The sequence below is a fragment of the Acinetobacter sp. YH12132 genome, from assembly GCF_013418645.1.
Taxonomy (GTDB): domain Bacteria; phylum Pseudomonadota; class Gammaproteobacteria; order Pseudomonadales; family Moraxellaceae; genus Acinetobacter; species Acinetobacter indicus.
Genome location: NZ_VPBR01000002.1, coordinates 1 through 115,343 on the forward strand (window position 1 = coordinate 1; position 115,343 = coordinate 115,343).

Genomic DNA, 115,343 nt, shown 5'->3' on the forward strand with positions numbered 1-115,343 from the left:
GGCTATGTCGATTACCAATGGTATGCAAATCTGACTGCTCAAAACATTGGATTTGTCACACGTTTTAGGCCTAAATCTGTGTATCAGGTGATCCAGCAACATCCAGTGCTTGAATCCAAAGGTATTCTAAAAGATGAAACCATTCAGCTGAATAGCGCACATGCCCTAAAAAGAAAAGCCCCAGTGTTAAGAAGAATTGAATATAGAGATCAGCAAAGTGGCAAGCACTTTAGCTTTCTCAGCAATAACTTTCATTTAGCCGCCTCCACCATTGCGGCGATTTATAAAGATCGTTGGAAAGTTGAGCTGTTCTTTAAGGCGATTAAGCAGAATCTCAAATTAAAAGCGTTTCTAGGCCGCAGCAGGAACGCAATTCAGACACAAATCTGGATTGCGATGATCGCCTATTTATTGGTGAGTTTCGCTCGACATTCAGGAAAAACAGGTTGGACAGTTCAACGCTTACTCAGAATAATTCAAGTGAATTTGTTTGAAAGAAGAACTTTAAAAGCTTTATTTTCACCCGATAAAATACCCATAAAACAAGAGGAAGCTCAAATGAGCTTCCTCTTGTGAAAAATTGTGGGACAGCAATGGGCTTGCCACCTCTTTTTTTTATTTACCGATTTTTAAAAAAACAATTTTAAATTCAGTTGCTTAAATTTATAGTTAAAAGCAATAAGTTAGACTAATAGCGAATAGCGTTAAAAAAATAAAGATTTTTAGAGAAAAAGATGCATAATGTGCGATTTTTTAAGCTGTATTGTTCAGCTTTTTCTATGAATTAAGATGTATTTGTTGGCTACATGAAGCAATGCATTTTCTATGTTTAGGAGCCTATATGAGATTATCTTTCTATAGTAAGCCTATTCAGAGATTTCAGCCTGACATTACCCTGCCACTGAAGTGTCTGTATTTTATTTTTCACTCCTTCTTTTTCAGGCAGTGCCGGTTGATATGAATTTGAGGAGCGAAGCTGAGTCTTGCGCTCCAGCTCAGATGCTTCTTCGCCAACTCAGAACTTTTTCTGATTTACATTATTCATATTGCAGAGTTTTCCCGTTTATTTAAATTAAACAGAGCAGCCTTATCATAAAAGGTGCTTATATCATCAGGTTTAAATAATCAGAACCGGAAAACAATAAGCATTGACCATATTAAATGGATATTGCCATGGAATTTACTTTTAATGCGTTTTACACCTTAATTGCGGCTGTAATCGTTCTCCTTTTGGGACGTTTTTTAGTTAACAATATTGATTTTCTAAGACGTTACAACATCCCGGAACCTGTCGCGGGCGGTTTGGTCGCTGCGGTAGTGTCTTTAATCGTGCACAATTTCTGGGGCTACAGCATTACCACCAGTAGTGCGCTACAAACCAGTTTTATGCTGATTTTCTTTGCCTCCATCGGTTTAAGTGCCAACTTTGCCAAACTGCGTGAAGGCGGTATTGGTCTGGTGATCTTTCTGATCGCAATTTCACTATTCATCATTGTACAAAACTTTGTCGGGATTAGTCTGGCGACAGTATTGGGCATTGATCCGCTAATTGGTATGATTGCCGGTTCCATTACCTTAACCGGTGGTCACGGGACTGCGGGTGCATGGGGTGAAATCCTTGAGGTTGAACATGGTATTCAGGGGGCTTTGGCCCTAGGGATGGCCAGTGCGACCTTCGGTCTGATTATTGGTGGTATTATTGGTGGGCCATTGGCCAAACTGCTGATCAACCGTTATCAGTTGGCTACACCACGTACCGATGCACAAATTGAACAGCGTGACAATACGCCAGTTGAACCGGTACCGGGTGAGTTTGTGCCGTTTGAATATCCGCATCAGGTGCGTTTAATTACCGCAGACAATGCCATTACCACTTTAGGTTTATTTGCAGCCTGTCTGGCCTTTGCCGAGTTTATGACTGGTTATGCCAAAGGTACGCTGTTTGAGTTGCCAACTTTCGTCTGGGCTTTGGCTGGTGGGGTAATTCTGCGTAACGTATTAGAAGGTATTTTCAAAGTCACTATTTTTGACCGTGCGATTGACGTATTTGGTAACGCTTCATTGTCTTTATATTTGGCGATGGCATTGCTGTCATTGAAATTATGGCAACTGGCAGATCTGGCGGGCCCGCTAATGGTCATTCTAGGCGCGCAAACCATCACCATGGCCTTGTATGCGGCCTTCATTACCTTCCGTGTTATGGGTAAAAACTATGATGCTGCTGTACTGGCTGCGGGTCACTGTGGTTTTGGTATGGGTGCAACACCTACTGCGGTTGCCAACATGCAGGCCGTTACCAATATGTACGGTGCTTCTCATAAAGCCTTCCTGATTGTACCGCTGTGTGGTGCTTTCTTTGTCGACTTGATTAATGCGACTGTCATTCAAGTCATTCTTAAGTTTTTTGTTTAAGTAATTTGAGTGGAAAAGCCTTGTTAAAAGGCTTTTCTTTTTAGGATGACTCAATCAGCAAAGGGTGCGAAAAAATGAATGAACAATTAAATGAAACCCTAATGTCCTGGGTGACGCTTCTAAATACCCCGCTGTGGGATTTTCTGGTGATCTTTCTGGTCGGTGTCGGGATATTTTATACCCTGATCACCGGCGCTGTACAAATTCGCCTGTTCTGGCACAGTATTAAAGCCATGAGGTCGAGCCGTAAAAAAGGCGAAGACAGTTATGGGATTACCCCATTTCAGGCCCTTGTGACCGGTTTGGCCAGTCGGGTCGGGGTCGGTAACGTTGCCGGTGTTGCGATTGCGATTGCGATTGGTGGTCCGGGTGCGGTGTTCTGGATGTGGTTTACCGCATTTTTAGGCATGAGTTCGGCCTTTGTCGAATCTTCACTGGCGCAGCTATTTAAGGTGCGTGATACCAGCAACCATCAGTTCCGTGGTGGTCCGGCCTATTACATTACCCAAGGCCTGAAACAGAAATGGCTGGGTGTAGTATTTGCGGTTGCCCTGATTTTAACTTACGGTTTCGTGTTTAACGCGGTGCAGGCCAACTCGATTATCAGTGCCACATCACATGCCTGGGGCTGGAATCAGGCCAATCTGACTGTTCCAATGGGTGCATTCAGTTTTGAACTGTCCTGGTTGGGTCTGGTTCTGGTTGTCATGACCGCCATGATTATTTTTGGCGGGATTAAACGTATTGCCAAAGTGGCAGAGAAATTTGTCCCGATTATGGCGCTGCTGTATCTGGTGGTGGCATTGTATATCGCCGTGATTAATCTGCCGATTATTCCGGATATTTTCCGCCTGATTTTCAGCAAGGCTTTTGAATTTGATGCCGCTGCCGGTGGTTTCTTTGGGGCGATGGTGTCGATGGCGATGATGATGGGCATCAAGCGTGGTCTGTTCTCCAATGAAGCGGGGATGGGTTCTGCACCAAACGCGGCTGCTGTGTCGGATGTAAAACATCCAGTGAATCAGGGGCTGGTACAGATGCTGGGCGTATTCGTGGACACCTTTATTGTCTGTTCATGTACCGCAATCATCATTTTGTCTTCCGGTTTATATCAGAATGCCGGTTTTGAAGGGGTGACCCTGACCCAGATGGCGCTGGAAAGCCAGATTGGCCATTGGGGCGATGACTTCCTGGCCATTATCCTGTTTATGTTTGCTTATTCGTCGATTATTGGGAACTACGCCTATGCCGAAGGTAACGTGCAGTTCATTAACAACAACCGCAAGATCATGCTGATTTTCCGTCTGCTGGTGCTGTTTATGGTGTATTTCGGCGCGATTGCCACCGTACCACTGATCTGGTCGATGGCCGATCTGTTTATGGGCGTGATGGCCACCATCAACCTGTTTGCCATTTTACTGCTGACGCCATTTGTGCTGATGTTGCTAAAAGACTTCAAAGCACAGCTGAAGCGTGGCGTGAAAGAGCCGGAATTTAAACTGGACAATCATCCTAAATTTAAAGACCGGGTTAATTCCGATATCTGGTAATGCAAACAACAACAGCCTCATCATGAGGCTGTTGTTTTATCAAGAGAATATTCTTTTAGATGCGTTAGCTCAGCAAAGACAGCAAACCCATATACACGCCAAAGCTACCAATCAGGCTGACCCACACCGGCAGTTTGCTTTTCAGTAAAACAATCACAAACATCACAAACGCCAGATCCAGCACTGATGTTAAATAATCCTGTCCCATATCAACAATGAGCGCGAGCAATAAACCCACCACCGCGGCATTAATACCAATCACCGCATGTTTGATTTTGTCCTGATGCATCAGCCAGGACCAATGCGGCAGGGTAGCAAAAATCAGAAAGAACGAGGGCAGGAAAATGGCGATGGTGGCAATAATCGCGTTCAGCACAGGATAGGCAGTTAAATCCAGAAAATAGCCGACATAGCTGGCAAAGCTGAATAAAGGACCCGGCATGAGCTGGGCAAAGGCATAGCCTAAATCAAACTGCTGGGCTGAGATCATGCCGGTACTGACAAAGTCCTGATGCAGCAGCGGTAAAATAATATGCCCACCACCAAAGACCAGTGCAGCAGACTGATAAAAGCCTAAAAAGCCTTCAGCCAGCAGATGCGGATTGATCCAGTTCAGCGCACCGAGCAGCAGAAATGGACAGATAAATAAGATTAGCCAGAGTGTAGTCGAGCCGAAACTGCGCTGTACCACCTGAAAACTCGGCGTGGTATGACTGCCGCTTTGAGGTTGTGCTTTGGCAATCCACATGCCGGCCAGACCAGCCAGCACAATCACCAGAATCTGGTTATATGACAGTGGCAGGAACCAGATCATGAGCGCAGACACAAGCATCAGCAGGTATTGCCACCAGCTTTTGCAAAAGCTTTGCAGCATTTGCCAGAAGGCCCAGAACACCACCGCCAGTACAATCAGTTGAATGGCATGAAAATACGCCGAACTGATCCACGGGAATAACTGCTGACCGATAAAGGCCAGTAGCGTCATCAGCAAGGCCGAGGGCAGGGTAAAACCCAGCCAGGCCACCACCGAGCCTAAATAGCCACGTTTTAAATAGCCAATGGCCAGTCCAACCTGACTGCTGGTCGGGCCGGGCAACAGTTGCGCTAAAGCGACGACCTGAGCATAGTCTTCATCTTTGAGCCAGTGCAAACGCTGCACAAAAGTCTGGTGAAAAAACACCAGATGCGCGGCTGGTCCCCCGAAAGATAAGCATCCCAGCTTAAAGAAAATCAGAAAAATCTGTGAATAAGATAAAGAAGACATTGGCTAGAATTTTAAAAAACCCGACTTAAGTTTAAACTGAATAGATGACAGTTTAACGAATTTAAACAATGCACTGCAGAAAATCTCCTTAGACTACAGCAGGCCTGTCGAGTTCAGATCGAGGAATCCATGTTGAATAAAAATCTTGGCTTTATCAGTGTGATGGGGGCAGTCATGCTGACCCTAGGCGCCTGTCAGCATCTGCCAGAACAGCATCAGCTGGTGTCCTCCCAATTAATGGCGACCCCGGCAATGGCTGAGGCCAGCCAGCAGAATGCACGCATGAACTTTAAAACATTGCCGCAATATACCGGACAGGACCCGGTCATTGCCTTGGTGCTGGGCAGCGGCGGCGCGCGCGGTTATGCCCATATTGGCGTGATTGAAGTGCTGGAGCAAAATGGCATCCGTCCGGATTTTATCGTCGGGACCAGTGCCGGCAGTATTGTCGGGTCGATTTATGCCAGCGGCAAAAGCGCGCATGAGCTGCGTCAGATTGCCCTGAACATGAAAGCCAATGATGTCCGTGACATCAAACTGGATATGAAAGGTTTCTTCGATGGCAAAAAAGTCGAGAACTATGTCAATACGCAGGTCAACCAGTTGCCGTTAGAGCAGCTGCCAATTCCGATGTATGTGGTGGCCACTGAATTAAAACAGGGCAAGAAAGTGGTGTTTAATGCCGGCAATACCGGACAGGCGGTACGGGCTTCGGTGTCCATTCCAAGCATGTTTATTCCGACCCGAATTGCCGATGCCGAATATGTCGATGGTGGACTGGTCAGCCCGGTGCCGGTAAATGTCGCCCGCGAGCTGGGTGCGGACATTGTGATTGCAGTCGATATTCTGGCCCAGCCGATGTATACCGAAACCAGCCATGTCTGGGGACTATTTAACCAGAATATTAATATCATGCAGAAGCATCTGGCCCAGGAAGAGCTGAAACATGCCGATATTGTGATTCAGCCAGATTTACGCGAAAAAGCACATATTTTTGATGTGCAGGGTCGTGAAGCCACCATGCAGGCCGGTGTGGTCGCCGCCTATGGCAAGCTGGGGCAGATTTCGCAGGTCTATCAGCATAAAGGCTATGCCGATGGTCACCAGATTCAAACCTATAACCTGCAACAAAATACTGTTGAGATACATTAGGGGCGCTAGAATGCTGCCGGTTTTTTCTATAACTTAAGTCGAATAAAAATGGCAAGAATGCTCATATCGCAATTTGCTTTTGGCGTTAATTGCCTGATGTTATTCAATAAAGGTATTTCGATTCATGCTCAAAAGGTTGTGATTAATATTTAAAGTTTATATATAAGTGTAATTTAATTCAGCTATTTAAGTTTACCTGTTGTTAATAAAGCTCTTATACTGGCCGCATTAGAATATAATGATTTATCTTAGAAGCTAAAACTGAGCAGGGCATGAGCATGAAGCAATTACACATTGGACAATCTGTACAACTGGCCAACATGGAACAAATTATTTTTACCATTAAAAAAATTAATGCCGATGGTTCCTATGAAATTGAAGCCCAGCTCGATGTACAAAATGTTTTAAATTATGGTCACGTGTCGCCGGAAATGTTGCGTCATATCAACCCGGCTTAAAAGCTCAGGCAGTAAAAAGTCCAATTTTGGGCTGAACTCATCTGCCCGAATGGAAAAAATCCACCTCCTGACGCGCCTGCTGAAATCCTGTTCAAGTGGTGTCGGGATGTGGATAAATAATTGAAAATTCAAGTAATAGCGCAAAACACTATATATTTTTCTAAATAATACCCCAATCACCATAAATAATAATGATGACTTTATTGCCGAATTGAACATTTAATTTGTGTTAAAAACGATATAATAATATTCACATATCCTGTCTTTTATAAGAGCCGAAAACAAGATGTCCCCATTAGATCAGCTTAAACCCATCTTAGAAGATCAATCTGAATTAACCATGTCGGTGTTAATGACGCCAGATATGGCAAACTTTTCCGGTAATGTTCATGGGGGAACAATTCTAAAATTACTAGATCAGGTGGCTTATGCCTGTGCCAGCCGTTATTCAGGCAGCTATGTGGTGACACTTTCGGTAGATAAAGTGAACTTTAAGGAACCAATTCATGTCGGCGAGTTGGTGACTTTCCTGGCCAGTGTGAACCATGTAGGCCGTACTTCCATGGAAATTGGCATTCGCGTCGAAGCGCAGAACATTCAAAAACGCACCGTGCGTCATACCAACAGTTGCTATTTTACCATGGTCGCAGTTGATGAGCAGGGCAAACCCAAACAGGTGCCGGCCTTAAATCTGGACAATGACTGGAAACGCTGCCGTTTTGAAGCGGCAGAACAGCGTAAAGTGGCGCGTTTACAGGAAGGTACTCATCCATCTTGCAGTATTTACAAGAAGTCGATTTAAGTCTGACTTTCACTGTGTTGAAGAAAGACCTGAAATTTCAGGTCTTTTTTTATTGCCAAATTTTTTCATACCAGACGACAAAAGAATCACTCGCCAGCCGGCACCAACTGGCTTATTATAAAACGATACGTATCGTTTCGTTTTGGGCTGGGTATGGAAACTGAAAAATCATCACGGCGGCAGCAATGTATTTTAAATGCTGTGGTCGAGGCACTGGCAGAGTATGACTATAGCCATCTGACCATTGAGGATATTGCCACGCGGGCCGGTGTGGGGAAATCGACCATCTACCGCTGGTGGAAACATAAATCCGAACTGGTGTTCGATGCCTTTAAGCTGCAAACCGCCTCGATTTTTGAACTCGACTTTAGCCAGTCTTTGCAGTTTAACCTGACCCAGCAATTGTTTAAGCTGAGTCAGGCGCTGAACCATCAGGTTGGGCGGGCGGTACTGGTGGTGATGGCCGAGCAGCGTGAAACTGCCGCAGCATTTTTTCGTGAATATTTGCTGCCACGGCGTGAACAGATGCGCAAGCTGATTCAGCTGGCGATTCAGCGTGGCGAAATTGTGGCGCAGTATCCGTTTGAACTGATGCTCGACACGCTATATGCACCGATTCATTACCAGATTATTTTCTTTAACCGGATGCCCGATGCCGACTATATTCAGCAGCTGATTGAGATGGTGCTGGCACCAGTCCGGGTTCAGCCGCTTATTGATGCGCAGGAGCGCTAAGCCTATGTCTGCTCAAAGTTCTGCTGTATTATGGAATCGTGCATTTATTCTGTGTCTTTTCAATAACCTGTTTCTGTTTGTTTATTATTTTGCCCTGCTAGCCGTATTACCAATTTATATCATGAATGATCTGGGCGGCACGGTCAAAGAAGCCGGTTTGGCTCTGACCCTGTTTCTGGTGTCCTCGATTGCCATCCGGCCGTTTTCCGGTTTAATCGTGGAAAAGCTGGGCAAGAAACTGTCTTTTCGTGGTTCTGAGCTGTGCTTTGTGCTGTTTGCCTTTTGCTATATCTGGATTGACAGCATGTGGAGCCTGCTGCTGGTGCGTTTTTTACATGGCATCTGGTTCAGTATTTTAACCACGGTGGCGGTGCCGGTGGCCAGTGACTTTATTCCAGAAGCGCGTAAAGGCGAGGGCATTGGTTATTTTGTGATGTCGACCAATTTGGGCGTGGTTTTTGGGCCTTTAATTGCCTTAACCACCATCCAGTTCACCAGTTTTCGGGTGTTGTTTGCCATGCTGGCAGTGATTATGGCGATGGGTTTTCTGTTCTGCCTTAGCCTGAAACTGCAGGATGATCGGGTCAAACCAGCTAATCTGTCTGATCCATCTGCCACGAAACCCCGGCTGAGCCTGCATGATATTGTCGAAACCCGGGTCATTCCGGTGGGGCTGGTGGCCATGCTGACTGCCTTGGCCTATTCCAGCGTGATCAGTTTTATTACTGCCTATAGTGAAGCCAAGCAGTTACTGGCCTATACCAGTCTGTTCTTTGTGGTCTTTGCTGTGTCCATGATTGTGGTGCGGCCGTGGGTCGGCAAGCGTTATGATCGTAAAGGTCCAAGTGCGGTGATGTATCCGTCCTTTGTGTGTTTTGCCATGGGACTGGTGATTGTCAGCTTTTTATCTAATCCGTGGATTTTATGGCTGTCGGCGGTGTTTATTGGTATTGGCTACGGCACCTTGTTTCCGTGTCTGCAAACCGTGGCCATTCAAACGGTCAATAAACAGCGCATGGGTCATGCGATTTCAACGTTCTTTACCCTGTTTGATCTGGGGCTGGCACTCGGTTCCGTGCTGATGGGTATTCTGATTGCCTGGATGGGCTTTCAGTTGACCTATTTACTCTGCGCCGTGCTAGTGCTGTTGACCTTGCTGCTTTACAAAGCCATGGTCACACCAACCTTGCGTCAGGCTCCCTAAGAGGCTTCAACATGGAATTAAGACATTTACGTTATTTTGTTGCGGTGGCAGAAGAGCTGAACTTTACCCGGGCCGCAGCCAGAATGTATACCGTGCAGCCATCTTTAAGCCAGCAAATTAAAGATCTGGAACAGGAGGTCGGGGTACAGTTATTGCTGCGTTCCAACCGTAAAGTGGAACTGACTCCAGAAGGCGAGGCCTTTTTAAAGCAGGCGCGTTTGTGTCTGGACTATGCCGACAAAGCCATTCAGGAAGCGCGGCAAGTGGCACAGGCGCAAAAAGCACAGTTGAATATCGGCTTTGTGCCGGTGGCCGAAATGAAAGTGTTTCCTTATATCATGCCGAATATTCGTGCCCAGTTTCCCGATTTAAAAATCCATTTTCATAGCCTGCCGGATGCCGAGCAGTTTAAGGCCTTAAGTCGGGCGGAAATTGATATTGCTTTTACCCGCTATCCAGATGAATCGGGAGCGTTTGAGTCAATCCAGATTTTTGATGAACCACTGACCCTGATTGTGCCGAAAGATTCTCCGGCGGCCAGCTTAAAACATATCAGCATCAAAAGTTTTCAGCAGCAGGATTTTGTGATTAGTGATGAGCACGCCTCACCGCAGCTGTACAAAATTATTCAGGACTTTTTAAAGCAGTCTAGGCTGGAGATTCATGTGGTGCAGCATTCCACCAATATTCTGATGAACGTTAATCTGGTCGGGATGGGCGTCGGCTGGAGTCTGGTGCCCGCTTATGTGATTCCGCTACTTGGCGATAAAATTGTGGTGAAAAACACATTGGAACCACTGCCGATGATTGGCCTCTATGCCAGCTATCGCAAACAACATCGCAGCGAAGCGATTGAGCTGATTTTAAAAGTGTTAAAAGCGCAGTTTTATATGGATTTTGGCTAAAGCGTGTGTTACGCCTAACTGCATATCGGCGCAGCCGGTTTTTTTAAAACTGGTGAAGCCGTTAAAGATGGACACAAATCAACAGCGTTTCTCGCCGGACAGCAAGCTTAAAATATAAGCATTGATGCTGTCGAGGAACTCCACATGCAACTGTATACGCATCCTCAATCACGTGGTCAGACCCTGATGCCGCTATTACAGGAGTTGCAGATTCAGGATCAGATCGAGATTATTCAGGTCAGTTGGGAAGATCTGCAACAGCCAGAGTATCGGGCCATGAATCCTTTGGGTAAAGTGCCGCTACTGGTCGATGGTCCGGTTTTTATTAGTGAAACCCCGGCAATTTTTGCCTATCTGGCTGATCATTTCTTTGAAGAAGGTTTGGCCCCGGCCCTGGATGATCCGCAGCGCGGCGCCTATTTCAAATGGCTATTTTTCTGTCATGGCCCATTAACCGAATGGATTGACTTGAGCAATTTCCAGATCAGTCAGGCCCAGCTCGAACAGCATAAACGCGGTTTAGGGATGGGATTGCCGGAAGATCTGATGGCGTTTTTAAAACAGGGACTGCAGCAGGCCAACCCCTATTTGCTCGGTGAGCGTATGAGTGCCGCAGATTTGTATCTGGCGTACTGGCTGGCCTATGCCATTGCTCTGAAGGCCATTCCTTATCTGGAAGAATTCCGGCCGTATCTGCAATGGATGGCGCAGCGGCTATCCTTAAGTCAGGTGATCTGGTTTCAGCAGCTGGATCAGCATTGAAACAGCGGCATGAACATGAGCGCGAATAGCAAAAAACCACGCCTGAGCGTGGTTTTTTGAAGGGTTCATCTTATTGGGCATGCAGTTTCTGGAACAGTTGCTGACTGGTACTTTCCAGGGTTTGCGGAATTGCCAGCGCCGCAACGAAACGGTCAGGGCGTAAAATTACCACCGAGCCTGTGGTTTTGCCAAACCACCTGCGAATTTCTGTGCCCAGATCACCAATGGTGATGACATCTGCAGAGTGTTTCGGCTGTGGATGTTTGAGCTGCACCGCAGGAATCACCTGAATAAATTTCACCCCCAGTTTCTGCCATTGCTGCATGCTGCTGTCAGACAGTCCCCATTTTGGATCAACGCCCCAAGCGATAATCGCAAAGTCATTGCCCAGTACGTCATCCAGCAGCACCGTTTCACCTGAGGCCAGTTGTACCTGCGGCTGAATAAACATTTTACCGACCGGCGAGTATTTATCGGTTTGTGGCAACAGGGCGCCATCCTGATATTTCGGCATCGGCTTAAAGCGCATTTCCAGTAAATACTGTTTGATTGGCTTGATGTAGTTCAGCACATAAGAAATGCCATCACGGACAATACCGTGCCATTGTTTTGGCGGCGCCAGCACATGCCCGGCCATCACCGATAAATCAATCATGGCTTTGGCATGGTCTTTACGTTCAATCTGGTATGAATCGAGCAGCTCGGCAGCGGCTTTGCCCTGAATCACCAGCGCCATTTTCCAGGCCAGGTTAAAGGCATCACGCATGCCGCTGTTATAGCCCTGACCCTGCCACACCGGCATAATATGTGCTGCATCACCGGCCAGTAAAATCCGGTCAACACGGAATTTTTCGGCAATACGCGCATTGTGGGTATAGACGCGCTGGCGAATGACCTCGATGCCATCGGTGGTTGGCAGTACTTTAGACAGTAACTTGGCGATATTTTCCGGTTTGCTCAGTTCTTCCTGGGTTTCGCCCGGCATCACCATAAACTCGAAACGGCGGATGCCATGTGGCAGGGCGGCGGACACATAAGGACGCACCGGGTCACAGCACAGATAAATATGCGGCGTGGCCAGTGGGTCATTATCAATATCAATCACAATCCACTGGTTCGGAGCTGTTTTACCATCAAAGGCAATATTCAGACGACGGCGTACCAGAGAATTGCCGCCATCGCAGGCAATCAGATATTGTGCCTGAATCACTTCCTGCTGACCCTCACGGGTATGCAGTTTGAGCGTCACGCCGTTGGCATCCTGAATAAATTCGGTCAGTTCCCGGGAAAAAAGCACTTGGGTCTGTTCATATTGGGTCAAGCCGTTTAACAGCACCTGATCAACCTGCGGCTGGATAAAGGCATTACGGCGCGAGAAACCAAATTCGCGGGTCAGCGGTTGAATATCGGCGAAGCAGCGGCCTTTTGGGGTAAGAAAGCGCATGGCATGATTGGGCGTGGTATGCGGCAAGACCTGATCGACCAGACCTAAAGACTGAATAGTCCGCAACGATTCATCATCAATCCCGATGGCGCGTGGGTAATCAATCAGGCGATCCAGCTGTTCCACCACCATCACCTGAATACCTTGTTTGCTTAAATAGTTGGCGATGGTTAAGCCGACCGGACCGGCACCCAGAATTGCCACTTCAGTTGTATAGTTTGTTGTGTTCATCGCGAGGTCCATCCATCACGTCAGATTAACGCCCATTAACGGTGAAAGGCCGGGATTCAACAAGTTATGCCATAGTGGAAACAGAGGTCGACTGTAGAGGATAGTAAATAAGATGATTTTTATAATTTGTTGATTAGATGAATATTTATAATAAAAATACAATCATTCAGGATGATGTTACAATCATTTATTTCTATAGTAAAAAGACCATTTCCATAAAAAAGTGAAACCGCATCAAAGCGGTTTCACCTTCACACAATGGTATTTAATACGGTGCTGCCATCAAAAATAGCAACGCACAGTATGGTAACTATTAACGTGCAGTTTTTTCTTTGTCATCGCTTGATGCAGCTTCAGACGCAGGCTGATCTGCTGCACCGGCATTGGCCGCTGCTGCTGGTTGTTCCTGGGTGCTGACAATCACTTTGTCTTCAGTTTGAGTATTGGCTGGTGCTGCCGGTGCAGCAAAAGTGGTTGCGGTAGCAGCCGCAAACGTGGTCGCAAGTAAAATTTGAGTTAATTTCATTTTGGGCATCCTTTAATATTCATTTTAGAGTTGACCTCGTATGCACATCACCTGCATCGAGGACAGGCTTCATGCTATGCCGCAGTGGGAGATTGAGCAATCGAAGCAACAAAGCAAAAAATCTGCTTAACATTGGCTCTACATGAATGAAGAAAATGTAGCAATTGGGTAAGAATTTACCGTTTTTTGCATCTAAAATCGGCGAACTTACAAAGGAGATAGCTCGAACTATCCCCATGCCGGGATAAATAAAATTACATTGCTACCGATATTTCAGTGTTACGGGAAAAAACTACGGGCAGATAAATGTAATTAAATTTTTCTAAAAGATAGCAAAGGTAGGCGCATTTTCTGGCTCAAGCTGAAAAAATCTCAGCCAGAAAGCCGCAGTGCTGGCTTGAACCACATGGCAATCTTGCATAGCATGCAAACGTTGCCCAGCCAAAGAGTAGACCTGTGAAACTGATTGCACCGACACGCGCCGTTCCAACCCATATTATTTCCGGTTTTCTGGGAGCCGGGAAAACCACGCTGTTACAGCAATTGCTGCGTCAAAAACCGGAGCAGGAAGTCTGGGCGGTGTTGATGAACGAATTTGGCCAGATCGGCATCGACCAGCAGATTTTGCCGCAAAGTGACGGTTTTGAAATTAAGGAACTGCTCGGTGGCTGTTTATGTTGCAGCAGCCAGTTACCAATGCAGATTGCCTTGTCTCGCTTGCTGGATGAAGCCAAGCCCGACCGGCTGTTTATTGAACCCACCGGATTGGGGCACCCGCTGCAATTACTGGAACAGCTGACCGAACCGCACTGGCACAGCCATCTGGATATGCGCGCCTTGGTCACGGTGGTGGATGGTTCACGTTTGCACGATGCCGACTGGACCCAGCAAAACCTGTATACCGACCAGTTAAAAGCCGCCCAGATTATTGTGATTTCACATCCGGATCAGATGCAGCCGGCAGATGAACAGGGCCTGGAAAAATTAAAACAGGAATATCAGGCCTATGCACCGCGCTGGCTAGCTGCTGAAAACGGTCAGCTGCCATTGGCTGAAATTGATCTGGCCCATGTCGGCATCCAGCGTAAAATCCAGCCTTTATTGCAGCTGCAACGCACACTGCCGGCACAGGCAGAGCTGCCGGAAATTAAACAGTTGCCCTATCATTATGTGGAAACGGCGCAGGGGTATTCGGTGGCCGGCTGGAAATTTTCCCGGCGCTGGCAATTTGACTTTTATGCATTGCTGGATCTGCTCTGTGAGCAGCAGGACTGGTTGCGGATTAAAGCAATTTTTCACACCAATCAGGGCTGGAAAACCTTTAATTTCAATCCGCAGCAATTTAACTATCAGTCATCGCCCGAAAATACCGATAACCGGATCGAGCTGATTTATCGTAACACCCGGGACTGGAGCGCGTTTGAGGAACAGCTGCTGGCCTGTCGTATTGACAATACTGCCTAGAATCTGTTCAGCACGGGGCAGCAAAATCCGATATGCTAGGCGCCAAATTTGAGGATCACGTGTATGGCGCTTAAAGCAACAATTTATAAAGCAGATTTAAATATTGCCAATATGGATGTGCATCAATATGGTGACTATCAGCTCACCATGGCCTTGCATCCGTCTGAAACCATCGAGCGCCTGATGGTGCGTATTCTGGCATTTGCCCGCTATGCCGATGAGGCACTGGAATTCACCAAAGACCTGTTTGAAACCGATGAGCCGGCGCTGTGGCAAAAAGATCTCACAGGTCAGCTAATAAACTGGATTGAAGTCGGCTGCCCGGATGAAGACAAGGTCAAAAAAGCCAGCGCCCGTTGCCAACAGGTGGCGGTGGTGGCCTATGGCAGCAATGTCGATGACTGGTATAAACGCTCCAGCAAGCTGAAAACCCTGAAAAATGTTCAGGTCTGGAAACTGTCTACCGCCACCACCGAAGCAATTCAGCAACTGTGTGAACGTACCATGCAGCTACAGTTAAATGTGATGGATGGCGAATGGACCTTAATTGGCGATCAGGCCCAGGCTGTGATTGAATGGGAACAGTTGCAGTAACCCATCCGGTTGCTGCTGTGGTGTCAGGTCAATAAACGGCTGCAATTTAGCGGCCTAAATTATGCAGCTGTCATCAATTCCTTTTATACTCATGCACAATTGATTTGGTTGAAGAGAGCAGACGCATGTCAAAAGAATTAGAAATTATTGATTTAAAAGTGGGTGAGGGCAAAGAAGCGGTCAAAGGCGCTTTAATTACCACTCACTATACCGGCTGGCTGGAAGATGGTACCAAGTTCGACTCTTCCATTGACCGCGGTAACTATTTTGAAACCGTGATTGGTACCGGCCGTGTGATTAAAGGTTGGGATCAGGGCATTCTCGGGATGAAAGTTGGCGGTAAGCGCAAGCTGATCGTGCCATCTCATCTGGCATATGGCGAACGTAAAATTGGCAATATTATTCCGGCCAATTCCAACCTGATTTTTGAAATTGAATTATTTGACGTGAAAACCCGCGACGAATAAGCCTTTCACATCCCCTGACCGGAGAACAGGATGTCTCTGGTCGGCTTGTGCAAAAATAGTGCAAAAAGTAATTTGAAAACCCTTCAATACACAGTACATTAAAATTATTCCTTTCCAATGTCTGCAGGGATTATCATTTTATTGGAACAGCGCGCGTACTTTCGGATTTCTGTCCTGTTGATGGCCTGGCTGTGTCTGTGTGCACTCAGCCTTGCTCCGGCGCGAGCACATTATGATTCCCCACCAGACTCCTATTATCAGCAGCAGCTGATTACGACCCTGCAGTTTAGTGAACACTCCAGCACCAATTTGGATGGCTCGTGGCTGTTTTACAATCAGCAGTTTATTCAACAGCCCAGTGCAGTATTGACTGCAGAACGGGTGCATTTACCGGCTTCTTTTCAGCAACTGACTGGCCAAATGGAAGGCTATGGCACATTTATTGGGCATTTTCAGTTGCCAAAAGAGTTTGTCGGTCGCCGCATTGCGATCTGGATGCCTAGCCAGCAGGGTGCCTACCGGGTGTATTTAAATGGTGAGCCGCTGGCACGCGTGGGGGAAGCCGGTCCTGATGCTGCCCGCCATGAAAACGGCAATAGTCATCGGCTTGCCTATTTTATTGCCGACAGTGAATATTTTACCCTGGCGATTCAGGCCTCCAGTTTCCAGAACTTCAGGGGCGGGCTGGAACATTCAATAAAAATTGGACTCAGCCGTACCATAAACTACCAATACCAGCGCCTGATGATGAGCGTGGCCATGATCAGCGGCGGGGTGCTCGGGATTGGGCTGTTTACCCTGGTCTTTTCCTTTTTCCGTGGGGTGATGCCACCGAATGCACAAAGTGTGTTTGTCTTTGGCATTTTTATTGTGTTTCTGGCGCTGCATAACCTGTTTGCAGCCCCGTATGCCTATACCGCCTTTACCGACATCAACTGGATTTGGGGATTGCGGCTGCAATATCTGTTCAGCTTTCTGGCCATTTTATTTTTCTTGAGCTATATGTTCCTGTTTAACCAGCGTTATTTACATCGCTGGGTATATTGTGCTGCGCTGTTGCTCATTGCCATTAATCTGGTCGCTGCATTATGGGCACCGCCGATGGTGCTGGAACAGCTGGCGTTATGGAGTTCTTTATTCAGTCTGCTGGTGCTGGTCAATTTTATCTACGGTTTTGCCGAAACTTTGCGGCAGAAACTGAGCTATTCCAAATTAACCGTATGTGCGGTATTGCTGCTGTTTGGCAGCTTTATTCATGATCTGCTGCTGGCCTTAAACCTGATTGAATCAATTCCTTTATCGTTTATTTCTACCAGTCTGTATGCCTTGCTGATTATGCTGCAGCAGGCACGTAACTATGCGCGTGATACTGCCTATATTGAAAAACTGAATAACCGTTTGCTGAGCCTGAATAATTCGCTGGATGTTAAAGTCAAGGAACGTACCGCCCAGTTAAGCCAGTTAAATGCCAAGCTGGAATTGCAGGTAAAAATTGATGCGCTGACCGGTGCCTATAATCGCCGTGCCTTGAATGATGAAATCCTGCTACGTTTTGAGCAGACCTGTCAGCAGCCTGAACATACCCTGGCGTTTGTGATGCTGGATGTCGATTATTTTAAAAAATATAACGACCATTATGGCCACTTAAAAGGAGATCAGGTTTTGCAGCAGCTGGTGCTGATCTTAAATCGTGCCTTGCCTGAAAATGCCTATGTGGCACGTTATGGCGGTGAAGAATTTGCCTTGATACTGCACAATGTCCCGATTGCCTTATTAGAGCCGATGATGGCACAGGTATTACAGGCGGTTCGTGCCGAGCAAATGCAGCACATTGCCCGTCAGGATACGAAAGACTATGTTACGGTCAGTATGGGCGTGGCCTGGATGACCGGCAAGCAGCCCTATGCCAGTGTACTGGAATTTATGAAAGCAGCCGATCAGCAGCTGTATCTGGCCAAAGAAGCCGGCCGGGATCAGTGCAGAATTGCCGGACATTAAGCCAGAGAAAAATCTTTAGTCCAGATATTTGACCAAAGGAATATGTAAAACAGGCTCAATTGCCTGCGGCTGAATCTGAAAGCCATATTTTTGATAAAAGGGCAGCGCCGTGCGGGTGCTGGCCAGCACAATCCGTTTCATCTGGCGTTGCTGATAATAATGCAGCACTTCATTGAGCAGCAGCTTGCCAATACCGCGCTGCTGGACATCGGGTGCGACATAATTCATTAAAACTTCACCCTGATCGCTGGCCAGAATAAAACCGACCACCTGATGCTGTAGCTCATACACCCAGCAGTTGTTATAGTGCATCAGTAACAGCAGATTTTCCTGATTTTTATTTTCGAGCAGGCGTTGAATCTTGATTTCACGATGTTGATGATCGAGGCTACAGGATCGGATACTGTCGTGCAAAACGCGAATAAGGATCGGGACATCTTGAATTCGAGCGGATCTAATCATTGTGTTGGTAAAGGCATAAACAAGCACCTATTTGAATGTAAATAAACCTTCAACAAAATGACAATCTTGTTGTGATTTACGCAGTTTTTTAGGCGTTGTGAGAATTTTTTATTGGGGGATTGATACTGTTTTGTGTCAAAATGAATAAAAAGACAGCAGTTTGGCAGCACAGATGATGCGATTGGGTCATCTTTAGGAGCGCATGGAATCATCCTCATCGTCAGGCATGATCCATCTGTAAGAGTGCTGAGATAAGAGACACGAGACCAAACGTTGGGAAATGAGAACCGAACCATTGAGGTAAGCGGGCTTATGGCAAAAATACTGGCAATCCTCCTGATTTTTCTGGCCTTTTATGCGCTGTGGAAAGTCATGATCAAAATCAGAATTAACCGTGCCTTTCAGAAACATCAGGCCGCCTATTGCAATATGGTACAAGGCCCGATTAGCCAGAAATGCCCGCGACCGGTTGAAGAGGTGATTGAAGAAGTCGCTGCCTATGAACAGCAACTGTTTGATGATGTGGCGGATATCTTTATGCAGGACGCATTAGTTGTACAGCATAAAGAGGATGGCTCAATGCTGCAGGAACAGGTATTGCGTAAAATGCCGGCCAAAACCCAGACCCGGATTGCAGATACCGATCTGGGCGAATGGGCCATTTACTGGACCTTCTATGAGCAGTCGCTGGAATACTATGTGAGCCAGTACGGTATTTTTATCACCCATGTGGATCGGGAGGGCCGTGAAACCCAGCAGCGCCTGTCTTTACCGTCCTGATTACTTTGAAATGCTCACTTCGGTGTTTGCATCGGATGGCAGATATAGGTCAAACGTGGCCGCCACCTGATCCCAGATTTGTTCTGCGCCTTGGCGGAAATAGCCCATATGTCCAATCTGGCTTAAGCCAAACTGCTGCGGACTCAGGTTGATCATTTTCACTGAGGCATTGCAATAATGCTGCATAAAGGCATACCGGGAATTGGGTAAGGCCCAGTCATCATCCAGTGAAGAAGCGGCATAAATTGGGGTTTTGACCTGTGCATAACATTCAAACAGCGCCTGTTGTGCCGGGTCACCAAAAAAGTAAGTCGGATTTTTACACCATTTACGCCATTCCTGATATACGCCCAGCGGCAGGTCTGCGCCCATGTTCAGCTTGCTCCACGGCAAATAACCGGCCAGGGCCACCATTGGCGGGAAAATCAGGTTCCAGACAAATTGCACTTTAATTTTTTCTTTTAGTGGCATATAGCCATGCCAGCCGGCGCCGGTACCAAAACAGTACAGTGCCGTGACCTGCGCATGATTCGGTGCCAATCCCAGCGCTTGTCCGCCATAGGAATGACCGACCATAAATAGCGGCATCTGGTCACGTTTAAAATAGGCAATCGCACCAGCCAAATCCAGTTTGCCCCAATCCAGATAGGACATCTGAAAACCTTTCAGCCGTTTAGGTGCCGATTTGGCCACACCGCGATAATCAAAACACAGCACCTGATATTGATATTGGCTCATGTACTCGGCAAAGCGGCGATAAAAGGCTTGCGGCACACCGGTTGCACAGGCCACCAGCAGCTGCGCCTTAACTTGTGGCGGGGTATAACAGGTGCCGGTCAGCAGATAACCATCGCTGGCCGGGAAAGTAACGCTGCTGATTTCAAGCGGCGATGTGTGAATTGCAGAAGCAGTGGTGTTCATCCTGAACTCGTATATTTTTAGACTGGCTCTAGTTTGAATGTTGCAGAGGGGCAGTGTCAAAACTGGCGCGTTCATCGGCCAGACGGTTTAAAATAAACAGCGATAGAAATAAACAGCAATAAAAGCAGGATGAGATAAGCCATGCTGATTGATTTTCGCCAGCAGCAACAGGCCAGGTTTGAACAGGTGGCACAGCATCTGCAACAGGCCGCTGCCGAGGGCCTGCATTTTGATTCAGTTGCTGATTTTTATCAGTCGGGCTGGCTTGAGCAGTTTCCGGCCGGCATTCGCTGGTCGGTGACCGGACTGGATGATGGCGCTGAACAGTTTTATGCCCGGATTGATTATCTGGACTGTTTTGTCCGGATTGATGCCGGTGAGATGCTGCGGATTGAATATGGCCGACACCAGAACAATCCGACCACATTCAGCCAATGACAGCGCGTGTAGAATTCTTTTAAATAAACAGGCGATGAACCGGCTGCAACAGCAGGTTCCCCACCAAGAACAAGACCGAAGAAAAAGACAAAATCAGGGATCAACTATGGCGCATCAATTTACTGTCAATGCCACCATTCAGGGTGTTTCATTGAGCGAATTCAAACAGCTGGCTGCAAATACTGCATTACATGAAAATGTGTGCAAACGCATTCCGGGAGAAAATCTGGAGATTCTGGAATCGCAGATCCAAGGTGATATTTACACCTTGCGCCGTGCCTATAACCTAGATGTGAATATTCCAGACATCGCCAAAAAACTGCTAAAAGATGCTTTTCGTTTAAAGCGCACCGATGTCACCAATCTGAGTGCATTGACCTCGACCATTGATTTAGGTGCGAACTTACCCTTAGAGGCCCGCTGCGCACGTTCGGTGACGGGCAATGATCAGCAGGTTCAGATCCAGCTGAACTGGACAGTAAAAGTAAAAGTGCCATTAATTGGCGGGATGCTGGAAAAACATGCAGAAGGTGAAATTCGCCGCTTTAGCGAAGTAGAGATTAATATTGTTGAAGATGAACTCAAGAAGAATTTAAAAAGCTAAAACCAGAATATCTCTGGATAAAAGCCCGGATGAAGCCGGGCTTTTTTGTTTTGAGGTGGATTAAACCGAAGGGCGGGCACGCTCAAAGCGTTGCTGATAAAACCAGGCGGTCATAAACGCCACCAGACAGACCACCCAGATATAATATAGCGCGCCAATATTGCTATACAGGCTTAGCCACTGCACCAGCGGTAAGGTAATGCCACCGGCAATGGCATAGGCCACGTTATAAGAAAATGAAATACCGGAAAAACGGATTTGTGCCGGGAACATTTTCACCATGCTATATGACACCATGCCAACTGTCCCTGATGCCAGACCCAAGAGCATATACAGCATAAAGATTGTTGATGCTTCAACATGACCCAGGCTGTTATAGAACAGTGAGGCAATTGCAGCGACCAGCAGGGAGCCGAATAAAATAACGCGGCCAGCGCCAAAACGGTCGGCCAGCAGCCCGGCCACAATACAGCCAATCATCTGCATGACAATGGCGGCACTTTGCATTTTAAAGGCATCGGCGCGGTCAAAACCAAATGCACCGACCAGCAGATTTGGCATGGCCAAAATTAGCACCACCACACAGGCGGTCAGGAACCAGGTAAAGAACATGCCCATCACCACACCGCTACGATGCTGCGCCAGCACCTGTTTCACTGGTAATTCCTTGGCCAGTTCCTTGCGTGCCTGCATGGCTTTAAATACCGGGGTTTCATGTAAATAACTACGTAAATACAGCGCCACCAGACCAAAAATCCCGCCAACAATAAACGGAATACGCCATGCCCAGTCCTGAATTTCGGCCGCAGTAAATTGCAGTGAAATAAACAGCGACATTAACGCGCCGAGTAAAATCCCCAAGGATAAGCCGGCGGTCAGCAGACCATTGGCAAAACCAATTCTTTTTTCTGGCACATGCTCAGAAACAAAGGTCCAGGCCGCAGGAATTTCTCCGCCAATAGCAATACCTTGTACCACGCGCATCAGCAGTAACAATAATGGCGCGGCATAACCAATACTTTCAAAGGTCGGCATGATGCCAATAAATAGCGTGGGTAGAGCCATCAATAAAATCGACAGGCTAAACAGTCGCTTACGGCCAATTAAATCGCCAAAATGCGCCATCACCACACCGCCGAGTGGACGGAAGAAATAACCGGCTGCAAAAATGCCGTAGGTATTCAGCATGGCCCAAAATGGACTTAAGGTACTTGGGAAAAACAGATCAGAAATGATTTTGGCGTAAAAGACATAAATGACAAAGTCATAAAATTCGAGTGCACCGCCGAGTGAGGACAGGCCAAGTGTGCGTTTGTCTTCGCGGCTTAAACTGGGAGTAGCATCCATGCGTATCTTCTGACAGGATTAAAAACAGGAACCGTAATTTTAAAGAAGAGCTATAGCTATGAATAATCAAACTTTATTTGGGAAAAATAAACTAATAGTTATAAAAGTCTGCACGTGTGGATGATTGTTATTGTTGCCAGTGCAGCTGGTTGCGGCCCAGATTTTTGGCCTGATATAGCAATAAATCGGCCTGCTGCGCGGCCTGAGAAAACTCATCAAAGTACTGGAAAAAGCTGATGCCGAAACTGCCAGTCATCGAAATGACCTGACCACTCTGAATCAGTGGTGTGGTTTCGATGCCGCTGCGAATCCGTTCTGCCACCTGAATTGCGATATCCAGCGGGGTATCTTGCAGTAAAATCAGAAATTCTTCACCGCCCATCCGGCAGATTTCATCGTATTTGCGTACCGCTTTGCTGATAATTTCGGTGACATGCTGTAGCGCGACATCGCCAACCTTATGGCCATACTGATCATTAATCTGCTTAAAAAAGTCCAGATCACACAGAATAATCGCATTCTGCCTGGAACGGCTGTGCTGTTTTAAGCGTTTCAGACGTTCCTCCAGCGCCCGGCGATTCAGCAAGCCGGTTAATGGATCAAGATTCCGTTCTTTTTGCAGCTGCTGGAAAATATCCTGATAGGCACTATGAAACAGCAGCCCGGCCATCAGCAAGCTCAGGCAGAGAATAATCAGCTGGGTGCCGGCAGCGACCAGATTATTGCTTAAAATCTGGTTGGTCGGCTGTAATACCACAAACAGATACAGGGTGCGCAGCGCAATCACCGCGCTTAACAGCAACAGTGACAGGCGTAACAGGCGATCCAGTTTCTGCTTGAGCTTGACCTGATATAAAGCCTTTAAATTATGCGAAAAAATCAGGGTAATGGTGATGGTCAGCACCAGCATCCGCTGTGCATATTGCTCATCAAACACCGAAAAATACACATAAATTGACTCGGCAATGGCAATTAGCACCAGCAGAAATACCCAGCGCGTGGTGACATTCAGCCGTAAATGAATGGCATGGGTGAACATCGCACAGCTGATAAACAGCAGCGTGGACGGAATAAAGCTAAAGGTCGGCAACATTTGGGCGGAGACCACGGTAATGATCAGTACGGCCAGACCCGTACACAAGGTCGATGCGGCATACCACAGAAAATAGGTGGGAATCGGTTGGAACAGCCGCAGCAGCAGAATGACGCTGCCAAAGGCCATCATAAACAGCGGGATTAGCGCACTGTAGAGGGAGAAATTTTCGGCTAACATGAACAAATTGCAGGTAAGTCAAAAAATCGCGCCATCATAGCAGCTTCTCCCAGACAGTGATCTAAAAAAGTGCACAATCTTGAACGCATAATTGAATCAAGAAGATTTAGAAAAGCGATGCGTGTAGCGATGCTGTAACTGCCGGGCCAAAACGTGCCGGCTTGCGGTATAAAATAAAGTTGCCATCTACAACAATGATAATACCCAAAGAAGGACCCACCCTATGCAAACGCCTGTTCCAGATTATTTAAAGCATGTTTTGTCACAATGTCAGCGCAATGTGGGCGGGCAGCTGGCCGATTATATTCCAGAACTGGCACAGGCTGATCCTAACAAGCTGGCGCTGGCCCTGTCCACCGCAGATGGCATGATCTATTCCAGCGGTGATGATGGTCATGAATTTACCATCCAGTCCATGTCCAAACCCTTTGCCTATGCACTGGTGCTGGAGCAGTTGGGCATTGAAGAAGTTTTGCAAAAAGTAGGTGTTGAACCCTCCGGAGAAGCCTTTAACCAGATTTCCTTAGACAAAGAACTGAATATTCCGAAAAACCCGATGATCAACTCGGGGGCGATTACCACCCATTCATTAATTCAAACTACGGCTGGCATTTCACGGGCCGAGCAGCTGCGCCGTTTTTTAAGTGAACTGGCCGGACGGGAATTAAGTTTTGATGAGCAGGTCTATACCTCCGAAATGAAGACCGCATTCCGGAACCTGTCGATTGGCTATATGTTGCGTACTGTCGGTGCACTGGACACTGACCCGGTCGAGATTGTGAATGGGTATATCCAGCAGTGTGCAATTAAGGTCACGGTTAAGGATTTGGCACACATTGCCAGTGTCTTGGCCAATGGCGGCCTACATCCGAAAACGGGCGAATGTTTACTGGATCGGGCCGTGGTGCGGCAGGTGTTAAGCGTGATGCTGAGCTGTGGTATGTATGATGCTGCCGGAGACTGGCTCACGACAGTGGGGATTCCGGCCAAAAGTGGCGTTTCAGGTGGGATTATTGGTGTGCTGCCAGGGCAGGTCGGTATTGCGGTATTTTCACCGCGCGTAGATGAACATGGTAACAGTGTCCGCGGGATTGATATTTTCGAGCGCTTATCTGCTGATATGGGCCTGCATCTGATGGAAGGGACGCCTTCCGCACAAACCATTATTCAAAGCTGTTATTGGGCTGGCAAAAATGATGATGTTCGCGTCTATGAACTGCGTGGGGTGTTGCAGTTTACCGAGTCAGAAATGTTGCTGCGCAATTTACAGGAAGAGCCACCGGGTGATACGACGATTGTACTCGATCTGACCAACCTCACCTTAATTCATGATGTGGGTGCACGGATGCTGTTTGAAGGAGTAGAGCGTTTGCAGCAAGATGGACATCGTGTGGTGGTGGTTGATTCGGAAGGACTGTTAAGTCAAACGCAAATTCAGAAGCATGCAGCGGTGCTGGTTCAGGAAGAGCTAGAGCGTTATTTGCAACAGTATGAATGAGGAAAGGGCCTCTCCTTCAACTTTTCTGGCGCTTTGTTTTAAATACCTCTCCCTGACCCTCTCCTGAGAGGCAGAGGGGGAACTTTACGCGAATTTGATGGTGGTTTTGGATTCGTAATTCATTTAATCACATGACAAAGTCCCCCTTTGAAAAAGGGGGATTTAGGGGGATTTTTAGTTCCCCCTTTAATAAAGAGGACTAGAGAGATTCTTAAGAAATCGAATCATCCAAATTTGGCGCTAACCAACGTTTCGCTTCATCCAGTGTCCAACCTTTACGCTGCGCATAATCTTCAAGCTGGTCGCCTGCGATTTTACCCACGTTAAAGTACTGGCTTTCAGGGTTGGCATAGTAGAAACCACTGACTGATGAAGGTGGCCACATCGCGAAGCTGCTGGTCAGTTGTGTGCCAATCTTGTCGGTTGAACCTAACCAGTCAAATAGTGGTGCTTTTTCAGAATGTTCAGGACAAGCAGGGTAGCCCGGCGCCGGACGAATCCCGACATATTTCTCTTTAATCAGCTCTTCATTCGACAGTTGTTCATTGGCCTGATAGCCCCAGAACTCTTTACGGATACGTTCATGTAAATGCTCGGCAAAGGCTTCGGCAAAACGGTCACCTAAAGACTGTACCAGAATGGCATTGTAGTCATCGCCTTTGGCTTTGTACTCATTGGCCATTTCTTCTGCACCAAAGATCGACACGGTAAAGCCACCTAAATAGTCTTCCGCTTCACCTTTTGGCGCGACAAAATCGGCCAGTGACAGGTTCGGTTTGCCAGTGACTTTGTCTGACTGCTGACGAACGTGCTGGAAAGTATGCGTGACATGCGTACCTGTTGCATCATACACTTCGACTGAATCTGCACCGGAACGGTTGGCCGGATACAGGCCAAATACCGCGCGCGCATCAAAGCGTTTATTGTCGATAATATCTTTCAGCATCGCCTGCGCCTGATTGTATAAATCGGTCGCTGCTTCACCCACCACTTCATCGGTCAGGATGGCTGGGAATTTACCGGCCAGACTCCATGAAATAAAGAATGGCGTCCAGTCAAAATATTCAACCAGTGTTTCCAGCGGATAGTTGGTCAGGGTCTGGGTACCAATAAAGTTTGGTTTTACCGGTGTATTGGCTTTAAAGTCAATTTTCAGGCCGTTTTCAATTGATTCTGCATAAGACAGTTTCGCCGCTTTCGGCTGCTTGTTGGCAATCCGCTCACGTACTTTGGCATATTCAGCACGGGTGTCTGCTACAAAGGCTGGTTTCATCTCTTGTGACAGCAGGGTAGTTGCAACACCAACAGCACGTGAAGCATCAGCCACATAAATGACCGCATCATTGGAATATTGCGGATCAATTTTCACAGCCGTATGCGCTTTCGAGGTAGTCGCACCGCCAATCATCAATGGAATATTGAAGCCTTTACGCTGCATTTCTTTGGCCACAAAGACCATTTCATCCAAAGATGGGGTGATCAGACCCGACAGGCCAATAATATCGACTTTTTCATCAATCGCAGTTTGCAGGATTTTCTCTGCCGGTACCATCACGCCCAGGTCAATAATGTCATAGCCGTTACAGCCCAAGACCACACCAACAATGTTTTTACCAATATCGTGGACATCGCCTTTTACTGTGGCCATCAGCACTTTACCTTTGGACTCGCCCACAGTTTTTTCTGCTTCGATGTACGGGTTTAACCAGGCCACCGCCTGTTTCATCACACGGGCCGATTTCACCACTTGCGGCAGGAACATTTTACCGGCACCAAACAGATCGCCGACCACGTTCATACCGTCCATGAGTGGACCTTCAATCACATCTAGCGGACGTTTGGCTTTTAAGCGGGCTTCTTCGGTGTCTTCATTAATAAAGGTGGTAATTCCTTTGACCAGCGCATATTCCAGACGTTTTTCCACCGGCTGGTTACGCCATTCCAGGTTTTCTTCTTCTTTTTTAACGCCCGACTGACCGCGATATTTTTCTGCCACTTCCAGCAGTTTTTCCGTAGCATCCTGACCGCTGGTACCCTGATTCTGGTTCAGAATCACGTTCTCAACCGCATCTTTCAGTTCCGGGTCAATATCATCATAAATGGCTAGCTGACCAGCGTTTACAATACCCATGGTCAGGCCCTGTTTAATCGCATAGTACAGGAACACGGCATGAATTGCTTCACGCACTGGCTCATTACCACGGAAAGAGAACGACACGTTAGAAATACCGCCAGAAATCATGGCATGTGGCAGATTCTGTTTAATCCAGCCCGTCGCTTCAATGAAATCCACCGCATAGTTGTTGTGTTCTTCAATACCGGTTGCAACCGCAAACACGTTCGGGTCAAAGATAATATCTTCAGCCGGGAAGCCCACGTCATTGACCAGCACATCATAAGAACGTTTACAGATTTCTTTTTTACGTGCGGCAGTATCGGCCTGACCATTTTCATCAAAGGCCATTACGATCACGGCAGCACCATACTGACGGCATAGACGCGCTTTTTCGACAAACTCGTCATAACCTTCTTTCAGGGAAATCGAGTTGACGACAGCTTTACCTTGTACACATTTCAGACCGGCTTCAATAATTTCCCATTTAGATGAGTCAATCATGATTGGCACACGGGAAATGTCCGGCTCAGAGGCCACCAGATTCAGGAAGTGCACCATCGCGCCCTGTGAATCGAGCATGCCTTCATCCATGTTGATGTCGATGACCTGTGCACCGCTTTCAACCTGTTGACGGGCCACATCCAGCGCTTCGGCAAAGTTTTCTTCACGAATCAGACGCAGGAATTTTTTCGAACCGGTCACGTTGGTCCGCTCACCGACGTTCACGAACAAGGAATCTTTGGTGATGTTAAATGGTTCTAAACCACTTAAACGGCAGGCAGGTTCAATTTCTGGCAGTTGACGCGGTGCAATACCTTCAACGGCTTGTGCAATGGCACGGATATGATCCGGCGTGGTGCCACAGCAACCACCGGTAATATTAATTAGACCGCTTTCGGCAAATTCTTTTAAGAAGGCAGCAGTTTGTTCCGGGGTTTCATCATAACCGCCAAAGGCATTTGGCAAGCCGGCATTCGGGTGTGCAGAAACAAAGACATCGGCCACATCGGATACGGTTTTTACGTGTGGACGCATGGCATCTGCACCTAAGGCACAGTTAAAGCCAATAGAGAGTAAATCACCATGACGCACCGAGTTCCAGAACGCTTCGGCAGTCTGGCCGGTTAAGGTACGGCCTGAGGCATCGGTGATGGTGCCGGAAATCATCAGCGGTAATTCGCGGCCCAGCTGTTTAAAGACTTCTTTTACCGCAAAAATTGCCGCTTTACAGTTCAGGGTATCGAAAACGGTTTCAATCAGCAGAATATCGGCACCGCCTTCAATCAGGGCGTGCGCAGCTTCAATATAGTTTTCTTTGAGTTCATCAAAAGTGATATTACGGAATGCCGGATCATTCACGTTTGGTGAAATTGAACAGGTGCGTGACGTTGGCCCCAAGACACCCGCCACAAAACGTGGTTTTTCCGGTGTTGAATATTTTTCACAGGCAGCTTTGGCCAGACGCGCAGCTTCACGGTTAATTTCCGGAACCAGCGTTTCCATGTGGTAATCCGCCATGGAAACACGCGTGCCGTTAAAGCTGTTGGTTTCAATAATGTCAGCGCCGGCATCTAGGTAGGCTTCATGAATACCTTGAATAATCTGCGGCTGGGTCAGTACCAGCAGGTCATTGTTGCCTTTCAGGTCATAGGCCCAGTCAGCAAAACGCTCACCACGATAATCGGCTTCTTCCAATTTATGGCGTTGGATCATGGTACCCATGGCACCATCGATAATTAAAATTCTTTTGGCAAGAAGTTCTTTCAGGGTAGCAAGCGTGGACATAAAAAACCCTTGTTTTGATGAATCAGAAATGCGCAATATTTTAGCAGAGTTCGACTGCTTTTTTCCGCAATTGATGGGATGGAACGGAACTTTGTGGCATCTTTGCTGAAAAAGTATACGTTTTCATGGGCTTATTTTGAAAATATACACATCGTTATAAATAAATCATTGTAAGGATTCATAAAATTGTCATATAGCTATGGCAGTATGAGAGAGTCTAAAAATGGGCCGGGTTTTGCTGTACTTGTAATATTTCAGTGTCATCAAAGATGACAGCAGTGACGGAAAACCGGATGAAGATGAGATGGTGGTTTATAAGTTTTTGATTTATTTTAAATAGTTTGATTTTTTGTCTATAAAATTATCAGGAAATTGTGGCAAATAAAGTAGAAAAATTACTTTATTTGACCTGCTTTTGTCATATAATTGTCACAATTTAACTGAACAATAAGGGGATTTTGTATCCTCTTTTCCTGCTTGCATGAATTCTAATCAAACTCCCGTAGATTCAGCACACCAGTCGGCTCCGAAAAAGTCGACCAATGTTCATGTGCCAACACCGAAATTCTTTATGCCGGTGTTTCTAACGCTTATTATTTCAACGCTTATTTATATTGGCTTTCAATTATCGGCAGATTTATCGCATGTTCCGGCGCTTAGCCTGTATTCGGTGATTCTGCTGGCCACCGCTTTATTTATTGCGCTAGGCTTTGAATTTGTTAACGGTTTCCATGACACCGCCAACGCGGTGGCCACGGTCATTTATACCAATGCCTTGTCTGCACCGGTTGCGGTAATGTGGGCCGGTTTCTGTAACTTCCTTGGGGTGATGGTCGCCAGTGGTGCCGTGGCCTACGGTATTATTGCCTTGCTACCGGTCGAGCTGATCATGAATGTTGGCTCAGGCGCAGGTTTTGCCATGGTCTTTGCCATGCTGATTGCGGCCATTCTCTGGAACTTAGGCACCTGGTTCCTCGGTATTCCGGCTTCAAGTTCGCATACCTTAATTGGTTCCATTCTGGGTGTGGGGATTATGAATTACATCCTCAATGCGGGCGCTGGTGCATCCGGTGTGGATATGGAACAGGTGATGAAAGTCGGTAAGGCTTTACTGTTCTCGCCATTAATTGGTTTTGCCTTTGCTGCCGTACTGTTCCTGCTGGTGAAAAAGATTTTCAAACGTCAGCTGGAACTGTTCCAGCCGCCTGAAGGCAACAAACCACCACCGCCATTAATCCGTGCCATCCTGATCTTTACCTGTACCGGCGTGAGCTTTGCCCACGGTTCCAATGACGGCCAGAAAGGCATGGGCTTAATCATGCTGATTCTGATTGGGATTGTGCCATTGGCTTATTCCTTGAATAAGGAACTGGACAATCAGCATATCCAGTCTTTCCAGCAATTGTCGACACAAACCGCATCTGCAATTTATGCCAACCATACCGATATTCCGGATGCGCAGGCCCGTGAAGTAATCACCAAGTACATCCAGACCAAGGAAATCACCCCGGAAGTGGTACCGGCTTTGGCCAGTTTGACTGATCATTTAGGTGAGCGTGTGGGTCAATACGGCGATTTGAAAAATATTCCGGAAGCAGAAGTGGCAGCATTGCGTAATGATATGTACCTCAGCACCACGTCATTCAAGCGTCTGGATAAAGCGGAAGCTTTACCTGCCATGAGCAAGGAACAGGAAAAAGTGGTCGATGATTACCGTGACCATCTCGATTCCTTCCTGCAATATATTCCAACCTGGGTTAAAGTTGCGGTGGCACTGGCACTGGGCTTAGGAACCATGGTCGGCTGGAAGCGTATTGTGGTCACCGTGGGTGAACGGATTGGTAAACAGCACATGACTTATGGTCAGGGTATGTCAGCCGAGCTGGTGGCGATGTCGACCATTGCTGCAGCAGATGGCTTTGGTATGCCGGTATCGACCACGCATGTCTTGAACAGTGCGGTGGCCGGGACCATGGTGGCGAATAAATCTGGCCTGAATTTCCAGATGGTTAAAACCATTCTATCGGCGTGGATTTTCACCTTGCCTGCAACCATCTGTTTATCGGGTGGCCTGTTCTGGTTATTCCTGAAAGTATTCTAAGCCGGTTCATCCGCAATAAAAAACGCTGCCTGGGCAGCGTTTTTTTATATCTGTAGATGAAACAGATGATCCAAATGCTAAGTCGTGACGTCCTTTATTTTTTAGATAGACAGCAAATCTACAATGCATTCTCTCAAGGGGTGAGGGCTGAGGGTAAGGAAATAGCCTAAGCAATATCAAAGCTTCTCTTTCTTTAATGAACCTATCCACTCTTTTATCTTTCAGGTAGACAGCAGGTCTCTAAAAAAATCTCCCTCTCCGTTTTGGATACGTAGCACCGCTACACAAGAGAGAGGGAACGATCGAAGAGAGATTAAAATCTCTTATTTCTTTAACTTGGCCAGTAAGCCTTTAGGCAGCTTCTCGGTAGCAAAACCATATAAGGCTGCAAAAGGCAGGGCAGTACGGGCCAAATATGCGACACGCCATAAACCGCCATGGTTGGCCCCTTCCATCATCAACTCTAAAGGATGGTTCAGAGTCACTTCCGGATTGGCCCCCGACTGTGGATTACGCAGGTCATGAATCCAGAGCGCGGCCATAATCGCATTGGTGGTTTCTGGCGCAAAAGCTTCCACATCAAACAGGCTGGCACCATTAAATGCCGCTTTTAATAACGGATTTTTAGTCACCGAATAGGTCGTGGTTGATGGTGCAATATTAATGCTGACGCGTTGTCCCTGATGACGGGCGAGGGTGGCGCGCCATTGCTGAATCCGTTTGGCCAGCGCATAGTTCGGTCCTTGTTCTACCACCAGACAGTCGGCAATCCCGTAATCCTGTCCATTGTCTGAATGGACCAGATCATGCAGGTTTTTCTGGAAGAAATGCTGCGCCGTAACCGTTGAAACCCCACGGGTCAGCAGTTGCTGGGCTTTCGAGCGCTGCTGATACTTGTCTTTTGAGGCCTGAATCACATCGGCAGGCACTGCATAGACATCAGTTGGGGTGCACATAAACATCAGGCTGGTCTCGGCTTTTTGCGTGCTGACGGCCTGCATAATCGCATCCATCGCCATGGCCACACGCACGTGTTTTTCACCATCTAAATAGGCAATTGCAGCCAAATCCAGCTGCTGTTCAAACTGGGTTAGCCACTGGGCAATTTCAGGAGTTTGAGTCAGTAAATTGGCGCCAAGCTGCTCTTTTAATAGCTCAGTCGTGCTGTTTTCATCTACCGCTTCAGTCGCTGGTGCATACAGGGTGGCATTACCCTGTTGCACGGTTTCTAGAATTTTGTTCCAGACCCGGGCATTGGGTAAATCGACCGCGACAATATTGGCTTTCCATTTCGTTAGCCAGGTCAGGGGGCCAGCTTCAGAAGCAGCACCAAACAGCACCATGGTACGGTCTGATAAATCGAACCATTCCGGATGAGCGACTGCTGCACGTAAAGCTTGAGCATGACTGTGTTCAATAATCCCGCCATCTTCCCAGCGCTGGATTTGCTCAAGCAGTGTCTGACCTTGCAGTTTCTGTCCCTGATACGGCACATACCACTCCGGCGCCGCCGTGCTTTGGCCCTGGATTTTAACTGTGTGCAAAGGCTGGGCATCGAGGCTCATCACATCTTTCAGCAGATGTTTTTGACTATGTCGATAAAACTCGAAACTGCCATGTGCTTTATTCAGGCCCTGTTCAGCAATTTGAATCGGGTTCTGGCAGGTCTGAATGCCGTATTCGACCAGCGCCTTAAAATATTTGGGATACTGTTTGCGCCAGTTTTTTTCAGACAGGGTTTGCTGGGACAGTTGCGGTGCAACACCGGCCAGTGCCTCGGCAATAATCGCACGTCCTGTGCGTGAAGTACTGGGTTTCTGGTTTTCGAAATGTGGAAATTGTAGGCCGTCTAATTTGGACATGCAAAAACTCGCAGCTTGAAAGCAAATTAATATACAGATGTATACATTATCTATGCCAAATTGTGAGATGGGGTGGCATTAACTACCAAAATTGTATGAATTATCCAATGAAATTGCAGTTTATGAGGACGCAGTAAAAAGCCTCCGTTCTGGAGGCTAAATGGAAAAATGGGCTTAGCAGCGGCCTTTTTTGGCCTGACCTGGTGGGCAGAAATCTCCTGGATGGCCATAAATACGTGAGTCAGGATCAATCACCAAACGGCCTTCTGGGGTATGGACGGCACAGGCACTCAAGCTCAGTAAACAGCCGGCAATCAGAAATAACTTTTTCATCTCTCATCTTCCATCTTCGTTATTATTCGAGTTATTTTAGACGCCAACCGCTGCGGCATACTGTGTTAATTTGTAGTTATGCGTTGTCAAAATATACCGCAGGCGCTTCAAATTGCTCAAATTTAGAACGGAAGCTGGCTAAGTTTATTCAGGAAATGCGGAATTAAACGCGGCTCAATCATAATGGTGATAATCACCCCATAGGCTGCTCCCCACAAATGCGCGCTGTGGTTAATATTGGAATTGCCACGTTTACCCGACCAGATGCTATAGGCCACATACAGCACCGCAAAAATAATTGCCGGAACCGGAATAAAGAACACAAAAATCAGTTTCCATGGTTCAAACAGGATATAGGCAAACAGTACTGCAGACACCGCACCGGAAGCACCCAGGCTGGCCCAGCGATGATCATTTTTGTGTTTCAGATAACTCGGTAAAATTGCGGCAATCAGACCGCCTAAATAAAACAGTACAAAGCCCAGATCATACAGATATTGACGGTAAAAGCTTTCAATAATACTGCCGAAGAAAAACAGGGTAATCATGTTAAACAGCAAGTGGGTACCATCGGCATGGACAAAACCGTGGGTAATGAAGCGGTCATATTGACCCCGTTCCAACGCCGGTGGCCAGAAAATCAGCCGGTTCATGACTTTTTCTTTGGAAAAAGCAATAAAGGAGATAATCGCTGTAATCACAATCAGCGTAACAGTATGATTAAACGGTAAATCTAACATAAACAGATGTTCTTCTTTTCGGGTTTCCTGATCATAATGCCATTAAAAAACAAATGAAACAGAACTTTCATAGGATAATTCCGACAATTTTAGTTGAATTTTTTTAATTCCCCCGCATCTTCAGTTAAAATGGCAACTTCAGCATGAGGAAATATTGTTATGTCGACTGAGAACCACAGCACTGCAGTTGCAGAAGAGATTCCAAACTTATTGATCACCCCAAATGCTCAAGAGTATTTAAAAGATTTATTGGCAAAGCAAAATACACCGGGGATTGGTGTGCGCGTTTTTGTTGAGAATCCTGGAACGCCGCGTGCTGAGTGTTGTATGGCTTATAGTGCGCCAGAAGAAGTCGTACCAACAGATTATAAGCAGGATTATCCGGATTTTCCGGCCTATATCGACACCCCGTCTATTCCATATTTACTGGATGCGGTTATTGATTACAACAAAGACCGTTTTGGGGGCCAGCTGACCTTCCGTGCGCCTAACTCGAAAGTGCCACGCGTGGGTCCGGATGCCTCAATCGAAGAGCGTATTACTTACGTATTACAGTCTGAAATTAACCCGGGCCTTGCCGGTCACGGCGGTAACTGTGCCTTGGTGGAAGTGGTTGAAGATCCGGAACATGGTTTAACCGCGATCCTGAAATTCGGTGGCGGTTGTCAGGGCTGTTCAGCGATTGATGTCACGCTGAAACAGGGTGTGGAAACCACATTAAAACAGCATGTGCCTGAATTAATGCGTGTGGTAGACCAGACTGACCACAGCCAGGCCGAAGGTGCTTATTTTAAATAATAAATAAGTTTCACTTCAGCAGATGAGCCTCCCATCGTGGAGGCTTTTTACTGTCTTAAATAAATATAATAATGATAATAATTATTAGTATTAATTGAATTATCAGTCAAGATTGTTACAATGCGCAACGAAATACACAGAATTTCTCCTTAATTAAATTGGGATAACCTGATGAATAAAACTCTGAACCAGTCAGCATTATCTTTTGCGGTCCTTGCCGTGATGAGCAGCCTTGCTCAAGCAAATCCAGACAATAGCACTGCAGATGCGACCCAGTTAAATACCATTGTGGTAACCGCTACCGGCTATGAACAGGACCTGTCCAAGGCGCCGGCGTCCATTACCGTGATTGATCGGGAAGAGCTGGAAAAGCGTGAATATAATGATATTACCGATGTACTTAGACATGCTCCCGGCGTGGTGGTGTCCGGTTCTGGCTCGGCACAAACCATCAGCATTCGCGGTATGAGCTCGAATTACACCTTGTTTCTGGTCGATGGCAAACGTCAATACGGCCGTGATGTTAACCCGAATGGCGATGATGCCGGTTTTGAGAAAAATATTTTGCCGCCGGTCTCCGCGATTGAGCGAATTGAAATTATTCGTGGGCCAGCCTCTACCTTGTATGGCAGCGATGCCATGGGTGGGGTGGTGAATATTATTACCAAGAAAGTCAGTGACCGCTGGTCGGGCAGTGTCGAGCTGGGCAGTGTCATTCAAGATCAGGGCAATGCAGGCGATATTCAAAATGGCTCGGTCTATCTGGCGGGTCCATTACTAGAGAACAAACTCGGCTTGCAGCTATCGCTGAATAAGCAAAAACGTGAAGAAGATGCCTATGTTGGCGGTTTTCGCGGGACTGAACGGGAAAGCCTGAACAGCCGCTTGAGTTATATACTCAATGACAATCATGATCTGCAACTGGAAGCCAATTTTGTCCAGCAGGAATCGGAAACCACGGTGGGTAAAACGGTTGCACCGGCCAACAATGCTGCTGATTCCAGTTCACGTAATTATCGTCATGTTTATGCCTTAACCCATCATGGCCGTTATAGCGATCAGCTTGATAGCACCACCTACCTGCAGTATGAAAATTCTAAAAACCCCGATCGTGGTAACACCCAGCTGGGCACCAAAGGCATTGAACTGGATACCTGGACCTTTAATAACCAGTGGAACTGGTTGCTGGGCAATCATACACTGTCTTTTGGTGCGCATTATAAAGACGAGAAACTTACCGACAAAGCCACCAACCGTAATCCGAATGCGCCGGAGTTTAGTGAATTAACCCGCTGGTCGGCCGCGGCTTTTCTGGAAGATACCTGGCATTTGAGTGACCGTTTCGATTTAACCGCCGGGCTGCGCTATGACCATGACGAAAACTACAGTGGTCATGTTTCGCCGCGCTTATATGGCGTGTATAGCCTGAATGACCAATGGACCGTGAAAGGTGGGGTGTCAACCGGTTATAAACAGCCGGATATTCGTGCTGCCACGGAAGGCTTTTATAGCGTCACCGGCGGTGGTGGTTCACCGTTAGCCACCGGACGCGGCATTATTCGCGCCAATCCGGACCTAGACCCGGAATCGAGTCTGTCTTCAGAGCTGGGCGTGAACTGGCAAAATGACAGGGTCAAGGCGTCCTTAACCGCTTATGTCACTCAGTATAAAGACCGGATTACCGAAGTGCGTGCCTGCGAAACCGATACCGATGGCAGCTCGACCAACCGGGATAACTGGCAGGAGTGGAAATGTTTTGAAGGCGATACACCGTTTTATTTCATCAGTGAACGGATTAATGTCGATGAAGCCGAGTTAAAAGGTGTGGAAGCGACTCTGGAAGCCAGCCTGAGTGATTACACCACGCTCATGGCCAACTATACCTTTACCGATTCCGAATTTAAGACAGGTGAGTTCAAAGGCCAGCCTGTAAACCAGATGCCAGAGCATATGCTGAATATTACGGTCGATCATGAAATTAATGATGCTTTGAATATCTGGTCACGCTTGCATTATCGTTCAGAAACATCTGCCTATTTAAGCCGGACTTCTGTTGCCCAGCCAAATCCGGGTTATGAGTTTTTAGATGTGGGTCTGAACTATAAATTTACCCCAAATATCAGTGGTAAATTTGGCGTGTATAACCTGCTGGATGAAAAAGCTGAAGACCGTGATGGTGATCAGCTTCTAGATGGCCGCCGTTATGGCATTAACCTGATGGCCAAGTTCTAATCATCAACTGCTAAACATCTACGTTTCAATGATCAAGCAAGAAAAAGCCGCAATTGCGGCTTTTTTTGAGGCTTAGGTACGGGTGTCCAGAATTTTCTGTGCCGGCTCGGAATAATAAAACTTTTCTAGATAGAGCCGCGCACGTTCCCGTAAATACTGCTGCGACAGCATCTGCTGAATCACGGGGTTTAACAGCTGCTGTAATTCTTGCTGAATCAGGGCTTCATCAATATTCAGATCACGCAATAACAGGTCAAAAGTGCGTTCCTGATTACGTACATACCAGGCGTGTACCCCATCATGTAGCTGCTGTTTTAAATAATCACTCTGGCGCATAAAGTCCCAGATTTCATGACCCAGCGCCACAGTCTGTGGCAGGTCCTGTACTTCAATATAATTTTTTAAGACCGACAAAGGCAGGTCTTTAATCTTGTGCCAGATATTGGCCTGCAGATGATAGAGCTTGTCATCATCAAAATGCTGGTTCAGGACCGATTCACTCATCTGGCTAAGCTTTAAGATATTCTTTTGCAAATAGGCGCTGACTGCACTGTCTAAACTGGAATCGGTCACTGTTTCCAGTACCGATTTGCCCATTTTCATAAAACGCGACACGCCAGGCACGCTTTTGGCAATCAGTGAATTGTCCAGATAATCCTGAATCGAGTGCTGGATTAACTGGCTGATCATTGCAGAAAAGGCCGGATTACTGACCACGGTTTTAATCAGACGCTGACGATGACCACTTTTGCTGGCCACATACTGGGCAATTTTATCAATGGTCAGTACCGGAATGACATCGGCAATTTTGGCGCTGTCATTCACCGGATGCACTAGGGCAAAGCGGATGTGTTCTGCAATCTGTTCAATCAGAAAGGCGCTGGCCGGCGTGTCCAGAATCTGTTTTTGCAGCAGGGCATTCAGCTGTTCGCAGCTCCAGAGATCTTTCAGATGCTGCTTGCGGAACCAGTGATAAAAATGCAGAAATTCCTGCTGTACGGTTTCAGGCTGAGAAAACTCATGTGCTAAAAAGTCAAGATGAGCTTCAATCAACTGCTCAAGCATCGGGTTTTGCTGCATACAATCTCTGGAACTTAGTTTAAAGGAATCAGTTTATCAGCTAGCGGGTTTTTTAGGTTCTGTGTTTTGGCCAGGAAGGGTAAATAATGTTGTACCACCTGCTGTTCGGCTTCCAGCATTGGCACATGACCGACATTATTTAAAATGACCGGGGTTTCCGCGCGTTTAAACAGACCCTGTAATTCTTTGGCGACTTCAACATTAATAATTTTATCGTGCTTGCCCCAGAGAATCAGGGTCGGTGCTTCAATATTGCGGGTGAGGCGGGCAAAGCTGTCCGGGGTGTAAATCCGGTTTAGGGTCACCATCTGATCAATAAATTTTAAGGATTGACTGGCCCGTGAAATTAACAGTTTTTCTTGGGCAGATTTAAACTGCTCTGGTACTTTCGGCGGGTTTTGCATCAGCTGATGCGCAATATGGTCTAAATCGCCCGGCGCGGTGACCACCAGATTTTTCAGTAACAGCGGATCTTTGGTATAAGGCGTATTGGAGTGTTTATAAATACCGGCACTGTTCAGCAGGAACAGGCTTTGGGTATCAAACGGATATTGGGCTGCATAGACCGTTGCCACAGAGCCACCCAATGAGTGCCCGGCAATATTCAGCTTGTCGGCAATATTCAAGGTTTCTACCAGCTGACGCAATTGTGCGCTCATGCTTGGTACAGACAGGTCGAAATTGCCCGAACTCTGGGTTTCACCGGTATTGGGTAAATCGGGGATAATCACATGATAGGACGGGGTGAGAAATTTGGCCACCCGGTTCCAGTTGTCGCGGTGTCCGGCAAAGCCATGTAACAGCAAAATGGTTGGCCGATTAACATCGCCGCCTTCATTATAGCGCCAGGTAATATTGCCAATTTTCAAGCTTTTCGAGACCAGACCCGCCGCCTGGCGTTCAGTCTGATAATAATGCTGCACCACTTGCTGTTCAGGCGAGAGTTTGGCGGCAGAGCTGAGCAGAGGTGCAGACAGTGCCAGTGCCAGGACTGCCAGTCGTGGCCAAGACAAAAATCGCGAAGAATCCTGCTTCATTGACGATATCCCCAAGAATATTTTTTAAATAGGCGTCGGCTTGGCTTGTTTGAATTGTGTAAATTTTCGCCTTAAGTCGAATTGAAAATGCTGTTTCTGGTTATTGTAAGGGCTTTGCAGAAAATGTCACCTAGCTGTTTTTTGATCGGGTTGGTGTGCTGCTTTTGAAGTGTGATGTAAATCGCAATTACTTTAGGAAAATTTGAAAAAATTTATCTTATAAAAATTGATCAGCTATTTTTTTTGCAAGTGACTTTGCCCCGGCAGAGGATTAAAATGCTGAAAATTCAAAAACTGGTGGTAACAAGAATGCTCACAGCTCAAGAGGCTTTAGAACGTCTTAAACAAGGAAACCAACGTTTTGTTTCGGGCAATACCAATCATCCGAAACAACTAACCCACCATCAACGTGCAGAGATGGCCGAAGACCAGAATCCTTTTGCGATTGTGCTCGGTTGTTCTGATTCACGTGTACCTGCAGAAATGGTTTTTGATCAGGGACTCGGCGATCTGTTTGTGATTCGTGTGGCAGGGAATATTGTTGCGCCATCTCAGGTCGGCAGTGTTGAGTTTGCGGCAGAGCGTTATGACTGCGCCGTGGTTGTGGTTTTGGGCCATAGTCACTGTGGCGCGATTCAGGCCACCATTGATACCTTGATGTGCCCGGACTGTCCACCATCTGCCAATCTGATGTCAATTGTGAACCGTGTTCGCCCGTCCGTAGAAACGCTGATGCAGACTGAACTGAAAAATGATTTGGCCAAGCTGTCGAAACATGCGGTTCGTTCCAATGTGTTTGCCTCAGTCAATCAGCTACGTCATGGTTCAGCAGTGTTAGAAAACCTGATTGAACAGGGGCAGCTGAAAGTCGTAGGTGCAGAATATTCATTAGAAACCGGTGAAGTAACTTTCTTTGATTTTTAATTGATTCTAAAAATAATCAAAAAGCGGGCATTGATGTCCCGCTTTTTTTATGGCTGAAATCCGGATCTTGAAAACCATCTCAGCGTTGAATCGGCTTTATTTTAATGCTGCCTGAATGAAGGGATAGGCATTTTTCAGCAAAATGGGCTGGGCTGCAGCCGTCGGATGGATCAGATCTTTTTGCATCAGGGTATTTTTACCGGCGACACCGTCTAGGAAGAAGGGCAGTAATTTGACCTGATAACGCTGGCTCACCACTTTGTAGTTATTTTCAAACGCCTTGCTGTAGGCGCTGCCATAATTGGGTGGCATTTTCATGCCAAATACAATCACCTTGGCTTTGGCCTGTTGACTGTGCTGAATCAGCCGCGCCAGATTATTTTGAATCAGCTGCGGTGGCTGACCACGCAAGCCATCATTACCGCCCAGTTCAATTACCACCACATGCGGCTTATGCGTTTGCAGTAATTTGGGCAAACGTGCCAGCGCGCCGCTGGTGGTTTCGCCACTCACACTTGCATTGACCACTTTATGCTGTTTCGGATACTGTTGCTCTAAACGTTTTTGTAACAGATGGACCCAGCCTTGTTGCGGTTGCAAACCGTAACCGGCACTTAAGCTGTCACCCAGAATCATGATGGTTTTGGCAGACACCAGCATGGGCATGAAGGCCAGCCCCGCCACAGCGAAATAAGCAAAACAACTCATTTTGAAATTGCGAATGTGCATTTAAGGATACTATGACTCAATTCACTACAGATACCGCCATCATGCCACAAAGCATTATTTCTGCCCAACAATTGACACAAAAGATACAACTTGCACAAAAAACACTGACGATTTTTGAAAATTTAAATCTGGAGATTCGGGCCGGGGAACAGGTAGCAATTACAGGCCGTTCCGGTTCAGGCAAATCAACCTTATTGGGGATTCTGGCGACCTTGGATCAGGCCAGTGCCGGGCAGTTAACGGTCTGTGGTGAATCAATTCAGGAGCTGAATGAAGAACAGCGTGCGCTGGTGCGGCTGAAATATATTGGTTTTGTATTTCAGTCATTCCAGTTATTGCCGCATTTAACCGCACTGGAAAATGTCATGCTGTCGCTACGCTTGCAACCGAATTTTAAATTTGCCGAGGCCGAACACAAGGCGCGTAATCTACTGAAAAAAGTCGGACTGGAACGGCAGGCAGAGCAGACCCCGAAAGTCCTGTCGGGTGGTGAGCAGCAGCGAGTGGCGATTGCCCGAGCTTTAATCAGTGAGCCTAAAATCATTTTTGCCGATGAACCGACCGGGAATTTAGATGGCGAAACCGCCAAAGAAATTGAACAGCTGTTATTTCGACTGAACCGTGAACTGGGGACCACCTTGGTGCTGGTGACGCATGATCCGAAACTGGCGCAGCAATGTCAGCGCCATTTTGAACTCAGTCAGGGACAATTGCTGGAACACCCGGCAGGAGGATGAGATGAACCCGTTATTTCGTCCTTTACTGACCCAGAGTTTTAAAAGTACCGGTGTTTATCTGTTACTGATTGCGCTAATTCTGGCAATTAGTGCCACAACCGCGCTGAAATTCAGCAATGAGCAGATTCAAAATGCGGTGGCTTTGCAGGCGGCAGAAATGCTGGCCGGTGATCTGGTGCTGTCCGACAATAAACCGATTGCACCGCGCTGGGAAGCGGCGGCCGATGAATTGGCGCTAAAGCAGTCACATGTTACGGTGTTTAGCTCGATGGCACATACCGGCGATGAATTTGTGATGGTGAATGTCAAAGCCATTGATCAGGCCTTCCCGTTACGCGGTGAGCTGCGGGTTGCGCCGCAGCCTGCTGCTGCCATTCAACCGGGCGAGGTCTGGGTTAGCCAGCGCGCGATGGAGCTGCTGAAAATTCAGGTGGGCGATACCTTAAATATTGCCGATGGCGCCTTTCAGGTCACGGCCAGCATCGAGCATGATTCCAATCAGGAACTGGGCTTTAGCGGTTTTTCACCGACGGTGATCATTGCCCAGCAAGATGTGGCGCGTACCAATGCCATTCAGGTCGGCAGCCGGATTAATTACCGCTTGCTGATGGCTGGTACACCCCAGCATACCCGCCAGTTCGAGCAGGATTTTAAACAGTATCAGGAGAGCTTGCCTAAGACTCAGGAAGTCGATGGGCAGAATATTAGCGAACCAGATGGGCTGCGCCTACGCAATGCCAGTGAAGGCAATACCCGCTTGATGCGTCCAATTGCCAATCTGGATACCTTTTTACAGCTGGCCAATATTCTCACCATTTTACTGTGCGGCATTGCCATTGCCCTAACCAGCCAGCGCTATGTACAGCAGAATCAGGATCATATTGCTTTAATGCGTTGCATTGGCGCGACCAAGAAGCAGATTCTGGGCGCTTATCTGACCTTGTTGGCGGTGGTGCTGTTACTGGCGATGCTGCTCGGTAGTGCGGTCGGCATTACGCTAGGCTATGGGCTGTTGCAATTGATGTTACAGCTGATTCCGCATTTGCAATTGCAGTTTTCCGCTGTCGAGATGCTGCTGGGGCCACTCCCGATTGCCATGCTGACCAGTGCCGTGGTACTGCTGGGCTTTATTTTGCCAAGTCTGTGGCAGCTGCTCAATACCCCACCAATCCGGGTGATTCGCCAGCAGGAAAAATCAGTCCAGTCCATGCTATGGATGCTGCTGACCGGCACACTCAGCCTGATGCTGTTTAGTGTGGTGCTGACTGAAAATATCGTACTAACGCTATGGGTCATGGGCGCCATCATCCTGCTGTGCAGCGTACTCTATGCCGTAGTCTGGAGCTTCCTGAAACTGATCCGCAATTTAAAAAGCGGCATCTCGGCCTATGTGCGCACGCCGTATCAGACTGCATTTCAGATTACCGCACTGGCGCTGGGCCTTAGCCTGATTACCGTGCTGGCAGTATTACGTACCGATCTGCTGGATCGCTGGCAGCAGCAATTGCCGGAAGGTACGCCAAACCAGTTTGTCTATGGTTTACCACCGTTTGATATGCCAGAGTTTCAGGCGCAACTTGAACAGCAGGGCTGGCACAGTACGCCGCTGTACCCAAATGTGCGCGGGCGGCTGGTGGCCAAAAACGATCAGCCCTTTGCAGAAGCGCTAATCCAGCACAATAATTCGCTCCGACGTGAACTGAACCTGACCCAGGCCGAACGCTTTCCGGCCGATAACCTAATTGTGGCCGGACAGGAACAGTTTAGTCAGGTCGGGCAGGTTTCGGTTGAAGCCAATACTGCGCAAGAACTGGACATTGAGATTGGCGATACGCTGACCTTTAGTTTGCCAGAAGGCTTGTTGCAGGCCAAAGTCATTAATCTGCGCAGCGTGGAATGGGAAAGCTTTAGTCCGAATTTCTTCTTTATTTTTTCACCGCAAACCATGGATGAAAATGCCGGCAGCTATCTGGGCAGTTTCTATGTGCCGGAGCAGGACCGGCCGGCACTGGTGCAGCTGATCCAGCAGTTTTCCAATACCGTATTTATTGATGTCAGTCTGATTCTGGAAGAGATTAAACGGATTGTGAATGTGTTGGTACAGATTATTACCATTCTGGCAGTGTTGGTGGCCGTGTCCGGGATTCTGGTGCTGATTGCCTGTTTAAACCTGCTGATGGATGAGCGGAAACGTGAGGTGGCCTTGCTGCGTTCTTTTGGTAGTTCCAAGCAGAAATTAAAACGGATGATGAGTCTGGAAATTGGCCTGATTGGCGGAATTGCCGGAGTGGTGGCCTGTCTGTTTGCCGAGGTGATTAGTGCGATTGCCAGTTACCGGATGGAACTGGCAATTCAGCCACATTGGGAAATCTGGCTAATTTTGCCGGTTGTAATGACTTTATTGTGTGCTCTAATCGGTCGTTATAGGCTTAGTTATTTATCTGATATTCCGCCTTTGCAAAGCCTGCGAGAGATGAATCAATAAGTTTCATCTCTGCATTAAAATGGTGGGGTATGCGTTACAGCTGCAATTGCTGGCGCATCATCGCGAGAATTTCCTGCCACAGCGGGGCAAGCATCTGTACCTGTTGCAGACAGTACTGATAAAACAGCCAGCTGATGATGGCGGCGCCGGTCAGCGCCAGCAGTGAAAACAGCGCTGACTTGTGCAGCTTCTGGCCGATGTACCAAAGTGCTGCCAAGGCTGCACCCATCACCATGCCGCCAATATGTGCGGCATTGTTAATTCCGCTAATCATAAAGCCCATAAACAGGTTTAGGCCCATTACCAGCAATAAGGTTTTTTTATCCAGCAGAAAACGCTGTTTCGGCAGGCGTGGCAATAATGATAAAACCGTCAGGGAAGCACCCAAACCCATCACCGCACCGGATGCACCAGCGCTCACACTTGGCAGTAAATCCGGGCTGGTCAGGCCATGCGCGAGAATCTGTAAGGAATCCTGAATCTGTAAATAGCCACTGAGCAGGCTGCCCATCAGTCCGGCCAGTACATACAGGCCTAAAAAATACGGCCGGCCAAAAAGCTGTTCGGCCACGCTGCCAAAAATATACAGGGCCCACATATTCAGCATCAGGTGAATCATGCCAAAATGGAAAAACATGCTGCTGAACAGACGCTGCGGCTGTTCGAGAAAGGTCAGGGGAGCATAGTCGGCGCCCCAGAGAATCGCATCTCGGGTGCTGGGCTGGCTGGCATCGACACCGGTCAGGATTTGCCAGGCAAATACACCAATATTGAGGGCAATCAACAGGGCCGTCAGCCACCATAAATGCGTTTCGGGTTTACGGTGAATCAGCGGCGGTGAATATTCAGACATGCTATTTTTATACAATGATGATTTATTTCGTTATAAGCTTAACACGAAAAATTCACGCCTCAGGAGCCCCAAGCTGACATGAAAGCTTTTATTGTCCGTACCTTATTAATTCTTGTCAGTCTGTTTTTATTGATCCAGTTGTGGATTTTCTCGAGTCTGGCCTGGTGGCGAACCCAGCCGGTACAAAGTACCATGATGATGCGCCTGGACTACTGGTCAGATACTTCCCAGCCTATCCGGCATGAATGGCGTGACTATGACCAGATCAGTGAATATCTGAAAAAAGCCGTGGTCGCTGCCGAAGATGGCAAGTTTATGCAGCATCATGGCTTTGACTGGGAAGGTATTCAGCATGCACTAGAACGTAATAAAGATCAGGGACAGGTGGTGGCTGGTGGCTCAACCATTTCACAGCAACTGGCGAAAAACCTGTTTTTATTTAACCAGCGTTCATTTTTACGCAAAGGCCAGGAAGCGATTGCCACTTGGATGATGGAACGCATGTGGAGCAAGCAGCGGATTCTTGAAGTGTATTTAAACTCGGTAGAGTTTGGCGACAACATTTACGGCATTGAAGCCGCGACCCAGCATTATTTTGGCAAGTCCTCACGCAGCCTTAGTCGTGAAGAAGCGATTTTTCTGGCTGCGATTTTGCCGAATCCAAAATATTATCAGGACAACCGTTCCGGCCGTGGTCTGGAACCACGTAAACGCATGATCCGTAAATACATGCGTTACAGCGAGATTCCTTGAGTTGTAAAATTGAAAAAAAGCCCACAGCAGTGGGCTTTTTTTATGAAATTGTCACAAAATTGAAGCATACTTATGAATAGTGAATACTTGAGAAAAAGTCATAGGGTGCATATGAATACGGCAGCGAGCGCGACCCCTGCGCAAATAGACTATACCTATAATGATCGATACATCAATCGTGAGCTTTCTATCCTCGATTTCCATTTGCGCGTGCTGGAGCAGGCAGTCGATCCTTTGCATCCGTTGCTGGAACGTATGAACTTTTTACTCATCTTTTCACGTAACTTAGATGAGTTTTTTGAAATTCGTGTTGCAGGGGTGATGGAACAGCTGGATTTGGGTAATGAAAGCCGTAGCCCGGATGGCTTGACTCCAAAACAGGTACTGGAGCAGATTTCTCAAACTGCCCATGCTGCCATTGAGCGCCAATACCGTATTTTAAACCAGGAAATTCTGCCTAAACTGCGTGAAGAAGACATCTGTTTCTTGCGCCGTGGTGAGCTGACGCCAGCCCAATCGGCCTGGGTGAAAAAATATTTCCAGGAACAAGTTGCACCGGTCTTAACCCCAATCAGCCTGGACCCGGCTCATCCATTCCCGCGTCTGGTCAATAAAAGCCTGAACTTTATTGTAACGCTGGAAGGGAAAGATGCCTTCGGCCGTCAGATTGACCTGGCCGTGGTGCCAGCACCGCGTTCTTTACCACGTGTGGTGCGTTTACCAGACGAACTGACCGGTGGTAAAGAACATCATGTGATGCTGTCTGCGATTATTCATGAGCATGTGTCGGACCTGTTCCCGGGCATGACTGCGACTGGCTGTTATCAGTTCCGTGTCACCCGTAATGCCGATTTGGCCTTAAACGAAGATGTCGAAGATCTGGCCAAAGCGCTGAAAGGTGAGCTGAACTCCCGTCGTTTTGGCCGCGCGGTGCGTCTGGAAGTGACCCAGAACTGTCCGCAACCGATTTATGAATATCTGCTGAATGAGTTCGATCTGCATGAAGATCAGCTCTATAAAGTGGATGGCCCGGTGAATCTGGCGCGTTTATTGTCTAACTTTAAACGTCCACATTTACGTTATGACTCACATACGCCAGTGATTCCGAAAGTGTTGAAAAAATCCGAGAATATTTTTTCGGCCATGCAAAAGCAGGATATCTTGCTGCATCATCCGTTTGAATCCTTTGCCCCGGTGATTAACCTGCTGCGTGAAGCGGCGCGTGACCCGCAGGTACTGGCAATTAAACAGACTTTGTACCGTAGTGGTGCCGATTCTGAAATCGTACAAGTCTTAGCGGAAGCGGCGCGTAATGGTAAAGAAGTGACCGCGGTCATTGAGCTGCGTGCGCGTTTTGATGAAGAATCCAATATTGCCGTGGCCAACGTGCTGCAAGAAGCCGGCGCGGTGGTGGTCTATGGCATTGTCGGCTATAAAACCCATGCCAAAATGATTCTGGTGGTACGCCGTGAAAATAACAAGCTGGTGCGTTATGTGCATTTGGGTACCGGTAACTATCATGCCGGTAATGCGCGGATTTATACCGACTACGGCTTGCTGACTACAGACAAGGAACTCTGTGAAGATGTACACCGCATTTTCCAGGAACTGACCGGCATGGGCAAAATGGCCAAGCTGAAAAAGCTGCTGCATGCGCCGTTTACCCTACATACCCAGCTGATCAACTTTATTGATGATGAAATTGCCAATGCCAAAGCTGGCAAACCAGCGCAAATTATTGTGAAGGTGAATGCCTTAACCGAAATGCAGCTGATCAATAAACTGTATGAGGCTTCCCAGGCTGGCGTGCAGATTGACCTGATTATCCGTTCGATTTGCTGCCTGCGTCCGGGCTTGCCGGGGCTGTCGGAAAATATCCGGGTACGTTCCATTGTCGGCCGATTCCTGGAACATACCCGCGTGTATTACTTCAGCAATAATGGTGATGCGCGTATTTACTGTTCAAGTGCTGACTGGATGGACCGTAACCTGTTTAACCGGGTTGAGGCCTGCTTCCCGATTGAAGATCCGGCACTGAAAAAACGTATTTATCAGCAAGGTCTGCAAATTTATCTGCAAGATAACCAGCAGGCGTGGCTACTGCAGGGAGATGGTACCTGGATTCGTGCGCAGGCCGCAGAAGGTGAGCCGGCTTCCAATGCACAGCGCACCCTGATCGAGATGATTCAGTAAGCGAAGCAAGCCTGACATTTAAAGAATGTCAGGCTTTTATCCGCTAAAAAAATAAGGAGCTGATGCTCCTTATTTTTATGGGTATTGAAGATATTAGCTGTGCGAGATTTTTTGCAGAATTTGCAATAACACATCAAATTCGCTTTGCAGCGGAGTACTCTTACGCGTTACTAAGGCCAGGGTACGGGTAGGTGCCGCGTCAATCTGTTTCACCACCAGTTCTGAATTGGCCTGAATCATATTGGTATGAATGGCAATTTCAGGCAGTAAGGTAAAGCCGAGGTTGGCTGATACCATTTCCACCAGAGTTGGTAGTGAGCTGGCTTTTAAACGATGATCATTTTTATGCTCGCCAATCGGGCAGGCACTTAAGGCATGATCACGCAAGCAGTGGCCTTCTTCCAGCAGCATCAGGCGAGACAGGTCCAGATCTTCTAAAGATTTGGCCTGAGCCGAGTGTGCATCGGATTTATGGTGGACCAGTACCAGATTTTCTTTGGCAATTTCAGCAACTTTCAGACTGCGGGTATCAAACGGCAGCGCTAGTAACACCATATCCAGGTTACCGTGTTCCAGTTTTTCTACAATTTTTTCACTTTGTGCTTCATGCAGGTGTAACTGGATTTTTGGCAGTTGCTTATGCACTTCATCTAACAGCTGCGACAAAATGAACGGTGCAATGGTTGGAATTACACCTAAATGCAGGTCGCCGGTTAAGGGCTCGCTCATTTCACGGCTTAGACGCATCAAGTCCTGTGCATCGGCCAATAGAACACGCGCTCGGGCTACAACTTGTTCACCGAGAGGAGTCAAACGTACATTTTGGCGATCGCGTTCAACTAATACGCCACCCAATAAGCGCTCTAACTCCATGATTCCGCCCGACAATGTCGATTGAGTCACGAATGAACGGCGCGCCGCTTCTGTAAAATGCAACGTTTCAGACAGTGTAACGAGGTATGACAGCTGTCTTAAGGATGGTAATGCAGCCATAGTGTCCTAATGCTTATAATTTAAAGTGATGAGCAAATAATTCGCTAAGATATGGAATGAAATGCGGAGGGATATCATGCCCCATTCCTTCAATTAATTCAAATTTAGCGTCAGGTATTGCTTTCGCAACAGCCTTACCATGTGCAGGTGGAAGTAAGCGGTCACGAGAACCATGAACAACCAGCGTGGGCTGTTGGATCTGCTTGTCCAGACTGCGCAATGAGCCTGTACATAATATTGCTAAAAACTGCTGAAGTACACCCGCTGGATGGTAACTTCGCTGATATAATTTACGGGCGGTCTGTACCGCTTCCATTTCATTCAGATAACCCGGCGAACCAATCACTTTAAACAGTTTCAGGCTGTGGTTAATAATACCTTCTTCATCATTGGATGCCGGCTTGCCCACTAAGCTGAACAGCTGTTTCGGGAAAGGTGGCGGCAGGAAAGGCTGGTTGTTGCTGGTAAACAATAGCGCCATTTTTCTGACCTTGTCCGGATAGCGGGCCGCCAGAATCTGCGCAATCATGCCGCCCATTGAGGCGCCAATCACATCAACCTGTTCCAGCTCCAGTTTATCAATCAGCAGCGCTACATCATCGGCCATATCATACAGGTTATAAGGTGCGCCTTGATTTTCTAAACCCAAGGCAAAACGGCCCATCAGTTTTAGGGTATTCAAGCGCTCGCCTTGATGGCGTACTTTGGAGGACAGGCCAATATCGCGGTTATCAAAACGGATGACCCGAAAGCCTTGGTCAATGAGTGACTTGCAGAAAAAGTCTGGCCAATACAGCAGCTGTGCACCCAGTCCCATGACCAGTAAAATGGTCGGATTGCCAATTTCGCCGCCCATTTCGACATGCAATTCAATGCCATTGCCCAAGTCGACTCTGGTTTCGTGCATAAAACTGCTGTAAGGTGAAACATTTAACCGCAAACTATTCATTCTTATATTCCTTTCTTCAAGGTGAGCGCGCACCCCTGATGGATTAAAGCGCTAAACTGCCGCTGGAATCAAGTCAGGAACAAGTTTACTTAAAGCCAGGCGCTGTTTGCCGGCTGTTGGCCCGAGCAGCACAAAGCCGCGTAAGGTGGCAGTGCTGTCAAAGGCTTTGGCAATCATGCCATCGTCCAGTTCTTCATTTTGCCAGGTCACTTCCACATCTACCGGGGCCGGTAACACCGTTAATGGTGCCGCCGGGGTTTTCACTGCAACCGGCATAGCCGGGTAGTGCACTTGTGTGGTTTCACCATTTAAGGTTTTGGCCAAGGCACGTGCCTGCTGCATGATTGGCATGACATACGGCAATAAAGTCCCGTTGACTTCAGCGCAGTCGCCCACTGCATAAATATCAGCCAGGTTGGTTTCCAGTAAGCCATTGGTCAACACGCCGCGACTGGTATGAATGCCGGCTTCTTTGGCTAAAGTGATATTCGGCTGTAAACCGACGGCGGATAGCACCACATCGGCACTCAGGCTGCGGCCATCGGGCAGTGTCACCAGATAATCGCCATGATCCAGTTTCGATACTTTATCGACCGTGGTGCCCAAGACAAAATGAATCCCGGTTTCTTCCAGGTTCTGTTTAAATGCAGTGGCAATAAATTCAGGCAATAAACGGCCGAGCGGTTGGGGTGCCAGATCAATCACCGTGACTTGATGCTCGGTGTTTTGCAGGTCATTGGCAAATTCACAGCCAATCAGGCCCGCGCCTAAAATCACCACACGTTTATCCTGACGCGCTGCCAGCTGTTCGCGGAAGGCTTTATAGTCATTTAAATTATTGACCACGTGAATATCATCACTGCCATCGCCAGAAATGGCCAGACGAATCGGGTTGGCACCGACTGCCAGTACCAGTTTGGCATAGGCTTGCTGGCTTTCGACGCCATCTTTCTCTAAAGTCAGCAGATGCTGCTCGGCATCAATGGCTTTGACCCAGGTATGCACTTCAATACGCATATTCAGCTGTGCCCCCATTTTTGCGGCATCCCCCAGCGCAATCTGTTCGGGTGCTTTTTTGCCGGCCAGGGCATTGGAGAGGGTAGGTTTTGCATAGTTGATTGCATCATCTGCGCAAATCATGACCAGTTCCTGTTCAGGGTTCAGTTTGCGAAATTCACGGGCGACTGTATAGCCAGCCATACCAGAACCAATGATGACAATCGGATGCATTATTTTCTCCATAAAAGGTTGAGCATAAGTTTCAAGACATAAAAAAAGACCATGCAGTTATGGTCTTCGAGGCGTACTTAGATTTCGACCATTTCAAAATCGACTTTAGATACGCCACAGTCCGGGCAGGTCCAGTCATCTGGAATATCTTCCCATTTGGTGCCCGCGACGATGCCATCTTGCGGCCAGCCTTCTGCCTCGTCATAAATCCATCCACAAACGATGCATTGATACTTTTTCATTTGACTCTCCAAAAGCCGATCTTCAATAAACCTGACCGGCAAAAAATTCCCTAACCAGCATGACTCAGTTGATATGATTTTAACACTTCATATTCGCTTAAATTTTTACGCAGTTATGAGGTTAAAGTAAAGTAAATATCGGAGTCTAATGCTTCATTTCTAAAGCTGAATGGCTAAGAAGGACAAAATTTATCTTTAAAATCTCAAACATTGCATAGTGTCGGACAATATGCACACTAAAAACCAGCGCAAATCTTTTCAAAATATATGAGAGATCACCTAAATTTCGACTAAAGTCGGACAGCTATTTTTGCTTAAATAGGCTATTCTATATAATTAGGATAATCTATATTGATTATTTAGTATAAAAATACCAATAATAAAAACAATGATTTACTAATTTTAATCGGGTTTTATTTAAACCTGAAGGGCGGACTTTGGCTGGTCTTCGTGGTCAAGACGCTGTAAAATTCACCTATTCTTTTTAATCTCTCTCCGATCTCCTTATGAGCAAGCTGTCTACAACGTTGTGGTCTCACATTCGTACTGTCCAAAACTTTCCTAAAGCCGGTATTTGTTTTTATGACTTGACCCCTTTATTCATGAAAAATATTGGTCCGTTGACAGATGCTTTAATTGAAAGTATTCCTGCAGAAAAACTGGCTGAAGTAGATAGCTTTATTGCGGTAGAAGCACGTGGTTTTGTGCTGGCCAGCCTGTTGGCACAGCGTACTGGCAAGGGCTTATTGCTGGTGCGTAAAGCCGGTAAATTACCACCACCGGTAGTAGGTGTGGGGTATAGCCTGGAATACGGTCTGGACCGTCTGGAAATGGCGGCGGATGTCACCGGTCAGAAAGTTATTATTGTGGATGATGTTTTAGCGACTGGCGGTACCTTAAAAGCAGTGAAACAACTGGCAGAAAAATGTCAGCATGAAATTCTGGGTGCGAGCATTTTCCTGGATTTACCAGATTTACACGCAGATTTGGGTCTGAACATCTGGTCGGTACTGGATGAACGCTCTAAGCCGGTGGAAGCAGTGGCTTAAGTCTGAGCACTACCCTGTAAAACATAGAAAGCCTTGCCGAGTGCAAGGCTTTTTTATTTGTGCAGTGATTGCTGTTCCAGTTGCCAGATTAAAGGATTGATATTTTCAGGACACACCAGCCGATGATGACCGCCTTTAAAAGCATGAATTGGCATGTAATTTTCCAGCTGGGTTTGTACCCAGTGCATGTCCAGTTGTTCATCGCCGAGTTCCAGATAGGCCAGCTGTGGAATATCATGGTCCAGTTCCTGTTCGGAAATCTGCGGATAGTCCGGTCGGAAGTCGGGTTGTAAACTCGGGTTGGCAATGACGCAGGGAATACCATGCAGCGCCGACATCTTTAAGGCCCAATAGCCGCCGAGGCTATGTCCGACAATAATTTCAGGCTGGATTTTAACAATAATATCGTTATAGAAACTGGCCACCGTCTGGTAGTTCAGATTGCGATAATCTACGGTAATACAGTATTTTTTATCTGCGCAGATGGCATGAAACTTACTCGATTCACGTGAGGAATCCAGCCCATGCAGAAATAGGATTTTCGAGGTGCATCTATTCATTGTTTTCATTCACACTCAAGCGTCTATTGAATAGTTGAAAAGTTCCCTTTTCAATTAATTTCTCCTGCTTATTGTAAGAGTGGTGGCGCAAGAAAGAAGTTAGCTATTGGTCTAACAGTTCAGCAGAAGGCGAGGTGCTGTTTAGCAGAGGTTTAGAAAATGAAAAAAATGGCTTAGGATTCAGCAGAGCATACGAAAAGCCAAATAAATCTGCTATGCTATTGCACTTCATTTTTTAGTAATTTTCGAGGCAGAGATGACGCAACCAAACGCTCAGTCGACTTCTGAACCCACTATTTCCGAAAACGATTTAATTGCACAGCGTCATGCCAAGTTAAAGCAAATCCAAGAAAAGGCTCAGGAAAGCAACAGCAGTCCATGGCCAAACACCTTCAAGCGTGAACATTACGCGCAAGATTTACAAGAACAGTTTGCCGACAAATCTAAAGAAGAAATTGAAGGCGGCGACAAGGTGTATGTGTCGGTGGCTGGCCGTGTCATGCTCAACCGTGGTTCATTTATCGTAATTCAGGACATGACCGGTCGTATCCAGCTGTATGTGGCCCGTAAAGAACTCAGTCCTGAAACCTTGGAAACCATTAAAGGTTTGGACCTGGGCGATATTATTGCTGTTAAAGGTTATATCGGCCGTTCAGGCAAAGGCGATTTATATGTGCATATCGAGCACTTTGAATTGCTGACTAAATCGCTACGTCCATTACCAGACAAGTTCCATGGCCTGACCGATACTGAAGTGAAGTATCGTAAGCGTTATCTGGACCTGATTGTAAACGAAGAAACCCGTAAGACTTTTGAAATTCGTGCCAAAGTGGTATCGGGCATCCGTGCGTTTTTAACTGAAAAACGTTTCATGGAAGTTGAAACCCCAATGATGCACGTGATTCCAGGTGGTGCATCGGCGCGTCCATTTGAAACCCATCATAATGCACTGGATATGCCATTGTTCCTGCGTATTGCGCCAGAACTTTATTTAAAACGTCTGGTGGTGGGCGGATTTGAACGCGTGTTCGAAATTAACCGTAACTTCCGTAACGAAGGTGTATCGACCCGTCATAACCCGGAATTCACCATGATTGAATTCTATCAGGCTTATGCAGACTACAAAGATTTGATGGAACTGACCGAGCAGATGCTGGAGAAACTGGCCATCGACATCTTGGGTTCGACCGATGTGCCGTATGGCGATGAAGTGTATAGCTTCAAAGGTCCGTTCAAGAAAATCTCGATGTTTGATGCGATTCTTGAGCACAACCCGCAATTCACCCCTGAAAACGTCAATGACCGTGAATTTCTGGCCAACTTCGTACAAAACGAATTGAAAGAGCAGGTAAAACCGGGCTTTGGTTTAGGCAAGCTGCAAACCATCGTGTTTGAAGAAACGGTTGAAACTCAACTGCGTCAGCCAACCTTCATTACTGAATACCCGGCAGAAACCTCACCGCTGGCTCGCCGTAATGATGAGAACCCGCACATCACTGACCGTTTTGAATTCTTCATTGGTGGTCGTGAGCTGGCAAACGGCTTCTCAGAGTTAAATGATCCAATTGATCAGGCGGAGCGTTTCCAGGCACAGGTGGCTGAGAAAGATGCTGGTGATGATGAAGCGATGCACTACGATGCAGACTTCGTTGAAGCACTGGAATATGGCTTGCCACCTACAGCAGGTGAAGGGATCGGGATTGACCGTCTGGTGATGTTATTCGCCAATGCACCAAGTATCCGTGATGTGATTTTGTTCCCGCATATGCGTCACAAGAACTAAAATCTGCTACATCAAATAACCCGCGAATCTCGCGGGTTATTTTTTTGTTTGAGTATCATCAAGCTATACGTAAAGCACAGATCAGAAGAATCGCTTAGATTAAACTGGTCTGAATACGCACTTTCATGTTCAGGCTTTGCTGCACAATAAAGGATTTCATCCACTGCACCTGTTCACCCATTGGATTGGTTTTGACTGCGGTGTCGAGGAAGGCCAGTTCCGGGCGCTGGAACAGTTGCTGTTCAATGGCCTGTTCCAGCTGGCTTGAGGTGGAGGCCAGTGGCATGCTGACCAGATAAAAGGCCTTTGGATAATTATAAAAGGCATACATCAGGTTAAAGGCTTTCTGGTCACCTTTTAAATTGCCGGCACCAATTTCATAACCGCGATCCTGATTACTGTGGGTCAGACCAATCAAAAACTCGATATTATGGTCCGAAAGTCGTAGACCAAATTGCAGCCCGATCTGATCGGCACTGAACTCGTGCTGGACAAAGGTATTTAGTGCAGAACCATCTTCATCAAACGCTTCTTGCAACACCAGCATGTGCTGCTGATGCTGATACAGAAAGCCGGCAAGCTGCGCCTGTTCCAGCTGGGCTTTTAAGGTGGCTAAATCGTAATGACTATAAGGCATGGGAGCAATCAGAAAAAATTAAAATTTGTTTTATTTTAGGTGTTTCACTTGGAAAATGAAGCGATCTATTAGAGCTTTTAACAATAACTCAATAGATAGAGGTGAGCATAAAAACGGCGACTGGAAAATAGTGATCAGGCTAAAAATAAGCGATGCTGTGCAGGGTATGAGTAAACTTTGATAGCAATATCAGTAATCCTGTATATGACGTTTTTGCATATTAATATAATAAAACAAGCAATAGTACAGATAACTAAATCTCTATAATGAATATAAATTTTATAAAGTGTAATAAGTACACGTTGATTTAAGCTGGTGTTGTCCATGTCATTAAATGAGGAAAGACTTACTCATCTGAAACAGCTTGAAGCTGAGAGTATTCATATCATCCGTGAAGTTGCTGCCGAGTTTGAAAATCCGGTTATGCTGTACTCGATTGGTAAAGATTCTGCGGTGATGCTGCATCTTGCCTTGAAAGCCTTCTATCCTGCAAAACTTCCATTCCCTCTGTTACATGTCGATACAGGCTGGAAATTCAAAGATATGATTGAATTCCGCGACAACATGGCCAAGAAACATGGTTTTGATCTGATTGTGCATCAGAACCAGGAAGGCCGTGACGCCGGAATCAATCCATTTGATCATGGTAGCTCAAAATACACCGACATCATGAAAACCCAGGGGCTGAAACAGGCGCTGGACAAATACGGTTTTGATGCTGCATTTGGTGGTGCGCGCCGTGACGAAGAAAAATCACGTGCCAAAGAACGTGTCTATTCTTTCCGTGATTCCAAACACCGTTGGGACCCGAAAAACCAGCGTCCAGAACTGTGGAACCTTTATAACGGTAAGGTCAACAAAGGCGAAAGCATTCGTGTGTTCCCATTGTCGAACTGGACCGAGCTGGACATCTGGCAATACATTTATCTCGAGCAGATTCCAATTGTTCCATTGTACTTTGCTGCTGAACGTCCAGTGGTAGAACGTAGTGGTACACTCATTATGGTTGATGATGAGCGTATGCGTTTACATGAAGGCGAAGTACCACAAATGAAATCGGTACGTTTCCGTACGCTTGGCTGTTACCCGCTGACCGGTGCAGTTGAGTCAGGCGCAGATACCTTGCCTGAAATTATTCAGGAAATGTTGCTGGCCACCAGCTCGGAACGTCAGGGTCGTATGATTGACCATGATGAAGCCGGCTCGATGGAGAAGAAGAAGCAAGAGGGCTACTTCTAATTTCTCCCGACCTCTCTTTAGACAAGAGAGGAAATTCCCTCTGGGTAAAAGGGGGATACAGGGAGATTAAACCGGTTTCTAAAGAATTTGTGGAGTTTGAGCAATGTCTCATCAATCAGAACTCATTAGCCAAGATATTTTGGCCTATTTAAAACAGCACGAAAATAAAGACTTATTGCGTTTCCTGACCTGCGGTAACGTCGATGATGGTAAATCGACCTTAATTGGTCGTCTGCTTTATGATTCAAAACTGATTTATGAAGATCAGTTGCAAGCGGTAACCCGTGACTCGAAAAAAGTCGGGACGACAGGGGATGCACCTGACCTGGCTTTACTGGTCGATGGCCTGCAGGCAGAACGTGAGCAGGGTATTACCATTGATGTGGCGTATCGCTATTTCTCGACTGAAAAGCGTAAGTTCATCATTGCCGATACCCCGGGACATGAACAATATACCCGTAACATGGCCACTGGTGCATCAACTGCGGATCTGGCAATTATTTTAATTGATGCGCGTTATGGCGTGCAGACCCAAACCCGTCGTCATACCTTTATTGCCAGCCTGCTGGGTATTAAGAACATTATTGTTGCGATCAACAAAATGGACCTGGTGGAATTCTCTGAAGCGCGCTTTAATGAAATTCAGGCGCAATATAACGAGTTCGTGAACCAGCTTGGTGACCGTAAACCGGCCAATATCATTTTCACGCCAATTTCTGCCCTGAATGGCGATAACGTGGTGAACAAGTCGGCCAATACTCCTTGGTACAACGGCGAAACCTTGATGGAAACGCTGGAAAACGTGGAAATTAGCCGGACTTCAGGTAAAAACGAATTCCGCTTCCCGGTGCAATATGTCAACCGTCCAAACCTCGACTTCCGTGGTTTTGCTGGCACCATTGCTTCGGGCGACATCCGTGTGGGTGATGAAATTGTCGCGTTGCCATCAGGTAAACGTTCTACTGTCAAAGACATTGTGACTTTTGATGGCAATTTAGAACGTGCATTTGTCGGTCAGGCCGTTACCCTTACCCTGAATGATGAAATTGATATTTCACGCGGTAACCTGCTGGTCAAAGCGGGCGATCAACCGGAAATTTCACGTTCTGCACGCGCAACTGTGGTGTGGATGAATGATCAGCCACTGGTCAAAGGCAAGCTGTACAACATTAAGCTGGGTACACAAACTGTTCCTGCCAAAATTGCTGAGATTAACTACCGTGTAAACGTGAATACGCTGGAAAAAACTCAGGTAGAGCAGCTGGAACTGAACGCGATTGCTGATGTTCAGATCGAGTTTGATGCGCCAGTGGTATTTGACCGTTATCAGGACAGCCGTTATACCGGCTCGTTTATTTTCATTGACCGTTTAAGCAACGTGACCGTTGGTGCGGGCATGGTGGAAGCAGCGGTAGAATGGACTGCGCATGATGAACCTGTGACTGCGGAAGACCGTGCTGCCCGTTTAGGTCAAAAACCTGCTGCGGTGACTGTAACAGCACAAGCACTGGAAAATGCACAAGCGCTGGAAAGTCTGTTGATTCAGCAAGGTGTAGTTGCAATTGCAAAAGCGGGTCTGAATGCTGCTCAAGTGGCATTACTTCGTGAAACTGGTGTTGTGGTGGTCACCGATGTTGCTGAAGGCACTGACGTAAGCTATGGCACCGAAGCCGTTGAAGAACTGGCTGAGAAAATTGTGGAGCTGGTTCGTCTATAAGACTGGACTGGTTTAAAAACCCGTCTGATTGGCGGGTTTTTTATTGCCTAAATTTTGATTGCATGAGAGTCATTCGATTGGTCAAAATGTGATCTTTCAATTTACCGGTCAATTAATACAATGCTCCCTAGATTTAGGGGATATATGAAAAAATTAATATTGCTGGCTGGCTTGTGTGTGGCTTTTGGAGCTGAAGCCAAACAGAGCAGCCAAAGCATTGAAGCAATCAAGCAGAAAATAATCCAGCAGTCGATTGAGAATTATCCGGGAAATTGTCCGTGTCCTTACAATACTGCAAGTAATGGTAGTCGTTGTGGTAAGCGTAGTGCTTATAATCGTGTAGGCGGATATGCACCGCTATGTTATCCGGAAGATGTGAGTGATCGAATGGTAAAGGAATATAAAGGGTGTAGTTAATTAAAGGCTCCGTATTTTAGATAGCGAGCTAAAGGAAATATTTTTGTTGGATTTAGTTTTATATGGATAATCATTCATAAGAATCATTGAGGATTAAGGCCAGAATAGATTTCATCTCTGTCAGACTTTTGACCCCTGCAATTCTGTGGATGATCTGTCCCTGCTTGAAAATCAGGGTCGAAGGTAATCCATAGACATGATAACGCAGGGTGAGAATGGGAGATTGATCCACATTGATCTTGCCAAATTTAATCTCTGGCTGATGGTGGGCATAATAGCCGGCCAGTTCGGCAAACACCGGAAAATTCTGTACGCAGGGTGCACACCAGTCTGCATAAAAGCGGATCACGGCAAAGCCATCAAACCATTCAAATTCACTGTAATTATTTTCGTTATAGTCGATGACTTGGGTCATGGCTCACCTGAGTTATCAATCTGCGAAATATACATCTCATTATACATAAGTCCGGCTTGGCTTCATTCCGTCATTTATCTATGTTCAAATAGAGCACAGAAAACTTGCACTGAACAATTAAGGAAAATCCATGTCACAAGCGACGATGCAGCAGGTCATTATTACAGAACCAGGCGGCCCGGAAAAACTGGCCTATGAAAGTGTGGCTATTCCGACACCAGCAGCCAATGAGGTGCTGGTTAAGGTTCATGCCTTTGGTTTAAACCGCCCGGATATCTTGCAGCGCCAAGGCCTCTATCCAATGCCGAAAGGGGTGACGCCTGTGCCGGGGCTGGAAGTGGCAGGTGAAGTGGTAGCGGTAGGCGAAGAGGTCAGCAAATTTAAAGTCGGCGATAAAGTTTGTGGCCTGACCAATGGCGGTGGCTATGCAGAATACTGCGTGGTTCCGGAAAGCCAGACCCTGACCATTCCTGAAGGCTTGAGTTTTGTACAAGCTGCGGCTATTCCGGAAACCTTCTTTACCGTATGGGCCAACGTGTTCCAGATGGGACAAGCCAAGGCTGGCGAAACAGTACTGGTCCATGGGGGTAGCAGCGGTATTGGTACCACAGCGCTGATGTTATGTAATGCGCTGGGCATGAAAACCTTTGCGACTGTCGGTTCAGATGAAAAAGTTGCGGCTATTTCCCATCTGACCACCGCCATTAACTACAAGACACAAGATTTTGAGCAGGTGATTAATGAGCAGACTGACAATGGCGGCGTCGATGTTATTTTAGATATCGTTGGTGCACCTTATCTGGAACGTAACCTGAACCTGTTACGCCGTGATGGTCGTCTGGTTTATATCGCGTTCTTGGGCGGTGCCAAAGCCAAAGATGTGAAACTTGGCCCGATTATGATGAAGCGCCTGACCATTACCGGTTCGACCATGCGTGCGCGTAATACTGCAGAAAAAGCTGAAATTGCCCAAGGCTTGCAAGACACAGTGTGGCCATTATTGAGCAAAGGTGAATGTCTGCCGATGATTTTTAAAACCTTTAAATTTGATCAGATCCAGGAAGCGCATGCGGCCATGGATACCGGTGATCATATTGGCAAGGTTGTGGTAGAAATTATTTAATTCGGCATCTAAAAAAGACCGGCTATAGCCGGTCTTTTTTATGCTCATCTCAAGTTAGTACATTGATGTTTATTACTTAAACTGTACAAGTTTTACTAAAAATTAAAATATATGTGATGTATTTGACACAACCTGTCGAAACTGTGTTGTACATTAGCCCACATCCAAAACAGACATCATAAAAATAAACTGGATATTTCAATGAAGAGACAGAGGGCAGAATCATGAGAATTTCATCTACAGCATATACCACCACCCAGAATATACGTGCTTTAAGGCGCATTCATCGGGCCATTATCCGTCAAAAAATAGGTCTGGCAGATATCCACCGGGTGTATAGTGCCATGCTGCATTTAGAGCGTTATGTTGATCGCCTAGATCAGAATAAGCCTTAAGTCTAAGCTGAATGCAGCCTTGTGATACGTATTTTGATTTACTTTTAACGTAAATGTATTTAAAGTCTTGGTCTAATTATTTATATGATTTTTATTTAATAAATTTTAATTTACGGCTATTTAATTGATAGAAAAAACAGTGCCTTAAAACAGCACCATGAGGGTATCATGAAGTGTGTTACTTCAACACATGAACGACTGGCTGAACGGCTGGTCAGTATTTTAACCAAACTCAATGTAGGGCATCAGCTGAGTATTCCGGAACTGGCCCAGGAATTTAAAGTCAGCACCCGCACCATTGAACGTGACTTTGATCGGCTGAATGCCTATCTACCTTTATTGCAGGACAAACGCAGCAAAAAATACTATCTTGATGCTTCCTATTTGGGACGGTTTAAACTTCAGGATATCCAGAACTTTGCCCAGTTGTCGGGCATTAGCGATCTTTATCCCTCGCTGGATATTTCGTTCCTACGTGAGCTGATGGATCATCGTGCCAATCTGGTGTTTTCCGCCAAAGGTTATGATTATGAAGACAGTAGCCAATATGCCGAACATTTTAAAACCCTGACCCAAGCCATTCAGCAGCGTCAGTACATTGGCTTTGTCTATAAAAACAAGTCCCGTCGGGTGCAGCCTTATCGCCTGATTCATCATCATGGTAACTGGTATCTGGCTGCGGTGCATTCGGATACCTTAAAAGTGTATCGCCTGAGCCTGATTGAGCAGATTGAACTCAGCTATGAACTGGACCCGTTTGAGCATGATCCGGCTATTCTGCAACAGCTGGAAGATGAAGAAGGTATCTGGTTTGGTCATGAACAGCAGGAAGTACATTTATCGGTTGCGGCAGATGCCGCGCTGTATTTTAAACAGCGCCGGCTGTTTCCAAAGCAGCAGATCCTGGAAGAAAAGCCGTGTGGCAGCCTGCTGATTTCCTGCCAGATTCGCCATCATATTCAGCTTTATCCGCTGGTGCGCTACTGGATTCCCTATGTCAAAATTGTAGCGCCGCTGCATTTACAAACCGAGCTGGAGCAGAGCCTTAGCCATTATCTGCATTAATTCGTGTTGTGGGTATGCATTTGAGTTTTGATGACCATTAAAATTGGCCCCCTTATTCCTGTCATAATTGCTACGGAATCTGTCGAGCTTTAAGCGAAATTATGCGAAAATAGTCTTTTACTTTTTGCCCAAGGCTATTTCATGATTGACCAGTCTCCTGAATCTTTAAGCGATATTGAAATTATAGACATCCTTCAGAGTATGAAGAATGATGTGCTCAATAGCGAAGCCAAAGAGATTATCCGCAAAGGTGGAAAAGTGGGACGTCAGGAAGCGCATAAACAGGCCTTGGTGGCATTGCATCAATCTTTTGAAGAAAAATTTGTTGAAGCGGTGACGCTGGCATTGAGCCTAAATGAAGCCCAAGCCAAAAAAATCCGCTATAAAAAAGACCGGATTCGTATTTTAAAAGCCCGTCAGATTGATTATCTGGCCATTGATGGCGCAGAAACCGCCCAGGTACTGGCACAAATTGCACAAGCTATTGTCCGTGAAGATGCGATTGTGACCCATGACCTGCACAATATTTTCCCGTTCTGGAAAGAAGGCTGGCCAATGGTGCAGTTCGACAGCGCCTATAAAATTCTGGAAGATGACATTGCCATTCACTATCAGGCGGTGCTGGATGAATTGCTGCGTCAGTTTTAAGTGAATTGCTGCATGAAAAAAACTTTCTAGAGTCTAGAAAGTTTTTTTATCGCTCTTGATTAGAGAAAGATAGATTATTCCTGTTCCGGCGGTTGGTTATTTTCCAGTAAACGTGTCACCAACAGCTGGTCAATTTTAAAATGATCGACATCGACCACTTCAAATTTATAACCGCCATATAACACGGTATCGGCTGGACGCGGAATCTTGCGCAGTTGATACATCATAAAACCGGCCAGAGTTTCATAGTTTTCTTCATCGGGCATCTCTTCAATTTCAAGCGCATGTTTCATGTCTTCAATTGGAGTACTGCCATCAATCAGCCATGAATTATTATCACGTTTAATAATCTGCTGTTCTTCTTCAATAGGGGTTACCCAGTCGCCCATTACGGTAATCATAATATCGGACAGGGTAATGACGCCGACCACCAGTGCATATTCATTAATCACCACCGCAAATTTTTCTTTGGTCGAGCGGAAGCGGTCCAGCACTTCAGACAGAGTCAGGGTATCGGGGATGGTGAGTACATTACGAATGGTTGATTCATTCAGCTGGTTAATTTTCTGGTTATTCAGAATCCGCACCAGAATGTCTTTGGCATCGACATAGCCAATCACCTGATCAATATTTTCATTACAGACCAGAAATTTGGAATAGGGAAATTCGGCCAGTTTCTGGCGAATGCTGTCTTCGGCTTCATTTAGGGTAAAGTACACCACATTTTCACGCGTGGTCATGCTGGATGGGACATTACGTTCTTCCAGTTCAAACACGTTTTCAATAAAGTGATGTTCCTGTTTTTGCAACACACCCGCTTGGGCGCCGGCATCCATCACTGCGGAAATATCATCAAAGGTAATATTGTCATCGCGGATGGTATTGACCTTAAACAGCCGGAACAGCATATTGGCGATGGCATTAATAAACCAGGCCAGCGGTTTGCAGACGGTAATAAATACCTGTACTGGATTGATCACGGAAATAGAAATTTTCTCTGGTGCAATCATGGCCAGGCGTTTCGGCATCAGGTCGGCGAACAGAATAAATAAAGAGGTGACTAAGGTAAAAGACAGCGCGAAGCTGAGGGTTTCGGCCCACGGTCCGGTATAGAAACGGGTGACAAAATCGTAGAAATACGGGCGAAAAGCACCTTCACCCAAAATACCGCCTAAAATGGCAATCGCATTCAAGCCAATTTGCGAGGCGGCAAAAAAGTCTGCCGAGTTTTCCTGTAAATCCAGCACTTTTTGCGCACGTTCATCTCCGGCTTCAGCCAGAATTTTTAATTTGACCTTACGCGCACCGGCTAGGGCGATCTCGGTCAGTGATAAAAAACCTGCTCCTGCAATCAGTATGAAAATAATAACAATGTTCTGGAAGAGGCTCACGAATCCACCTGCGGATTTTTATTCTGAATATTTTTAACGTCAAAAACATCGAGTAGTGCACCGGGCACTACTCATGTTCATCTTAGTATAAGCTTTAAAAAGAGAGATTTATGAGCGTTTTTTGTCAAAATTGAGAAAATTGTGAGTTATTCATTAAAAACTCACGGTTTTCTTCTTCAATCATTTGACGGGCTACATACAGAATCAGCTGACGTAACCAGCGATGCGCCGGATGATGATGCAGTAACGGACACCAGGCCATCTTCAATTCAAATTCCGGAATATAAAACGGCGGGTCTTTAATCAGCAGATTCTGGCTTTTGGCCTGTAAACGGGCAATTCGGGTCGGTAAGGTGGCCACCAGATCCACATTGGATGCCAAGAGTGCCGGCATCTGATAATGACGGGTAAAGACTGAAATCTTGCGTTTTTGACCAATCCGCTCCAGTGCCTGATCAATCCAGCCTAATCCGGCCTGTTTTTCAGGATTAACGCCAAAGCCAACGCCCATACCGGTTTTAGAGACCCAGATATGCTGTGCATCTAAATAGCTTTTTAGGTTCAGGTTGCCGGCCGCCGGGTGTTTCTGATTGAGTAGACAGGAAAAACTGTCACGCCAGACCAGTACCTGGTGGAAACTTTGCGGAATTTCATTAAAGCGGTTGATGGCTAGGTCTACCTTGCCTTGTTCCATGTCACGATAGGACACATCACTTGGGGTCAGAAAGTCGAGCACCACATTCGGCGCTTCAGAACGCAAGGCTTTAACCAGACGCGGCACTAGGGTAGCTTCAGCATAATCTGAAGTCATAATCCGGAATACGCGATTGGAGGTATACGGGCGGAACTCGGTACGGGGTTCCAGAATCATGGATAAATCGGACAGGGCATCACGAATACGCGGTTGTAATTCAAGTGCGCGTTCGGTCGGGGTCATCCCTTCAGATGAACGGATGAGCAGGGGATCATTAAATAAGTTACGTAGACGACGTAAAATGTTACTCATGGCGGGTTGGGTAACGCCCAATTGTTCAGCTGCTCGAGTGACATTTTTTTCGCGAAGTAATACGTCCAGGTAAATTAGTAGGTTGAGATCGACCCGCTCCAGATTCATAAAAAAAATACCGAAAATAAACCCAAGAAATTATTTGGATTATGCCATAAGCCTGAAGGCTTGGGTAGAACAATTACCGAAAAGCCTGTTCCCTGATCGGATCAATTCCTGCATATTTACCGGGTTTTTCGGCCCAATTCGCGCGGGGTTTAAGCGGCTTAAATCAGCGCGTGTCGGGTTGATTCAAACCTCATCGCATCCACCTGCAGAAATGCTTGAGTTGAGCGACTCAACACAAGCATGGTCTTCTTCTATTCACTGTCAGGTTGGCTCTACCAGGCTAAAAATAAGCCGGATATTGCCTTGATTTTGTACGGAAAAAGCCGTACCCGACTTAAGTATAATGAATATAAAAAAAGCAAATGGTGTGTTTTTTAATCGGTTATTTGAATTGTAAAATAAAATTTATTTAATAAAAATCAAATATTTGTTTTGTAATATAAATTTTCGGATACGACTTTGATCTACATATTTTTTAAATAAATAGTGAAGATTCTTTGAGGATATTGGATTAATTTTCTAACTCACTCTAATCTGTACTCAACACGACGAAGTGCTCTAAATCTGAACACATCCAGAGGTATGATTTTAGTCATTTCGTTGGAGAAAATCCTAAAATTAATACAGGAAAATATCATGACTACATACCAAACAGCGATTGATGCAATCCGCGAATTGAAAGCGAAATTCGGTAACACTTGGGCAGACATCAGTCCTGAAGATGCTGCGCGTATGCAGATGCAAAACCGTTTCAAAACTGGTTTAGACATTGCTAAATATACAGCTGCGATTATGCGTCGTGATATGGCTGAATACGATGCAGACAGCAGCAAGTATACTCAATCATTAGGTTGCTGGCACGGTTTCGTTGCGCAACAAAAAATGATTGCGAACAAAAAATACTTCGGTACAACCTCTAAGCGTTATATCTACCTGTCTGGCTGGATGGTTGCTGCACTTCGTTCAGAATTCGGTCCACTTCCTGACCAATCTATGCACGAAAAAACTTCTGTTCCTGCATTGATCGAAGAAATCTACACTTTCTTACGTCAAGCTGACGCAAAAGAATTAAACGATTTGTTCCGTGCACTGAAAAAAGCACAAGACGCAGGTGATACTGCTAAAGCAGCTGAAATCACTGCTCAAATCGACAACTTTGAAACTCACGTTGTGCCAATTATTGCCGACATCGACGCTGGTTTCGGTAACGAAGAAGCAACTTACTTACTTGCGAAGAAAATGATCGAAGCGGGTGCTTGTGCACTGCAAATCGAAAACCAGGTTTCTGATGCGAAACAATGTGGTCACCAAGCAGGTAAAGTAACTGTTCCACACGAAGACTTCATCGCGAAAATCCACGCGCTTCGCTATGCGTTCCTGGAAATGGGTCTTGACGACGGTATCATCGTTGCACGTACTGACTCTGAAGGCGCTGACTTGACTCAAAAAATCCCAGTGGTTAAAGAGCCAGGCGACATCGCTTCTCAATACATCAGCTACTTAGACACTCAAGAAATTGACATCTCTGAAGCGAAAGAAGACGAAATCCTGATCAAGCGTGATGGTAAATTACACCGTCCTAAGCGTTTAGCATCTGGCCTGTACCAGTTCCGTGAAGGCACTCAAATTGACCGCGTTGTACTTGACTGTGTAACCAGCTTACAAAACGGTGCTGACCTGCTTTGGATCGAAACTGCAACGCCTAACGTTGAAGAAATCGCTCACATGGTGAACCGTGTACGTGAAGTTGTGCCAAATGCGAAGCTTGTTTATAACAACTCTCCATCGTTCAACTGGACTTTAAACTTCCGTCAACAAGCGTACGACCGTTGGGTTGCTGAAGGTAAAGATGTATCTGCATACGACCGTGCTAAGTTAATGAGTGCTGAGTACGACAACACTGAATTAGCTGCTGAAGCTGACGAAAAAGTACGTACATTCCAAGCAGATGCTTCTCGTGAAGCGGGTGTATTCCATCACTTAATCACACTTCCGACTTACCACACAGCTGCGCTTTCTACTCACGAGCTTGCTCAAGGTTACTTCGGTTCTGAAGGTATGTTGGCTTATGTTGCTGGCGTACAACGTAAAGAAATCCGTGGCGGTATCGCTTGTGTGAAACACCAAGCAATGGCGGGTTCTGATATCGGTGATGACCACAAAGAAATCTTCGCTGGTGACAACGCGCTTAAAGCGGGTGACGATGCGAAAAACACAATGAACCAGTTCAACGGCTAATCGTTAGACGGTTTACAAAAAACCCTGCATCTGCAGGGTTTTTTTATGCTTGAATAAAAAGAATAAATAAGAAAGAAAAAAGAAGATCAGTACAGCAAGATAAAAAGAAACGGCAGAATAGAAAATGAAAGAAAAAAGAAAAGCTATTTCACCTTAATATAGTCCGCCACCGCATTGTCCGGATAATTAAAGCTGATTTTATTGTAGCGGGTTTGCTGGGCCGGAATAGGTTCTAAAAAGCTTTCATCAACCAGCGCGTTATATTCCTGATAGTTTTGATCGACCAGAATAATATCGCTGACTTTCAGTTTTAGCGGCTGATCTGACTGGTTATGAATACGCATATAGTAGTCATGCGCTTTGACGGTATCGGTAATATCGCGAAAGCTTAAGCTATCAATATGTTCGGCCTGAATGTCGGCATGTTTCAGCGCATTGCTGACTTCAATGGTCGCAACACGTTCCAGTTTTAGTGCTGGCTGTTTGGATGAGGCATCTACAAGTTCCAGCCCGTTTGCTGTGGGCTGCAATTGTTGAATCTGTTGATCAGTACTGATTAATTGGGCAGTCTGTTCATTGGTATAGCTGACCTGACCTTGTGTATTCTGGCTACGCTGACGGCGAGCATAGATACGGGTATCTTGCAGGCTGTAGCTCTGATCCGGATGAATCTTTAACTCAAGAATACGCTGCTGGCAATCATCACAGTCAAGGATGGTTTTGTAGTGACCGGCCAGCGGCTCCGGCTGTGGTGCTGCTGTTTCAGCAGCAGGCATTAGGCTGTCTTGCGGTTGGGTTTCAGTTTGGGCCTGGGCATTGCTCATGGTACTGCTTTTTTCAGCTTGCCCACCGCAACCACTTAAACACAAAGACAAGGTGCTAATTGCAAGAAGAGGACGAGATAACATGGCAACAGATCAATCTTTGGATAAGGTATTAAACATAAACTTTTCGGGCATATTCGCCTAGAGCAGAGGGCTAAATTGGACCGCTGTTTTGTAGCAAATTTTATCGCGGGCAAAAAACCGTTTTGAAACAAGAAAAGCCACCAAAGTGGTGACTTTTAGCGATGCTAGATCTTGTGCTTTATTGCAGGTCTTTTTGCAGACGATAATTCTGGCTGGCATCAATATTGTCGCCATTGTTGACATCGCGCGCTTCAATAAAGTTTTCACCGACAAAGAATTTACGGTTATTGGCAGCCTGATCCAGAATAATAACGGCAGGATCATTCGGGTCAAATTCAAACGTACCGGTAATTTTGGACTCCTGACCATTGGCACGGCCCAGGAATTCTTCACTCAGCTCATAGGTTTTATCCATTTTTAGCTCAAGCTCGGTTTCAATGCCCTGGCAGTCGCTACACGGCAAGACCCCTTTATATTCTCCCGGCCAGTCCAGTGCGGTGGCGGCTGTATCATTGGCGCTCATGTCAGTGGCTGCGGCAGGTGAGGTGGTTTCTGCATCGCGGGCGGTTTCAGGGGTTTTATTGTTATCACAGGCGGCCAGTAACAGCGCCGTGAGGGCAAGGCTCAAAATTTTTATTTTCACCGATCAATCTCCTGACAGGACAGATAGGGTCAGCATAGCCTGATTGTAAAAATTGCCCTGTTGGGTTTCTGTGAGTATTTATTTTCAGTTTCCGGCATCCGGTTTATTTAAGAAAAACCCGAAAGATTGGCAGGAATGGCGATTGACGGTTTGGCTAATTGTATACATTTATATATTAATTGATTAAATATTCGGCAATCTGCTCTTTTTTAAATCTGTTGAGTTGTTAAACTTCGCGCAATTTTTATTGTGTGGATTGTGCTTGTGTTTGAGAAGTTGGCAGAACAGAGCTTGGGGCTGATGGGCTGGGAAATTGACAATCACTGGCCGCTGGATTTGGACCAGTGTGTGATGATTGCCGCGCCGCATACCAGTAACTGGGATGCACTATATGCACGTTTGGCGCTTAAAGCCTTGGGCGTGAATGTTCGCCTGACCATTAAAGACAGTTATATGAAGTTTCCGTTTGGGCCTTTTGTCCGTGCAATGGGCGGAATTGGCATTGACCGTCGTCCGAAGGCAGCCGGTGAGCAGCGTCCGAGCATGGTGCAGCTGATGAGCGATTTGTTCAAGCAGCATCCCAAGCTGGTGATGCTGGTTACGCCAGAAGGTACACGCGCCAAACAGGAACAGTGGAAAACCGGTTTTTATCATGTGGCGGTAACGGCTGGCGTGCCGATTGCACTGGCCTATATGGACTACGCCCAGAAAAAATGTGGGGTAGGTAAAATTGTCTATCCATCGGGAGATATGGAAAAAGACATGGCAGAAATCATGGCGTTTTATGCCAGCATTGCCGCCAAATTCCCGGAACAGTTTAGTGTCGATACCCGTTACTATGCAGAGGCTGAATAATCGTTCATCGTTAAAAACAGAAGACAGGGCATCGGCCCTGTCTTCTTATTTATATGCTTTCAATATCAACATTGGCCGTACATCAAGATGTGAGAGATTGAAGCTTCTCTCTGATTGATCCGCTGTTTTGTGTGATCAAACTTCTAAATATCTAATTTTGATTTAAGGCTGTTCTGCTTTGGGGAAAATCCCGCCCAACGATTGGCAGGCTGCGGTATAAAGCTGATATTGCTGCTGCACAATTTCATCCACCGCCAGGCTGGATTGCTGTTCACCTTCCCGATACTGTTCCACATAACGGCTGGCTGTTTGCCGGGCGGCAACCAGCGCATGTTCGTGATAGCTGTTAATAGCACTATGGGTCATCAGCGTTGTTTCAATATTGTGGCATTCAAATTGCGCCAGCAATTGTTCAGCGCGTTTTAATTCTTGGGAGTTACCGAACATACAGGCGCTCAGCAGGGTACAGCAGGCCAAAGCAAACAGGGGTTTCATGTTAGCAAAATAGTGAAGAGAGGATGGACCATAGTCTAGCGAATTCAGCCCACCTCTAGCATGACAAACCGGTTTAACTGCTTAAAAATTAGTTTATTGTGATAAAAGTCACACAAAACTGCAGTTAACCTTTGACCAGACCGCCATCAACAATCAGGTTTTGCCCGGTGACTGCACGCGAATACGGTGACAGGAACATCATAATAGCTGCGGCAAATTCTTCTGGGGTGGTAACACGGCGTAGTGGCGTCGAGGCAGCAATTAAATCAAATACCGCATCTGGCGTGGCTTTGCTGGCATCGGTGGTTTGGAGCAGCCCGCCAGACAACATATTCACGTTAATACCATATTGGCCCAGATCATGCGCTGCAGTACGGGTAAAGGCCAACAGTGCGGCTTTGGCGGTGGTGTAGTCATGATAAGGCACCACCGGATTCTGCACGAGGTTGGTACCAATATTCACAATACGGCCAAATCCGGCAGTTTTCATATCCTCAAGCGCTGCTTGGGTGGTATTGAGGGCAGCCACAACTGCACCATCAAACTGTTGCTGCATGATGGCCGGCGTCAGATCTTCGACTTTGGGACGGGCATCACCATTAAACTCAAAGTTAATTAAGGCATTGTTGATGACACTATGAATGGCCTGACCAAAACGCGCCTTGGCTGCGGCAAAGAGTGCCTGCACCTGGGCTTTGTCAGTGACATCGGCCTGATAGGCAAAGACCTGCTCAGGATACTGTTGCACCAGTTGCTCGGCAGCAGCGGCACTGTTTAAATAATTTACCACTACACGCGCCCCTTCCGCCAATAAGGTCCGGGTAATGGCCAGGCCTAAACCGCGTGCGCCGCCAGTCACTAAAACAATTTGATCACGAATTTGCATATTGTTCACATCCTCATTCCCTATGCAGATGCACCATAGCAAGAAATGGCAGTCAGCCAAAGCGAAATCTGCGCCGATAGAAACTGGTGCAGTTATTGCTTAATGCTAGGGCATAGACTTCAAAAAGATACGAATTGAGCAAAATGAATCAGCTGGTGGCAACAGAAGTGAAGCCTGCGGTGCAATATTGGTTTGCACAGCTCGAACTTGGCTTTAAAGGCGCAAAAAATCGCACCGTATTGGAACATCGTAAACATCATGGTCCTGTTCGGGTGCAAAAAATGCTGTGGCCGGAAAAAACCGGGGTGTGCCACGCCATTATTGTGCATCCACCGGCAGGCATTGCCGGGGGCGATCATTTAACCTTTCAGATGTCGGCAGAGCAGGCCGCACATGCCTTGGTGACCACGCCGGGTGCAGGAAAATGGTACAAGACCAATCAAAAACAGGCTTTCCAACATATTGATATTACAGTTAAAGATACCTCTATTTTTGAATGGCTACCGCAAGAAACCGTGCTCTTTAATGGTGCACATGCCAATTCTGAAACCAGAGTTATTTTGGAGGATGCCGCCAGTTTTATTGGTTGGGATATGTTGGTACTGGGCCGTCAGGCGCGCCATGAAACATTTATCGAGGGCAGTTATCAAAATCGATTTCAGCTGTACCGGAACAATAAATTACTGGTCACTGACCGTTTGAGTTTTAGTGGCAATGACCGCTGGCTCAGCTCCTGTTTGGGAATGAACGGTCATGCAGTCATGGCTAGCTTCTGGGCAGTGCCGCCAGAAAAATTCCGCTCAAAATTCTATTTAGATCAGCAGATTGATCAAATCCGTGAGCTGATTATGCGCATGGATATTAAGGTGACGTTAACCCTGCTGGATGATGTGGTGACAGCACGTTATCTGGGTGATGACGTACGCCAGTGTCATGATGCCTTTGCTGCGATACGCGCCAAGCTGCGCGGTTACTGGTTTGATTTAGATGAAGAATTTCCGAGGATTTGGCGGACATAAAAGTCCCTCTTTTTAAAGAGGGATTTAGGGAGATTGATTAATCCCTCCTTGCGTAGCAGTGTTACTCATCTCCTGAAAGCAGAGGGAATTTAATTTTTTGAGCACACATTTTGCATTACACCCTTTAGAACAAACTTAGGAACGAGATATGGAACTCAATCCCACTGAAAAAGACAAAATGCTAATTTTTACTGCGGGCTTGGTGGCCGAACGCCGTAAAGCACGTGGGCTAAAACTGAACTATCCCGAGGCGATTGCCTATATTTCTGCCGCGTTGTTAGAAGGCGCGCGTGATGGCATGAGCGTGAGTGAGCTAATGCATTACGGCACCACATTATTAAAACGTGAAGATGTGATGGATGGCATTCCGGAAATGATTGCTGAAGTCCAAGTCGAAGCGACATTTCCAGATGGCTCAAAACTGGTCACGGTTCATCAGCCAATTATTTAGGAGAAGCGCATGATTCCGGGTGAAATTTTTACCCCAGACTCAGACATTGAAATGAATGTCGGACGTCAGACCTTAAAAATGACCGTCAGTAATATCGGAGATCGTCCGATTCAAGTCGGTTCACATTTTCATTTTTATGAGGCCAATGATGCTTTGCAATTTAACCGTGAAGCGGCACGAGGTTTTCGTTTAAATATTGCCGCAGGCACAGCGGTACGTTTTGAGCCGGGTCAAAGCCGGGATATTGAACTGGTGGCTTTAGCCGGTAAACGCGAAGTCTATGGCTTTGCCGGTCGTGTCATGGGTCCATTGGATTAAGGAAAAATTAAAATGAAAATGTCACGCCGTGCCTATGCGGAAATGTTTGGTCCAACGGTAGGCGATCGGGTTCGTTTGGCCGATACCGAACTATTTATTGAAGTGGAACAAGACCTCACCACTTATGGTGAAGAAGTTAAATTTGGTGGTGGTAAAGTCATTCGTGATGGAATGGGGCAGTCACAACTTTTGGCTGATGACGTTGCCGATACCGTCATTACCAATGCTTTAATTGTAGATTGGTGGGGCATTGTTAAAGCTGATGTCGGTTTAAAGAACGGACGTATCTGGAAAATTGGTAAAGCCGGCAACCCTGATATTCAGCCGGATATTACCATTCCACTTGGTGCTGCTACTGAAGTGATTGCAGGTGAAGGACAAATTTTAACAGCAGGTGGTGTGGATACCCATATTCATTGGATTTGCCCACAACAAGTGGAAACTGCACTCATGTCAGGCGTCACCACCATGATTGGTGGCGGTACAGGTCCTGCAGCAGGCACATCGGCAACGACGGTGACTCCGGGTCCTTGGCATATTTCCACCATGCTGCAAGCCATTGACGATTTACCCATGAATATTGGTTTATTGGGTAAAGGTAACCTCAGTCAGCCTGAACCGATTGCCGAGCAAATTCGTGCAGGTGTAGTGGGTTTAAAACTGCATGAAGATTGGGGCTCGACACCTGCAGCGATTGATAACTGTTTGACTGTGGCAGATGAATTTGACGTGCAAGTCGCAATTCATACCGACACTTTAAATGAAAGTGGTTTCTTGGAAGAAACGTTGGCGGCATTTAAAAACCGTACCATTCACACTTATCATACCGAAGGTGCCGGTGGTGGACATGCGCCTGATATTTTAAGAGCCATTGGTCAGCCAAATGTGTTGCCATCGTCGACCAATCCAACCCGTCCTTATACCATCAACACCATTGATGAACATCTGGATATGTTGATGGTCTGTCACCATTTAGATCCTGCAATTTCGGAAGATGTGGCGTTTGCGGAAAGTCGTATTCGCCGTGAAACCATTGCTGCGGAAGATATTTTGCAAGACTTAGGCGCAATTGCCATGATGTCATCGGATTCACAAGCGATGGGGCGTGTCGGTGAGGTCGTGATTCGCACATGGCAAACCGCACATAAAATGAAAGTGCAGCGTGGACCTTTAGAGGGTGACAATGCCACGCATGACAATCATCGTGTGAAACGTTATATCGCCAAATATACGATTAACCCTGCGATTACCCATGGTTTAAGTCATGAAATTGGCTCGGTGGAAGTGGGTAAACTTGCTGATTTAGTGTTGTGGAAACCTGCATTTTTTGGCGTAAAACCATCGATGATTATTAAAGGCGGGATGATTGCGGCAGCGCCAATGGGCGATATTAACGCTTCGATTCCAACGCCACAGCCTGTGCATTATCGTCCGATGTTTGGTGCTAATGCGCGTGGTGTGCATAACACCTGTATTACCTTCTTGTCGCAAGTGGCGATTGAGGCTGGTGTGCATGAAAAACTGGGTCTAAAAAAGTTAATTAGTCCATGTAAAGGTACGCGGGATATTCAGAAAAAGGATATGAAGTTGAATACCTACTGTCCTGTAATGGAAGTCGATCCTGAAATTTATGAAGTTCGGGCGGATGGGAAGTTACTGACTTGTGAGCCTGCGGAAGTATTGCCAATGGCGCAAAGGTATTTTCTTTTTTAATTGACCTCTCCCTTGCGAAGCAGTGCTTCTCATCTCCTAAAAGGAGAGGGAAATAAGCTATTAGTTTAATTGCTGCTATGTTCCTTCTCTCTTTGGGATGAGGAATATATTTCCGTAAGAGGATGAGGGTGCTAACTCTTGAATTAACTGTATAAAAGGTATACAAGCGAATTTATCTAGGACTTAAAAAGAAGAGAGAGTTAACTTGCTGAATATTTCTGAATATCCTTTTGAATATCAAGATGAAGAATATATTTATCTTTATAAGCATGTACGGTTTTCTGATGGATCTTTAGCTATTTTAAGAAATGGAACGATACGTTTTACACCTCCTAAGGACTTCAATGATCCTTTTGATTGTGTATATGGTATTTCAAATGATCATTTTCATTCTGCTCAAGAATTAAAAAAAGTTATTGCACAAGCAGGAATAGAAAAATTATCGCCTGCAAAACGACTACTATTAGCTAAAAGAGTAAGCCATATTCAAAAAAAAGAGATGGATGACTTGAGTTATTTTGAAAAGTTGCATGTGAATTTTGGAGTTTGCTGTTTAAATCATAATCCTCTTAATATTTTAATGTGGTCTCATTATGCAAAAAATCATACAGGTTTTTTAATTGAGTTTAAGTTTTCAAAAAAAGAGCTCAGTAAAGGAGCTGGCCTATTAAACTTTCTTCCGATTCCTGTTAATTACGTAAAAATGATTCCTGTAGTTTCAAAAACGGATCGACTTAACTCGGATGGAAGGGTAATTACCGAAAAAGTATACTTAACTAAATCGCAAGAATGGAGGTATGAGAAGGAATTTCGTATATTAAAATATAATATTACTAATCCTATACAGCCTTTTTCTCAACAGAAATTTTTATGTTCTGTAATTGCTGGATTAAAAATCGACAAGAGTGATAGAGAGGAGCTAGAAAAAATTTGCAAACAAAACAATATACCTTTCTATATTGCTGAGCGAATTTCTAATCAATATGGATTAACAGTTCCAAATCATCCTCGCTTAGATGTGTTAGCTAATACAAAAAAGAAAAAATGATGCACCAAGAAAACTCATAATTGGCATAAAAACTGCTTACTTTTGATGCGTAAATTTACAGATATTTTGCTTTGAAATTGAAAAACATAAGCCAAAGCAAAACATCTTCGTGACAAAAGGAACAGCATGAACATCTACACTCAACGAATAGAACACATTTCAGAGGGAAGCACTTTTGAAACCGTCGAACTCAGTTTTGACACCCGCCAAAAGAGCCGATTTCGTGCAACATTAAAATCAGGCGCCGATATTGGTGCAGACCTGCCGCGTACCGGCATTTTGCGTAGCGGCTCATTTATTGCCACTGAACAAGGGGATGTACTCCGGGTCGATGCAAAACCTGAACACCTGATGCAAGTGGTCGCCCAAACCGATTTTGATTTATTGAAAGCGGCGTATCACCTCGGCAACCGCCATGTACCGCTGATGCTCACGCCAACTGCACTGTATTTTGAACCAGATCATGTGCTGGCTGAAATGGTCATTGGACTGGGTCTGACTGTGAGTGAAGTCGAGCATCCCTTTGAACCAGAAAGCGGGGCATACGCACAGCACAGTCATGATCATCGTTTAAGCTCGATCAAGGCTATTCACGCCCATGCCCATCACTAATGCAGCGCAACTGCTCAAACTGCTAACGCTGTCCTCGACAGCGTTACCGGTCGGAGCGTATTGCTATTCGCAAGGGGTAGAAAGTGCGATTGATCAGGGCCTGATTCAAGATGAAAGCAGTAGCATCGCCTACTTTGAAGAAGTCTTGGAGATGCTACTGGTACGTTTTGAACTACCGGTCTTAAAACGGCTGATGCAATTTTATGATGATGACACACAGTTTGATCATTGGGCGCAGATTTATCGTGCCAGTCGGGAAAGCCGTGAACTTTTAGCAGAATCACAGCAGCTGGCATTTTCTCTTAATGCATGGATTAAAGATGTGCTGAAAATGCCGGTGACGGTGAAAAAACAGCTAGGTTTTGTGCCGGTTTATGCCCAGCTCTGCGGCCAGTTGGGTCTCAATGACGCAGATGTATTAACCGCTTATACCTTTACTGTGCTGGAAAATCAGGTGCTGGCGGCGGTGAAAACTGTCCCGCTGGGGCAGATGAGTGGGCAACGGATTTTATGGTATTTACATGAGCAGGTTCCGGCAGCCATCGAAAAAGCCTTAACGCTGGAAGATGAGCAGCTCAGTAGCGCCTTACCCAATTACGCCATGCTGAGTATGGCGCATGAAACTCAGTATTCACGCTTATTTCGTTCTTAAAGTCTTCCTTTTTAAAGGGAGATTGAGAGGGCTCAAAAATTTAATCAATATTCTCTCTCCCTTTGGGAGAAGGAAATCACCTCACCTTAGCGCAGTATGACTGCTTATCTCCTAAGAGGAGAGGGACAAGAAAAGGAAAATCAACATGACAGAACGTTCTCCATTACGTGTCGGCATCGGTGGTCCAGTCGGTTCAGGTAAAACTGCACTTACTCTCAATTTATGTCAGGCCTTGCGCCAGCGCTATAACATGGCGGTGGTCACCAATGACATTTATACCAAGGAAGACTCCAACTTTCTTACCCGCAACGAAGCCATGAGCCCAGACCGGATTGTCGGTGTCGAAACAGGTGGCTGTCCGCACACTGCCATCCGTGAAGATGCTTCGATTAACCTGGCAGCGATTGACGACTTGTGTGAAAAGTTCGATGGCTTGGAATTGATCATTATTGAAAGTGGTGGCGATAACTTGGCGGCAACCTTTAGTCCGGAATTATCCGATCTGACTTTATATGTGATTGATGTGGCCGGTGGTGAAAAAATTCCACGTAAAGGTGGGCCGGGCATTACCAAATCTGATTTGCTGATTATTAACAAAACCGATTTAGCCCCGATGGTCGGCGCCAGTCTGGAAGTAATGGATCAGGATGCCAAGCGCATGCGTGGTGATAAACCATTTTTATTTTCCAATATGAAAACCAAAGATGGTTTGGAGCAGATTATTGAGTTTATTGAAAAACAGGGCCTGTTTAAAAACTAAATAGCCTAAGCAATATCTCTATTTTTCCCTGATTCTAAAAAGATGGCTACGGCTGTCTTTTTTTTTCTTTTGTGCATTCAATATTTGTGCTGCTTGAATATCGAGTCAAAAGCACATTTATCCTAAGTCAATTCTATATCTATATTTAAATATTAGATTGGGAAGAGCAGATAAAACCTTAACTGGACAGAAGCTCGGCCAGTCTTTTCTTTTATCCACCAGAAAAATAGCCAAGATATGCATGAAATGTGAACTTGTACATACAGGAACGCAACAAAAAATTGCCAGTAAATTCATGCTAATTGCTGAAAATGCAGCCATCTGAACAGGGAATAAATTGCATGAAAAAGCTGGCTTTTGTGTCGCTGGTGGCGGTGGCGCTTACCGGGTGTGTGGTCACGCCGTATGAGAATGGTCCACGACATAGCGTCTATACCGGATATGATCGAGGCTATTCAAGCTATCCATATACCGTGTCGCGTTGGGAACATGAACGCCGTCCGGTGTATATTCAGCAGCGTCCATCGGTTAAGCCAGTGAATCGACCGCATGCTCAACGTCCGCATGGGCAAAAACCGGGTCAGGCCAATCGTCCTGCACATAAACCGACACAGAGTAAACCTGCACAAAGCAAACCGGTAAAGCCAAATCGTCCGGTGGCCAACAAGCCGCCCGTGAAGAAGCCACAGGTGAGTAATCCAGCTAAGGCCAAACCAGTGACGGCTTTGCCGCCGACTTCTGGAGTGCAGCGTCCATTACGACCGGGCGTATAAATCAAAAAGGATTCCATCTGGAATCCTTTTTTTATAACCGTTCAATCAAACGTTAAAGTGATTTCTGATACAGTCCGGCGCGGACTGTACCGGCTTTGGTTTCCTTGATTTGCTGCCAGGAGGCCGGCAGTTTTAGCTGGTTTAGATCACGGTCGGCCTCGACATAAATCAAGCCTTTATCCTGAATTAATGGATCAGCCAATTGTGCCAGCTGTTCCCATAAATCCAGGTTATAAGGCGGATCAAGAAACACCAGATCATAGCTGTCTTTCAGGCTGGCCAGCGCCTGCTGTGCAGTACTGATTTTTAACTGGGCGCGGGCTTTGGTGACTTTTAACAGTTCTAGGTTCTGGGTCAGGAACTGGGCTTGAGTGCGGTCCGGTTCAATCATGGTGACCTGTGCAGCACCACGTGATAGCGCTTCAAAGGAAAGCGCCCCCGAGCCGGCACACAGGTCCAGCACTTTGGCATTTTGCACATCCCACATCAGCCAGTTAAACAGGGTTTCACGCACCCGGTCCGGCGTCGGGCGTAAACCGTCAATACTGGCAAAGGCCAACTGGCGACGTTTCCAGTCTCCACCAATAATTCGTAGCTGGTTTTTCATGGTTTAGTCACTCTCTATTGTGGCAGATGGGGCAGCGGCCGGTGTTGCTGGCGCAGATGCAGCAGTATCCTGAGCCGGAGTGGTGGTGCTACGAGCACCTTCGGCACTTGGCAGTTCACTTGGCTTTAAACCGGCGGTCATCAGGCCACCACTAATTTGGGCCGCAGATGGGCGAATCGGATTCTTGTCTTTGTTGAGTAGCCAGTAATCCAGAATTGGACGGGCCAGGGCCGTGGCAGCACTCCCGCCACGGCCATTTTCCAGAATCACCGCAATGGCAATTTCAGGTTTTTCTGCCGGAGCGAAGCCGACAAATAAACCGTGGTCAAGCTGGCGATCGGTGAGCAGTGCTTCATTATAGCGTTTGCCCTGGGCAATACTTTTGACCTGCGCGGTCCCGGTTTTTCCGGCAATTGAATATTGCAGGCCGCCTTTAATACCTTTACCGGTGCCTGATTGAATGACATCCACCATGGCATCGCGCATTTTAATCCAGTCTTCGTCGGTCCCGTTAAATTCAATGCGGCCATTGGTACCATTATGCACCTTAAATGGACGCGCACCGCGGCTTTCACGCAGCACGTGTGGCGTGACTTTAAAGCCCTGGTTGGCGGTAATGGCAGTGGCCATGGCCAGTTGTAATGGTGTCGCGGTAAAAGCACCCTGACCAATACTGACGGAAATGGTTTCGCCGCGCATCCATTTGGCATTACGGGTACGCATCTTCCATTCCGGACTTGGATATAGGCCGGTGCTTTCACTTGGTAAATCGACGCCAGTGCGCTCACTAAAACCAAACTGGCGCATCCAGTCATTCATCTTTTCAATGCCCATCCGGTAGGACAATACATAGAAATAGGTATCACAGGACACCACCTGAGCGGTGTGCATGTTGACAATGCCATGCCCCGATTTTTTATGGTCACGGAAACGGTGGCTATCGCCCGGTAAGGTGAAATAGCCATAATCCTGAATCGCGGTGCTCCAGTCGACCAGACCATAATGAATCCCGCCTAAACCAAACATTGGCTTAATGGTCGAGCCGGGCGGATACACCCCTTGCACGGCACGGTTATATAGCGGCTGGTCAATATTGTCGCGCAGGGCAGCATAGTTGGTATGGCTGATGCCGGTGACAAAGAGGTTCGGGTTAAAGCTGGGGCTCGACACCAGCGCCAGAATTTCCCCGGTACGTGGATCGAGCGCGACAATCGCACCACGGCGGCCGGCCAGCTGTTCAGAGGCCACCACTTGCAGGCCATAATCTAAGGACAGGTATAGATCATTACCGCGAACCGGATCTTTACGGCCCAAGTGACGCAGCACATTACCGTGTGCATCGGCCTCGACCGATTCATTGCCCGGTACGCCATGCAGTAAATGTTCGTATGATTTTTCTACGCCAATTTTACCAATCAGGTTGGTGCCGGCGTAGGCATCTTTATCAATCTCTTTCAGCTCTTTGTCATTGATCCGGCCCACATAACCAATCACATGCGCAAACAGCTCACCATGTGGATAGTAACGGGTCATCTGGGTTTCAATATTCACCCCGGGAAACTGGAATTTCACTTCACTGAAACGGGCAATATCGGTTTCGTTCAGATTCAGTTTAATGGACACCCGTTCAGTTTTACGTGCGGTTTTAATCCGGCTCTGGAAGCGTTCAATATCTTCTTCAGTCAGTTCCAAAATCGGGGTCAGCCGTTCGATGGTGGCATCAATATCTTCGACATCGGCCCGGCTTAAGGTCGCGGTAAAGACCGGATAGTTATCGGCCAGCAATACTCCATTACGGTCATAAATATAACCGCGCGCGGGCGCTAAGGGTTGCAGGCGAATCCGGTTTTTGTCAGATGCGGTGGCAAACTCATCAAAGCTGCTGATTTGCAGATAGGCATAACGCACCACCAGCAGCAGCAAAAAGAAACTGACCAGCCCGATAGAGATGAACACCCGATTGCGAAAAATGCGCTTTTCTTGCTGAACGTTTTTTAAAGGAAAGTGCTGTTTCATATGCAATCGGCTTAAACAGATCAAGGAGATGAGAATAGGGCTGTTATTCTAGCCGATAACACAGCGCTTTGCGTATGCCTGCATGACCGATTCGACACAAATAATGTGATTTAGGTTTTTGACTTTTGCGACAATAAAAAGATCGGCTGCTGTATATAAGAATCCGGGTAAATCTGCTACAGTCAAAAAAATAAAACAGGATTGTTTTACAATTAGAATTAAGGAACTTGGTGAAAATAATGAAAAAAGTATATTCCTTAGTGGCATGTATTGCGCTGTGCAATGTGGCCTATGCCGAAGAATCTTCTTTTTTCCCGCAGGCAAAATTGACCGGGGAAGATACAAAAACCTGGAATGTCGGGGCAGGAATTACACAAAAATTACTTCATTTAAATGCAGAATGGGTCAATCCCTACGGCATTGCCTATGCCAAAGCTGGGGCATTTTTAAATGGGGATCATGAACCGGGTGGACAAATTGGCTTTCGCTTGCCATATCATTTCACCGGTAAAGATAAAAATGGTTATTATATCGGAGCTTATGCGGGTCATCTTGAATCCAAAGTGGTCGACCAGAAAGAGAAAGCACGTCTGGGCGCTGGTGTAGATCTTGCTTATGTCTTGCTGAGCCGTGAACGGATCAGTACCTTTAGTGTGGGGATTGGTGCAGGTGAAAAACTGGAAGATCGGGCCGGTCGGGTGATTGCAGAAACCGAGCCAAAACTACAATTTTCCTATACTTTAAGTGTGGGTTTATAGCCAGAATAGCGAGTTAAATGCTTTTAGAATCCGGTAATTAGAAATAAATATGGAAAATATGCATGCTTGAGTACATCAATCAGTTGTGGCAAACCTTTTTGAATCGCCCGGATTTTTGGGCTGTGCTCAGCATTATCCCTGTCACCGCTTTTGTGACCTGGGCCCACGTGTGGATGGCACTGAAAATGGTGTTCTATCCCATTAATTTCTGGGGCTTTCATCTGGGGCCGTTGCCGGTGGGCTGGCAGGGGATTGTGCCGAGAAAAGCCGGGCGTATTTCAGGCATTATTACCGACAATACCTTGTCTAAACTGGGCTCATTGCGCGAATTTCTGGATGCCATGGACCCGGAAGATATGGCACGGATTATTGGCGAGCAGGTCGGTTTCGAGCTGGAGCATTTAATTGATGAGGTGATGATCGACCGCAATGCTGTGCTGTGGGAGAACCTGCCCTATTCAATTAAACGCCGCATTTATGCCCAGGCACATAAACAGCTGCCTGCGGTGCTACGTGAACTGGTCACTGAACTGACTTTGAATGTCGAGTCACTGGTGGATATGCGCGAAATGGTGGTACGCCAGATGGAAGGCGACCGCCGTTTAATGGTGCGCATGTTCCTGAAAGTGGGCCAGAAAGAAATTAACTTTATCTGGCATATCAGTGCGTTAATCGGGATGTTCTTTGGTATATTCCAGATGATTGTCTGGTTTATTGTGCCGTGGCACTGGACCGTACCATTCTGGGCCGCCATCTGGGGCTTTTTAACCAACTGGATTGCGATCTGGATGGTGTTCAACCCGATTGAACCGCATTATGTGAAGTATCCGCAATTTTTTACGCGAACACAGAGTCGCAAATTTCCGTGGATTAAACCTGTTATTCCGCGCATTGGCACCTATAATGTTCAGGGTGCCTTTATGAAGCGCCAGGAAGAGGTGTCTGATGTATTTGCCAGTGTGGTCACCGAAGATTTAATTACTTTAAAATCCATTATGACCGAAATGATGTATGGCAGTAAAAAAGACAAGACCCGTCGGATTGTTAAACGCCATATTAATGAAATTATGGAAACCCCACTGGTCAGAACCTCTTTACAATTGTCTTTAGGGCCAAAAGAATACGCAAAACTCAAGACAGACTTGATCGATCGCTCAATTGAAATTACGATGGTGCCTGTATGCGACCCAGCCTTTAATGCGAGCCGTGCACAGAAAATCTATCAAATGTTTAGAGAACGTATTCTTGAACTTACACCAAGAGAGTTTCAAAATTTATTGCGTCCTGCCTTTCAGGAAGATGAATGGATCTTGATTGTATTGGGAGGGGTAACCGGTTTTATTGCTGGTTTAATACATTTGTTTGTCGCTTTCTTATAATTGGATGCTGGACAGCATGTCGAACCTGAGTTCGTCATGAACAAAGTGTCATGTACATTGTTAAAAATGAGGATGTTTTTTTATGCGCATTATCTTACTCGGACCACCTGGAGCAGGTAAAGGTACACAAGCTCAGTTGATCTGTAAGCGCTACAATATCCCACAAATTTCAACCGGTGATATGCTCCGTGCTGCGATTCGTGAAGGTACTGAATTAGGTCTACAGGCTAAAAACGTAATGGAAAGCGGTGGTCTGGTTTCAGATGAATTGATCATCGGTTTAGTGAAAGAGCGTATTGCTCAACCTGATTGTGCCAATGGCTGCATTTTTGATGGTTTCCCGCGTACCATTCCACAAGCGGAAGCGCTGGAAAAAGAAGGCATCAACATTGATCACGTGATTGAAATTGATGTACCGGACGAAGAAATCGTACAGCGTCTGTCTGGTCGCCGTCAGCACCCGGCTTCTGGTCGTGTTTATCACATCGTTTACAATCCGCCAAAAGTGGAAGGTAAAGATGATGAAACGGGTGAAGATCTGGTACAACGTCCAGATGACCAGGAAGAAACCATTCGTAAGCGTTTAGCGTCTTACCACACTGAAACTGAGCAACTGGTTGGTTTCTACCAAGGCCGCGCAGCGACAGGTGAAAATGCACCGACGTATGACAAACTTAACGGTCTACGTCCAATTGAAGACGTACAAGCGGATCTGTTCGCAATTTTAGATCAGGCAAAATAATCACCCGCTGATTGTTTTGACTTTAAGGGAGTCCTCGGTCATAGTAGGGCTCCTTTTTTATTTGCGTGCGTATAAGGAAACTGCCTCGGTGAAAATTGGTATGTTAATTTTAATGGTGCTGTTCCTGGCCATGTTGGTGGGTCTGTTTTATATCAGCTATAAAATGCTGCTAAAAGTGCGTCAGGAAGAACGTGCTGCAAATGCCAACCAGCCACAGCAGCGTCAATTGCATCCTAAATTGCAGGCGCAATTAGAGCAGCAGAAAAAAGCACAGGATAAAGACGCACAAGACTAAGCGGGTTTTTATCGCCCGACTTACATCAGCATTATTGAATGATCTACCTCGAATATGCAGCGCAGGTCATCTTCAAGTATAAAAAAGCTGAATTCAGGATTCAGCTTCAATATTTTTGACTGCAATCTGGCGCGCAGCTCCAAACTCAAACCGGTCTGGCCAGTTACAGACATCGGCCACCACACATTCATGACATTTGGGCTTGCGGGCAATACAGCAATAGCGGCCATGCAGAATTAGCCAGTGATGTGCATCAACGATAAATTCTTTCGGAATCACTTTCACCAGACGGTGTTCCACTTCCAGCACATTTTTACCCACCGCTAAACCGGTTCGGTTGCCGACACGGAAAATATGGGTATCAACTGCCATGGTCGGTTGACCAAACGCTGTATTCAGCACCACATTGGCTGTTTTACGCCCCACACCCGGTAAGGCTTCCAGATCGGCCCGATTTTCCGGTACCTGACTGTTATGCTTTTCAATCAGGATTTTACAGGCCTTAATCACATTTTCCGCTTTGGAATTATATAGGCCAATGGTCTTGATATAGTCCTTTAGCCCATCAACCCCCAGTGCATAAATCGCTTCCGGAGTATTCGCTACTGGAAATAACTTATCTGTGGCTTTGTTCACGCTGACGTCGGTGGCCTGCGCCGATAAGGTCACTGCCACCAGCAATTCAAACGGTGAGGAGAAATTCAGTTCGGTGGTTGGATGCGGACGCTGTTCACGCAAGCGCTCAAAAAAGGTATAGACCTGCTTTCGGGTCAAGTTTTTTACCGGTTTGACTGCGCTGCTCATGAATTAGGCCTCTCCCTGTAAGTGCTGTAATTGTTGCTGAAGCTGCGCCAGTTGCGCGCGCTTGTTGGCATCTTCACGCACACTCAGCTGTTTTTCTAATTTTTTGATCTGGGTTCTGAGCTTGGCCAGCTCGATGGTGGTTTTGGCATCGTGGGTGACAGCCGGATGATCGGCTTTTTCAACCATCTGGATTTCCGGTACGGCATCGGTCTGCTGCGAGAACTGGGCGAACAGCGCGGTATCAATCTCAGCACGCACCACGGGCCCTTTACGGTGCAGGCGGCGCAGCTCTTCACGCTGAATGTGCGCATAATAGCGCTGGCGTAAATCCTTCTGCTCGCTCATCCGTTCCGCGTCTGTGGGTACGGGTTTGACATCTTCAACCAGATCAATACAGTCCACCGGGCAGGGTGGAATACACAGTTCACAGCCGGTACACAGGTCGGTCAGAATGCTGTGCATCAGTTTGCCGGAACCTAAAATGGCATCGACCGGGCAGGCATTAATACATTTGGTACAGCCAATACATTCATCTTCACGAATCACCGCTTTCATACGCTGCGGACGGCCATCGGACTGAATGGGCCAGACACTGGCTTCGGCAGTTAAGCGTTCTCTGCCTAGCAGTTTGGCCAGCGCATCGGCAACCGGTTGACCGCCCGGTACACATTTATTGGCGGCTTCACCTTCGGCAATCGACTTTGCATAGGGTAAACATCCATCCCGATGTCCACATAAACCGCATTGGGTTTGAGGAAGCAAGGCATCAATATTCTGGATGAGAGCAATTTGCGAATTCATGTAAAAACCACGGCTGCGAAGGGCGCAGAGAAAGCGAACAATAAACCTGAGCCGCAGATTCTAGCATGTTTTCAAGCATTAAGCTTGTGTACAAAGTTGGACCATAATCTGCTTTATTTTTGGGCAAAATGGCCAATTTTAAATACATATTTGCTTACAAAAAATGGAATAATTTTTCAATTTTGATCAATCTAATTTATTGAAAATATGGATTAAATAAAGTTTTTTGAAAAAAACTATTGTAGATTGTTAACAAAAGATATTTAATATTTTGCGCCAAAATAAATCATTGATTGAAATTTTGCCCAATTTTGATCCAACATTCTGCTGAGGATTAAGCGTTGAAATATAACAGCCTTAACGATTTCCTAGATTACGTTAAAACACGTGATGCCTATCAACCAGAGTTTCTACAAGCAGTAGAAGAGGTGATGACCAGCCTGTGGCCATTCATTGTAAAGAATCCTCAATACGCTGCACATGGTCTGTTAGAGCGTTTAGTCGAGCCAGAACGTGCGATCCAGTTCCGCGTTTCCTGGGTAGATGATCAGGGTCAAACTCATGTGAACCGTGCGTTCCGTGTTCAATACAACTCGGCAATTGGTCCATTCAAAGGTGGTATGCGTTTCCACCCGTCAGTGAACTTGTCTATCCTGAAATTCTTAGGTTTTGAACAGACTTTCAAAAATGCCTTAACTACTTTGCCAATGGGCGGCGGTAAAGGCGGTTCAGACTTTGACCCTAAAGGTAAATCTGAAGGCGAAATCATGCGTTTCTGCCAGGCGTTAATGATCGAGCTTTATCGTCATTTAGGTTCAGACACAGATATCCCGGCGGGTGATATTGGTGTAGGTGGCCGTGAAGTTGGCTATATGGCCGGTATGATGAAAAAGCTGAGCAATGACACTTCATGTGTGTTCACGGGCAAAGGCTTAACATTCGGTGGTTCTTTGGCACGTCCAGAAGCAACAGGTTACGGTACAGTTTATTTCGCTGAGGAAATGCTGAAAACTCGTGGCGACAGCTTCAAAGACAAAGTCGTAGCAATCTCTGGTTCAGGTAACGTCGCGCAATACGCTGCTGAAAAAGCCATGTTCCTGGGCGCGAAAGTGGTTTCACTGTCTGACTCTAACGGTACTGTGTATGTGAAAGATGGTTTCACAGACGAATTGCTGAAAGAAGTGATGGATCTGAAAAACATCAAACGTGGCCGTATCTCTGAATTTGCGTCTAAACACGGTTTTGAATACTTGGAAGGCAAACGTCCTTGGGGTATCAAGTGTGACATCGCGCTGCCATGTGCAACTCAAAACGAGTTAAACGGTGAAGATGCTGAGGTATTACTGGCTAACGGTGCAATCTGTGTGGCTGAAGGTGCCAACATGCCGTCTACTTTAGACGCAGTTGAGAAATTCGTTGAGGCGAAAATTCTGTATGCACCAGGTAAAGCATCAAATGCTGGTGGTGTAGCGACTTCTGGTCTGGAAATGTCTCAAAACGCATTACGTTTGGGCTGGACGTTTGAAGAAGTAGATGAGCGTTTACACGCAATCATGAAAGAAATTCACCGTAACTGCGTGAAATACGGTACTCAGGAAGATGGTACTGTTAACTACGTAGACGGCGCAAACATTGCAGGCTTCGTAAAAGTTGCTGATGCAATGCTGGCTCAAGGCGTATACTAAGTTTTAACTGCGTATAAGCTGAAAAAACCGAGGCACTGACCTCGGTTTTTTTTATGGGTTATTTTTTAAGATCTGCTGTTAATTGATCCGGCCAGTTTCAACCGTCATATCGTGTACATAGGCATATTTGGATTGATCAGCCGCCGGGTTTTTCAGTTCATAACGCTTGACCCGAATAATCTGGCGTTCATTCGGATTGTGCTGAAAGCCTTCAATTTGGTCATAGAATAAAGTCCAGTCCTGATCAACTTGGGTTTTCAGACCCTGTTCATTGTATTTGACTTCGCGTACCTGCAAGCAGGTTTGTGGAGCAACGCCGGTACAGGCTTTGGTTTCCGGGGAAATTTCCAGGAAGATGGTTTCACCGGCCGACTGGTATTTGGTTTCCGGCGTCATTTTGCCCTGAAAAGTATGTTGCTGGCCATCTGCAGCGGTCAAGATTAAGCTCGGTTGTTGCGTATTTTTCATGTCCAGCTGCACGCTGACAGGTTTTTGGAACAGGGCAGCAGCAAAACGTTCCTGCTGCATGGCGCTGGCTTCACAGGCCATTTCGGTACTGATTAACATACCCACCTGTAACTGGTTGTTGTTAATCTGCCAGTTACCACCCATCTGGTTACAGCTGGTGCCAATACTTAAACGGCCATTGTCATTAAAATTCAGGGTCAGGGGTTTGGCTGCACCGGTATCTAAAGACCATTGGTAAGCGCTGACAATCTTATCGGCATTTTGTTGTTGTAATACAGACACTGCAAGATCTCCTGCACGTTGCAGATCACTACTCTGGCAAGCGGCCAAGCTTAAAGGGAAAAGTAAAATAGCTAAATATTTGAGTTTCATTTTATAAATAAAGCACTTTTCGGAAATTTATCAGAATATAACCGATTTGCTATTTAAAAAAATGGATACATGTGCCCCTTTCCGGTTGCAAAATGTATCCATAAATAATTTTTTGTTAATAAATAATAAAAAGTTATGTTTGGTCGCGCTAGATTTTAGTCAAAACGGTAAATATCCATACCCAGTGCACCCATGGTAAAACTGCTATGCACAATACTAAAACGATGACCGGTGCCCATGCTAAAAAACAGGGGTGCCAGATGTTCGATAGTGGGATGGTTGCGATTGACATACGGAATGGTCGGCCAGTCCAGCACCGCATCATAGTCCTGATGTGCCAGTTTGCTGACCACATAATTACGGAAGGTCGAAGCCCATTCTGGCACCACGCTGTGCTGGTTGTCCCAAGATAGCTCTCTTAAATTGTGGGTAATACTACCTGAACCAATCAGCAGAATTTGGCGTTCACGTAACACCGCCAAGGTCTGGCCAATCTTGTACAGATCTGCAGCTTGCAGATGCATCGGCAACGACACTTCAATTACCGGAATGTCCGCTTCAGGATACATATGCAGCAAAGGCATCCATACCCCATGATCGCGCGGGCGGGTGCTGTTGGCATGCGCATTAAAACCGGCATTGGCCAGTAGCTGTAATACTTCTTCGGCCAGCTCAGGTTGTCCCGGTGCCGGATAGCGAATCTGGTACAGCTCTTCCGGGAAGCCGCGGAAATCATGCCAGGTTTCTGGACGAATACCGGTGTTGACTTCAAGACTGCGACTTTCCCAATGCGCCGACATCACCACAATCGCCTGCGGTTTGGGCAGGTTGGTGCTTAAACGGGCAAGTGCCGGCCCGACCTGTTCAGGATTGAGCGCGAGCATAGGCGAACCATGCGATATAAATAAGCCGGGAAGGGTCTGTAAATTCATAATGAAAGCCTATGTCACGATTCTGGTCCTATCATGTCAAAGCGACATGCTTTATTAAACCGGGTCGGGTTCAACAGAATGTTCTAAATACGAAACAATGGGTAGGGTTTTCTTAACCCGCCCGATGATAAGGATGATTATGGTTAATGCTCATGGCCCGGTACAGCTGTTCAATCAGCATCACTCGCACCAGTGGATGTGGCAGGGTCAGTTTAGATAAAGACCAGTGCCATGCTGCAGCTTTACGCACCGCTTCAGAATGACCATCCGGGCCGCCAATGGCCAGGGCAATATCATTGCCTTCCAGCATCCAGCCTTTCATGGTTTCAGCCAGTTTTTCGGTGCTGAATTCACGCCCACCCACTTCCAGTGCAATCAGGGTTTCATTGGCTTTCAGAGCATTTAAGATGCTATCACCTTCAATCTGCCGGTATTTTAAAATATCGGCTTCTGAATCATTTTTGCCACGTTTGGCCATCGGCAATTCAATAATCTGGGTTTGTACAAAAGGCTGTATACGTTTGAAATAATCTTCAAAACCAGTCAGTACCCAAGCCGGCATTTTTTGACCAATGGTCAGAATACGAATTTTCATAATAAAACAGGCAGGAAAATGAAAAGTAATTATAACCTTGAAAGCCGTTTGTGCAGGAGAAAAGACACAATTTGAAATTGTAATCTGTATGCTGCTGTTGCTTTAATGAGCCACAGGACAATAAAATCTGCTTTTGTATGGAACAATAATAAATGTGGTTATTTCAACAGATTAAAAACGGTTTAGGGATATTGGGTTGTACTTTGCTGCTGGGCTGGATGCAGCCGCTATCCGCCGCCATTTCATTATATGAACCGGCTGATCCGCAAAATTTGAAAGTCTATTTGCAGCAGATTATCGGGCCGCCGGGCGTGTACCGTAATCATAAAAATATTGAAGAATTGAACCGGGTTTCGGCCTGGATTAAAGAGCAGATGCGTTTATTCGGCATTCCATGCCAGTACCAGACTTATCCGGTGAATGGAAAAAGTTATCGCAATGTGGTCTGTCATTTAAAGGTTGGCCGTTCAGATCGGGTGATTTTAGGTGCGCATTATGATGTGCATGGCAACCAGAAGGGCGCTGATGACAATGCTTCCGGTGTGGCCGGATTAATTGAAATAGCGCGTATTTTAAGCCAGGAAAAAACCAAGCTGCCGCATAATGTCGAGTTTGTTTTTTATACCCTGCAAGAAGCACCGTATTATCAGACCGAGTTTATGGGCAGTCAGGTACATGCCAAATCTATTCTGGCCGAAAAAGAGCATATTCAGGCAGTCTATGTGCTGGAAATGATTGGCTACTATGATTCGCGTTTAATCCAGCAGTATCCGATGGGGTTAAAATGGATTTATCCAAGTCATGGCAATTATATTGCCGCGATCAGTAATTTTCAGTCCAATGCGCTGGGTGAGCAATACTGTCAACAGATGCGCCTGTTAGATAAATTGCAGTGTGAACGGCTGGTGATGCCGGCGTTTGTCAGTGCAGCCGGTTTCTCGGATCATCGCAGTTATTGGCAGCATGATATTCCGGCGCTACTGATTACCGATACTTCGCATTATCGTAATCCGAATTATCATACCGAAAAGGATACGCTGGATACTTTAAATGTCACCAAAATGGGCCAGGTGATTGATGGGCTGATTCATCAACTGCTCGGGGCGACGCCATAAGCGGCCATAAAAAACGCAGCCCTGAAATAGAGTAGGACTGCGGTCAAACAGGTCATTCATCTGGAGTTTGAATGGCCATACGATGAGCAGGAATAAAAAAAGAAACTTACAGCAATATGCTCTGTATTATTATAGATGGAGATGAACGGAAATTTTTCAAGTGGAACATTTCATCACCCGAAAACAACAAAAGAGAGCCGAAGCTCTCTTTTGTGGAGAAGATATGAAGGCACCACTTAGTGACGTGCAGCCTTACCCTCTTCTACCGGTTTTACAATCGGTGCTTTCACCAGTGGTTTTGGCATTGAGGTTAATGCCAGCGGTAAAATCTCATCAATGGATTTCACTGCTTTAATTTCCAGACCGTCTTTGACGTTATCCGGAATTTCCGCCAGGTCACGGACGTTTTCCTGTGGAATAAACACCAGTTTAATACCACCACGGTGTGCGGCTAACAGTTTCTCTTTCAAGCCACCAATGCGCATAGCACGACCACGCAAGCTGGTTTCACCGGTCATGGCAATATCCGGACGGATTGGAATACCGGTAAAGGCTGATACCAGCGCGGTAGTCAGCGCCAGACCTGCCGATGGACCATCTTTTGGTGTAGCACCTTCAGGTAAATGCACGTGTACATCGGTTTCAGCAAAGACTGAAGACTCAATGCCTAAAGAGTCGGCACGGGTACGCACCACAGTCATGGCTGCTTTAATCGACTCCTGCATGACATCACCGAGTGAACCGGTGGTAATGAAAGTGCCTTTGCCTTTCATGGTCGCCACTTCAATGGTCAGTAATTCACCGCCCACAGAGGTCCAGGCCAAACCATTTACGCGACCCACTTCTGCTTCTTCTTCCGCCATGCCGAAGTCGAATTTGTGTGGACCCAAGTAGTCTGGCAAGTTGCCCGCGTTGACCTCAACCTGCAGGTTTTTGGCTTTTTTGCTGACCGCTTCTTTGACCACTTTACGTGCAATTTTAGAGACTTCACGTTCCAGGCTACGCACACCGGCTTCACGGGTATAACGACGTACAATGTCACGAATCGCTTCTTCATGTACGGTCAGTTCTTTGCCACGTAAACCGTTATTCTTGATGGCTTTTGGCACCAGGTAACGATCGGCGATATTCACTTTTTCTTCTTCGGTATAACCCGGAAGACGAATCACTTCCATACGGTCCAGAAGCGCTTCAGGAATATTCATGCTGTTGGCAGTACAGATAAACATCACTTCAGACAGGTCCAGGTCCAGATCTAGATAGTGATCATTGAACTTGTTGTTCTGTGATGGATCAAGAACTTCAAGCATCGCAGAAGCAGGGTCGCCGCGGTAGTCTTGTGCCATCTTGTCGATTTCATCAAGCAGGAACAACGGGTTTTTCACACCCACTTTGATCAGGGACTGCACAATTTTACCTGGCATCGCACCGATATAGGTACGACGGTGACCCCGAATTTCGGCTTCATCACGTACACCACCTAATGCCATACGTACGAACTCACGACCGGTCGCTTTGGCAATTGATTCACCCAGCGAGGTTTTACCCACACCCGGAGGACCTACCAGGCACAGAATCGGGCCACGCAATTTTTTCACACGTGACTGAACAGCCAGATATTCCACAATACGATCTTTGACATCGTCCAGACCGTAGTGGTCTGAATCCAGAATTTCCTGTGCTTTGTTCAGATTGATGCTGACTTTGCTGGCTTTATTCCATGGTGTATCCAGAATCACTTCAAGATAGTTGCGCACCACAGCCGCTTCGCTTGAAGCAGGTTGCATGGCTTTTAACTTGCGGAACTCGTTTTCAGCTTTCTTGCGTACATGCTCAGGCAGATCTGCTTCAGCAAGACGTTTTTCAATCTCGGCAACATCATCTTCTGCGCCGCCGTTCATATCCGAAAGCTCGCGCTGAATGACTTTCATCTTTTCATTCAGGAAGTATTCGCGCTGGTTCTTTTCCATCTGACGTTTTACAGAATCATGCAAAGTTTGCTCGATCTGCTGTTCTTCAGACTGCTGTAACAGATAAGTCATCAGCTCGGTCAGATGTGCTTCGAATTGGTCATGTTCCAGGAATTTTTGTTTTACTTCAATATTCAATGGAACACGGGTCGCAACGAAGAACAATAACTGTAGTAGATCTTCAATCTTGTTGGCCGCAGTGATCAATTCACGTGCATTACGCAGTTTGGCTTCTGCATATTGAGCGAAAAGCGCACGTAATTCCTGCAGACGTAAAGCTTGGGTGTCTGCATCGACGTTAATTGTCATTGGGCTCAGTTCATGCTCTGCTGTCAGATACTCATTTTCGTCAATGATTGTTTTCAACTTGGCACGGTGCAGACCTTCAATCAGGACTTTGATGCAGTTCTCATCATTTTCGTGATTCACAACTTGCACAATCTTCGCGACAGTACCGTATTGATATAAATTGTCGTGATCAATTTCTTCTGTAAGCGAATCTTTTTGCGCAACTACAAATACTAGATTGTCACTGTTACGAGCCACATCAACTGCATTGATCGATTTTTCACGACCTACAAATAGCGCAATTTGCATGTGCGGATAAACCACCACGTCACGTAGCGCTAAAAGCGGTAATACACTTGGAACCTGAGGCTCTAAGGTTTGTTCATTCATAATAATTTCAGACATGGGCACTCCTAATGAGTGACAACGGTGTTGCCATGTTTTTTATAGTGATGGGTAATTTAAAAATTACAAGGGCCGAAGTCTATAAATTGTTGGAAATTTAGCTAAGTTGATGATTTTAATTCATTGTTAATGATTATAAATCGCAAACTTGCGCTTAAAAGAATACTGGAAATGTGGACTGATCAGGGCATCTAACGGCTGATCCCAGGCCTCACGCGCCAAAGGGACATCCACAATCTGGAAATCATGACACAGCCCGACCCGCAGCGGTGTGGTCGGGGCGCTGGCCAGCGTTTTATCATAATAGCCGCCGCCCATCCCAATCCGGGTTCCGTGCCGGTCACAGGCCAGTAAAGGCATCAAGAGCAGATCAAGTTCGGAGACATGCTGGCCACGACTGGCCATCGGTTCCTGCATACCCAAACGATGGTAGGCAAAGCGTTTATTACGATATTGACCTTGCTGGATACGCACCCAGACCAGCCGGTCATTCATATTACAGATCATTGGTAAATACACCTGTTTACCTTGGGCAAAACAGAGTTCAATGATTTTAGTGGTATGAATTTCACCAAAGGCATGTAAATACACGCCAATTTTCTGAGCCTGCCGATACGCCGGCCATGCATGTAACCGCTGCAATACCTGCTGCTCAGCCTGACGTTGCTGAAAGCGGTTTAACTGGCGGCGTTGTTTGCGCAGCTGTTTACGGAGCTGGATCAGGTCGTGGGTCACAGAGCGGAGCATAAAAACAAGTGGTGCCCGCAGTTTAATCCTTTCTGCACAACTTGCAAAGGGAGCAGGACCGTTACAGATTTTCACTAATAAGATGTATTGCAAAAACCGGAGCTTATTGATGCTCGATCTGCAAGATCAAATGGGCTTCCGTCGGATTTTACAGCAAGCGGATAGATTTCTAGGGCCTGTTGTCTTTATGCTGATGCAGTGTTGATACGTGAGTATGACAAGAACAAATTAAAAATGAACACATGGTTAGGAAAACAATAACATGGACTATAAAAATACCCTGCGTAAATATCTGCTGCCGGCCGTTTGTGCTGTCACGGCACTCAGCGCTAGCGTTGCTCAGGCAGCCTCTACAGAAATGCCTGCACCGGCCAATTCCAAACAGGTTTTCTTTGTGGGCAATAACTGGGATGGAACGGTCACAGTGATTCGTCCTTCCGGTGATTTTGGCAAGATTGGGGTGGTGAATATGATTCCGGACCGCAAACAGCGGCTGCTGGAAATTCATTTAAATCCAATCAAGCTAATTGCCTATACCTACATTCAACAAACTGCAGGTGAGGGCAATGACCAGTTGGTGGATGATATGTATTCCACCCCAGATGGACAATCCATTGTAGCTTCACGTCCAAGTTTTGCCGATGTGGTATCCATCAACATTAAAACGGGCAAAATTAATTGGCGTACGCCAGTCGAAGGTTTCCGTGCAGACCACATGGCGGTTTCACCAGATGGGCAGCGTGTGGCCGTATCTGCATCTTCAGGTAATGTGGTGCATGTCTTGGACATTCATACCGGGAAAGAGCTGGGCCGTTTTGCAACGGGCGATAAGCCACATGAAAATATCTATTTTGCTAATGGCAGTAAAATTCTGAACTCGGCAATTGGCAATGTGGAAACTTCCATGGATGCTCAATGGCAGGATTTCACCAAGGGCAAACGCTATATCACCATCGCCGATGCCAATACCTATAAGGTGCTGAAAAAAATTGATTTTCGTCCGGCTTTAGATGCTTTTGGACGTAAAGACCTGTCGAACTCGGTACGTCCGATGGTGTTCAGTAAAGATGAAAGCAAGCTCTATGCGCAGGTATCTTTCTTTAATGGTCTGGTGGAATATGATTTAAATCAGGACAAAATTACTCGCATCGCCCAACTGCCGGGTAGTAGCACTATTCCTAAAGACCGGACCAAATGGGTTAATGACTCGCGCCATCATGGTTTATCCATTAGTGCCGATGGCGAAAAGCTCTGTGTGGCAGGCACCATGGATGACTATGCCACTATTGTGGACCGACGTACTTTGCAGGCCACCAAGCTCATTCCGGCCGGTAAACCGTATTGGGCTACGCGCAGTCCGGATGGCAAAAGCTGTGTAATTTCAGAAAGTGAAACCGATGTGGTCACGGTGATTGACTTCGCTACAGGAGAAAAAGTCCGCAGTGTGCCAGTAGGGAATCACCCACAGCGAGTACGTTTGGGTTATGCACCAAGCGATTGGTCGACGCCGTAATTTTTAAGCCGATCATAACAGGCAAAACATACTAAAGCGCTCAAGACGATATTTGAATTGAGCGCATTTTAGAATGGTTTACCTATGGAGCGTGCACATGAAAGGGACTCGATGGCTCGGTATTGGCTTTTTTGTTTTGGCTGTCGCGGTGTTGTTTACCGTGGTGTATATGTTTCAACCGCCGAATAAGACTGTTTCGGAAACAGTATGGGTGAAACCGAACGCAGCTTCCACAGAGATAGAAACAACGCAAAGTCTATTTTCAGATGAATCTGAAAATGTAATTGAAACAAACGCTATGCTAGAGCGTGCTGCGGTATCTGCAGTTGAAATGCAGCAATTAATCCAGCAACGTGATCAATTGTATTTAGGCTTTGAGCAAATTAGTACAGGGTTAAGCCAAGGGCAAAAACCTGATTTAAACCGTGTACAAAGTATGTTGCTACAGCAGGAACAATTGGTACAAGCAGGCGTATTAAGAGCAGAAGATGCAATGAACTATAGCCAGTTCTTAAAGCAAATTTTACCTGAAATTGCAGGGCAAATTGATTTGCATATTTCGCGTTTAAAACGTCTAAACGTGGGGTGACAGGCTAAGCCCACAGATAAGCTTATGATCTGCTGTTATAAATACACGATAATGCCATTGTTGCAGTCAACAATGGCGTTATTTTTTTGTCTAAAATATTCTTTAACCAACATGTTTTCTAAACCGAATAGCGGCCACTTGAGCTGAATTTATCTACGATTCATTTTATCAAGCGTTCAATTCATCTTAGAAGAAAGCACACTGATTCCATTGTATTGGACTAAAGTTGTATAAAGCTGTGCGAAATAAATTTGGTTTTTACTTCCTTTTAAAAACTACAGAAAAAACAAAGTTTAAATTTTTCTTCACCGCATTTTTTATGCTGCAAACAAAGATCATCTTAATTTAAATTGGTATGACCATTTAAATAATTAATCAGACCAATATTGACATTTATTTATATAAAACTATTATTTGTTGCAAATATTGAGGGTATTTTGATTTTTATTTCAATATTGGTCAGACCAAAATTAGAATTTTACCTCTACGCTTAGACCTATGTTTACGTTTGAGTGAGCATTTCAAGGAGATGACAATGCTTCAACATTGGCAACAGATCTATGATCCAATGGCAAATATTTGGATTTCGAGTCTTATTGCATCAATCCCGATTATTTTTTTCTTTTTGGCACTAGCTGTATTTCGCTTAAAGGGAAGTGTTGCGGGAACAATTACGGTGATTTTGGCGTTATTAGTGTCTTTATTTGCCTATGGCATGCCTGCACCAATGGCTTTTGCTTCATTGATCTATGGATTTTTCTACGGTTTGTGGCCAATCGCATGGATTATTATTGGCGCATTATTCTTATATAAAATCTCTGTAAAAACAGGGCAATTTAACATTATTCGCTCATCTATTCTTTCGATTACAGAAGATCAGCGTCTCCAGATGCTATTAGTCGGCTTTGCGTTTGGGACATTTTTAGAAGGTGCAGCGGGCTTTGGGGCGCCAGTGGCAATTACTGCAGCTTTATTGGTGGGTTTAGGTTTTAAACCCTTATACGCTGCGGGTTTATGCTTGATTGTGAATACCGCACCAGTTGCGTTTGGTGCAATGGGTATTCCAATTATTGTGGCGGGTCAGGTTTCGGGTGTAGAAACCATGGAAATTAGCCAGATGGTTGGACGTCAGTTGCCATTTATGGTGCCTATTGTGCTGTTCTGGATTATGGCAATTATGGATGGTTGGCGTGGTGTTAAGGAAACTTGGCCTGCAGTGTTGGTGGGTGGTGGTGCTTTTGCGATTGCACAATACTTGACCTCTAACTTTGTTGGACCTGAGTTACCAGACATTACAGCTGCAATTGCCTCTTTGATTAGTTTAACGGTCTTATTTAAATTCTGGCAGCCAAAACACATTTTCCGTTTTAGCGATGCAGACACAAAAGTAGATGCCAACTTGGTTGCAGAACAACAGCAAAAATACAGCATACGGCAGATTGTTAAAGCATGGTCACCCTTTGCAGTGTTAACGGTGATGGTCACCATTTGGAGCATCAAACCGTTTAAAGATTTATTTGCCAAAGATGGCGCAATGCACGACTGGGTAATTTCCATCAAGGTGCCATTTTTACATCAATTGGTGCAAAAAATGCCGCCTGTAGTGGCAGATGTCAAAGACTACGATGCGATCTTTAAGTTCGATTGGCTGAGTGCAACAGGGACTGCAATTATGATTGCGGCTGTCATCACCATCATTTACTTAAAAATGAAACCGCGCGAAGCTGTTGAAACTTTTGCAGAAACCATCAACGAGCTAAAAACACCAATTTATTCGATTGGAATGGTGTTGGCTTTTGCTTTTATTGCCAATTATTCAGGCATGTCTGCGACTTTGGCACTGGCTTTGTCACACACAGGCAATGCTTTTACATTCTTCTCGCCATTTTTAGGTTGGATTGGAGTGTTCTTGACAGGTTCAGATACATCAGCCAATGCCTTATTTGCTGCCTTGCAAGCCACAACTGCACAGCAAATTGGTGTGCCAGAAGTTCTGTTGGTTGCTGCCAATACCAGTGGTGGAGTAACAGGCAAAATGATTTCACCACAATCGATTGCAATTGCCTGTGCGGCAGTGGGTTTAGTCGGAAAAGAATCGGATTTATTCCGCTTTACCGTGAAACACAGTATCACGTTTACCGTAATGATCGGTATTATTATCACTCTACAAGCTTATGTGTTCCCATGGATGATTCCATAACCACATGCACAAGAGGATAGCCGCATGAAAGTTTCCGACAAAGTTGTTCAAGACCTGCGCACACTGGTTGAAAAAAATCAGATGCAAGTCGGAGACCGATTGCCTGCCGAAAGAAAGTTGTGTGAACAACTCGGGGTTTCCCGTTCCTCTTTGCGTGAGGCTATTCAGCAATTGACCAGTCAGGGCATGCTGGTCAGCAAAGTTGGAGCGGGTACTTTTTTGCAACAGCTGCCAACCAATTGGTCGCAATATCAAATTGTGCAACCTTTAAGTAACCTGATTGATGAAGATCCTGCTTATCGTTTTGATGTGCAGGAAGCCCGAATGGTGCTTGAAGGTGGTACTGCATGGTATGCCGCACAGCGGGCAACTGCTGAGGATTTGAAAAAAATCCGTGCCTGTTATGAGCAAATCGCCCATTTTCAAATTTTGGGTGATGACGATCAGGCGGCAATTGCCGATGCCAAGTTTCATTTGGCAATTGCCGAGGCATCGCACAATTTGGTGCTTATTCAAATGATGCGCGGCTTATTTGATTTGTTGCAATACAACGTGGTTTTGGGACGACGTAAAGTTTATACCGAAGCCCACCGTTTCGATCAGTTGCATGATCAGCATTTTCAAGTGATGGATGCAATTGAACGTCAGGATCCAGAAGCTGCCCGTGCGGCAGTGTGTGGACATATTGAATTTGTAGTTCAACAAGTACGCATGATAGACGAGGAAGATGCGCGTCGTCAGCGTGCGAGTCGATTAAACAGGATAGCGCCATGATTATTTCTTCTGCGAATGATTACCGCGAAGCAGCCAAACGCCGTTTACCGCCATTTTTATTTCACTATATAGATGGAGGTGCGTATGCGGAACAAACGCTAAAAAGAAATGTAGAAGACCTTTCACAAATTGCCTTGCGCCAACGTGTATTAAATGACATGTCGGCTTTAAGTTTAGAAACCACGTTATTTAATGAAACTTTGTCGATGCCTGTGGCTTTGGCGCCAGTCGGTTTAACAGGCATGTATGCGCGCCGTGGTGAAGTACAGGCTGCTGTAGCAGCAGACAAAAAGGGTATTCCGTTTACATTATCTACCGTGTCGGTGTGTCCAATTGAAGAAGTGGTGCCTGCCATTTCTCGCCCAATGTGGTTTCAGCTTTATGTGTTACGTGACCGTGGTTTTATGCGTAATGCTTTGGAACGTGCCAAAGCAGCCGGCTGTTCAACACTGGTTTTTACAGTAGATATGCCTGTGCCTGGCGCACGTTATCGTGATGCACACTCGGGCATGAGTGGGCCAAATGCGGCCATGCGTCGTTATATGCAAGCAGTGATGCATCCAAATTGGGCGTGGGATGTGGGCTTACTCGGCCGCCCGCATGATTTGGGCAATATTTCCAAATACTTGGGCAAGCCGACTGGACTGGAAGATTATATTGGTTGGTTGGGCAATAACTTTGATCCATCCATTTCATGGAAAGACCTAGAGTGGATTCGTGAATTTTGGGATGGCCCGATGGTGATTAAAGGCATTTTAGACCCTGAAGATGCCAAAGATGCAGTCCGCTTTGGTGCCGATGGTATTGTGGTATCGAATCACGGTGGGCGTCAGTTAGATGGTGTGCTCTCGACTGCACGTGCTTTACCGCCAATTGCTGATGCCGTCAAAGGCGATTTAAAAATTCTGGTGGATTCAGGCATTCGTAACGGTTTAGATGTAGTGCGTATGCTGGCTATGGGTGCCGATACTTGTATGCTCGGACGTGCCTTTATTTATGCATTGGGTGCAGCAGGTGGGGCAGGGGTGAGTAATTTACTTGAACTGATGGATAAAGAAATGCGGGTGGCAATGACCTTAACAGGTGCTAAGAATATTCAGGCCATTACTTCAGATTGTCTGGTACGACTTGAGCATGAGCTGAAAGGCTAATTTGCCAACATGGGTGATGAATCCATAACTTTAAAAGTTTGGCTTGATTGCTCAATTGTATTTTCTTCACCATTGGAATTCAGGACATGCACACCATGCCACAGACTAACTCATCAACAGCAGAATTTGATGCTGCAGCGACACTCAAAAATTTGGTTGATATTGTGGGGAAATCCAATGTATTGACCCATGAGTTGGATACCCGCTTATATCGTCAAGGGCGACGTTTTGGTGAGGGGAAGGTTTTTGCTGTAGTAACACCTGGCTCGCTGTTGCAGCAGTGGCAAGTGTTGCAAGTGGCAGTGGCGGCTGATTGCATTATTATTATGCAGGCCGCCAATACAGGACTTACTGGTGGTTCGACCCCTTTTGGTGATGATTATGACCGTCCTGTTATTCTGATTAATACACAGCGTTTAAAAGGCATTCAGCTGATTAATGATGCCAAGCAAGTGATTTGTTTGCCTGGTGCAACGCTAGATGCTTTGGAACAACAACTGGCACCGCATCAACGTGAACCACATTCAGTCATTGGTTCATCTTGTATTGGTGCTTCGGTGTTGGGTGGGGTGTGCAATAATTCAGGCGGTGCATTGGTCAGACGCGGCCCTGCCTATACTGAGCTGGCCTTATATGCACAAGTCAATGCATTGGGCGAATTGCAACTCATCAACCATTTAGGGGTGAATTTAGGAAGCTCGCCAGAAGAAATTTTAACCAAACTTGAGCAACAACAATATCGCCCTGAAGATATTGAATATCCAGAACATTGTTGTGCTTCAGATCAGCGTTACGTGCATGATGTTGCGCAAGTCGACGCCGATACGCCTGCACGTTTTAATGCCGACCCGAGCCGTTTATTCGAAGCTTCGGGTTCGGCGGGTAAAATCTGTGTGTTTGCAGTGCGTTTGGATACGTTTGAGAAAATTCCAAGTCAGGTGTTTTATATCGGCAGTAATCATCAGGATGATTTAACCGCGATTCGCCGTTTTTTATTACGTGATTTGCCGCGTGTACCGATTGCAGGTGAGTATATTCATCGGGATGCCTATGACATTGGTGCAGAATACGGCAAAGACAGCTTCTTGTTTATCGAGAAGTTTGGCACCAGTAAAGTACCTGCAGCTTTCGCCATGAAAGACAAAGTTGATGGTTTTCTAACCCGTTGGAGCATGCGTGGATTGTCGGATAAAGTTTTGCAAATGTTCATGAAACTACTGCCAAACCATTTACCAGAACGCATGAACCAATTTCGTGATTTGTATGAACATCATTTAATTTTGCGCATTGAGCAGCAAGATGTTGCGGCAGTACAGCAGTTTTTATTGGATTATTTTATCACGCGCAATTCCGGCAGTTTTTTTCTATGTAATGAAGATGAAGGCCGTAAGGCTTTTCTGCATCGCTTTGCAGTGGCAGGTGCTGCAATCCGTTATCGTGATACACATCGAAATGAAGTGGAAGACATTGTTGCTTTAGATATTGCGTTAAGACGTAATGATTCGCAGTGGGTTGAAAATTTACCCGAAGAGTTGGAGCAGGCGATTATACATAAGTTGTATTATGGTCATTTTTTATGTCATGTCTTTCATCAGGACTATATTATTAAAAAAGGTCTAGACCCATTGGCAATGGAACATCAAATGTGGTCATTGCTAGATGCACGTGGGGCAGAGTATCCTGCAGAACATAATGTTGGGCATTTATATGTGGCGAAGCCTGCTCTGAAGCAGCACTATAAAAAATTGGATCCGACCAATTGTTTTAATGTAGGCATTGGACATAGCTCTAAATTAAAAGCATGGCGCTAAATAAGGATGAAAACTGAGCAGTGAAACTGATGCTAAGGAAAGATGGATATGTTTAAGTTAGACAGCAGACTGCTACAGATTTTTTATTATGTGTATAAATTAAAAAATGTGTCTGCTGCCGCGGATGCGTTGGGCATGAGTCAGCCTGCGGTCAGTAACTGTTTAAATAAGATTCGTCAGCATTTTAATGACCCATTATTTTTAAGGGTGGGCAATGAAATGTTGCCAACTGAGTTGGCGAAACAGATTTTTTCACCGATTAGTGAAATTATTAATAAAATTGAAACGGTTTATAACTTTAAAGTCGATTTTGATCCGACCCATTCCGATCAGTTATTTACCTTGGCAATGACCGATGTTTCGCATTTGGTTTTATTGCCAAAGCTGACAAAGTTTTTAAAAAAATATGCGCCTTCGGTACGGATTAAAATTCGTCCTATTAGCCGTGAAACCAGTTATCAAATGGCAAATGGTGAAATTGATTTTGCGATTGGATTTTTACCTGAATTAGAACAGGGTTTTTATCAGCAGCAATTATTTTTACAATATTATGTGGTGATTAGTCGTAAAGATCATCCACGTATTAGTGAAAAAAGTTTAGATGTTGCAGCTTATATTCGTGAATCGCATGTTGATGTGGATACCAGTATAGGTCACTACCATATTGAAAATGAACTAAGCAATCGCGGTTTAAGACGTAATATTTTAATGAGTATTCCAAGTTATTTGGGCGTTGGTTTAATTGTGCAAGAAACCGATATGATTGCGACAGTACCTTATTATTTAAGTGAAGTATTGTTGGCACGTGGGAATTTACAAGTAGTAAGTGCGCCGTTGAATTTTCCAACTTATCCTGTACGACAGTATTGGCATACGTCTTGTCATCACCAAACCAGTCATCAGTGGTTAAGAAAAGTGATTTTTGATTTGTTTAGCCAGCATCCTTAATTAATGGTGTTTAAATTTTTTATACGTTGTTTTTAAATCATCATTCACTAATTCCCTCATCTTTAAATGAAAAGACTAGGTTAATCGGATGAGTGATTTTTATTTGTAATGCAATAAAATTGAATTTCTGACCACGATTTAGATTGCTGCTATTCATTTTCATTTTTCGATATAAATGTCTAAACATTCGCCTGTATCAGCACTACGAATACACTGACCATCGAGATACCATTTTGGTTTCTTTGTCCATTACAATTATAAGCTTCGGCATCATCGCATAATCTTGTTTCTGTTTTCCTGCCACATCTAGGCATTTGCCTTGCACGGTAATGTTTTGATCAGGATGGAAAATAAAATGCGGATGAGTAGCATCATGATAATGCGAAGTCTGAAAGCTAAGTTGATTTCTATGACTAAAATCGACGCAGCGGCAATCATAGGTTTTAATTTTGAGTTTTTTGTTGCCATGTTTGTGTAGGATAAGGCATAGGTGTAGGCACATAAATGGTTTTTGAGCAGGGTGTTCTAGAGGTGTACTGGGTGGAATTTGAGGTTGAATGACGATATTGGGAATCTGCCCCGATGCTGTTCCGTCAACCACAATACATGCTGTTAAAAGTTAGCAATTGCTTAAAGTGAAAAGTGTCTTAAACATAAGAGAAAACAATCTATTTATTAAGTGGATAGGATAAATTTAAAGCATGGAACAAATATTGAATTTTTGTAATTTTGTGTATAATTGATCCTAGAAGTTTATCTAATAGTCACGGTTTTCCAAAAAAAAATTAAGTACAGAAAAACGTCAAGTTGTCATTCTTTGTTGTTAGACGGTGCATTCTTGGGAGGTGTGTGGTAGAAGTTGTATTTTCAGGATATATTTCTGAAATTAGGTGGTGGTCAGCAACAAGGGAATTATCTAATTTGTGGAATTGAACACCAAAAATAGACAACTAAAACTCAACTGTATCGCCTTCAAATCATGTGATTGAGTTATAAAATTATGTGTTAAAGTTGGCGCTTGTCGCAGTTTTTTGAATTTTTTGGGGTTGGAACTGTTGAAGCGTTTTTTACTAAGACTCGGATTAGATCTGCGTAAACTTATTTTAATTTCGACAATTTTAACTGTATCCGGCTTATTTGTCGTAAGTGTATTTATTTTAAATTATGTAATTAAGCAACAATTAATTCAAAACTCACTTTCTGTGAACGAAAGATATGCAGAGAAAATTGCCACCAGTACTAATCAGCATTTTGCTGATATGTTAAAAGAATTAGAATATAGCGCTAAAGTACTAGAGAAAAATTTTTATAATATAGATTTAAGAAAATCAGAAGTAGAGCGTTTAAAGAATCAGTCTGATAACTTTAATAGTGTTTTACTTGTGGGGGAAAATAAGCATGTTTTTGCATTTTCACCCAGTAGTTTGAATTTTAATTTTGGTCAAGCTTATAATTCATTGGGTATAGTAGAGTCAACTGAAAAAAAGAAAACTTATATTTCTACACCCTACTGGTCTGTAAAAAACAATCTTTTGGTCATGATGTCTCAGCCTATTTATAATGGCAAAGATAATTATTTAGGGATGATCAGTGGTTCGATTTATTTACAACGGAAAAATTTATTAAATACAATGCTTAATACGCAATATGACTATAAAAAAAGTTATATGTATGTGATTGATCAACATAACCGTATTATTTTCCATCCAGATAAAAATCGCATCGGTGAAAAAATTATCAACAATACGGGTTTAGACTTTATTAATCAGCATAAAAATGGCTCAATCCGTTTAAAAAATAGTTTAGGTATAGATAATTTGGCAGGTTTTGCACATATTCCAAGTGTAAATTGGATAGTGGTTTCTCAACAACCGACAGAGGATTTACTTGCACAAGCGAATACGCTGATTTCAAAAGTATCGATTGGAATCTTCATTTTCTACTTTTTTATTTTTTTATTGATTTGGTATATCTCAAGCTTTATTTCTTCACCTTTGAACCGCTTAGCTCGTATGGCAAGTATGCTCAATCATGCGGACATTGAAAATAAAATTAAAGAAGTTGATCCATGGTATTTCGAGGTTTTAAAGTTTAGAACCTCATTATTAATGAGTTCGGAAACCTTTAGTCATCGGATTGCGGAGTTAAAACATCATGTCAATACGGACCCATTGACAGGTTTATACAACCGTCGTGGTATGCAATTATTTTTAAATGAACTGCTAGAGACTCGTACCGAATTTGCAGTATTAGCTATTGATATTGATTTTTTTAAGAAAATTAATGATCAGTATGGGCATGATCAAGGTGACGTGGTACTTAAAACGCTCGCGCAACTAATGCTAACTAATTTTAGGGAACAGGATATTTGCTGTCGTAGTGGCGGTGAAGAATTTCTGGTTTTAATGACGACTGCAGATGCAAGTGTGGCGTATAAAGCTGCAGAGCGGCTTAGAAAAACCATGCAGGAAACTACGATTAATCAGATGGGTCAAATCACCATCTCTGTTGGCATCGCGTTCTGGCCAAAAGATGCCGTCGATGTGGCTGCAGTACTAAAAATTGCAGATAATAAACTTTATGAAGCAAAACATAGTGGGCGGAATTGCATCCGTTCTACAGTCAAGTCGTCTGCTTAAAAATTTTGCTGAACTGCAATCTTGTGAAGATGTTAATCAAATCGATCTTACTGATTTAATTCGGGATGGCGTTCTTTTAAGATGGGTTGTATCTACAAGAGGGCTTAACGGTTAGTTTGAAGCTTTAAAAGATTAGAGCGAGAGAATCATTACTTATAAAAAAGAGGAAATATAGAAATTCTGAGGACTGAATAGAGGATAAATCAGCTAAACCCTCCGACGGTGCCGCTGCATGTGTCGTTACCCTGAACCCGATGAGTTCAAGGTGGACGCGACGTATACTTGCTGGGCTTCCCACTCAGGGTGGGCATGCACTCTAAATATACAGAACGCAATCCATAAGTTTAAGTATCGGCAGGGGAATAGACCTGCTGGCGAACACCTCAGAGTTAGACTCAGTATAAAGGATTCAGCTTTAGACGCAAACCTATCGGCCTACAGAACTGTAAATTTAAGTGTCATTTGCACAGGCTTTATGCAAGTCAAAGCCTTATTCGGTCAGTGTTTCGACTTCTTCCAGAATTGTGGCCAGCAAGCGTTCACAATGGACATATTCCTGCAGGGACTTGTTCATCGACAGCACTTCCTGCATCAGCTCTAAAGCCACCATAATAATCAGCTTGCTTGGTTCCATACGTGGTGCTTTACGACGGAATTCATCATATTTTTCATTCAGCAATTCTGCTGCACGTTCCAGATCCGGCCGTGTTTCAAGAGTCGTGGCCAGCTTGAAACTGTGTCCTAAAACGCGTAAATCTACAGGAATTTGTTCACTCATGCTTAAGCTTCCTCGCTGACATCAGTTGGATGGGCCAATTGCTGAATTTCCTGGGCATTCTGGTCTTGTGCAGTTCCTAAAATGGCCAGACGCTGAATAATTGCCTCGACTTTGGCTTTGGCATGCTCATTCTTCTGCAATAAACGCTCACGTTCTTGCTGCAAAGATTGCACATTCTGCAAAGTCTGACGCTGTTCATTCTGCAGTTTTTCTTTAATGACGCGTAGCTCGTTACGTTCGGCCAGCAATTCCTGAAAGCGGTTTTTGAGATCGGTGCAGCTTTTTTCCAGACGGCTATAACGGTCCGCCAATGCGGTCGCATCCTGATTTAACTGCTGAAATTGGGCCTGACTGGTGCTGAGCTGTTCACTTAAAGACTCAATTTCTTCTTGTTTTTGGGTAATCACCCCATTTCTTTGCACAATTTGTGCATGATGCTGCTCTTCAGCCTGTTGCTTGGCTTCAGCTAAAGATTGAGTTTCACTCTCATAATGCGCAAGTCGTGTTTTTAAAACACCAATATGCGCCTGTAGACGCTGTAATTCTTCTAACATATCGTGGTCGCACAGTCTTGCAAACAAAGGTAATATATACGAAGTATAGAGATTGGATAAGCGAATGCAAGACGATATTTCAGGTTGGTCCGAATGGTACCGCAATTTTTCTATGATTGAAGAAATTTCAAGTCCAAGTGAGTTACATGGTTTACTGACCGGTATAGTTTGTGTGACAAATGCACCAACTGAAGCCGAGTGGCAACAGATTCTGGCAACCCTGAATGTGCCCGAACTCAGCCCGGAAGCGCTGGATATTTTAACCGGTGAAGCGGAAGATGTAGCGCATGCTTTATCTGAAGATGAACTGGATTATCTGCCCCTGTTACCGGATGATGAACACGTATTACAAGAGCGGGTACAGGCGCTGGCTGACTGGTGTGCCGGCGTGGTACTGGGCTTTGGCCTGGCGTCCGGACATATCCGCAGCGATGAGCTGGAGCTGATTGAACATCTGCAAGATGTGGCAGCAGTCGAGTTTGAAGACTCGGACAATGACGAAGAAGGCGAAGAAAGCTATCAGGAATTATATGAATTTGTCCGCCTGATTCCGGTGAGCCTGTCGGTTGGCCGCAAGAAAATAGCGGTTGATGAAAGTTCTTTGTTACAAAACGTACATGCCAAGTCACGTCAGGTGGCTGCGCCAGAAAGCGGCAGTATTGTTGAAATGTTTACCCCACATCGTCCGAGCTGATTCGGGCGATACCATCCTCCCTTTATTTAGGCTGCGAAGAAAAATTAATGAAAAAACTGACCCAGGTAGAATTTAAAGAACGTCGTGACCGTCTGGCTGAACTGATGGGACCACACAGTATTGCCATTATTGCCACCAGTCCGGTGGCCATGCGTAACCGGGATGCTGACTATAAATATCGAACGGACAGCAGTTTCTTCTACTTGACCGGCTTTGCAGAACCTGAAGCGGTCGCGGTCATTGAAACCTATGAATCTATAGATGAAGGCTATACCTATAGCCTGTTTTGCCGCGAACGTAACCGGGAGATGGAAATCTGGAATGGCTATCGCGCCGGTATTGATGGCGCCATTGAACAGTATGAGGCCGATGAAGCCTATGCCATTGACCTGCTCGATGAAGAAATTCTGGAAAAACTGCTGGATAAAAACCAGCTCTTTTACCGTATTGGACAGAATGCCGAATTTGATGCGCGGGTGGCCAAATGGATTGCAGCTGCCAATGGCGAAAGCCGCCGTGGTACCTCGGCACCAGCGCAGGTGGTGCAGCTCGACCGGCTGGTCGATGAAATGCGTTTGCACAAAGACACCAAAGAGCTGGAACTGATGCAAATTGCGGCAGATATTTCTGCTGAAGCGCATACCCGGGCCATGCAAACGGTTAAGCCAGGTATGATGGAATATGCGCTGGAAGCCGAACTGAACTATGTATTTGGCCGAAATGGCTGTGTTCCATCTTATAACAGTATTGTCGGTGGTGGTGAAAATGCCTGCATTCTGCACTATGTAGAGAACGACAAAGAACTGAAAGATGGCGATTTGGTGTTAATTGATGCCGCCTGTGAATATCAGTTCTATGCTTCAGATATTACCCGGACCTTTCCGGTGAATGGCAAATTCAGCCCCGAGCAAAAAGCGCTGTATAACCTTGTACTAGATGCTCAGCTTGCAGCAATTAATGCCGTACAGATTGGCAACTCCTATAAAGAACCGCATTATGTTGCGGTACGTATTCTGGTGCAGGGCCTGCTTGATTTAGGCATTATGCAGGGTGATCTGGACGAGATTATTGCGTCAGAAAGCTATCGTCAGTTCTATATGCATGGTACAGGCCACTGGCTGGGTATGGATGTGCATGATGTCGGAACTTATAAGGTTGATGGCGAATGGCGTGCTTATGAAGCCGGTATGGTGGTTACGGTTGAGCCGGGTCTATACATTGCCCCGGATGATGAAACGGTAGATCCAAAATGGCGTGGCATTGGCATCCGGATTGAAGATGATATTGTCGCGACCAAAAATGGACCACTGAACTTAACTGTGAAAGTAGTGAAAACTGTAGACGAGATTGAAGCGTTGATGGCTGCGACCAAATAAAAGCCGTACAGGTCAAAAGCCGGTCAGAAGATCGGCTTTTTTGATTTTGAATCAGCGTTAATGGGTTAAATAGAGATAGACATCCAGACTAATGAACGAAAATATGCCAAACCCATTTAAAAATATTGCCAACGCTATGAGGAAATACATAGCCTAAAACAAAACAGCAAATGACTGTAAAAATTACAATATGGGCTGAGCTTATTGTAAGACTGAGATAGAGGGATGAAAAAATTGCTAACCCTAGCCCCAAAAAAATCCCGGCGACAGCGTAGTAAAATGCTGTAATAAAACGTTCAGTATGATCCATTTATTATCCTAACATTCTAATTATTTTAAGAAATTATAGTATAGCTTTTAGATTGAATAATAGAAGACTTAACTTGCGGCCGGAAAGCCATGAAACATCCATTGTATGCCCCACAACAGAACCAAGATTAAAACGATTAAAAAGATAAGTTCTAATTTCTTCATGTTTTAAATTTTCTACAAGCAATAGCATACAGCTGATACGAATTCTTTAATTTATTTTATCTACGTTAGGGCTGTCGCTTGCTCAGCTTAAGTCTGGCGCTCCGGGCTTTGTATAGATGTTATATTGTACACCATTCCAGTGTCATCTTATGGAATAACATCTTTTAAACGGGATATATCGTCAGAACACGCAAGCGTTGAAGCTCGGAAATTCCAGCCATCCACACGAATCATTATAAAAATCCAATCCCTTGATGTAATATAAAATCAATCATGATTAAGATGTATCTAAACTTTTGAGATACCACAAATAAGGATTCAAGCATGCAACAAGAAGTCATCATCGTGGGCGGCGGTATGGTGGGGCTGAGTTTGGCGCTCATGTTGGCTAAAGCCAATATTGCGGTCAAACTGCTCGAAGCAATTCAATACCCGAATTATGATGATGCCAATCTTGCCCCGTATCACTCCAGTTTTGATGCACGAAACAGTGCGCTGTCGCGTCGTAGCGTACAGATTTATCAGGAACTGGGCCTATGGGATGCCTTGCAGGAACATGCTGTCCCGATTCTGGAAGTGCACATTACCGAGCAGGGCAGTTTTGGGAAAGCGCGTCTGCAAGCCGAACAGGAAAAAGTCGAAAGTTTTGGACAGGTGATTGAAAATGCCTGGTTAGGCCGGGTGTTATTGACTCAGGTGCGCGCTGAACCTTTAATTGAACTGATTGATGGGGTAAAAGTCACTTCCCTGACCCAAGATACAGATCTGGCTTATCTGGAAGCGCAGCGTGGAAGTGAAGTCTTAAAACTGCAATCCAAACTGGTGATTGCTGCCGATGGCCGCGATTCATTCTGCCGTAAAGCCCTAGGCATTGGGGTGGATGAACATGATTATGATCAGGTCGCCATTGTAACCACCGTACAAACCTCTAAACCACACAATCATGTCGGTTTTGAGCGTTTCAGTCCTTTAGGTCCGCTGGCGTTATTGCCTTTGCCGGGCGAATATCGTCGTTCGGTGGTCTGGCCGGTGAAAAAAGGCACGGAACATGAATGGGTGGGGGAAGACAATGACCAGCATTTCCTTAATGCCTTGCAGCAGACTTATGGCGATCGGGCTGGAAAATTCCAGAAAACCGGACGCCGTTTTAGCTTCCCGCTTTCGCAGGTGCTGGCAGAAAAACAGGCAGTGGGCCGAGTAGTACTGATGGGTAATGCGGCACATACCATTCACCCGGTGGCCGGACAGGGCTTTAACCTGTGTATGCGCGATGCTTATGTGTTGGTGCGTTATTTAAAAGAACAGCTGGCTCAACAGGCCGATTTGGGCGATGCCGCCATGCTGCAAGATTATGAAAAATCCCGTCTGACCGATCAGCAGCGCGTGATCAAATTCTGTGATAGCGTGGTGCGTGGCTTTAGTAACCAGAATCCGGTGCTGAAACTGCTCAGAAATACCGGTCTGATTGCCTTTGATACCATTCCGGGAATTAAACCACTTGTTGCCAACTATGCCATGGGACTAAAAGCATGAACCAGACAGCACACGTATTAGATGCCGTTATTGTGGGTGGTGGTTTGGTCGGTGGCTTAACTGCATTATTACTGGCCCAAGGTGGGGTACAGGCCACTGTGCTGGATGCCGCACCAATTCTGGATACAGAAAAAACCTTAAGCGTGGCCAATCCGCGCGTACTGGCTTTAAGCCAAGCCACCATCCACCTGCTAAAAAATGTGGGTGTTTGGGATAAACTGGCGCGTCAGCAACCTTATACCGGCATGCAGGTCTGGAATAAAAATGGCTATGGCGAAATCAATTTTGGTCAGCCGGCAGAAAAAACACCAGGAGTGGATCAGGCGCTGGGTTCGATGGTGGAACCCAGCATTTTAAATCTGGCCATTCAGCAAACCATGCTGACGCAGATTCAGGATTATCGTACCCAGGTCAAAGTCACCCGGATTGAGCAGGGCATTGGCGTCTGGCATATTTTCCTGGCCGATGGCACAAAACTGACGACCACACTGTTAATTGGCGCAGATGGGGCCAATTCCTTTGTCCGCGAACAGGCCTTTATTGATCTGGATGTGCTGGATTATCAGCAGGCAGGCATCAGTTGTGCCATCCGAACTGCCCAGCCGCATCAGCATGTGGCGCGCCAGATTTTTCTGGAAACCGGTCCGCTGGCATACCTGCCGATGAGCAGCCTCAAGCCTGAACAGGATGGCCATTGGCAATCTATTGTCTGGACGCTACCAGAGGATTATGCAGAAGAATATGCTGCATTATCCGATCAGGAATTTACCCAGCTGTTGACCCGTGAAAGCCATCATATGTTGGGTGAAGTACTGGAAGCTACACCACGCGCCCGTTTTCCTTTAAAAGCCCGTGCTGCACAGCACTATGTCGAGCCGGGACTGGCACTCATTGGTGATGCAGCGCATGTGATTCATCCGCTGGCCGGGCAGGGCGTCAATATTGGCTGTCTGGATGCCGCAGTCTTGTGTGATGTTCTGCTGCATGACCGGGCACGTGGGGCCTGGGCGCATGAGCAGACCTTGAAGCGTTATGAGCATCGTCGTAAAGGTCAAAATGACGCAATGATGCACAGCATGTCTGCAATTGGCTGGCTGGAAACCACCCAGTTATTCCCGTTGGTCTGGGGACGTAATTTTGGCTTGAAGCAGGTTGAACAGCTGCCGGTGTTAAAGGATGCTTTTATGGCGCAGGCCAATGGTTTGCATCTGCTGAAAGACACGCGGTATGCGGTCTAGCTAGAAATAGTTATTTTTTAAACATTCATTAATACATGATTACGAATTTGGTTAAAAAAGACACGATTTTTTCGTCTTTACCTCTAGGCGAAAGGCGCAGAGATTGATAAATTTCTTCCTAATTGCATGACAACGTTCACCAGGACTCAATTGAGGTCATTTGTGGGGAGATTAAAATGACGGATATGAACGATTATGATGATGTAGAAGATACCACCGTCGATGACGATGAGGCAAAAGCGGCTGAAAAAGGTGCACTGGACAGCGAAGATGCCGTAAACGATGGTGACGTGGCGGAAGCAGAAACCTTAACCGTAACCGCTAAACAGAAGCAACGCCAAGCTTTAGAAGATGAAATTGCGGCCTTCTTGGCACGTGGGGGAAAAATTACTGAAGTCCCACCAGATGAGGCTGCACGTGAATAAGAAAAAAGCATCACCGGAGTGATGCTTTTTTATTGCGAATCAACAGCCAGAATCAGTCATCATTGTTCTGGTTCAGTTCCAGCGCACGCTGATAGGCCACTTTTTTCTTGATCCCGGTTAAATCGGCGGCCAGCTGTGACGCGGCTTTCACCGATAAATCCTGCAATAGTCGGGTCAGCAGCTGATCCAGCTTTTCCTGCTCCAGATCTTTTTCCGCGGTTGCACCACCCACCACCAGTACAATTTCACCTTTTTGCTGATGATGATCGGCTTCAATAAAACTGACCAGCTCACCCAGTGTCATCTTCTTGATGGTTTCAAAGGTTTTGGTAATTTCACGGGCAAAACCGACCGGACGCTCGGCGCCAAAAATACTGGCCATATCTTTAACGCTGTCCAGAATCCGATGTGGCGCTTCATAAAAAATCAGGGTCGCGGTCTGATCTTTAAGTTTCTCCAGACTCAAGATACGCTGTGACTGTTTTGACGGTAAAAAGCCTTCAAAGCTAAAGCGGTCACTCGGTAAACCAACCGCACTCAGCGCTGCAATTGCGGCACAGGCTCCCGGAACCGGAATCACCCGGATATTGTGTTCTTGGGCGGCGCGGACCAGTTTAAAACCGGGGTCGCTAATTAGCGGGGTACCGGCATCACTAATCAGGGCCATATTTTCGCCGTTCAGCAGGCGCTGAACCAATATATCAATTTTGTTACTTTCATTATGTTCATGGCACGCCGTTAACGGAGTTGATATATTATAGTGCTTTAATAATTGAGCGGAGGTCCGAGTATCCTCAGCCGCAATAATATTTACAGACTTTAGAACATCAATCGCCCGATAGGTCATGTCGTCTAAGTGCCCAATTGGGGTGGCTACAACAAATAACTGAGCACTCATTAGGTTTCTCCATGTTTAGGCAAATTATTAATAACAATAAAAGACAGCTTCAAAAAGCAATCATTACCACGGCGCTGTTGGGCGCAGGACTTTCAGTTGCCCAGGCCGAGATTCTGGTCATTCTACCTGAATCGGGTCCTATGGCGCGAGCCGGTTTCAGTATTCAGCAGGGTTTTATGCACGCTTATCAGGCATCGGGTGAGAAAATGCCGGTTAAATTGATTAATTCCGAGCAGCGCAAAATTGGTCCCTTGCTGCGTCAGCATGTCAATGCCAAGACCCGGGTGGTGATTGGACCTTTGGCACGTGCCGATGTCGAACAGTTAGTTGCACTGCGGCCCAAAGTGCTTACACTGGCCTTAAACGAGGTGATCCAGCAGCATCCACGGGTGCTACAGTTTAGCCTGTCAAAAAAAGATGATGCACAGACCTTAAAACAGCTGTTCCAGAAAGATCAGATTAATCATCTGTATATTCTGCGTGAACCCGGCACCGAAGCTGAACACGAACTGTTATTAATGTCTCTGGTGTCGCAGCTGGACTATCCGGTGGAGGTGGTGGACAGTCCGCCGAGATGGCTGAAACGTCAGCAGGGGGTGTTATTGCTGGGTTCAAATGGCTGGATCAATCGCCAGAACAGGTTGCCCAAAAAGCGCTTATACAGCCTGGCCAATGCCGTCGAGTCACAGCAGCAGTTACCGCAAGGCCTGCAATTTTGTGATGCGCCGGCCTTGTATCAGTCCCACTGGGCAGATGTACAGGCCGGAATTCAGGCGGCCAAGGCGGAACACTTTTCTTTTCAGCGGCTGGTGGCCTTTGGTGGAGATGCCTGGCAGATCGCCAATTATTATCTGAAGCAGCCGCAATTAAACCGCATCGAGTTTGAAGGGCGAACTGGTTTAATCCGGATTCAGGACAACCAGATTCAGCGTATTCCGAAATGCTATGTGCAGCAGAAACAGCTGGTACAGATCCTGTAAATGGCCAGTCAGCGCGCGCGTTTGGGGCAGTGGGCCGAACAGCAGGCCGCAGTGTTATTAGAGCAGCAAGGTTATCAGATTCTGGCGGCCAATTACCATTGCCGTTATGGTGAAATTGACCTGATTGTCCGGCAGGATCAGCAGCTGGTGTTTGTGGAGGTAAAGGCGCGATCTTTTAGCGATTATGGCCGGGCGGTGGAGGTGGTTTCTATCTCCAAGCAGCAAAAGCTGATTAAAACTGCGCTGACCTATTTGAGCAATTCTGCACAATTACAGGATTTTTATTGTCGATTTGATGTGATTTGTTTTGATTTTACTGAACAAATTGCAAAAACAGTACAGCAAGATTTTTCCAATTTCACGTATGATCTGCAATGGATTGAAAATGCTTTTACTTTTGAT

At 45.9% G+C, this 115,343-nt stretch carries 106 protein-coding genes, 1 other RNA gene and 1 pseudogene (1 of these 108 running past the window's edge); 67 read left to right on the plus strand and 41 right to left on the minus strand.

Translation table 11 applies throughout. The features are described from left to right. The 3 genes and pseudogenes from FTU67_RS02155 to FTU67_RS02165 all read left to right on the plus strand — a co-directional run. Positions 1-576, plus strand: a pseudogene (locus FTU67_RS02155) (IS4-like element ISAbe18 family transposase); the annotation flags it as partial. A gap of 597 nt (positions 577-1,173) precedes the next feature. Further along, positions 1,174-2,412, plus strand: coding sequence for a sodium/glutamate symporter (gene gltS / locus FTU67_RS02160; RefSeq protein ID WP_104505555.1), 1,239 nt, complete (start codon positions 1,174-1,176; stop codon positions 2,410-2,412). A 74-nt stretch (positions 2,413-2,486) separates the two neighbouring features. Further along, the gene (locus tag FTU67_RS02165; protein WP_168390805.1) at positions 2,487-3,962 is read left to right on the plus strand and encodes a sodium:alanine symporter family protein; all 1,476 of its coding nucleotides are present in this window, start codon (positions 2,487-2,489) and stop codon (positions 3,960-3,962) included. 64 nt (positions 3,963-4,026) lie between these two features. On the opposite strand, the gene chrA is transcribed toward FTU67_RS02165, so the two are convergent. Further along, positions 4,027-5,226 carry a chromate efflux transporter gene (chrA, locus tag FTU67_RS02170; RefSeq protein WP_180061349.1) on the minus strand — a complete coding sequence of 400 codons (1,200 nt, stop codon included), beginning with the start codon at positions 5,224-5,226 and terminating at the stop codon, positions 4,027-4,029. Positions 5,227-5,355: 129 nt separating this feature from the next. On the opposite strand from chrA, the gene FTU67_RS02175 reads away from it, so the two are divergent. From FTU67_RS02175 to FTU67_RS02205, 7 genes are all read left to right on the plus strand, one after another. Further along, the gene (locus FTU67_RS02175) at positions 5,356-6,378 is read left to right on the plus strand and encodes a patatin-like phospholipase family protein (RefSeq protein WP_180054275.1); all 1,023 of its coding nucleotides are present in this window, start codon (positions 5,356-5,358) and stop codon (positions 6,376-6,378) included. A 278-nt stretch (positions 6,379-6,656) separates the two neighbouring features. Continuing rightward, a complete protein-coding gene (locus FTU67_RS02180; protein ID WP_225876368.1) occupies positions 6,657-6,836 on the plus strand; it encodes a hypothetical protein in 180 nt (59 codons plus the stop codon). Between the two features lie 286 nt (positions 6,837-7,122). Further along, positions 7,123-7,638: an acyl-CoA thioesterase gene (locus tag FTU67_RS02185; protein ID WP_005179490.1), complete on the plus strand. Its 516-nt coding sequence runs from the start codon at positions 7,123-7,125 to the stop codon at positions 7,636-7,638. Positions 7,639-7,791: 153 nt separating this feature from the next. Next, positions 7,792-8,373: a TetR/AcrR family transcriptional regulator gene (locus FTU67_RS02190; RefSeq protein WP_104488704.1), complete on the plus strand. Its 582-nt coding sequence runs from the start codon at positions 7,792-7,794 to the stop codon at positions 8,371-8,373. Positions 8,374-8,377: 4 nt separating this feature from the next. Further along, positions 8,378-9,577 (plus strand): MFS transporter, encoded by a 1,200-nt coding sequence (locus FTU67_RS02195; RefSeq protein ID WP_180054277.1) that lies wholly within the window; start codon positions 8,378-8,380, stop codon positions 9,575-9,577. An 11-nt stretch (positions 9,578-9,588) separates the two neighbouring features. Then, on the plus strand, positions 9,589-10,482 hold the full coding sequence (locus FTU67_RS02200) for a LysR substrate-binding domain-containing protein (protein WP_005179483.1): 894 nt from the start codon (positions 9,589-9,591) through the stop codon (positions 10,480-10,482). A gap of 144 nt (positions 10,483-10,626) precedes the next feature. Continuing rightward, a complete protein-coding gene (locus FTU67_RS02205; RefSeq protein ID WP_180054279.1) occupies positions 10,627-11,244 on the plus strand; it encodes a glutathione S-transferase family protein in 618 nt (205 codons plus the stop codon). Positions 11,245-11,314: 70 nt separating this feature from the next. On the opposite strand, the gene FTU67_RS02210 is transcribed toward FTU67_RS02205, so the two are convergent. Both FTU67_RS02210 and FTU67_RS02215 read right to left on the minus strand, forming a co-directional pair. After that, entirely contained in the window at positions 11,315-12,919 is a 1,605-nt protein-coding gene (locus FTU67_RS02210) for a bifunctional 3-(3-hydroxy-phenyl)propionate/3-hydroxycinnamic acid hydroxylase (RefSeq protein WP_180054281.1), read from the minus strand. Between the two features lie 313 nt (positions 12,920-13,232). Further along, positions 13,233-13,445 carry a hypothetical protein gene (locus FTU67_RS02215; protein WP_005179468.1) on the minus strand — a complete coding sequence of 71 codons (213 nt, stop codon included), beginning with the start codon at positions 13,443-13,445 and terminating at the stop codon, positions 13,233-13,235. Positions 13,446-13,901: 456 nt separating this feature from the next. Here FTU67_RS02215 and FTU67_RS02220 point away from each other — a divergent pair, with 456 nt between their 5' ends. The 4 genes from FTU67_RS02220 (at position 13,902) to FTU67_RS02235 (ending at position 17,968) form a co-directional block, all read left to right on the plus strand. After that, the gene (locus tag FTU67_RS02220) at positions 13,902-14,909 is read left to right on the plus strand and encodes a GTP-binding protein (RefSeq protein WP_005179465.1); all 1,008 of its coding nucleotides are present in this window, start codon (positions 13,902-13,904) and stop codon (positions 14,907-14,909) included. Between the two features lie 63 nt (positions 14,910-14,972). Next, positions 14,973-15,503: a YaeQ family protein gene (locus tag FTU67_RS02225; protein ID WP_016659315.1), complete on the plus strand. Its 531-nt coding sequence runs from the start codon at positions 14,973-14,975 to the stop codon at positions 15,501-15,503. Positions 15,504-15,628: 125 nt separating this feature from the next. Beyond that, on the plus strand, positions 15,629-15,970 hold the full coding sequence (locus FTU67_RS02230; RefSeq protein WP_005179461.1) for an FKBP-type peptidyl-prolyl cis-trans isomerase: 342 nt from the start codon (positions 15,629-15,631) through the stop codon (positions 15,968-15,970). 117 nt (positions 15,971-16,087) lie between these two features. Further along, a complete protein-coding gene (locus FTU67_RS02235; protein WP_180054283.1) occupies positions 16,088-17,968 on the plus strand; it encodes a diguanylate cyclase in 1,881 nt (626 codons plus the stop codon). A 15-nt stretch (positions 17,969-17,983) separates the two neighbouring features. Here the strand turns inward: FTU67_RS02235 and FTU67_RS02240 are convergent, their stop codons facing one another. Further along, on the minus strand, positions 17,984-18,430 hold the full coding sequence (locus FTU67_RS02240; protein WP_180054285.1) for a GNAT family N-acetyltransferase: 447 nt from the start codon (positions 18,428-18,430) through the stop codon (positions 17,984-17,986). A gap of 312 nt (positions 18,431-18,742) precedes the next feature. On the opposite strand from FTU67_RS02240, the gene FTU67_RS02245 reads away from it, so the two are divergent. Further along, positions 18,743-19,210, plus strand: coding sequence for a hypothetical protein (locus tag FTU67_RS02245; protein ID WP_168384293.1), 468 nt, complete (start codon positions 18,743-18,745; stop codon positions 19,208-19,210). On the opposite strand, the gene FTU67_RS02250 is transcribed toward FTU67_RS02245, so the two are convergent. Then, positions 19,211-20,131, minus strand: coding sequence for an alpha/beta fold hydrolase (locus FTU67_RS02250; protein WP_168408433.1), 921 nt, complete (start codon positions 20,129-20,131; stop codon positions 19,211-19,213). 141 nt (positions 20,132-20,272) lie between these two features. Here FTU67_RS02250 and FTU67_RS02255 point away from each other — a divergent pair, with 141 nt between their 5' ends. Beyond that, the gene (locus FTU67_RS02255) at positions 20,273-20,569 is read left to right on the plus strand and encodes a hypothetical protein (protein ID WP_180061350.1); all 297 of its coding nucleotides are present in this window, start codon (positions 20,273-20,275) and stop codon (positions 20,567-20,569) included. A 106-nt stretch (positions 20,570-20,675) separates the two neighbouring features. Beyond that, on the plus strand, positions 20,676-21,173 hold the full coding sequence (locus FTU67_RS02260; protein ID WP_016659309.1) for a DUF2505 family protein: 498 nt from the start codon (positions 20,676-20,678) through the stop codon (positions 21,171-21,173). A 60-nt stretch (positions 21,174-21,233) separates the two neighbouring features. Here FTU67_RS02260 and FTU67_RS02265 read toward each other — a convergent pair whose 3' ends face one another. Continuing rightward, complete coding sequence (locus FTU67_RS02265) at positions 21,234-22,520, minus strand: MFS transporter (RefSeq protein ID WP_180061351.1); 1,287 nt, start codon at positions 22,518-22,520, stop codon at positions 21,234-21,236. Positions 22,521-22,647: 127 nt separating this feature from the next. Then, the gene (locus tag FTU67_RS02270) at positions 22,648-23,793 is read right to left on the minus strand and encodes a GGDEF domain-containing protein (RefSeq protein ID WP_180061352.1); all 1,146 of its coding nucleotides are present in this window, start codon (positions 23,791-23,793) and stop codon (positions 22,648-22,650) included. Positions 23,794-24,016: 223 nt separating this feature from the next. Between FTU67_RS02270 and FTU67_RS02275 the strand changes: the two genes are divergently transcribed. Continuing rightward, the gene (locus tag FTU67_RS02275) at positions 24,017-25,291 is read left to right on the plus strand and encodes a glutaminase (RefSeq protein ID WP_168393757.1); all 1,275 of its coding nucleotides are present in this window, start codon (positions 24,017-24,019) and stop codon (positions 25,289-25,291) included. Between the two features lie 211 nt (positions 25,292-25,502). Here FTU67_RS02275 and metH read toward each other — a convergent pair whose 3' ends face one another. After that, the gene (gene metH, locus FTU67_RS02280; RefSeq protein ID WP_168390106.1) at positions 25,503-29,192 is read right to left on the minus strand and encodes a methionine synthase; all 3,690 of its coding nucleotides are present in this window, start codon (positions 29,190-29,192) and stop codon (positions 25,503-25,505) included. Between the two features lie 481 nt (positions 29,193-29,673). Here metH and FTU67_RS02285 point away from each other — a divergent pair, with 481 nt between their 5' ends. Beyond that, positions 29,674-31,293, plus strand: coding sequence for an inorganic phosphate transporter (locus tag FTU67_RS02285; protein WP_005179429.1), 1,620 nt, complete (start codon positions 29,674-29,676; stop codon positions 31,291-31,293). A 323-nt stretch (positions 31,294-31,616) separates the two neighbouring features. On the opposite strand, the gene FTU67_RS02290 is transcribed toward FTU67_RS02285, so the two are convergent. The 3 genes from FTU67_RS02290 to FTU67_RS02300 form a co-directional block, all read right to left on the minus strand. Then, positions 31,617-33,155 (minus strand): hypothetical protein, encoded by a 1,539-nt coding sequence (locus FTU67_RS02290; protein ID WP_180061353.1) that lies wholly within the window; start codon positions 33,153-33,155, stop codon positions 31,617-31,619. Positions 33,156-33,329: 174 nt separating this feature from the next. Continuing rightward, entirely contained in the window at positions 33,330-33,488 is a 159-nt protein-coding gene (locus FTU67_RS02295) for a hypothetical protein (protein WP_005179424.1), read from the minus strand. Positions 33,489-33,610: 122 nt separating this feature from the next. After that, a complete protein-coding gene (locus FTU67_RS02300; protein WP_005179422.1) occupies positions 33,611-34,228 on the minus strand; it encodes a rhomboid family intramembrane serine protease in 618 nt (205 codons plus the stop codon). 159 nt (positions 34,229-34,387) lie between these two features. Between FTU67_RS02300 and nfuA the strand changes: the two genes are divergently transcribed. Then, a complete protein-coding gene (gene nfuA / locus FTU67_RS02305; protein WP_005179419.1) occupies positions 34,388-35,026 on the plus strand; it encodes a Fe-S biogenesis protein NfuA in 639 nt (212 codons plus the stop codon). Between the two features lie 171 nt (positions 35,027-35,197). Next, complete coding sequence (locus FTU67_RS02310) at positions 35,198-37,258, plus strand: TonB-dependent receptor domain-containing protein (protein WP_180061354.1); 2,061 nt, start codon at positions 35,198-35,200, stop codon at positions 37,256-37,258. Between the two features lie 72 nt (positions 37,259-37,330). Here the strand turns inward: FTU67_RS02310 and FTU67_RS02315 are convergent, their stop codons facing one another. Together FTU67_RS02315 and FTU67_RS02320 are read right to left on the minus strand one after the other, a co-directional pair. Continuing rightward, positions 37,331-38,338 carry a hypothetical protein gene (locus FTU67_RS02315; protein ID WP_016659295.1) on the minus strand — a complete coding sequence of 336 codons (1,008 nt, stop codon included), beginning with the start codon at positions 38,336-38,338 and terminating at the stop codon, positions 37,331-37,333. Between the two features lie 14 nt (positions 38,339-38,352). Further along, positions 38,353-39,375, minus strand: coding sequence for an alpha/beta fold hydrolase (locus tag FTU67_RS02320; protein WP_005179410.1), 1,023 nt, complete (start codon positions 39,373-39,375; stop codon positions 38,353-38,355). Positions 39,376-39,684: 309 nt separating this feature from the next. Here FTU67_RS02320 and FTU67_RS02325 point away from each other — a divergent pair, with 309 nt between their 5' ends. Then, entirely contained in the window at positions 39,685-40,299 is a 615-nt protein-coding gene (locus FTU67_RS02325; protein ID WP_034598190.1) for a carbonic anhydrase, read from the plus strand. 96 nt (positions 40,300-40,395) lie between these two features. Here FTU67_RS02325 and FTU67_RS02330 read toward each other — a convergent pair whose 3' ends face one another. Further along, positions 40,396-41,007: an arylesterase gene (locus FTU67_RS02330; RefSeq protein ID WP_005179403.1), complete on the minus strand. Its 612-nt coding sequence runs from the start codon at positions 41,005-41,007 to the stop codon at positions 40,396-40,398. 32 nt (positions 41,008-41,039) lie between these two features. Between FTU67_RS02330 and FTU67_RS02335 the strand changes: the two genes are divergently transcribed. Then, entirely contained in the window at positions 41,040-41,765 is a 726-nt protein-coding gene (locus tag FTU67_RS02335) for an ABC transporter ATP-binding protein (protein WP_180061355.1), read from the plus strand. A gap of 1 nt (position 41,766) precedes the next feature. Next, positions 41,767-44,250, plus strand: coding sequence for an ABC transporter permease (locus FTU67_RS02340; protein ID WP_180061356.1), 2,484 nt, complete (start codon positions 41,767-41,769; stop codon positions 44,248-44,250). Positions 44,251-44,284: 34 nt separating this feature from the next. Here FTU67_RS02340 and FTU67_RS02345 read toward each other — a convergent pair whose 3' ends face one another. Beyond that, on the minus strand, positions 44,285-45,103 hold the full coding sequence (locus FTU67_RS02345; protein WP_163170299.1) for a rhomboid family intramembrane serine protease: 819 nt from the start codon (positions 45,101-45,103) through the stop codon (positions 44,285-44,287). Positions 45,104-45,181: 78 nt separating this feature from the next. On the opposite strand from FTU67_RS02345, the gene mtgA reads away from it, so the two are divergent. Together mtgA and ppk1 are read left to right on the plus strand one after the other, a co-directional pair. Continuing rightward, positions 45,182-45,856, plus strand: a complete 675-nt coding sequence (gene mtgA / locus FTU67_RS02350) for a monofunctional biosynthetic peptidoglycan transglycosylase (RefSeq protein ID WP_045796058.1) — start codon at positions 45,182-45,184, stop codon at positions 45,854-45,856. A gap of 111 nt (positions 45,857-45,967) precedes the next feature. Beyond that, positions 45,968-48,049 (plus strand): polyphosphate kinase 1, encoded by a 2,082-nt coding sequence (gene ppk1 / locus FTU67_RS02355; protein ID WP_005179379.1) that lies wholly within the window; start codon positions 45,968-45,970, stop codon positions 48,047-48,049. 93 nt (positions 48,050-48,142) lie between these two features. Here ppk1 and oxyR read toward each other — a convergent pair whose 3' ends face one another. The 4 genes from oxyR to rubA all read right to left on the minus strand — a co-directional run bounded on the left by oxyR (position 48,143) and on the right by rubA (position 51,463). Then, the gene (oxyR, locus tag FTU67_RS02360) at positions 48,143-49,042 is read right to left on the minus strand and encodes a LysR family transcriptional regulator OxyR (RefSeq protein ID WP_180061357.1); all 900 of its coding nucleotides are present in this window, start codon (positions 49,040-49,042) and stop codon (positions 48,143-48,145) included. Between the two features lie 13 nt (positions 49,043-49,055). Continuing rightward, positions 49,056-49,991, minus strand: a complete 936-nt coding sequence (locus FTU67_RS02365) for an alpha/beta fold hydrolase (RefSeq protein WP_206896949.1) — start codon at positions 49,989-49,991, stop codon at positions 49,056-49,058. A gap of 51 nt (positions 49,992-50,042) precedes the next feature. Then, positions 50,043-51,221, minus strand: coding sequence for an NAD(P)/FAD-dependent oxidoreductase (locus tag FTU67_RS02370; protein ID WP_180061359.1), 1,179 nt, complete (start codon positions 51,219-51,221; stop codon positions 50,043-50,045). A gap of 77 nt (positions 51,222-51,298) precedes the next feature. Next, a complete protein-coding gene (gene rubA, locus FTU67_RS02375) occupies positions 51,299-51,463 on the minus strand; it encodes a rubredoxin RubA (protein ID WP_005179369.1) in 165 nt (54 codons plus the stop codon). Positions 51,464-51,969: 506 nt separating this feature from the next. On the opposite strand from rubA, the gene FTU67_RS02380 reads away from it, so the two are divergent. Beyond that, the gene (locus FTU67_RS02380) at positions 51,970-52,512 is read left to right on the plus strand and encodes an adenine phosphoribosyltransferase (RefSeq protein ID WP_005179368.1); all 543 of its coding nucleotides are present in this window, start codon (positions 51,970-51,972) and stop codon (positions 52,510-52,512) included. 53 nt (positions 52,513-52,565) lie between these two features. On the opposite strand, the gene FTU67_RS02385 is transcribed toward FTU67_RS02380, so the two are convergent. Continuing rightward, positions 52,566-53,072 carry a YqiA/YcfP family alpha/beta fold hydrolase gene (locus FTU67_RS02385; protein WP_034598188.1) on the minus strand — a complete coding sequence of 169 codons (507 nt, stop codon included), beginning with the start codon at positions 53,070-53,072 and terminating at the stop codon, positions 52,566-52,568. A 256-nt stretch (positions 53,073-53,328) separates the two neighbouring features. Between FTU67_RS02385 and lysS the strand changes: the two genes are divergently transcribed. After that, positions 53,329-54,855, plus strand: a complete 1,527-nt coding sequence (gene lysS, locus FTU67_RS02390) for a lysine--tRNA ligase (protein ID WP_005179355.1) — start codon at positions 53,329-53,331, stop codon at positions 54,853-54,855. 94 nt (positions 54,856-54,949) lie between these two features. Here lysS and FTU67_RS02395 read toward each other — a convergent pair whose 3' ends face one another. Further along, positions 54,950-55,492 carry a hypothetical protein gene (locus tag FTU67_RS02395; RefSeq protein ID WP_016659284.1) on the minus strand — a complete coding sequence of 181 codons (543 nt, stop codon included), beginning with the start codon at positions 55,490-55,492 and terminating at the stop codon, positions 54,950-54,952. Positions 55,493-55,816: 324 nt separating this feature from the next. Here FTU67_RS02395 and cysD point away from each other — a divergent pair, with 324 nt between their 5' ends. The 3 genes from cysD (at position 55,817) to FTU67_RS02410 (ending at position 58,865) form a co-directional block, all read left to right on the plus strand. Continuing rightward, positions 55,817-56,731, plus strand: coding sequence for a sulfate adenylyltransferase subunit CysD (cysD, locus tag FTU67_RS02400; RefSeq protein ID WP_005179347.1), 915 nt, complete (start codon positions 55,817-55,819; stop codon positions 56,729-56,731). A 103-nt stretch (positions 56,732-56,834) separates the two neighbouring features. Beyond that, positions 56,835-58,448, plus strand: a complete 1,614-nt coding sequence (cysN, locus tag FTU67_RS02405; RefSeq protein ID WP_163170297.1) for a sulfate adenylyltransferase subunit CysN — start codon at positions 56,835-56,837, stop codon at positions 58,446-58,448. A 144-nt stretch (positions 58,449-58,592) separates the two neighbouring features. After that, a complete protein-coding gene (locus tag FTU67_RS02410) occupies positions 58,593-58,865 on the plus strand; it encodes a hypothetical protein (RefSeq protein WP_005179342.1) in 273 nt (90 codons plus the stop codon). A gap of 70 nt (positions 58,866-58,935) precedes the next feature. On the opposite strand, the gene FTU67_RS02415 is transcribed toward FTU67_RS02410, so the two are convergent. Continuing rightward, on the minus strand, positions 58,936-59,280 hold the full coding sequence (locus FTU67_RS02415; RefSeq protein ID WP_005179334.1) for a co-chaperone YbbN: 345 nt from the start codon (positions 59,278-59,280) through the stop codon (positions 58,936-58,938). 130 nt (positions 59,281-59,410) lie between these two features. Between FTU67_RS02415 and FTU67_RS02420 the strand changes: the two genes are divergently transcribed. The 4 genes from FTU67_RS02420 to FTU67_RS02435 all read left to right on the plus strand — a co-directional run bounded on the left by FTU67_RS02420 (position 59,411) and on the right by FTU67_RS02435 (position 62,511). Then, positions 59,411-60,403 (plus strand): NAD(P)H-quinone oxidoreductase, encoded by a 993-nt coding sequence (locus tag FTU67_RS02420; protein ID WP_152342454.1) that lies wholly within the window; start codon positions 59,411-59,413, stop codon positions 60,401-60,403. Between the two features lie 224 nt (positions 60,404-60,627). After that, entirely contained in the window at positions 60,628-60,798 is a 171-nt protein-coding gene (locus tag FTU67_RS02425; RefSeq protein WP_005179332.1) for a hypothetical protein, read from the plus strand. A gap of 168 nt (positions 60,799-60,966) precedes the next feature. Next, complete coding sequence (locus tag FTU67_RS02430; protein WP_005179331.1) at positions 60,967-61,863, plus strand: YafY family protein; 897 nt, start codon at positions 60,967-60,969, stop codon at positions 61,861-61,863. Positions 61,864-62,004: 141 nt separating this feature from the next. Beyond that, positions 62,005-62,511, plus strand: a complete 507-nt coding sequence (locus tag FTU67_RS02435) for a hypothetical protein (RefSeq protein ID WP_016659280.1) — start codon at positions 62,005-62,007, stop codon at positions 62,509-62,511. Between the two features lie 74 nt (positions 62,512-62,585). Here the strand turns inward: FTU67_RS02435 and FTU67_RS02440 are convergent, their stop codons facing one another. Both FTU67_RS02440 and FTU67_RS02445 read right to left on the minus strand, forming a co-directional pair. Continuing rightward, on the minus strand, positions 62,586-63,902 hold the full coding sequence (locus FTU67_RS02440; RefSeq protein WP_005179329.1) for a hemolysin family protein: 1,317 nt from the start codon (positions 63,900-63,902) through the stop codon (positions 62,586-62,588). 124 nt (positions 63,903-64,026) lie between these two features. Further along, on the minus strand, positions 64,027-65,016 hold the full coding sequence (locus FTU67_RS02445; protein ID WP_005179328.1) for a LysR family transcriptional regulator: 990 nt from the start codon (positions 65,014-65,016) through the stop codon (positions 64,027-64,029). Between the two features lie 636 nt (positions 65,017-65,652). Between FTU67_RS02445 and FTU67_RS02450 the strand changes: the two genes are divergently transcribed. Continuing rightward, positions 65,653-67,254, plus strand: a complete 1,602-nt coding sequence (locus FTU67_RS02450) for an isocitrate lyase (protein ID WP_005179327.1) — start codon at positions 65,653-65,655, stop codon at positions 67,252-67,254. Positions 67,255-67,397: 143 nt separating this feature from the next. Here the strand turns inward: FTU67_RS02450 and FTU67_RS02455 are convergent, their stop codons facing one another. Further along, positions 67,398-68,162 carry a copper resistance protein NlpE N-terminal domain-containing protein gene (locus FTU67_RS02455; RefSeq protein ID WP_005179324.1) on the minus strand — a complete coding sequence of 255 codons (765 nt, stop codon included), beginning with the start codon at positions 68,160-68,162 and terminating at the stop codon, positions 67,398-67,400. Positions 68,163-68,340: 178 nt separating this feature from the next. Then, positions 68,341-68,805 (minus strand): copper resistance protein NlpE, encoded by a 465-nt coding sequence (locus tag FTU67_RS02460; RefSeq protein WP_005179322.1) that lies wholly within the window; start codon positions 68,803-68,805, stop codon positions 68,341-68,343. 264 nt (positions 68,806-69,069) lie between these two features. Here FTU67_RS02460 and FTU67_RS02465 point away from each other — a divergent pair, with 264 nt between their 5' ends. Next, entirely contained in the window at positions 69,070-69,660 is a 591-nt protein-coding gene (locus tag FTU67_RS02465) for a 1-acyl-sn-glycerol-3-phosphate acyltransferase (RefSeq protein WP_081401165.1), read from the plus strand. A gap of 162 nt (positions 69,661-69,822) precedes the next feature. Here the strand turns inward: FTU67_RS02465 and FTU67_RS02470 are convergent, their stop codons facing one another. Beyond that, entirely contained in the window at positions 69,823-70,155 is a 333-nt protein-coding gene (locus tag FTU67_RS02470; RefSeq protein ID WP_180061360.1) for a hypothetical protein, read from the minus strand. Between the two features lie 124 nt (positions 70,156-70,279). After that, positions 70,280-71,041 carry a 3-oxoacyl-ACP reductase gene (locus FTU67_RS02475; protein ID WP_016659275.1) on the minus strand — a complete coding sequence of 254 codons (762 nt, stop codon included), beginning with the start codon at positions 71,039-71,041 and terminating at the stop codon, positions 70,280-70,282. A 143-nt stretch (positions 71,042-71,184) separates the two neighbouring features. Here FTU67_RS02475 and FTU67_RS02480 point away from each other — a divergent pair, with 143 nt between their 5' ends. From FTU67_RS02480 to FTU67_RS02520, 9 genes are all read left to right on the plus strand, one after another. Continuing rightward, on the plus strand, positions 71,185-72,060 hold the full coding sequence (locus tag FTU67_RS02480) for an urease accessory protein UreD (RefSeq protein ID WP_180061429.1): 876 nt from the start codon (positions 71,185-71,187) through the stop codon (positions 72,058-72,060). 148 nt (positions 72,061-72,208) lie between these two features. After that, complete coding sequence (gene ureA, locus FTU67_RS02485) at positions 72,209-72,511, plus strand: urease subunit gamma (RefSeq protein ID WP_163170294.1); 303 nt, start codon at positions 72,209-72,211, stop codon at positions 72,509-72,511. A gap of 9 nt (positions 72,512-72,520) precedes the next feature. Next, positions 72,521-72,829, plus strand: a complete 309-nt coding sequence (locus tag FTU67_RS02490; RefSeq protein WP_180006733.1) for an urease subunit beta — start codon at positions 72,521-72,523, stop codon at positions 72,827-72,829. Positions 72,830-72,841: 12 nt separating this feature from the next. Continuing rightward, a complete protein-coding gene (ureC, locus tag FTU67_RS02495) occupies positions 72,842-74,542 on the plus strand; it encodes an urease subunit alpha (protein ID WP_171432168.1) in 1,701 nt (566 codons plus the stop codon). A gap of 205 nt (positions 74,543-74,747) precedes the next feature. Continuing rightward, a complete protein-coding gene (locus tag FTU67_RS02500) occupies positions 74,748-75,590 on the plus strand; it encodes a DUF2971 domain-containing protein (protein ID WP_180061361.1) in 843 nt (280 codons plus the stop codon). 126 nt (positions 75,591-75,716) lie between these two features. After that, positions 75,717-76,202: an urease accessory protein UreE gene (gene ureE / locus FTU67_RS02505; protein WP_180061362.1), complete on the plus strand. Its 486-nt coding sequence runs from the start codon at positions 75,717-75,719 to the stop codon at positions 76,200-76,202. After that, positions 76,189-76,854, plus strand: coding sequence for an urease accessory protein UreF (locus FTU67_RS02510; protein ID WP_005179301.1), 666 nt, complete (start codon positions 76,189-76,191; stop codon positions 76,852-76,854). The genes ureE and FTU67_RS02510 overlap by 14 nt, the downstream gene beginning before the upstream one ends. A 145-nt stretch (positions 76,855-76,999) precedes the next feature. Next, positions 77,000-77,614 (plus strand): urease accessory protein UreG, encoded by a 615-nt coding sequence (ureG, locus tag FTU67_RS02515; RefSeq protein ID WP_005179298.1) that lies wholly within the window; start codon positions 77,000-77,002, stop codon positions 77,612-77,614. A gap of 341 nt (positions 77,615-77,955) precedes the next feature. After that, a complete protein-coding gene (locus FTU67_RS02520) occupies positions 77,956-78,387 on the plus strand; it encodes a hypothetical protein (protein ID WP_075167686.1) in 432 nt (143 codons plus the stop codon). A gap of 52 nt (positions 78,388-78,439) precedes the next feature. Here the strand turns inward: FTU67_RS02520 and rsmD are convergent, their stop codons facing one another. Both rsmD and mrdA read right to left on the minus strand, forming a co-directional pair. Then, positions 78,440-78,994 carry a 16S rRNA (guanine(966)-N(2))-methyltransferase RsmD gene (gene rsmD, locus FTU67_RS02525; RefSeq protein WP_160241127.1) on the minus strand — a complete coding sequence of 185 codons (555 nt, stop codon included), beginning with the start codon at positions 78,992-78,994 and terminating at the stop codon, positions 78,440-78,442. A gap of 3 nt (positions 78,995-78,997) precedes the next feature. Continuing rightward, a complete protein-coding gene (gene mrdA / locus FTU67_RS02530; RefSeq protein WP_104470010.1) occupies positions 78,998-81,010 on the minus strand; it encodes a penicillin-binding protein 2 in 2,013 nt (670 codons plus the stop codon). Positions 81,011-81,249: 239 nt separating this feature from the next. On the opposite strand from mrdA, the gene FTU67_RS02535 reads away from it, so the two are divergent. The 4 genes from FTU67_RS02535 to FTU67_RS02550 all read left to right on the plus strand — a co-directional run bounded on the left by FTU67_RS02535 (position 81,250) and on the right by FTU67_RS02550 (position 84,184). After that, on the plus strand, positions 81,250-81,768 hold the full coding sequence (locus FTU67_RS02535; protein ID WP_005179290.1) for a hypothetical protein: 519 nt from the start codon (positions 81,250-81,252) through the stop codon (positions 81,766-81,768). Between the two features lie 62 nt (positions 81,769-81,830). Further along, positions 81,831-83,147, plus strand: coding sequence for a hypothetical protein (locus FTU67_RS02540; protein ID WP_005179289.1), 1,317 nt, complete (start codon positions 81,831-81,833; stop codon positions 83,145-83,147). Between the two features lie 82 nt (positions 83,148-83,229). Beyond that, entirely contained in the window at positions 83,230-83,889 is a 660-nt protein-coding gene (gene adk, locus FTU67_RS02545) for an adenylate kinase (RefSeq protein ID WP_005179287.1), read from the plus strand. 88 nt (positions 83,890-83,977) lie between these two features. After that, positions 83,978-84,184 (plus strand): hypothetical protein, encoded by a 207-nt coding sequence (locus FTU67_RS02550; protein WP_005179286.1) that lies wholly within the window; start codon positions 83,978-83,980, stop codon positions 84,182-84,184. 93 nt (positions 84,185-84,277) lie between these two features. Here the strand turns inward: FTU67_RS02550 and nth are convergent, their stop codons facing one another. Further along, positions 84,278-84,988, minus strand: a complete 711-nt coding sequence (gene nth / locus FTU67_RS02555) for an endonuclease III (RefSeq protein WP_045796358.1) — start codon at positions 84,986-84,988, stop codon at positions 84,278-84,280. Positions 84,989-84,991: 3 nt separating this feature from the next. After that, a complete protein-coding gene (locus tag FTU67_RS02560; RefSeq protein ID WP_104470011.1) occupies positions 84,992-85,789 on the minus strand; it encodes an RnfABCDGE type electron transport complex subunit B in 798 nt (265 codons plus the stop codon). Between the two features lie 341 nt (positions 85,790-86,130). Between FTU67_RS02560 and gdhA the strand changes: the two genes are divergently transcribed. Continuing rightward, positions 86,131-87,474 (plus strand): NADP-specific glutamate dehydrogenase, encoded by a 1,344-nt coding sequence (gene gdhA / locus FTU67_RS02565; RefSeq protein ID WP_180061363.1) that lies wholly within the window; start codon positions 86,131-86,133, stop codon positions 87,472-87,474. A gap of 78 nt (positions 87,475-87,552) precedes the next feature. On the opposite strand, the gene FTU67_RS02570 is transcribed toward gdhA, so the two are convergent. The 3 genes from FTU67_RS02570 to rlmH form a co-directional block, all read right to left on the minus strand. Beyond that, complete coding sequence (locus tag FTU67_RS02570; protein ID WP_168417279.1) at positions 87,553-88,314, minus strand: META and DUF4377 domain-containing protein; 762 nt, start codon at positions 88,312-88,314, stop codon at positions 87,553-87,555. Between the two features lie 155 nt (positions 88,315-88,469). Continuing rightward, positions 88,470-89,246, minus strand: a complete 777-nt coding sequence (locus tag FTU67_RS02575) for a dioxygenase (RefSeq protein ID WP_087662515.1) — start codon at positions 89,244-89,246, stop codon at positions 88,470-88,472. 112 nt (positions 89,247-89,358) lie between these two features. Beyond that, positions 89,359-89,841: a 23S rRNA (pseudouridine(1915)-N(3))-methyltransferase RlmH gene (rlmH, locus tag FTU67_RS02580; RefSeq protein ID WP_005179274.1), complete on the minus strand. Its 483-nt coding sequence runs from the start codon at positions 89,839-89,841 to the stop codon at positions 89,359-89,361. A gap of 152 nt (positions 89,842-89,993) precedes the next feature. On the opposite strand from rlmH, the gene FTU67_RS02585 reads away from it, so the two are divergent. After that, positions 89,994-90,956, plus strand: a complete 963-nt coding sequence (locus FTU67_RS02585; RefSeq protein ID WP_005179272.1) for a M28 family peptidase — start codon at positions 89,994-89,996, stop codon at positions 90,954-90,956. Between the two features lie 236 nt (positions 90,957-91,192). On the opposite strand, the gene lon is transcribed toward FTU67_RS02585, so the two are convergent. Both lon and FTU67_RS02595 read right to left on the minus strand, forming a co-directional pair. After that, positions 91,193-93,619 (minus strand): endopeptidase La, encoded by a 2,427-nt coding sequence (gene lon, locus FTU67_RS02590; protein WP_180061364.1) that lies wholly within the window; start codon positions 93,617-93,619, stop codon positions 91,193-91,195. 126 nt (positions 93,620-93,745) lie between these two features. Beyond that, entirely contained in the window at positions 93,746-94,366 is a 621-nt protein-coding gene (locus FTU67_RS02595) for a 5-formyltetrahydrofolate cyclo-ligase (protein ID WP_180061365.1), read from the minus strand. Between the two features lie 262 nt (positions 94,367-94,628). On the opposite strand from FTU67_RS02595, the gene FTU67_RS02600 reads away from it, so the two are divergent. From FTU67_RS02600 to FTU67_RS02635, 8 genes are all read left to right on the plus strand, one after another. Continuing rightward, positions 94,629-95,879, plus strand: a complete 1,251-nt coding sequence (locus FTU67_RS02600) for a YncE family protein (RefSeq protein WP_180061366.1) — start codon at positions 94,629-94,631, stop codon at positions 95,877-95,879. Between the two features lie 97 nt (positions 95,880-95,976). Beyond that, the gene (locus FTU67_RS02605; protein WP_228278776.1) at positions 95,977-96,468 is read left to right on the plus strand and encodes a hypothetical protein; all 492 of its coding nucleotides are present in this window, start codon (positions 95,977-95,979) and stop codon (positions 96,466-96,468) included. Between the two features lie 529 nt (positions 96,469-96,997). Beyond that, entirely contained in the window at positions 96,998-98,668 is a 1,671-nt protein-coding gene (gene lldP, locus FTU67_RS02610) for an L-lactate permease (RefSeq protein ID WP_180061367.1), read from the plus strand. Between the two features lie 24 nt (positions 98,669-98,692). After that, positions 98,693-99,442 carry a transcriptional regulator LldR gene (lldR, locus tag FTU67_RS02615; protein ID WP_005179260.1) on the plus strand — a complete coding sequence of 250 codons (750 nt, stop codon included), beginning with the start codon at positions 98,693-98,695 and terminating at the stop codon, positions 99,440-99,442. After that, positions 99,439-100,593, plus strand: coding sequence for an FMN-dependent L-lactate dehydrogenase LldD (gene lldD, locus FTU67_RS02620; RefSeq protein ID WP_005179256.1), 1,155 nt, complete (start codon positions 99,439-99,441; stop codon positions 100,591-100,593). Before lldR ends, lldD begins: the two co-directional genes overlap by 4 nt. Before the next feature lie 95 nt (positions 100,594-100,688). Continuing rightward, complete coding sequence (gene dld, locus FTU67_RS02625) at positions 100,689-102,404, plus strand: D-lactate dehydrogenase (protein WP_180061368.1); 1,716 nt, start codon at positions 100,689-100,691, stop codon at positions 102,402-102,404. Positions 102,405-102,452: 48 nt separating this feature from the next. Further along, on the plus strand, positions 102,453-103,352 hold the full coding sequence (locus tag FTU67_RS02630) for a LysR family transcriptional regulator (protein ID WP_180061369.1): 900 nt from the start codon (positions 102,453-102,455) through the stop codon (positions 103,350-103,352). Positions 103,353-104,407: 1,055 nt separating this feature from the next. Further along, a complete protein-coding gene (locus FTU67_RS02635) occupies positions 104,408-105,991 on the plus strand; it encodes a diguanylate cyclase (protein WP_373684726.1) in 1,584 nt (527 codons plus the stop codon). 209 nt (positions 105,992-106,200) lie between these two features. Here FTU67_RS02635 and ssrS read toward each other — a convergent pair. From ssrS to FTU67_RS02650, 3 genes are all read right to left on the minus strand, one after another. Then, positions 106,201-106,384: non-coding RNA, 6S RNA (ssrS, locus tag FTU67_RS02640), on the minus strand. A gap of 97 nt (positions 106,385-106,481) precedes the next feature. Beyond that, positions 106,482-106,769: a cell division protein ZapA gene (locus FTU67_RS02645; RefSeq protein WP_180061371.1), complete on the minus strand. Its 288-nt coding sequence runs from the start codon at positions 106,767-106,769 to the stop codon at positions 106,482-106,484. Positions 106,770-106,771: 2 nt separating this feature from the next. Further along, on the minus strand, positions 106,772-107,323 hold the full coding sequence (locus FTU67_RS02650; RefSeq protein WP_005179239.1) for a hypothetical protein: 552 nt from the start codon (positions 107,321-107,323) through the stop codon (positions 106,772-106,774). 64 nt (positions 107,324-107,387) lie between these two features. Between FTU67_RS02650 and FTU67_RS02655 the strand changes: the two genes are divergently transcribed. From FTU67_RS02655 to FTU67_RS02675, 5 genes are all read left to right on the plus strand, one after another. Then, on the plus strand, positions 107,388-108,017 hold the full coding sequence (locus FTU67_RS02655) for a UPF0149 family protein (RefSeq protein ID WP_127798882.1): 630 nt from the start codon (positions 107,388-107,390) through the stop codon (positions 108,015-108,017). 47 nt (positions 108,018-108,064) lie between these two features. Beyond that, on the plus strand, positions 108,065-109,393 hold the full coding sequence (gene pepP / locus FTU67_RS02660; protein WP_180061372.1) for a Xaa-Pro aminopeptidase: 1,329 nt from the start codon (positions 108,065-108,067) through the stop codon (positions 109,391-109,393). Positions 109,394-110,191: 798 nt separating this feature from the next. Next, positions 110,192-111,400 carry a 2-octaprenyl-6-methoxyphenyl hydroxylase gene (ubiH, locus tag FTU67_RS02665; protein ID WP_168384605.1) on the plus strand — a complete coding sequence of 403 codons (1,209 nt, stop codon included), beginning with the start codon at positions 110,192-110,194 and terminating at the stop codon, positions 111,398-111,400. Further along, entirely contained in the window at positions 111,397-112,638 is a 1,242-nt protein-coding gene (locus tag FTU67_RS02670) for an FAD-dependent monooxygenase (protein WP_180061373.1), read from the plus strand. Before ubiH ends, FTU67_RS02670 begins: the two co-directional genes overlap by 4 nt. A 176-nt stretch (positions 112,639-112,814) precedes the next feature. After that, the gene (locus FTU67_RS02675; protein ID WP_016659239.1) at positions 112,815-113,063 is read left to right on the plus strand and encodes a hypothetical protein; all 249 of its coding nucleotides are present in this window, start codon (positions 112,815-112,817) and stop codon (positions 113,061-113,063) included. Between the two features lie 52 nt (positions 113,064-113,115). On the opposite strand, the gene rsmI is transcribed toward FTU67_RS02675, so the two are convergent. Beyond that, positions 113,116-113,961 (minus strand): 16S rRNA (cytidine(1402)-2'-O)-methyltransferase, encoded by an 846-nt coding sequence (gene rsmI, locus FTU67_RS02680; RefSeq protein WP_005179227.1) that lies wholly within the window; start codon positions 113,959-113,961, stop codon positions 113,116-113,118. Positions 113,962-113,972: 11 nt separating this feature from the next. Here rsmI and FTU67_RS02685 point away from each other — a divergent pair, with 11 nt between their 5' ends. Further along, entirely contained in the window at positions 113,973-114,941 is a 969-nt protein-coding gene (locus FTU67_RS02685) for a penicillin-binding protein activator (RefSeq protein ID WP_180061374.1), read from the plus strand. Continuing rightward, positions 114,942-115,343, plus strand: partial view of a YraN family protein gene (locus FTU67_RS02690; RefSeq protein WP_016659236.1) — the 5' portion only. It continues 21 nt past the right edge of the window; the window shows 402 of its 423 coding nt (coding positions 1-402); it begins with the start codon at positions 114,942-114,944; its stop codon lies beyond the right edge, outside the window.

Bases quoted from the DNA above. Each gene is read 5' to 3' on its own strand.
- gltS (WP_104505555.1), top strand. From the start codon at position 1,174: ATGGAATTTACTTTTAATGCGTTTTACACCTTAATTGCGGCTGTAATC.
- FTU67_RS02165 (WP_168390805.1), top strand. From the start codon at position 2,487: ATGAATGAACAATTAAATGAAACCCTAATGTCCTGGGTGACGCTTCTA.
- chrA (WP_180061349.1), bottom strand. From the start codon at position 5,226: ATGTCTTCTTTATCTTATTCACAGATTTTTCTGATTTTCTTTAAGCTG.
- FTU67_RS02175 (WP_180054275.1), top strand. From the start codon at position 5,356: ATGTTGAATAAAAATCTTGGCTTTATCAGTGTGATGGGGGCAGTCATG.
- FTU67_RS02180 (WP_225876368.1), top strand. From the start codon at position 6,657: ATGAAGCAATTACACATTGGACAATCTGTACAACTGGCCAACATGGAA.
- FTU67_RS02185 (WP_005179490.1), top strand. From the start codon at position 7,123: ATGTCCCCATTAGATCAGCTTAAACCCATCTTAGAAGATCAATCTGAA.
- FTU67_RS02190 (WP_104488704.1), top strand. From the start codon at position 7,792: ATGGAAACTGAAAAATCATCACGGCGGCAGCAATGTATTTTAAATGCT.
- FTU67_RS02195 (WP_180054277.1), top strand. From the start codon at position 8,378: ATGTCTGCTCAAAGTTCTGCTGTATTATGGAATCGTGCATTTATTCTG.
- FTU67_RS02200 (WP_005179483.1), top strand. From the start codon at position 9,589: ATGGAATTAAGACATTTACGTTATTTTGTTGCGGTGGCAGAAGAGCTG.
- FTU67_RS02205 (WP_180054279.1), top strand. From the start codon at position 10,627: ATGCAACTGTATACGCATCCTCAATCACGTGGTCAGACCCTGATGCCG.
- FTU67_RS02210 (WP_180054281.1), bottom strand. From the start codon at position 12,919: ATGAACACAACAAACTATACAACTGAAGTGGCAATTCTGGGTGCCGGT.
- FTU67_RS02215 (WP_005179468.1), bottom strand. From the start codon at position 13,445: ATGAAATTAACTCAAATTTTACTTGCGACCACGTTTGCGGCTGCTACC.
- FTU67_RS02225 (WP_016659315.1), top strand. From the start codon at position 14,973: ATGGCGCTTAAAGCAACAATTTATAAAGCAGATTTAAATATTGCCAAT.
- FTU67_RS02230 (WP_005179461.1), top strand. From the start codon at position 15,629: ATGTCAAAAGAATTAGAAATTATTGATTTAAAAGTGGGTGAGGGCAAA.
- FTU67_RS02235 (WP_180054283.1), top strand. From the start codon at position 16,088: ATGTCTGCAGGGATTATCATTTTATTGGAACAGCGCGCGTACTTTCGG.
- FTU67_RS02240 (WP_180054285.1), bottom strand. From the start codon at position 18,430: ATGATTAGATCCGCTCGAATTCAAGATGTCCCGATCCTTATTCGCGTT.
- FTU67_RS02245 (WP_168384293.1), top strand. From the start codon at position 18,743: ATGGCAAAAATACTGGCAATCCTCCTGATTTTTCTGGCCTTTTATGCG.
- FTU67_RS02250 (WP_168408433.1), bottom strand. From the start codon at position 20,131: ATGAACACCACTGCTTCTGCAATTCACACATCGCCGCTTGAAATCAGC.
- FTU67_RS02255 (WP_180061350.1), top strand. From the start codon at position 20,273: ATGCTGATTGATTTTCGCCAGCAGCAACAGGCCAGGTTTGAACAGGTG.
- FTU67_RS02260 (WP_016659309.1), top strand. From the start codon at position 20,676: ATGGCGCATCAATTTACTGTCAATGCCACCATTCAGGGTGTTTCATTG.
- FTU67_RS02265 (WP_180061351.1), bottom strand. From the start codon at position 22,520: ATGGATGCTACTCCCAGTTTAAGCCGCGAAGACAAACGCACACTTGGC.
- FTU67_RS02270 (WP_180061352.1), bottom strand. From the start codon at position 23,793: ATGTTAGCCGAAAATTTCTCCCTCTACAGTGCGCTAATCCCGCTGTTT.
- FTU67_RS02275 (WP_168393757.1), top strand. From the start codon at position 24,017: ATGCAAACGCCTGTTCCAGATTATTTAAAGCATGTTTTGTCACAATGT.
- metH (WP_168390106.1), bottom strand. From the start codon at position 29,192: ATGTCCACGCTTGCTACCCTGAAAGAACTTCTTGCCAAAAGAATTTTA.
- FTU67_RS02285 (WP_005179429.1), top strand. From the start codon at position 29,674: ATGAATTCTAATCAAACTCCCGTAGATTCAGCACACCAGTCGGCTCCG.
- FTU67_RS02290 (WP_180061353.1), bottom strand. From the start codon at position 33,155: ATGTCCAAATTAGACGGCCTACAATTTCCACATTTCGAAAACCAGAAA.
- FTU67_RS02295 (WP_005179424.1), bottom strand. From the start codon at position 33,488: ATGAAAAAGTTATTTCTGATTGCCGGCTGTTTACTGAGCTTGAGTGCC.
- FTU67_RS02300 (WP_005179422.1), bottom strand. From the start codon at position 34,228: ATGTTAGATTTACCGTTTAATCATACTGTTACGCTGATTGTGATTACA.
- nfuA (WP_005179419.1), top strand. From the start codon at position 34,388: ATGTCGACTGAGAACCACAGCACTGCAGTTGCAGAAGAGATTCCAAAC.
- FTU67_RS02310 (WP_180061354.1), top strand. From the start codon at position 35,198: ATGAATAAAACTCTGAACCAGTCAGCATTATCTTTTGCGGTCCTTGCC.
- FTU67_RS02315 (WP_016659295.1), bottom strand. From the start codon at position 38,338: ATGCAGCAAAACCCGATGCTTGAGCAGTTGATTGAAGCTCATCTTGAC.
- FTU67_RS02320 (WP_005179410.1), bottom strand. From the start codon at position 39,375: ATGAAGCAGGATTCTTCGCGATTTTTGTCTTGGCCACGACTGGCAGTC.
- FTU67_RS02325 (WP_034598190.1), top strand. From the start codon at position 39,685: ATGCTCACAGCTCAAGAGGCTTTAGAACGTCTTAAACAAGGAAACCAA.
- FTU67_RS02330 (WP_005179403.1), bottom strand. From the start codon at position 41,007: ATGAGTTGTTTTGCTTATTTCGCTGTGGCGGGGCTGGCCTTCATGCCC.
- FTU67_RS02335 (WP_180061355.1), top strand. From the start codon at position 41,040: ATGACTCAATTCACTACAGATACCGCCATCATGCCACAAAGCATTATT.
- FTU67_RS02340 (WP_180061356.1), top strand. From the start codon at position 41,767: ATGAACCCGTTATTTCGTCCTTTACTGACCCAGAGTTTTAAAAGTACC.
- FTU67_RS02345 (WP_163170299.1), bottom strand. From the start codon at position 45,103: ATGTCTGAATATTCACCGCCGCTGATTCACCGTAAACCCGAAACGCAT.
- mtgA (WP_045796058.1), top strand. From the start codon at position 45,182: ATGAAAGCTTTTATTGTCCGTACCTTATTAATTCTTGTCAGTCTGTTT.
- ppk1 (WP_005179379.1), top strand. From the start codon at position 45,968: ATGAATACGGCAGCGAGCGCGACCCCTGCGCAAATAGACTATACCTAT.
- oxyR (WP_180061357.1), bottom strand. From the start codon at position 49,042: ATGGCTGCATTACCATCCTTAAGACAGCTGTCATACCTCGTTACACTG.
- FTU67_RS02365 (WP_206896949.1), bottom strand. From the start codon at position 49,991: ATGAATAGTTTGCGGTTAAATGTTTCACCTTACAGCAGTTTTATGCAC.
- FTU67_RS02370 (WP_180061359.1), bottom strand. From the start codon at position 51,221: ATGCATCCGATTGTCATCATTGGTTCTGGTATGGCTGGCTATACAGTC.
- rubA (WP_005179369.1), bottom strand. From the start codon at position 51,463: ATGAAAAAGTATCAATGCATCGTTTGTGGATGGATTTATGACGAGGCA.
- FTU67_RS02380 (WP_005179368.1), top strand. From the start codon at position 51,970: ATGAGCAAGCTGTCTACAACGTTGTGGTCTCACATTCGTACTGTCCAA.
- FTU67_RS02385 (WP_034598188.1), bottom strand. From the start codon at position 53,072: ATGAATAGATGCACCTCGAAAATCCTATTTCTGCATGGGCTGGATTCC.
- lysS (WP_005179355.1), top strand. From the start codon at position 53,329: ATGACGCAACCAAACGCTCAGTCGACTTCTGAACCCACTATTTCCGAA.
- FTU67_RS02395 (WP_016659284.1), bottom strand. From the start codon at position 55,492: ATGCCTTATAGTCATTACGATTTAGCCACCTTAAAAGCCCAGCTGGAA.
- cysD (WP_005179347.1), top strand. From the start codon at position 55,817: ATGTCATTAAATGAGGAAAGACTTACTCATCTGAAACAGCTTGAAGCT.
- cysN (WP_163170297.1), top strand. From the start codon at position 56,835: ATGTCTCATCAATCAGAACTCATTAGCCAAGATATTTTGGCCTATTTA.
- FTU67_RS02410 (WP_005179342.1), top strand. From the start codon at position 58,593: ATGAAAAAATTAATATTGCTGGCTGGCTTGTGTGTGGCTTTTGGAGCT.
- FTU67_RS02415 (WP_005179334.1), bottom strand. From the start codon at position 59,280: ATGACCCAAGTCATCGACTATAACGAAAATAATTACAGTGAATTTGAA.
- FTU67_RS02420 (WP_152342454.1), top strand. From the start codon at position 59,411: ATGTCACAAGCGACGATGCAGCAGGTCATTATTACAGAACCAGGCGGC.
- FTU67_RS02425 (WP_005179332.1), top strand. From the start codon at position 60,628: ATGAGAATTTCATCTACAGCATATACCACCACCCAGAATATACGTGCT.
- FTU67_RS02430 (WP_005179331.1), top strand. From the start codon at position 60,967: ATGAAGTGTGTTACTTCAACACATGAACGACTGGCTGAACGGCTGGTC.
- FTU67_RS02435 (WP_016659280.1), top strand. From the start codon at position 62,005: ATGATTGACCAGTCTCCTGAATCTTTAAGCGATATTGAAATTATAGAC.
- FTU67_RS02445 (WP_005179328.1), bottom strand. From the start codon at position 65,016: ATGAATCTGGAGCGGGTCGATCTCAACCTACTAATTTACCTGGACGTA.
- FTU67_RS02450 (WP_005179327.1), top strand. From the start codon at position 65,653: ATGACTACATACCAAACAGCGATTGATGCAATCCGCGAATTGAAAGCG.
- FTU67_RS02455 (WP_005179324.1), bottom strand. From the start codon at position 68,162: ATGTTATCTCGTCCTCTTCTTGCAATTAGCACCTTGTCTTTGTGTTTA.
- FTU67_RS02470 (WP_180061360.1), bottom strand. From the start codon at position 70,155: ATGAAACCCCTGTTTGCTTTGGCCTGCTGTACCCTGCTGAGCGCCTGT.
- FTU67_RS02475 (WP_016659275.1), bottom strand. From the start codon at position 71,041: ATGCAAATTCGTGATCAAATTGTTTTAGTGACTGGCGGCGCACGCGGT.
- FTU67_RS02480 (WP_180061429.1), top strand. From the start codon at position 71,185: ATGAATCAGCTGGTGGCAACAGAAGTGAAGCCTGCGGTGCAATATTGG.
- ureA (WP_163170294.1), top strand. From the start codon at position 72,209: ATGGAACTCAATCCCACTGAAAAAGACAAAATGCTAATTTTTACTGCG.
- FTU67_RS02490 (WP_180006733.1), top strand. From the start codon at position 72,521: ATGATTCCGGGTGAAATTTTTACCCCAGACTCAGACATTGAAATGAAT.
- ureC (WP_171432168.1), top strand. From the start codon at position 72,842: ATGAAAATGTCACGCCGTGCCTATGCGGAAATGTTTGGTCCAACGGTA.
- ureE (WP_180061362.1), top strand. From the start codon at position 75,717: ATGAACATCTACACTCAACGAATAGAACACATTTCAGAGGGAAGCACT.
- FTU67_RS02510 (WP_005179301.1), top strand. From the start codon at position 76,189: ATGCCCATCACTAATGCAGCGCAACTGCTCAAACTGCTAACGCTGTCC.
- ureG (WP_005179298.1), top strand. From the start codon at position 77,000: ATGACAGAACGTTCTCCATTACGTGTCGGCATCGGTGGTCCAGTCGGT.
- FTU67_RS02520 (WP_075167686.1), top strand. From the start codon at position 77,956: ATGAAAAAGCTGGCTTTTGTGTCGCTGGTGGCGGTGGCGCTTACCGGG.
- rsmD (WP_160241127.1), bottom strand. From the start codon at position 78,994: ATGAAAAACCAGCTACGAATTATTGGTGGAGACTGGAAACGTCGCCAG.
- mrdA (WP_104470010.1), bottom strand. From the start codon at position 81,010: ATGAAACAGCACTTTCCTTTAAAAAACGTTCAGCAAGAAAAGCGCATT.
- FTU67_RS02535 (WP_005179290.1), top strand. From the start codon at position 81,250: ATGAAAAAAGTATATTCCTTAGTGGCATGTATTGCGCTGTGCAATGTG.
- FTU67_RS02540 (WP_005179289.1), top strand. From the start codon at position 81,831: ATGCTTGAGTACATCAATCAGTTGTGGCAAACCTTTTTGAATCGCCCG.
- adk (WP_005179287.1), top strand. From the start codon at position 83,230: ATGCGCATTATCTTACTCGGACCACCTGGAGCAGGTAAAGGTACACAA.
- nth (WP_045796358.1), bottom strand. From the start codon at position 84,988: ATGAGCAGCGCAGTCAAACCGGTAAAAAACTTGACCCGAAAGCAGGTC.
- FTU67_RS02560 (WP_104470011.1), bottom strand. From the start codon at position 85,789: ATGAATTCGCAAATTGCTCTCATCCAGAATATTGATGCCTTGCTTCCT.
- FTU67_RS02570 (WP_168417279.1), bottom strand. From the start codon at position 88,314: ATGAAACTCAAATATTTAGCTATTTTACTTTTCCCTTTAAGCTTGGCC.
- FTU67_RS02575 (WP_087662515.1), bottom strand. From the start codon at position 89,246: ATGAATTTACAGACCCTTCCCGGCTTATTTATATCGCATGGTTCGCCT.
- rlmH (WP_005179274.1), bottom strand. From the start codon at position 89,841: ATGAAAATTCGTATTCTGACCATTGGTCAAAAAATGCCGGCTTGGGTA.
- FTU67_RS02585 (WP_005179272.1), top strand. From the start codon at position 89,994: ATGTGGTTATTTCAACAGATTAAAAACGGTTTAGGGATATTGGGTTGT.
- lon (WP_180061364.1), bottom strand. From the start codon at position 93,619: ATGTCTGAAATTATTATGAATGAACAAACCTTAGAGCCTCAGGTTCCA.
- FTU67_RS02595 (WP_180061365.1), bottom strand. From the start codon at position 94,366: ATGCTCCGCTCTGTGACCCACGACCTGATCCAGCTCCGTAAACAGCTG.
- FTU67_RS02600 (WP_180061366.1), top strand. From the start codon at position 94,629: ATGGACTATAAAAATACCCTGCGTAAATATCTGCTGCCGGCCGTTTGT.
- FTU67_RS02605 (WP_228278776.1), top strand. From the start codon at position 95,977: ATGAAAGGGACTCGATGGCTCGGTATTGGCTTTTTTGTTTTGGCTGTC.
- lldP (WP_180061367.1), top strand. From the start codon at position 96,998: ATGACAATGCTTCAACATTGGCAACAGATCTATGATCCAATGGCAAAT.
- lldR (WP_005179260.1), top strand. From the start codon at position 98,693: ATGAAAGTTTCCGACAAAGTTGTTCAAGACCTGCGCACACTGGTTGAA.
- lldD (WP_005179256.1), top strand. From the start codon at position 99,439: ATGATTATTTCTTCTGCGAATGATTACCGCGAAGCAGCCAAACGCCGT.
- dld (WP_180061368.1), top strand. From the start codon at position 100,689: ATGCCACAGACTAACTCATCAACAGCAGAATTTGATGCTGCAGCGACA.
- FTU67_RS02630 (WP_180061369.1), top strand. From the start codon at position 102,453: ATGTTTAAGTTAGACAGCAGACTGCTACAGATTTTTTATTATGTGTAT.
- FTU67_RS02645 (WP_180061371.1), bottom strand. From the start codon at position 106,769: ATGAGTGAACAAATTCCTGTAGATTTACGCGTTTTAGGACACAGTTTC.
- FTU67_RS02650 (WP_005179239.1), bottom strand. From the start codon at position 107,323: ATGTTAGAAGAATTACAGCGTCTACAGGCGCATATTGGTGTTTTAAAA.
- FTU67_RS02655 (WP_127798882.1), top strand. From the start codon at position 107,388: ATGCAAGACGATATTTCAGGTTGGTCCGAATGGTACCGCAATTTTTCT.
- pepP (WP_180061372.1), top strand. From the start codon at position 108,065: ATGAAAAAACTGACCCAGGTAGAATTTAAAGAACGTCGTGACCGTCTG.
- ubiH (WP_168384605.1), top strand. From the start codon at position 110,192: ATGCAACAAGAAGTCATCATCGTGGGCGGCGGTATGGTGGGGCTGAGT.
- FTU67_RS02670 (WP_180061373.1), top strand. From the start codon at position 111,397: ATGAACCAGACAGCACACGTATTAGATGCCGTTATTGTGGGTGGTGGT.
- FTU67_RS02675 (WP_016659239.1), top strand. From the start codon at position 112,815: ATGACGGATATGAACGATTATGATGATGTAGAAGATACCACCGTCGAT.
- rsmI (WP_005179227.1), bottom strand. From the start codon at position 113,961: ATGAGTGCTCAGTTATTTGTTGTAGCCACCCCAATTGGGCACTTAGAC.
- FTU67_RS02685 (WP_180061374.1), top strand. From the start codon at position 113,973: ATGTTTAGGCAAATTATTAATAACAATAAAAGACAGCTTCAAAAAGCA.